This window comes from Exiguobacterium sp. s64 (assembly GCF_018618035.1).
GTDB classification, from domain to species: domain Bacteria; phylum Bacillota; class Bacilli; order Exiguobacteriales; family Exiguobacteriaceae; genus Exiguobacterium; species Exiguobacterium mexicanum_A.
The window spans coordinates 113,705-229,047 of the sequence record NZ_JACSLH010000002.1; the positions used below are offsets into that span (position 1 = coordinate 113,705).

120 protein-coding genes (2 of these 120 running past the window's edge) are annotated in these 115,343 nt (G+C 53.4%); 31 read left to right on the forward strand and 89 right to left on the reverse strand.

The window, feature by feature from the left end; all coding sequences use genetic code 11:
• A protein-coding gene (locus tag KNP64_RS04150; RefSeq protein WP_214761371.1) for a GNAT family N-acetyltransferase crosses the window boundary here: on the forward strand, positions 1–177 show its end. It extends 243 nt beyond the left edge of the window; 177 of the gene's 420 nt are visible here — the last part of the coding sequence; the start codon falls outside the window, past its left edge; its stop codon occupies positions 175–177.
• A 40-nt stretch (positions 178–217) separates the two neighbouring features.
• The gene (locus KNP64_RS04155) at positions 218–1,393 is read left to right on the forward strand and encodes a cation:proton antiporter (protein ID WP_214761370.1); all 1,176 of its coding nucleotides are present in this window, start codon (positions 218–220) and stop codon (positions 1,391–1,393) included.
• 43 nt (positions 1,394–1,436) lie between these two features.
• Here the strand turns inward: KNP64_RS04155 and KNP64_RS04160 are convergent, their stop codons facing one another.
• Complete coding sequence (locus tag KNP64_RS04160) at positions 1,437–2,057, reverse strand: DedA family protein (RefSeq protein WP_214761369.1); 621 nt, start codon at positions 2,055–2,057, stop codon at positions 1,437–1,439.
• A 101-nt stretch (positions 2,058–2,158) separates the two neighbouring features.
• On the opposite strand from KNP64_RS04160, the gene KNP64_RS04165 reads away from it, so the two are divergent.
• From KNP64_RS04165 to KNP64_RS04195, 7 genes are all read left to right on the forward strand, one after another.
• On the forward strand, positions 2,159–2,716 hold the full coding sequence (locus KNP64_RS04165) for a DNA-3-methyladenine glycosylase I (protein ID WP_214791992.1): 558 nt from the start codon (positions 2,159–2,161) through the stop codon (positions 2,714–2,716).
• A 123-nt stretch (positions 2,717–2,839) separates the two neighbouring features.
• A complete protein-coding gene (gene putP / locus KNP64_RS04170) occupies positions 2,840–4,327 on the forward strand; it encodes a sodium/proline symporter PutP (RefSeq protein ID WP_214791990.1) in 1,488 nt (495 codons plus the stop codon).
• Between the two features lie 125 nt (positions 4,328–4,452).
• Complete coding sequence (locus tag KNP64_RS04175) at positions 4,453–5,601, forward strand: CapA family protein (RefSeq protein WP_251126292.1); 1,149 nt, start codon at positions 4,453–4,455, stop codon at positions 5,599–5,601.
• Between the two features lie 125 nt (positions 5,602–5,726).
• Complete coding sequence (locus KNP64_RS04180) at positions 5,727–6,938, forward strand: argininosuccinate synthase (RefSeq protein ID WP_029595378.1); 1,212 nt, start codon at positions 5,727–5,729, stop codon at positions 6,936–6,938.
• A complete protein-coding gene (gene argH / locus KNP64_RS04185) occupies positions 6,931–8,313 on the forward strand; it encodes an argininosuccinate lyase (RefSeq protein ID WP_214791988.1) in 1,383 nt (460 codons plus the stop codon). Before KNP64_RS04180 ends, argH begins: the two co-directional genes overlap by 8 nt.
• Before the next feature lie 112 nt (positions 8,314–8,425).
• Entirely contained in the window at positions 8,426–8,956 is a 531-nt protein-coding gene (locus KNP64_RS04190) for a biotin transporter BioY (protein WP_034777741.1), read from the forward strand.
• A 63-nt stretch (positions 8,957–9,019) separates the two neighbouring features.
• Complete coding sequence (locus KNP64_RS04195; RefSeq protein WP_138859357.1) at positions 9,020–9,214, forward strand: hypothetical protein; 195 nt, start codon at positions 9,020–9,022, stop codon at positions 9,212–9,214.
• Positions 9,215–9,349: 135 nt separating this feature from the next.
• Here KNP64_RS04195 and KNP64_RS04200 read toward each other — a convergent pair whose 3' ends face one another.
• From KNP64_RS04200 to KNP64_RS04235, 8 genes are all read right to left on the reverse strand, one after another.
• Positions 9,350–10,198 (reverse strand): sulfite exporter TauE/SafE family protein, encoded by an 849-nt coding sequence (locus KNP64_RS04200; RefSeq protein WP_138859356.1) that lies wholly within the window; start codon positions 10,196–10,198, stop codon positions 9,350–9,352.
• Between the two features lie 87 nt (positions 10,199–10,285).
• Entirely contained in the window at positions 10,286–10,642 is a 357-nt protein-coding gene (locus KNP64_RS04205) for a transposase (RefSeq protein WP_214791986.1), read from the reverse strand.
• 19 nt (positions 10,643–10,661) lie between these two features.
• On the reverse strand, positions 10,662–11,417 hold the full coding sequence (locus tag KNP64_RS04210) for a hypothetical protein (RefSeq protein ID WP_214791984.1): 756 nt from the start codon (positions 11,415–11,417) through the stop codon (positions 10,662–10,664).
• An 84-nt stretch (positions 11,418–11,501) separates the two neighbouring features.
• Entirely contained in the window at positions 11,502–11,912 is a 411-nt protein-coding gene (locus KNP64_RS04215) for a hypothetical protein (RefSeq protein ID WP_214791982.1), read from the reverse strand.
• Between the two features lie 115 nt (positions 11,913–12,027).
• The gene (locus KNP64_RS04220) at positions 12,028–12,915 is read right to left on the reverse strand and encodes an alpha/beta hydrolase (RefSeq protein WP_214791980.1); all 888 of its coding nucleotides are present in this window, start codon (positions 12,913–12,915) and stop codon (positions 12,028–12,030) included.
• Positions 12,916–12,955: 40 nt separating this feature from the next.
• Complete coding sequence (locus tag KNP64_RS04225; protein WP_138859354.1) at positions 12,956–13,738, reverse strand: AAC(3) family N-acetyltransferase; 783 nt, start codon at positions 13,736–13,738, stop codon at positions 12,956–12,958.
• A 5-nt stretch (positions 13,739–13,743) separates the two neighbouring features.
• On the reverse strand, positions 13,744–16,755 hold the full coding sequence (locus tag KNP64_RS04230; protein WP_214791978.1) for an AAA family ATPase: 3,012 nt from the start codon (positions 16,753–16,755) through the stop codon (positions 13,744–13,746).
• Positions 16,752–17,858, reverse strand: a complete 1,107-nt coding sequence (locus KNP64_RS04235) for an exonuclease SbcCD subunit D (RefSeq protein WP_214791975.1) — start codon at positions 17,856–17,858, stop codon at positions 16,752–16,754. Before KNP64_RS04235 ends, KNP64_RS04230 begins: the two co-directional genes overlap by 4 nt.
• A gap of 105 nt (positions 17,859–17,963) precedes the next feature.
• On the opposite strand from KNP64_RS04235, the gene KNP64_RS04240 reads away from it, so the two are divergent.
• Genes KNP64_RS04240 through KNP64_RS04250 form a run of 3 tightly spaced genes read left to right on the forward strand, consistent with a single transcriptional unit; the run spans position 17,964 to position 20,846 of the window.
• Positions 17,964–19,697 (forward strand): ABC transporter ATP-binding protein, encoded by a 1,734-nt coding sequence (locus tag KNP64_RS04240; protein ID WP_214791974.1) that lies wholly within the window; start codon positions 17,964–17,966, stop codon positions 19,695–19,697.
• Complete coding sequence (locus tag KNP64_RS04245) at positions 19,694–20,566, forward strand: NAD(P)-dependent oxidoreductase (protein ID WP_214791972.1); 873 nt, start codon at positions 19,694–19,696, stop codon at positions 20,564–20,566. The genes KNP64_RS04240 and KNP64_RS04245 overlap by 4 nt, the downstream gene beginning before the upstream one ends.
• Before the next feature lie 46 nt (positions 20,567–20,612).
• The gene (locus KNP64_RS04250; protein ID WP_052090131.1) at positions 20,613–20,846 is read left to right on the forward strand and encodes a DUF2188 domain-containing protein; all 234 of its coding nucleotides are present in this window, start codon (positions 20,613–20,615) and stop codon (positions 20,844–20,846) included.
• 19 nt (positions 20,847–20,865) lie between these two features.
• On the opposite strand, the gene KNP64_RS04255 is transcribed toward KNP64_RS04250, so the two are convergent.
• The 12 genes from KNP64_RS04255 to KNP64_RS04310 form a co-directional block, all read right to left on the reverse strand.
• Complete coding sequence (locus KNP64_RS04255; RefSeq protein WP_034777756.1) at positions 20,866–21,513, reverse strand: DUF975 family protein; 648 nt, start codon at positions 21,511–21,513, stop codon at positions 20,866–20,868.
• Between the two features lie 59 nt (positions 21,514–21,572).
• Positions 21,573–22,235 (reverse strand): copper homeostasis protein CutC, encoded by a 663-nt coding sequence (locus KNP64_RS04260; RefSeq protein WP_214791970.1) that lies wholly within the window; start codon positions 22,233–22,235, stop codon positions 21,573–21,575.
• 16 nt (positions 22,236–22,251) lie between these two features.
• Complete coding sequence (locus KNP64_RS04265; RefSeq protein ID WP_214791968.1) at positions 22,252–23,022, reverse strand: DeoR/GlpR family DNA-binding transcription regulator; 771 nt, start codon at positions 23,020–23,022, stop codon at positions 22,252–22,254.
• 246 nt (positions 23,023–23,268) lie between these two features.
• Entirely contained in the window at positions 23,269–23,883 is a 615-nt protein-coding gene (plsY, locus tag KNP64_RS04270) for a glycerol-3-phosphate 1-O-acyltransferase PlsY (RefSeq protein ID WP_371815275.1), read from the reverse strand.
• A gap of 11 nt (positions 23,884–23,894) precedes the next feature.
• Positions 23,895–24,791 (reverse strand): M15 family metallopeptidase, encoded by an 897-nt coding sequence (locus tag KNP64_RS04275; RefSeq protein WP_214791966.1) that lies wholly within the window; start codon positions 24,789–24,791, stop codon positions 23,895–23,897.
• Between the two features lie 75 nt (positions 24,792–24,866).
• Positions 24,867–25,286: an acyl-CoA thioesterase gene (locus tag KNP64_RS04280; protein ID WP_034777763.1), complete on the reverse strand. Its 420-nt coding sequence runs from the start codon at positions 25,284–25,286 to the stop codon at positions 24,867–24,869.
• A 30-nt stretch (positions 25,287–25,316) separates the two neighbouring features.
• A complete protein-coding gene (locus KNP64_RS04285; RefSeq protein ID WP_214763189.1) occupies positions 25,317–27,578 on the reverse strand; it encodes an AAA family ATPase in 2,262 nt (753 codons plus the stop codon).
• Positions 27,579–27,635: 57 nt separating this feature from the next.
• Positions 27,636–28,319, reverse strand: coding sequence for a hypothetical protein (locus KNP64_RS04290; protein WP_138859346.1), 684 nt, complete (start codon positions 28,317–28,319; stop codon positions 27,636–27,638).
• A gap of 102 nt (positions 28,320–28,421) precedes the next feature.
• Positions 28,422–29,987, reverse strand: a complete 1,566-nt coding sequence (locus tag KNP64_RS04295; protein ID WP_214791964.1) for a BCCT family transporter — start codon at positions 29,985–29,987, stop codon at positions 28,422–28,424.
• 126 nt (positions 29,988–30,113) lie between these two features.
• Positions 30,114–30,602: a DUF3939 domain-containing protein gene (locus KNP64_RS04300; RefSeq protein WP_214791962.1), complete on the reverse strand. Its 489-nt coding sequence runs from the start codon at positions 30,600–30,602 to the stop codon at positions 30,114–30,116.
• A 107-nt stretch (positions 30,603–30,709) separates the two neighbouring features.
• Positions 30,710–33,424 carry an aconitate hydratase AcnA gene (gene acnA, locus KNP64_RS04305; protein WP_214791960.1) on the reverse strand — a complete coding sequence of 905 codons (2,715 nt, stop codon included), beginning with the start codon at positions 33,422–33,424 and terminating at the stop codon, positions 30,710–30,712.
• Between the two features lie 194 nt (positions 33,425–33,618).
• A complete protein-coding gene (locus KNP64_RS04310) occupies positions 33,619–35,214 on the reverse strand; it encodes a peptide chain release factor 3 (RefSeq protein WP_214707626.1) in 1,596 nt (531 codons plus the stop codon).
• Positions 35,215–35,407: 193 nt separating this feature from the next.
• Here KNP64_RS04310 and KNP64_RS04315 point away from each other — a divergent pair, with 193 nt between their 5' ends.
• From KNP64_RS04315 to KNP64_RS04325, 3 genes are all read left to right on the forward strand, one after another.
• Complete coding sequence (locus KNP64_RS04315; RefSeq protein WP_034777781.1) at positions 35,408–35,839, forward strand: DUF2621 family protein; 432 nt, start codon at positions 35,408–35,410, stop codon at positions 35,837–35,839.
• A gap of 294 nt (positions 35,840–36,133) precedes the next feature.
• Positions 36,134–36,466: a DUF485 domain-containing protein gene (locus KNP64_RS04320; RefSeq protein ID WP_214711308.1), complete on the forward strand. Its 333-nt coding sequence runs from the start codon at positions 36,134–36,136 to the stop codon at positions 36,464–36,466.
• A complete protein-coding gene (locus KNP64_RS04325) occupies positions 36,463–38,025 on the forward strand; it encodes a solute symporter family protein (RefSeq protein WP_214791958.1) in 1,563 nt (520 codons plus the stop codon). Before KNP64_RS04320 ends, KNP64_RS04325 begins: the two co-directional genes overlap by 4 nt.
• Positions 38,026–38,059: 34 nt before the next feature.
• Here the strand turns inward: KNP64_RS04325 and KNP64_RS04330 are convergent, their stop codons facing one another.
• Entirely contained in the window at positions 38,060–38,512 is a 453-nt protein-coding gene (locus KNP64_RS04330; protein ID WP_034779932.1) for a CcdC family protein, read from the reverse strand.
• 20 nt (positions 38,513–38,532) lie between these two features.
• The gene (locus KNP64_RS04335) at positions 38,533–39,231 is read right to left on the reverse strand and encodes a cytochrome c biogenesis CcdA family protein (RefSeq protein ID WP_034777784.1); all 699 of its coding nucleotides are present in this window, start codon (positions 39,229–39,231) and stop codon (positions 38,533–38,535) included.
• Between the two features lie 192 nt (positions 39,232–39,423).
• Here KNP64_RS04335 and KNP64_RS04340 point away from each other — a divergent pair, with 192 nt between their 5' ends.
• Positions 39,424–39,603, forward strand: a complete 180-nt coding sequence (locus KNP64_RS04340; RefSeq protein ID WP_034777785.1) for an aspartyl-phosphate phosphatase Spo0E family protein — start codon at positions 39,424–39,426, stop codon at positions 39,601–39,603.
• Between the two features lie 83 nt (positions 39,604–39,686).
• Here the strand turns inward: KNP64_RS04340 and KNP64_RS04345 are convergent, their stop codons facing one another.
• The 7 genes from KNP64_RS04345 to KNP64_RS04375 form a co-directional block, all read right to left on the reverse strand.
• Complete coding sequence (locus KNP64_RS04345; protein ID WP_214791956.1) at positions 39,687–41,450, reverse strand: ABC transporter ATP-binding protein; 1,764 nt, start codon at positions 41,448–41,450, stop codon at positions 39,687–39,689.
• A complete protein-coding gene (locus KNP64_RS04350; protein WP_214763582.1) occupies positions 41,440–43,194 on the reverse strand; it encodes an ABC transporter transmembrane domain-containing protein in 1,755 nt (584 codons plus the stop codon). The genes KNP64_RS04345 and KNP64_RS04350 overlap by 11 nt, the downstream gene beginning before the upstream one ends.
• Positions 43,195–43,323: 129 nt before the next feature.
• On the reverse strand, positions 43,324–43,554 hold the full coding sequence (locus tag KNP64_RS04355) for a YneF family protein (RefSeq protein ID WP_021067584.1): 231 nt from the start codon (positions 43,552–43,554) through the stop codon (positions 43,324–43,326).
• 124 nt (positions 43,555–43,678) lie between these two features.
• On the reverse strand, positions 43,679–45,670 hold the full coding sequence (tkt, locus tag KNP64_RS04360; protein ID WP_214763195.1) for a transketolase: 1,992 nt from the start codon (positions 45,668–45,670) through the stop codon (positions 43,679–43,681).
• Between the two features lie 199 nt (positions 45,671–45,869).
• A complete protein-coding gene (locus KNP64_RS04365) occupies positions 45,870–46,103 on the reverse strand; it encodes a DUF896 domain-containing protein (protein WP_034777788.1) in 234 nt (77 codons plus the stop codon).
• A 60-nt stretch (positions 46,104–46,163) separates the two neighbouring features.
• Positions 46,164–46,808, reverse strand: a complete 645-nt coding sequence (locus KNP64_RS04370; protein ID WP_034777790.1) for a YneB family resolvase-like protein — start codon at positions 46,806–46,808, stop codon at positions 46,164–46,166.
• A gap of 72 nt (positions 46,809–46,880) precedes the next feature.
• The gene (locus tag KNP64_RS04375; protein ID WP_214711305.1) at positions 46,881–47,117 is read right to left on the reverse strand and encodes a hypothetical protein; all 237 of its coding nucleotides are present in this window, start codon (positions 47,115–47,117) and stop codon (positions 46,881–46,883) included.
• A gap of 205 nt (positions 47,118–47,322) precedes the next feature.
• Between KNP64_RS04375 and lexA the strand changes: the two genes are divergently transcribed.
• A complete protein-coding gene (gene lexA / locus KNP64_RS04380) occupies positions 47,323–47,943 on the forward strand; it encodes a transcriptional repressor LexA (RefSeq protein ID WP_021067589.1) in 621 nt (206 codons plus the stop codon).
• Positions 47,943–48,383, forward strand: coding sequence for a metal-binding protein (locus tag KNP64_RS04385; RefSeq protein ID WP_214753023.1), 441 nt, complete (start codon positions 47,943–47,945; stop codon positions 48,381–48,383). Before lexA ends, KNP64_RS04385 begins: the two co-directional genes overlap by 1 nt.
• An 85-nt stretch (positions 48,384–48,468) precedes the next feature.
• On the opposite strand, the gene KNP64_RS04390 is transcribed toward KNP64_RS04385, so the two are convergent.
• From KNP64_RS04390 to hflX, 5 genes are all read right to left on the reverse strand, one after another.
• Positions 48,469–49,569, reverse strand: a complete 1,101-nt coding sequence (locus tag KNP64_RS04390; RefSeq protein WP_214763196.1) for a DNA alkylation repair protein — start codon at positions 49,567–49,569, stop codon at positions 48,469–48,471.
• A 165-nt stretch (positions 49,570–49,734) separates the two neighbouring features.
• A complete protein-coding gene (gene glnA / locus KNP64_RS04395) occupies positions 49,735–51,075 on the reverse strand; it encodes a type I glutamate--ammonia ligase (RefSeq protein ID WP_034777799.1) in 1,341 nt (446 codons plus the stop codon).
• A gap of 46 nt (positions 51,076–51,121) precedes the next feature.
• Entirely contained in the window at positions 51,122–51,520 is a 399-nt protein-coding gene (locus tag KNP64_RS04400) for a MerR family transcriptional regulator (protein WP_021067593.1), read from the reverse strand.
• A 93-nt stretch (positions 51,521–51,613) separates the two neighbouring features.
• Positions 51,614–52,909, reverse strand: coding sequence for a methionine gamma-lyase family protein (locus KNP64_RS04405; RefSeq protein WP_138860295.1), 1,296 nt, complete (start codon positions 52,907–52,909; stop codon positions 51,614–51,616).
• Positions 52,910–52,916: 7 nt separating this feature from the next.
• The gene (gene hflX, locus KNP64_RS04410; RefSeq protein ID WP_214791954.1) at positions 52,917–54,161 is read right to left on the reverse strand and encodes a GTPase HflX; all 1,245 of its coding nucleotides are present in this window, start codon (positions 54,159–54,161) and stop codon (positions 52,917–52,919) included.
• Between the two features lie 102 nt (positions 54,162–54,263).
• Between hflX and KNP64_RS04415 the strand changes: the two genes are divergently transcribed.
• On the forward strand, positions 54,264–55,274 hold the full coding sequence (locus KNP64_RS04415) for a site-specific integrase (protein WP_214711301.1): 1,011 nt from the start codon (positions 54,264–54,266) through the stop codon (positions 55,272–55,274).
• Positions 55,275–55,293: 19 nt separating this feature from the next.
• On the opposite strand, the gene KNP64_RS04420 is transcribed toward KNP64_RS04415, so the two are convergent.
• A complete protein-coding gene (locus KNP64_RS04420; RefSeq protein WP_138859331.1) occupies positions 55,294–55,842 on the reverse strand; it encodes a GNAT family N-acetyltransferase in 549 nt (182 codons plus the stop codon).
• A 145-nt stretch (positions 55,843–55,987) separates the two neighbouring features.
• Between KNP64_RS04420 and KNP64_RS04425 the strand changes: the two genes are divergently transcribed.
• Together KNP64_RS04425 and KNP64_RS04430 are read left to right on the forward strand one after the other, a co-directional pair.
• Positions 55,988–57,145, forward strand: a complete 1,158-nt coding sequence (locus tag KNP64_RS04425; RefSeq protein WP_214791952.1) for an MFS transporter — start codon at positions 55,988–55,990, stop codon at positions 57,143–57,145.
• 103 nt (positions 57,146–57,248) lie between these two features.
• On the forward strand, positions 57,249–57,797 hold the full coding sequence (locus KNP64_RS04430; RefSeq protein ID WP_138859329.1) for a DUF4256 domain-containing protein: 549 nt from the start codon (positions 57,249–57,251) through the stop codon (positions 57,795–57,797).
• Between the two features lie 387 nt (positions 57,798–58,184).
• Here KNP64_RS04430 and KNP64_RS04435 read toward each other — a convergent pair whose 3' ends face one another.
• The 22 genes from KNP64_RS04435 to KNP64_RS04540 form a co-directional block, all read right to left on the reverse strand.
• Positions 58,185–59,366 (reverse strand): glycine C-acetyltransferase, encoded by a 1,182-nt coding sequence (locus tag KNP64_RS04435; protein ID WP_214707601.1) that lies wholly within the window; start codon positions 59,364–59,366, stop codon positions 58,185–58,187.
• Positions 59,367–59,381: 15 nt separating this feature from the next.
• Complete coding sequence (gene tdh / locus KNP64_RS04440; RefSeq protein ID WP_138859327.1) at positions 59,382–60,458, reverse strand: L-threonine 3-dehydrogenase; 1,077 nt, start codon at positions 60,456–60,458, stop codon at positions 59,382–59,384.
• Between the two features lie 169 nt (positions 60,459–60,627).
• Positions 60,628–60,888 (reverse strand): stage V sporulation protein S, encoded by a 261-nt coding sequence (locus tag KNP64_RS04445; RefSeq protein WP_012726477.1) that lies wholly within the window; start codon positions 60,886–60,888, stop codon positions 60,628–60,630.
• A 26-nt stretch (positions 60,889–60,914) separates the two neighbouring features.
• Positions 60,915–61,709, reverse strand: coding sequence for a TIGR00282 family metallophosphoesterase (locus KNP64_RS04450; RefSeq protein ID WP_034777819.1), 795 nt, complete (start codon positions 61,707–61,709; stop codon positions 60,915–60,917).
• 48 nt (positions 61,710–61,757) lie between these two features.
• The gene (gene rny, locus KNP64_RS04455; protein WP_029595337.1) at positions 61,758–63,320 is read right to left on the reverse strand and encodes a ribonuclease Y; all 1,563 of its coding nucleotides are present in this window, start codon (positions 63,318–63,320) and stop codon (positions 61,758–61,760) included.
• 187 nt (positions 63,321–63,507) lie between these two features.
• Positions 63,508–64,557: a recombinase RecA gene (recA, locus tag KNP64_RS04460; protein WP_214791950.1), complete on the reverse strand. Its 1,050-nt coding sequence runs from the start codon at positions 64,555–64,557 to the stop codon at positions 63,508–63,510.
• Between the two features lie 76 nt (positions 64,558–64,633).
• Entirely contained in the window at positions 64,634–65,860 is a 1,227-nt protein-coding gene (locus KNP64_RS04465) for a competence/damage-inducible protein A (protein ID WP_214791948.1), read from the reverse strand.
• A gap of 69 nt (positions 65,861–65,929) precedes the next feature.
• Positions 65,930–66,508 carry a CDP-diacylglycerol--glycerol-3-phosphate 3-phosphatidyltransferase gene (gene pgsA, locus KNP64_RS04470; RefSeq protein WP_128122366.1) on the reverse strand — a complete coding sequence of 193 codons (579 nt, stop codon included), beginning with the start codon at positions 66,506–66,508 and terminating at the stop codon, positions 65,930–65,932.
• Positions 66,509–66,539: 31 nt separating this feature from the next.
• Positions 66,540–67,412, reverse strand: a complete 873-nt coding sequence (locus tag KNP64_RS04475) for a helix-turn-helix domain-containing protein (protein ID WP_034777825.1) — start codon at positions 67,410–67,412, stop codon at positions 66,540–66,542.
• Positions 67,413–67,439: 27 nt separating this feature from the next.
• A complete protein-coding gene (locus tag KNP64_RS04480) occupies positions 67,440–68,216 on the reverse strand; it encodes a YmfK family protein (RefSeq protein WP_034777827.1) in 777 nt (258 codons plus the stop codon).
• A gap of 97 nt (positions 68,217–68,313) precedes the next feature.
• Positions 68,314–69,009, reverse strand: a complete 696-nt coding sequence (gene ymfI, locus KNP64_RS04485; protein ID WP_214791946.1) for an elongation factor P 5-aminopentanone reductase — start codon at positions 69,007–69,009, stop codon at positions 68,314–68,316.
• The gene (yfmH, locus tag KNP64_RS04490) at positions 69,006–70,265 is read right to left on the reverse strand and encodes an EF-P 5-aminopentanol modification-associated protein YfmH (protein ID WP_214791944.1); all 1,260 of its coding nucleotides are present in this window, start codon (positions 70,263–70,265) and stop codon (positions 69,006–69,008) included. Before yfmH ends, ymfI begins: the two co-directional genes overlap by 4 nt.
• Entirely contained in the window at positions 70,262–71,500 is a 1,239-nt protein-coding gene (gene yfmF, locus KNP64_RS04495; protein WP_138859321.1) for an EF-P 5-aminopentanol modification-associated protein YfmF, read from the reverse strand. The genes yfmH and yfmF overlap by 4 nt, the downstream gene beginning before the upstream one ends.
• Before the next feature lie 8 nt (positions 71,501–71,508).
• Positions 71,509–72,060: a cob(I)yrinic acid a,c-diamide adenosyltransferase gene (locus KNP64_RS04500; protein ID WP_214791942.1), complete on the reverse strand. Its 552-nt coding sequence runs from the start codon at positions 72,058–72,060 to the stop codon at positions 71,509–71,511.
• A 53-nt stretch (positions 72,061–72,113) separates the two neighbouring features.
• Positions 72,114–73,817: a sensor histidine kinase gene (locus KNP64_RS04505; RefSeq protein ID WP_029595331.1), complete on the reverse strand. Its 1,704-nt coding sequence runs from the start codon at positions 73,815–73,817 to the stop codon at positions 72,114–72,116.
• A complete protein-coding gene (locus tag KNP64_RS04510; protein ID WP_034777838.1) occupies positions 73,817–74,533 on the reverse strand; it encodes a response regulator transcription factor in 717 nt (238 codons plus the stop codon). The genes KNP64_RS04505 and KNP64_RS04510 overlap by 1 nt, the downstream gene beginning before the upstream one ends.
• A gap of 157 nt (positions 74,534–74,690) precedes the next feature.
• Positions 74,691–75,875, reverse strand: coding sequence for a c-type cytochrome biogenesis protein CcsB (ccsB, locus tag KNP64_RS04515; protein WP_214791940.1), 1,185 nt, complete (start codon positions 75,873–75,875; stop codon positions 74,691–74,693).
• A complete protein-coding gene (gene resB / locus KNP64_RS04520; protein WP_029595328.1) occupies positions 75,875–77,422 on the reverse strand; it encodes a cytochrome c biogenesis protein ResB in 1,548 nt (515 codons plus the stop codon). Before resB ends, ccsB begins: the two co-directional genes overlap by 1 nt.
• A gap of 19 nt (positions 77,423–77,441) precedes the next feature.
• Complete coding sequence (locus KNP64_RS04525) at positions 77,442–78,023, reverse strand: redoxin domain-containing protein (RefSeq protein ID WP_029595327.1); 582 nt, start codon at positions 78,021–78,023, stop codon at positions 77,442–77,444.
• 136 nt (positions 78,024–78,159) lie between these two features.
• The gene (locus tag KNP64_RS04530; RefSeq protein WP_029595326.1) at positions 78,160–78,918 is read right to left on the reverse strand and encodes a pseudouridine synthase; all 759 of its coding nucleotides are present in this window, start codon (positions 78,916–78,918) and stop codon (positions 78,160–78,162) included.
• Positions 78,919–79,512 carry an SMC-Scp complex subunit ScpB gene (gene scpB / locus KNP64_RS04535; RefSeq protein ID WP_029595325.1) on the reverse strand — a complete coding sequence of 198 codons (594 nt, stop codon included), beginning with the start codon at positions 79,510–79,512 and terminating at the stop codon, positions 78,919–78,921.
• Entirely contained in the window at positions 79,490–80,257 is a 768-nt protein-coding gene (locus tag KNP64_RS04540) for a segregation and condensation protein A (protein WP_029595324.1), read from the reverse strand. The genes scpB and KNP64_RS04540 overlap by 23 nt, the downstream gene beginning before the upstream one ends.
• 78 nt (positions 80,258–80,335) lie before the next feature.
• On the opposite strand from KNP64_RS04540, the gene KNP64_RS04545 reads away from it, so the two are divergent.
• On the forward strand, positions 80,336–80,806 hold the full coding sequence (locus KNP64_RS04545) for a DUF309 domain-containing protein (protein ID WP_029595323.1): 471 nt from the start codon (positions 80,336–80,338) through the stop codon (positions 80,804–80,806).
• A gap of 12 nt (positions 80,807–80,818) precedes the next feature.
• On the opposite strand, the gene KNP64_RS04550 is transcribed toward KNP64_RS04545, so the two are convergent.
• The 6 genes from KNP64_RS04550 to xerD form a co-directional block, all read right to left on the reverse strand.
• Positions 80,819–81,175: a GNAT family N-acetyltransferase gene (locus tag KNP64_RS04550; protein ID WP_034777852.1), complete on the reverse strand. Its 357-nt coding sequence runs from the start codon at positions 81,173–81,175 to the stop codon at positions 80,819–80,821.
• Between the two features lie 89 nt (positions 81,176–81,264).
• The gene (locus KNP64_RS04555) at positions 81,265–81,705 is read right to left on the reverse strand and encodes a peptidylprolyl isomerase (protein WP_029334855.1); all 441 of its coding nucleotides are present in this window, start codon (positions 81,703–81,705) and stop codon (positions 81,265–81,267) included.
• A gap of 114 nt (positions 81,706–81,819) precedes the next feature.
• Entirely contained in the window at positions 81,820–83,121 is a 1,302-nt protein-coding gene (locus tag KNP64_RS04560; protein ID WP_131471226.1) for a pyrimidine-nucleoside phosphorylase, read from the reverse strand.
• Between the two features lie 28 nt (positions 83,122–83,149).
• Entirely contained in the window at positions 83,150–83,959 is an 810-nt protein-coding gene (locus tag KNP64_RS04565) for a purine-nucleoside phosphorylase (RefSeq protein ID WP_034777854.1), read from the reverse strand.
• A 13-nt stretch (positions 83,960–83,972) separates the two neighbouring features.
• Positions 83,973–85,139 carry a phosphopentomutase gene (deoB, locus tag KNP64_RS04570; RefSeq protein WP_131471227.1) on the reverse strand — a complete coding sequence of 389 codons (1,167 nt, stop codon included), beginning with the start codon at positions 85,137–85,139 and terminating at the stop codon, positions 83,973–83,975.
• Between the two features lie 23 nt (positions 85,140–85,162).
• Positions 85,163–86,047 carry a site-specific tyrosine recombinase XerD gene (gene xerD / locus KNP64_RS04575; RefSeq protein ID WP_114166052.1) on the reverse strand — a complete coding sequence of 295 codons (885 nt, stop codon included), beginning with the start codon at positions 86,045–86,047 and terminating at the stop codon, positions 85,163–85,165.
• A gap of 262 nt (positions 86,048–86,309) precedes the next feature.
• Here xerD and KNP64_RS04580 point away from each other — a divergent pair, with 262 nt between their 5' ends.
• Both KNP64_RS04580 and KNP64_RS04585 read left to right on the forward strand, forming a co-directional pair.
• Positions 86,310–86,690: a VOC family protein gene (locus KNP64_RS04580; RefSeq protein WP_138859320.1), complete on the forward strand. Its 381-nt coding sequence runs from the start codon at positions 86,310–86,312 to the stop codon at positions 86,688–86,690.
• Between the two features lie 12 nt (positions 86,691–86,702).
• Complete coding sequence (locus KNP64_RS04585; RefSeq protein ID WP_214763199.1) at positions 86,703–87,539, forward strand: Cof-type HAD-IIB family hydrolase; 837 nt, start codon at positions 86,703–86,705, stop codon at positions 87,537–87,539.
• 46 nt (positions 87,540–87,585) lie between these two features.
• Here the strand turns inward: KNP64_RS04585 and fur are convergent, their stop codons facing one another.
• Both fur and KNP64_RS04595 read right to left on the reverse strand, forming a co-directional pair.
• On the reverse strand, positions 87,586–88,065 hold the full coding sequence (fur, locus tag KNP64_RS04590) for a ferric iron uptake transcriptional regulator (RefSeq protein WP_024371580.1): 480 nt from the start codon (positions 88,063–88,065) through the stop codon (positions 87,586–87,588).
• Positions 88,066–88,177: 112 nt separating this feature from the next.
• The gene (locus KNP64_RS04595) at positions 88,178–88,708 is read right to left on the reverse strand and encodes an NUDIX domain-containing protein (protein ID WP_138859318.1); all 531 of its coding nucleotides are present in this window, start codon (positions 88,706–88,708) and stop codon (positions 88,178–88,180) included.
• 76 nt (positions 88,709–88,784) lie between these two features.
• Between KNP64_RS04595 and KNP64_RS04600 the strand changes: the two genes are divergently transcribed.
• Positions 88,785–89,615: an aldo/keto reductase gene (locus KNP64_RS04600; protein WP_240731321.1), complete on the forward strand. Its 831-nt coding sequence runs from the start codon at positions 88,785–88,787 to the stop codon at positions 89,613–89,615.
• Between the two features lie 3 nt (positions 89,616–89,618).
• Here the strand turns inward: KNP64_RS04600 and KNP64_RS04605 are convergent, their stop codons facing one another.
• The gene (locus KNP64_RS04605; RefSeq protein WP_034777872.1) at positions 89,619–90,158 is read right to left on the reverse strand and encodes a PadR family transcriptional regulator; all 540 of its coding nucleotides are present in this window, start codon (positions 90,156–90,158) and stop codon (positions 89,619–89,621) included.
• A gap of 127 nt (positions 90,159–90,285) precedes the next feature.
• Between KNP64_RS04605 and KNP64_RS04610 the strand changes: the two genes are divergently transcribed.
• On the forward strand, positions 90,286–90,600 hold the full coding sequence (locus tag KNP64_RS04610) for a thioredoxin family protein (protein WP_138859316.1): 315 nt from the start codon (positions 90,286–90,288) through the stop codon (positions 90,598–90,600).
• A gap of 35 nt (positions 90,601–90,635) precedes the next feature.
• On the opposite strand, the gene KNP64_RS04615 is transcribed toward KNP64_RS04610, so the two are convergent.
• From KNP64_RS04615 to KNP64_RS04655, 9 genes are all read right to left on the reverse strand, one after another.
• Positions 90,636–91,568 carry an NAD(P)/FAD-dependent oxidoreductase gene (locus KNP64_RS04615; RefSeq protein WP_138859315.1) on the reverse strand — a complete coding sequence of 311 codons (933 nt, stop codon included), beginning with the start codon at positions 91,566–91,568 and terminating at the stop codon, positions 90,636–90,638.
• Positions 91,565–92,146: a CDP-alcohol phosphatidyltransferase family protein gene (locus KNP64_RS04620; protein ID WP_138859314.1), complete on the reverse strand. Its 582-nt coding sequence runs from the start codon at positions 92,144–92,146 to the stop codon at positions 91,565–91,567. Before KNP64_RS04620 ends, KNP64_RS04615 begins: the two co-directional genes overlap by 4 nt.
• On the reverse strand, positions 92,146–93,033 hold the full coding sequence (locus tag KNP64_RS04625; RefSeq protein WP_138859313.1) for an ABC transporter ATP-binding protein: 888 nt from the start codon (positions 93,031–93,033) through the stop codon (positions 92,146–92,148). The genes KNP64_RS04620 and KNP64_RS04625 overlap by 1 nt, the downstream gene beginning before the upstream one ends.
• On the reverse strand, positions 93,030–93,731 hold the full coding sequence (locus KNP64_RS04630; RefSeq protein WP_214791938.1) for an ABC transporter permease: 702 nt from the start codon (positions 93,729–93,731) through the stop codon (positions 93,030–93,032). The genes KNP64_RS04625 and KNP64_RS04630 overlap by 4 nt, the downstream gene beginning before the upstream one ends.
• Positions 93,728–94,501, reverse strand: coding sequence for an ABC transporter permease family protein (locus tag KNP64_RS04635; RefSeq protein ID WP_214791937.1), 774 nt, complete (start codon positions 94,499–94,501; stop codon positions 93,728–93,730). The genes KNP64_RS04630 and KNP64_RS04635 overlap by 4 nt, the downstream gene beginning before the upstream one ends.
• Positions 94,488–95,657 carry an ABC transporter substrate-binding protein gene (locus tag KNP64_RS04640; RefSeq protein WP_214791935.1) on the reverse strand — a complete coding sequence of 390 codons (1,170 nt, stop codon included), beginning with the start codon at positions 95,655–95,657 and terminating at the stop codon, positions 94,488–94,490. The genes KNP64_RS04635 and KNP64_RS04640 overlap by 14 nt, the downstream gene beginning before the upstream one ends.
• A 34-nt stretch (positions 95,658–95,691) precedes the next feature.
• Entirely contained in the window at positions 95,692–96,438 is a 747-nt protein-coding gene (locus KNP64_RS04645; RefSeq protein WP_214791933.1) for an SDR family NAD(P)-dependent oxidoreductase, read from the reverse strand.
• Positions 96,435–97,412 (reverse strand): MBL fold metallo-hydrolase, encoded by a 978-nt coding sequence (locus KNP64_RS04650; protein WP_214791931.1) that lies wholly within the window; start codon positions 97,410–97,412, stop codon positions 96,435–96,437. The genes KNP64_RS04645 and KNP64_RS04650 overlap by 4 nt, the downstream gene beginning before the upstream one ends.
• 101 nt (positions 97,413–97,513) lie before the next feature.
• The gene (locus KNP64_RS04655) at positions 97,514–98,950 is read right to left on the reverse strand and encodes an NADP-dependent glyceraldehyde-3-phosphate dehydrogenase (RefSeq protein WP_214792100.1); all 1,437 of its coding nucleotides are present in this window, start codon (positions 98,948–98,950) and stop codon (positions 97,514–97,516) included.
• A 227-nt stretch (positions 98,951–99,177) separates the two neighbouring features.
• Here KNP64_RS04655 and KNP64_RS04660 point away from each other — a divergent pair, with 227 nt between their 5' ends.
• Positions 99,178–100,053: a chemotaxis protein CheV gene (locus KNP64_RS04660; protein WP_034777893.1), complete on the forward strand. Its 876-nt coding sequence runs from the start codon at positions 99,178–99,180 to the stop codon at positions 100,051–100,053.
• Positions 100,054–100,096: 43 nt separating this feature from the next.
• Here KNP64_RS04660 and KNP64_RS04665 read toward each other — a convergent pair whose 3' ends face one another.
• Positions 100,097–100,474 carry an Hpt domain-containing protein gene (locus KNP64_RS04665; protein WP_138859307.1) on the reverse strand — a complete coding sequence of 126 codons (378 nt, stop codon included), beginning with the start codon at positions 100,472–100,474 and terminating at the stop codon, positions 100,097–100,099.
• Positions 100,475–100,615: 141 nt separating this feature from the next.
• On the opposite strand from KNP64_RS04665, the gene KNP64_RS04670 reads away from it, so the two are divergent.
• Entirely contained in the window at positions 100,616–101,551 is a 936-nt protein-coding gene (locus tag KNP64_RS04670; protein ID WP_034777898.1) for a magnesium transporter CorA family protein, read from the forward strand.
• A gap of 41 nt (positions 101,552–101,592) precedes the next feature.
• On the opposite strand, the gene KNP64_RS04675 is transcribed toward KNP64_RS04670, so the two are convergent.
• Entirely contained in the window at positions 101,593–102,705 is a 1,113-nt protein-coding gene (locus KNP64_RS04675; protein ID WP_214791928.1) for a PP2C family protein-serine/threonine phosphatase, read from the reverse strand.
• Between the two features lie 161 nt (positions 102,706–102,866).
• On the opposite strand from KNP64_RS04675, the gene ytzI reads away from it, so the two are divergent.
• Positions 102,867–103,034: a YtzI protein gene (gene ytzI / locus KNP64_RS04680; protein ID WP_131436521.1), complete on the forward strand. Its 168-nt coding sequence runs from the start codon at positions 102,867–102,869 to the stop codon at positions 103,032–103,034.
• A gap of 30 nt (positions 103,035–103,064) precedes the next feature.
• Here the strand turns inward: ytzI and KNP64_RS04685 are convergent, their stop codons facing one another.
• Positions 103,065–105,191, reverse strand: coding sequence for a DNA topoisomerase III (locus KNP64_RS04685; protein ID WP_214791926.1), 2,127 nt, complete (start codon positions 105,189–105,191; stop codon positions 103,065–103,067).
• A 126-nt stretch (positions 105,192–105,317) separates the two neighbouring features.
• Between KNP64_RS04685 and KNP64_RS04690 the strand changes: the two genes are divergently transcribed.
• Entirely contained in the window at positions 105,318–106,187 is an 870-nt protein-coding gene (locus KNP64_RS04690) for a DMT family transporter (RefSeq protein WP_214791924.1), read from the forward strand.
• Here KNP64_RS04690 and KNP64_RS04695 read toward each other — a convergent pair.
• The 3 genes from KNP64_RS04695 to KNP64_RS04705 all read right to left on the reverse strand — a co-directional run bounded on the left by KNP64_RS04695 (position 106,182) and on the right by KNP64_RS04705 (position 109,815).
• Positions 106,182–107,567 (reverse strand): MATE family efflux transporter, encoded by a 1,386-nt coding sequence (locus KNP64_RS04695; RefSeq protein ID WP_034777906.1) that lies wholly within the window; start codon positions 107,565–107,567, stop codon positions 106,182–106,184. The two genes, KNP64_RS04690 and KNP64_RS04695, sit on opposite strands and share 6 nt — an antisense overlap.
• A gap of 81 nt (positions 107,568–107,648) precedes the next feature.
• On the reverse strand, positions 107,649–108,902 hold the full coding sequence (locus KNP64_RS04700) for a peptidase U32 family protein (protein WP_034777908.1): 1,254 nt from the start codon (positions 108,900–108,902) through the stop codon (positions 107,649–107,651).
• 10 nt (positions 108,903–108,912) lie between these two features.
• Positions 108,913–109,815: a peptidase U32 family protein gene (locus KNP64_RS04705; RefSeq protein WP_214791922.1), complete on the reverse strand. Its 903-nt coding sequence runs from the start codon at positions 109,813–109,815 to the stop codon at positions 108,913–108,915.
• Positions 109,816–109,965: 150 nt separating this feature from the next.
• On the opposite strand from KNP64_RS04705, the gene KNP64_RS04710 reads away from it, so the two are divergent.
• Positions 109,966–110,760: an SDR family NAD(P)-dependent oxidoreductase gene (locus KNP64_RS04710; protein ID WP_240731320.1), complete on the forward strand. Its 795-nt coding sequence runs from the start codon at positions 109,966–109,968 to the stop codon at positions 110,758–110,760.
• 68 nt (positions 110,761–110,828) lie between these two features.
• On the opposite strand, the gene KNP64_RS04715 is transcribed toward KNP64_RS04710, so the two are convergent.
• The 7 genes in view from KNP64_RS04715 to rnz are tightly spaced (at most 35 nt apart) and all read right to left on the reverse strand, a layout consistent with a single transcriptional unit that may run on beyond the window.
• Entirely contained in the window at positions 110,829–111,149 is a 321-nt protein-coding gene (locus KNP64_RS04715; protein ID WP_034777912.1) for a hypothetical protein, read from the reverse strand.
• 35 nt (positions 111,150–111,184) lie between these two features.
• Positions 111,185–111,730, reverse strand: coding sequence for a hypothetical protein (locus KNP64_RS04720; protein WP_214791919.1), 546 nt, complete (start codon positions 111,728–111,730; stop codon positions 111,185–111,187).
• On the reverse strand, positions 111,703–112,665 hold the full coding sequence (locus tag KNP64_RS04725) for an ATP-binding cassette domain-containing protein (RefSeq protein ID WP_214791917.1): 963 nt from the start codon (positions 112,663–112,665) through the stop codon (positions 111,703–111,705). The genes KNP64_RS04720 and KNP64_RS04725 overlap by 28 nt, the downstream gene beginning before the upstream one ends.
• On the reverse strand, positions 112,634–113,302 hold the full coding sequence (locus tag KNP64_RS04730; protein ID WP_138859297.1) for a hypothetical protein: 669 nt from the start codon (positions 113,300–113,302) through the stop codon (positions 112,634–112,636). Before KNP64_RS04730 ends, KNP64_RS04725 begins: the two co-directional genes overlap by 32 nt.
• Positions 113,280–113,690, reverse strand: a complete 411-nt coding sequence (locus KNP64_RS04735) for a DUF4430 domain-containing protein (protein WP_138859296.1) — start codon at positions 113,688–113,690, stop codon at positions 113,280–113,282. The genes KNP64_RS04730 and KNP64_RS04735 overlap by 23 nt, the downstream gene beginning before the upstream one ends.
• The gene (locus tag KNP64_RS04740; protein WP_138859295.1) at positions 113,687–114,577 is read right to left on the reverse strand and encodes a hypothetical protein; all 891 of its coding nucleotides are present in this window, start codon (positions 114,575–114,577) and stop codon (positions 113,687–113,689) included. Before KNP64_RS04740 ends, KNP64_RS04735 begins: the two co-directional genes overlap by 4 nt.
• Before the next feature lies 1 nt (position 114,578).
• Positions 114,579–115,343, reverse strand: partial view of a ribonuclease Z gene (gene rnz / locus KNP64_RS04745; RefSeq protein WP_138859294.1) — the 3' portion only. The gene runs 141 nt beyond the window's last position; the window shows 765 of its 906 coding nt (coding positions 142–906); its start codon lies beyond the right edge, outside the window; its stop codon occupies positions 114,579–114,581.

Below are 115,343 nucleotides of genomic sequence, written 5' to 3' on the forward strand. Positions count from 1 at the left end.
GGGCTCGGAAAATTGATCATGGAGCATTTGATGGCCTGGATTATGCAGGAGGCGGACGAGACGGCTATCATCAGTCTCATCGCAGACATCCCGGCAGACGGACTGTACCGTCAATTCGGCTTCGACTATTCTCGTCCGGAATCGGTCGGGATGGAATACCAATGGAACCGAGACTGATTCGTTACCCAGTAATCCTGTCTGATATCTGGTGTGTCATATGGAACTAAATATGATCGTCTTGCTCGGTTTAGCGTTAGCCGTCATTTCCGTGCTCAGTCTCATCATCGAGCGGTTATTCTTCCCAAGTATTCTTGCCTTTATTGCAATCGGCGTCGTCGTCGGCTTTTTCTGGGACGGAAACGAGGTCTTTAAAATCGCCGGCGAAATCGGGATTATCCTGTTATTCTTTTTACTCGGTTTGAAGTTTCCGCTCGGCGAGTTGATGAAGCGCCTCAAACGGGTATGGAAGGCAGGCGTTTTGGATATTTTGCTCGCCTTTGGCGTCACGATTGGGATTGCCCTGCTGTTCGGACTCGATTTTTCACAATCTTTTTTAATCGGTGCCGTCTTATTTGCGACGAGCTCGTCGATTTCGGCACGCCTGCTCGAACGACATGCCGATAAGCATGAAGATGTGAAAGAGTTCGTCCTGGCGTTACTCATTTTCGAGGATATGTTCGCCCCGCTCATTTTGACCGTCGCGCCGTTCATCATCCAAGATGAGCCGATTGAAGTGTCCGATATCGGGAAAGTCTTCGCTGGGTTTCTCATCTTCGGCGTGTTGCTCTTTATCGGATCGCGCTTCGTTAAAAAACAACCAAAGATCACCAAACATCTGTTGCGGCAAGATGACGCGAGCATTGGCTTGATCGGCTTGATTCTCTTTTTCGCCGGAATCGGGATGGTGTTCGGACTGTCTGAGATTCTCGGTGCGTTCATCGCCGGGATTATGCTGGCGGGCATCCACGACGTGCGCCCGTTGAAACGGTTGACCGTCCCCGTTCGCGATTTGTTTTTACCGATTTTCTTCATCTCGTTCGGAATTTCAATCAACTTGGAACAAGGCGTCATCGTCAACGCGCTCTTCTTCGTTTTAATCGTCTGGGGTGTGTTATCGAAATGGATCGTCGGCCGCGTCGGGGGCCGTCTGTATGGCCTGACACGTATTCAAGCCAACGAGGCGGGTTTCTCGCTCGCTCCGCGCGGGGAGTTCTCGATTCTGTTCACAGCCTTGTCGAACGGGGCAATCAACTTGTTCGTCGGGCTATATATCTTTGTCTCGGCCATCATCGGAATCGTTTTGTTCCGTTTCTCTGAGATTTTAGCGGCGAAGACGGAGGAAAAACTTGAAAGAGTCTTGCCTGACGAGAACAAGGATGATGCAAATCGATGAAACGACAAGGACCGATCTTCGTATGAGGATCGGTCCTTGTCGTTTAGAATGAAGAGGCCTGTTTCTTCTTGCGTTTTTTGCGCCAAATGAAAAACACGATTACCCCGACGGCCAGAAGTCCGTAAATGGCATACGAATACACATCCAAATAGCTTAAAATCGATTCCCAGTTCTCGCCGACACGAATGCCGATATAGATGAGAATCGTATTCCAAATTACCGTCCCCGCCGTACTGAGCAATAAAAATTTCAAGAACGGCATATTCGACATACCGGCCGGGATTGAAATCAAACTCCTCACGACCGGCATCAAGCGGCCAAAGAACACCATCCATCCCCCGTATTTATCGAACCAGGCGTCGGCCCGATGCACGTCCGCAATGTCGAGCCGAATCCATTTGCCGTAGCGTTTCGTCCATTTTTCGATCTGTTCGACATCCAAATAAAGTCCGATACCATACAACAGGACCGCTCCTAGGATGGCGCCTGCCGTCGCTGCGAAGATGACGAGCGGGACGATCAAATCGGTCTTCACGGCGAAAAATCCGCCGAACAAGAGGACGACTTCCGAAGGAATCGGCGGGAACACGTTCTCAATAAAGATCATGAACGCGATACCGAAGTAACCGAACTGTTCAATGACCTGGATCATCCAGTCTCTCATGTGCTTCACCCTCCAATAGTTCCTACTATACCCGTAACGCCCGGTCAAAAACCGAAGCAACATGTTAAAATGAAGTACTTGAAAGAAAGCGAGGACATGACATGACTGAAGTTACGCGTTGCCCATGGTGCGGCACCGACCCGTTGTACGTTCGTTATCACGATGAGGAATGGGGCAAACCCGTCCATGATGATCAAAAGCACTTCGAATGTTTGACGCTCGAGAGCGCCCAGGCCGGTCTCAGCTGGATCACCATCTTACGCAAACGCGAGCATTATCGTGACGCCTATGCCGGGTTTGACGTCACGACCGTCGCGACGTTCGACGAAGCGGACGTGGAACGGTTGCTGACCAATCCCGGCCTCGTCCGGAACCGACGAAAAATCGAGGCGTCCATCAATAACGCCAAGCGATTTCTCGAGATTCAACGAGAGTTCGGGACGTTCGATGCCTACATTTGGTCGTTCGTCGACAACACGGTGATTCGCAACGAGTGGGAATTGACCGACGACATCCCTGCCACGACCGAATTGTCCCATCAAGTGAGCAAGGACTTGAAACGTCGCGGATTCAAATTTTTAGGACCGACGACGGTCTATGCCCACCTTCAGGCGACAGGCCTCGTCAACGACCATCTCACATCTTGCTTCGCCAAATAATTTGATTATTTGGTCAATCGTCAAACAAAATCGTTCACTTCATTCATTTTTGTGACAAAATTTTGTCATGGTGCAATCCATCATGTTTGAAAGCGTTTTCATTTTGAATGAGGGGGATGTTGTATGAACGGTGTATTGATTTCGATTACAGTGTATATGGCGCTCATGGTGTTACTCGGTGTCATCGCCTATCGGCGGACTGAGAGCATCGGCGACTATATGCTCGGAGGACGCGGACTCGGTCCCGCCGTCGCGGCTTTGTCGGCAGGTGCTTCCGACATGAGTGGTTGGCTATTGATGGGACTACCGGGTGCGATGTTCGCGACCGGACTCTCGAGCGGATGGATCGTCATCGGGTTGACGATTGGCGCGTACTTGAACTGGTTGCTCGTCGCACCTCGCTTGCGGACGTACTCGTATTTATCCGAGGATGCCATCACGATCCCAGACTTTTTCGAGAAACGATTTAAAGATTCACGCGGCACGTTGCGGACGTTCTCGGCGGCTGTGACACTCGTGTTTTTCACCCTCTATGCCACGAGCGGGTTCGTGGCCGGTGGTCGGTTATTCAATGCCGTCTTCGGAATCGGGTTCGGGACGGGCGTCTTGATTTTGGCATCGATTATCATCATCTATACGTTCATCGGAGGATTTTTGGCGGTCAGTTGGACGGATTTCGTTCAAGGGTTGATCATGTTGTTCGCCCTCATCCTCGTCCCGGCCATCGCCATCACGGCGACCGATGGCGTGAGCGCCGCCTTCCAGACGATCGGTGACATCGATGAGGCGCTGCTTGATCCGCTGACCGGTCAGTCGCTCATCGGCATCGTCTCGCTATTCGCCTGGGGGCTCGGTTACTTCGGGCAACCGCACATCATCGTCCGTTTTATGGCCATCGAGAAGTTACAGGACATCAAGAAGGCGCGACGGATCGGCATCTCATGGATGTTGTTCACCGTCGTCGGCGCGATGGCGACCGGGCTGTTCGGACTCGCCTATTATACGCAGCGTGGACTTGAGATCGATAACCCAGAAAACATTTTTATTAATTTATCTGATTTATTATTCGTCGATCTCATCACCGGCGTCTTGCTTGCGGCGTTGCTCGCTGCCATCATGTCGACCATCTCGTCACAGCTCCTCGTCTCGTCGAGTGCTGCGACGACCGACTTCTATCAGAAGTTCTTCCGAAGAGACGCCGGCGACCGTGAGCTCGTCATGGTCGGCCGGATCACGGTCATCCTCGTGTCGCTCATCTCGATTTGGTTGGCGTTCGGGGCGGATGATACAATCTTGAACTTGGTCGGTTACGCCTGGGCCGGCTTCGGCTCGTCGTTCGGGCCACTCATCTTGTTCAGCCTGTTCTGGAAACGGACGACGCGACAAGGGGCGCTCGCAGGTATGCTAACCGGTGCCTTCATCGTCATCCTCTGGAAAAACTTTGCCGCCGATTGGTTCGGGACCGTCGGTGAGCTCTATGAGATGATTCCAGCGTTCTTCTTGTCGAGCCTCGCCATTTATGTCGTCAGTCTGATGACACCACCACCGAGCTCGACGATTACGAACGAGTTTGAGGAAATGGAACACATTTTGAAGACAGAACGGATTTAACGATCGAAGTGCCTTGCTACTATAGCCTGGCACTTTTTCTTGTCGCCTAACAAGGAAATTGACAATCAATAGCGAATGGTACATATAGATCAATTTGTATCATAAGAAAGGAAGTGACTCGTCCCTTGAAACGAGTAATCCCGTATAAACAAGCCATATTGACCTTGCCCCTCCTCTTTCTATTCGGCTGTGCGACCGCCGAAGTCGAGACGTCTACCGAGCAAACGGAGACCCCGGCACCAGAGACCGAGGCGGAGGAGCCGGCGCCTGTTCCGGAAGAGCCAGAACCAGTCGTGACGACGACGTCGCTCTATGCGATTGGCGATATCTTGTTACACGATAGCGTATATAATGCCGCCAAGAGCGGGGACGGCTATGACTTCACTGCCGCCTTCGAACCGATCGCCCCGATTTTGACCGAGGCCGATATTGCCATCGCCAACCAAGAGAGCATGATCGGCGGCAGTGAGATCGGCTTATCGAGCTACCCGGCTTTCAACAGTCCGTATGAGGTCGGTGATGCGCTCCAAGACGCTGGCATCGACTTGGTGACGACGGCGAACAACCATACGCTCGATCGAGGTGTCACGGCCATCGAGAATTCGATTGCCCACTGGAACGAGATCGGCATGCCGTATACTGGTTCGTTCTTATCGGAAGCGGACAAAGCTGAGATTCGGACGTTGACGAAGAATGATATCTCGTTCGCGTTTCTCGCCTACACGTATGGCACGAACGGGGTCGTTCCGAAACAACCGTACCATGTCAACTACATCGATTTCGAGGCAATGAAGCCTGAGATTGAAGCGGCCGAACAAGCAGCCGACCTCACCGTCGTCTCGCTCCATTTCGGGAATGAATATGAGATACTCCCGAACGAGGCACAACAGACACTCGTCCAAGAGCTGTCTGACCTCGGGGTCGATCTCATCATCGGCCATCACCCCCACGTCCTCCAACCGGTCGCTTGGGTGGACGGCGCTGAAGGCAACCGAACGTTCGTCGCCTACTCGCTCGGCAACTTCCTGTCCGGTCAACAAGGGGACGATCGCAATACGGGTGGCATCGTCGGCATCGATGTCGTCAAGACGGTCGAGGCGGATGAGACGACGTTCGAACTCGCCAATCCGATGTTCTATCCGACGTTCACCCGGCGCTCTAGTGCGGACGGACCGTTCGAGGTCGTGCCGTTACAGACGGCAAAACCCGAGTTGTTCGATGCCACGAGCCAACATATGTCGCAATGGATGCCAGAACTCGAAATCGTTCAATGAAGGATCACTTTCACAAGTGATTCTTTTTTTTGCCAAAAAAGGTTGCTTTACATGAAATCATCCATTAGACTAAGTCGTATATTTATAAATACAGATGAATAATTATGTATAAGGGGTGTAAGGAAATGAAACAAAAACTCGTATTAGCTTATTCAGGTGGACTTGACACATCGGTCGCAATCAAATGGTTGGATGAACAGGGATATGACGTCATCGCCTGCTGTTTGAACGTGGGAGAAGGGAAAGACCTGGAGCGCATTCAACAGAAGGCACTCAAAGTCGGGGCCGTCAAATCGGTCGTCATCGATGCGGTCGATGAATTCGTCAACGATTTCGCCCGTTACTCGATGCAGGCACATACAATGTATGAAGGCGTCTATCCACTCGTCTCTGCCCTATCGCGGCCGCTCATCTCGAAGAAGCTAGTCGAGGTCGCGCAAGCCGAAGGTGCCATCGCCGTCGCTCACGGGTGTACGGGGAAAGGGAATGACCAAGTCCGGTTCGAGGTGTCGATTCATGCGCTCGACCCGTCGCTTGAAATCATCGCGCCGGTCCGGGAGTGGAAATGGTCACGGGAAGAAGAAATCGCCTATGCGGCCGAGCACGGTATCCCGATTCCGATCGTCCAAGAAGAGCCGTTCTCGATCGACCAAAACATTTGGGGCCGGGCCGTCGAATGCGGCATTCTTGAGGACCCATGGGCCGCTCCACCGGCGAGCGCTTATGAATTGACGGCACAGCTCGAAGACACTCCGAACGAACCGACGTATGTCGAAATCGAGTTCAACGCCGGCGTACCAGTCGCCATCAATGGACAAGCAGCGACGTTCACAGCCATTCTCGAGCAGTTGAATATCGTCGCCGGGGCTCACGGTATCGGGAAAATCGACCATATCGAAAACCGGGTCGTCGGGATCAAATCGCGGGAAGTGTACGAAGCACCGGGTGCGATGACGCTCATCACGGCACACCAGGCGCTCGAGGCGCTCACGCTCGTCCGGGAAGTCGCCCACTTCAAACCAATCGTCGAACAGAAATTGACGGAGACGATCTACAACGGTCTCTGGTACTCGCCACTGACGAAAGCGCTTCTCGCCTTCATCGATGAGACGCAACAGACCGTGACCGGTACGGTCCGGATGAAACTGTTCAAAGGACAAGCCATCGTCGACGGACGGAAGTCGCCGATCTCGCTCTATGACGAACATCTCGCGACGTACACGTCGGCCGACACGTTCGACCAACAAGCCGCCGTCGGTTTCATCAAGTTATGGGGACTGCCGACGAAAGTTCAAGCGGAAGTGCTAGCGGAGAAAGGAACGATGGTGCATGAGTAAACTATGGGGCGGCCGGTTCGAACAGACGGCCAGTGAATGGGTCGACGAGTTCGGGGCCTCGATTCATTTCGACGCCCAGCTCGTGTTAGAAGATATTGAAGGGAGCATCGCCCACGTGACGATGCTCGGGGAGCAGCACATTTTGACGGCGGACGAAGTCGCGCAAATCGTCGCGGGGTTGAAGACGCTAGCCAAGAAGGCACAAGCGGACGAATTGACGTTCAACGTCTTCCATGAAGACATCCATATGAACCTCGAGGCCCTCTTGCATGAAGAAATCGGCCCGGTCGCTGGAAAGATGCACACGGCCCGCAGCCGGAACGACCAAGTCGCGACGGATATGCACCTGTATTTGAAACGCCGTGTCCTCGAGACGATTGACGGGATTGAAGCCGTGCAGACGGCACTCTATGACCACGCCGCTAAAAACGTCGAGTCAATCATGCCGGGTTATACACACTTGCAACGGGCCCAGCCGATCTCACTCGCCCATCACTTGCTCGCTTACTTCTGGATGCTCGAGCGCGACAAAGAGCGTTTCAGTGACAGCTTGAAACGGATTGACATGAGCCCGCTCGGAGCGGGTGCCCTGGCTGGGACGACATTCCCAATCGATCGTCATCGCTCGGCCGAGTTGCTCGGTTTCGCCCAAGTCTATCCGAACAGTCTGGACGCCGTCAGCGACCGTGACTTCATCTTAGAGTTCTTGTCGAATGCGTCGCTGCTCATGATGCACTTGTCACGGTTCTGCGAGGAGTTGATCCTTTGGAGCAGCGAAGAGTATCGGTTCATCACGATCTCTGACGTGTTCTCTACGGGATCGAGCATGATGCCTCAGAAGAAGAACCCGGACATGGCCGAACTCGTCCGCGGAAAGTCAGGTCGCGTCGTCGGCAATCTGATGGGACTTTTGACGATTATGAAGGGACTCCCACTCGCCTATAACAAGGACCTGCAAGAAGATAAGGAAGGCATGTTCGACACCGTCAAGACGGTTCAGGGCAGTCTCAGCATCATGGCCGGTATGATTCAAGACATGACGTTCCACACGGAAACGATGAAGCAAGCAACCGAACGCGATTTCTCGAACGCGACCGAACTCGCCGATTATTTGACGGCAAAAGGGATGCCGTTCCGTGAGGCCCATGAAGTGACGGGCACGCTCGTCCGGTATTGTATCGACCAGCGTCTGTATTTATCAGAATTACCGATCGAGACGTACCAAGCCCACTCTGAATTGATTGAAGCGGATGTGTACGAGGCACTCTCGCCGGTGACGGCCGTCAAACGCCGCAACAGTTACGGCGGGACGGGCTTTGACTCAGTTCGGATTCAACTGACAGAAGCGAAAGAGAACCTACCGACACATGCGTAAACAATGAGGACCTGGTCAATTTGCGACCAGGTCCTCATTTTTCTACTTGTCAGACGAAAAAAATGATGTTAACCTAACTTTAGTCAACGTTAACAGAAAAGGGGTTTACATATTGAAAATTCATGATTTGACACAAGTTGCCATCGGTGCCGCCTTGCTTGCGAGCATCGGCTCCATTGCCATCCCGATCGGCCCCGTTCCGATCACCCTTCAAATGCTCGGCATCATGACGGTCGCTTCCGTGCTCGGCGCCAAAAAAGGCGGTCTTGCCGTCGTCGTCTACTTATTGCTCGGCTTGATCGGTCTACCCGTCTTAAGTGGTTCGGGCGGGCTCGCCCCGTTCGTCGGTCCGACGGTCGGTTATTTGATCGCCTTCCCGATCGCTGCCTTTTTGATCGGTTGGTTATCGGAACGACATCGTACGTTCCCCGCCCTCGTCGCTTATAACATCCTAATCGGACTCGGCTTCGTCTATGTAGTCGGCAGTCTCGGTCTCCAAGCCGTGTTCGGACTAACGTTCATCGATGCACTCAAAGTGAATATCCCATTCATCCTCGGTGACTTGATTAAAGCAGTGTTAGCTGCGGGCATCGCCTACAAAGTCTCAACGAACCCGCAAATGCGCAGAACCCTCGCCTCGTGAAGGTTCAAACGTTTCATCGGATAGAAGATGTGGAACGTATATAGTATGGAAGGGGGTGTCCTGATGAGCGATTCAACGTTTAAAAAGCGCTTGATGAAAGCGACCCATATCCATCGCTCCCCGAAAGGACAGCGTCGCGGGAAAGACGAGCCGCAACGTGAAAAACTCGACACCGAGGCGTTCGAACGACGGTTGCGTGAAGCGAAGAGCAAAGTCGGAGAGATTCAAGAGAACATTGACCATATCGCCAGACGTTAACACCCTGTCCTCGGACAGGGTTTTTTGATGCGCTTCAGCACACGTTATACCGATGGTGATGTTTATATGTAGGATATATCATGCTCCGACTATCCCTATAAGTAAGACCCTCGTCATGTAGACGAGGGTCGATCATCACTTCGAACGCGGCCGGATAAACAGCGCGACAATGAACGAGAGCGCGAGGACGACGAGTAGTCCGAGCGAGATGTCGTTGAAGCCGAGCAAGTTGAGTCCGACGCTGATGGCGACAGCGACATAGAAGCCACCGAGCGCTTTTTTGACGAGTTGCGAACTGAACCGTTGCAACTGCTTCGCCCCGATCGGTGAGCCAATCATCGCCCCGGCGATGAGCGCGAGACCATGCCAATAGTTTGCATCGGCCCCGGCGACGGCATAGTTGATAACGCCCGAGACGACGATAAGGAACGCCGCGGCGATACTCGTCCCGACGGCTCGTTTCATCTCGGTATTGAGCAGTTTGACTTGAAGCGGTGTCAATACGAATCCGCCGCTGACACCCATGAGTGACGAGATGAACCCGCCGAACAACCCGATAAAACCGAGGCGTGGGACCGACTCCGAGCCGACACTTCCTTCTTCATATTGCTTCGACCGGAAGAACGAGACGGCAAAGTATGTCAGTAGCGCGATGTAGGCGAGCGAGATGACCGGCTTCGCACCGTCGAGCGTCTCAAGGTAGAACACGAGCGGCGTCGCCACCCACGTCCCGACGACACCGAAGGCGCCAATCATGAGGGCATGTTTCGGATTGACGTTCTTTAATTTAAGATGAGAGATCGTACCGGCCGTGGTCGACCCGAGCGTGAGCATCAGACTGAGCGCGATGGCCGCACTCGCCTCGTATCCGAAGACGAGCAGCAGCGGCGTGAGTAAGATTCCGCCCCCGATGCCGAAGAATCCGCTCAAAATCCCGATGAGCGTTCCGAGCAGTAGAAACGATAGTAATGCTGTGACATCCATGAACAAACCTTCTTTCTTTCCTTTTCATAATTAATCATAACAAAAAAGGGGCGCATGTTGCGTCCCCAAAAATTAACGTTACATCAATCACGGATACAAGTCTTCCTCCTGCAAGTAACCAATGAAGGAATCTTGCAGTTCCCCTTCTGAGTCCACATCATCGAGCAGTAATGTCGCTTCCATGTCTGAATCATTCAGTGGCGAACTACCGTCAATCACCCCGAAGATGTGAGAGACCGTGTCTACCATCACGACTTCAATGATATGCATCATTAACTTTTGTTGTTCCGGATCCATCTGTTGATACATATGAATCGCTTGACTATACAGTTCGGTATCTGATATCGACACTTCTTCTTCATACATATTCTTATAGTCTGAAAGGGCATCTTGTACGACGGTTGCATACATAGCTTTTACAAATTGTTCTATTTTTTCTTCCATTTCAGTCGCTCCTTCTATTTTAAACGTCATCGAACGAGAAGTCAGAAGACCGCAGCCGCTCCGCTTCTCGCATCAAGTCTTCATCTATCACTTTTTCCAATAATATGCCGGGTCCGATATGCGTCCGGGCCGCTTCGCGTCGTGCCACGAAGCATATGTCGTCGAAAGCTTCGGTCAGTTGAAAGTACGTTCCATCCGCTCCAGTATCAACCGCTACCCAATCAAACCCTTCAATCGTTTCGATGTTTCCATGCTCCAGTAACGCGTGACTCCAATAGTTAATCCAACTCACCTCACGCACTTTCAAGAACCAGAAATTATCCCGTTCATACGTCCAGAACATCGTCTCATTTAAAAGTTGGTCTGTATCGACAAATACGTCCCTATCCAAATCTAGTTCAATTGATGCCCGATAAGGTCTCCACGTCTCACATACAAAGCGAAACAAGTCTGTCCATTTGGTTTGTTCTAACTGAAATTGCTGTTTACTGATTGCAAAGTGAAAGCCTGCACTGCCTGGCAATCCGCCTCGAGGGTAAATATTCATGTAACTCTTCCGTTTCTCTAATCTGCCGATAAAACTATAGGTATCCTCGAGTCCTTCGATCCACATTTCTTTAAATATTTCTGTAGTGAACGATTGCTTTACCGGCTCGAAAAATCCAACTCTTGATAGTTGTACCTCGAACTGATTCAACAACTCCAAAAAGTTCTCTGCGCAACTTTTTGTCCCAATGTCCTGTTCAAAACAGAACCTTAACGAAATCGTCTCCATACCTACCACTCCATAATTCATTAGTTCCAGCGAATTCATCGAATACGTAATCGGCCCCTAATTGTTTGCTTGTCGCAACGTACGTCAAGGTAGAAACGGCGGCGGCAAGATTTTAGTCATCTCTTGTTGTAACTGTCTACGGAATTCTACCATCTCGTCCTTCGTGACAAGCAACGCATCGATCTGCTTCGGTCCAAGCTTCTTATAAAATATCCATTTAAAAAGCTCACCTTGCTCTTTCTCGATTCGCAACACAAAATAAGGTTCGACCGGATTCACAATAATACGCTTTAATGAACCGTTCAACATCGAATCCATTTCGTCCAAAAAGTAATGATACTCCGACTCTAGGAGGAGGGAACCGTAAAAATCGAAGATGATTGTATTCTGAAGTTCGATGTGAAACAGAGAGGCGATAAACGGGTCATCCCCCCTCTCTGCATACTTTCTAGGAAACAATTCGATATTCAACTCTTGGTTTTTGATGATCGCCACCTGCTCACTCCATTCCCTACCTTGCCTCTAATAACGACTCGTGCATGTTCGATTCGGTGCCATAGATTAAGAACCTTTTGAGCGAAAAGAGTCCAGGTTTCCCCAGACTCCTCGTTTATAATACCTTCTCTAAAAATCCGAATACTTTTTGACGATACTCGGTTTGGAACGAGCGATGCGACTGCACGTGCCCATCATTCTCGGTCACCCACAGTTCGACTTCCTCCCCGGCCTCGGCCAATTGTTCACTCTCGCTCACAGGGATGGCATCATCGCCCTCACTATGAATCAACAACACCGGCGCCTCGATTTGAGCGATATCGTCAATCGGCTTGACCACATCGGGATCGAGACCCGTGAACCACGGCGTCACCGTCATGATGACCGGTGTGAACGGAAAGTTCGGTAAATCGCTCCATACAGGCAAGTTTGTCTCGAGGTAGCCCCGGAGGTCACTGAACGGACTATCGGCGATCACAGCGGCCACGTCGGTCTCATCAGCCGCAGACAACGCCGTCGCCGCGCCCATCGACACCCCGTATAAGACGATCGGACCGTCCGAGCGTTCTTTCGCATAGGCAATCGCGGAAGCGAGGTCCGCTTGTTCTTTCGCCCCGACCGTCACACGATCACCTTCCGAGATACCTGACCCACGAAAATCGAACGTCAAGAACTGATATCCTTGTTCATGAAACTCCGGAATCAATTCTTTGAGCGGCAAATCGGACTGCTCGCGGTTCTTCCCATAACCATGTGCGAACACGATCGTTGCGCGCGGTGTCGGGTGCGGGATCCACCACCCGTACAAATCGTGACCATCCTCGGCTTCGATGGTCACATTCTCGTATTTGACACCTAACGTCTTCGGCGTATACGTCAACGTCTCACGTTCGGGCGACGTCAACTGATCGCCGATGTGGGCCGAGATGCCCACGACGGCGAGAAACACGATGAGAAGCAACACACCGGTCGCCACCCCTATATATTTAACCCAACGATTCATCGCACTGCCCCTCTCCATTGTCCACTTGCTTTCAGTTGACTCATCGGAGCCAACTCCGTAAAGCGATTAACGCATGTTGTACCGGTTCCCATGTCTCAGACGGAATGACGTAACACGTCGCCTCCGCAATGTGAAACGTCGTCACATCGGCACGTCGAACGATATTTTCACCGATTGGACCGAACGGGTCACTGTTGACATCCGTATGGTCGAATGTCTTCCACACCCGCGCCCCGTCCTCATAAAGCGCGCACCCAAACGACTTCACCGGTCCGTCAATTCCATACTCGGCATAATGCCATAACGTCGTCGCATCGAGGGGTGAACCGAGATGTAGGATTTTTGCATTACGCTCGATCATGCGTTCGATTGGCGAACCCGGCCCAAAACCGACTTCAAGTGTATGTCCTGCCACGATCTCCTCGGCACCATTCCCCCACGCAGCGACCGACCACATCGGATGATCGCTCCGAAACACGTTCGGATACGTACGGAACAGTTCCGGGACACGGCCCATGCCTCGAGTCGGTGTCTTTTCCTGGTCATACGCCGGCATTTCCTCCCGGATCGTTGGCCACCACTCGACTGGGACGGGTGGGGCTTCCCATTCAGCCGGGTCTGAATTATCACTGCTCTGGGTCGCCATCATGATCAGCCCGTCCGGACCGACCGTATCTTGGAGCGCCTCGATGACGGTCTGAGCCCCGCCACATACCCATCCGAGCTTTGATAAGGACGTGTGGACGAATAGGATGTCCCCCGGCTTGACGCCGGCATCCTGTAAGTGGGCAACTAAACTTGTTTTCGTTTCGATATGTTTCATCGGATTCACTCCACGATGAGCTGGATCGTCGACCCGCTCCTTGATTTTTTGACTTCAATCCGGGCGTCGACCCGGTCTTTTAATTCCTGAACGTGACTGATGACCCCGACGAGCCGCCCGCTCGATTGGAGCGACATGAGAAGCTCGATCGCTTGGTCGAGCGATTCAGCGTCGAGTGTCCCGAACCCCTCATCGATGAGCATCGTCTCAAGGCTGACCCCGCCACTCAGTTGCTGGACGACTTCGGCGAGTCCAAGGGCGAGCGACAATGATGCTTTGAACCCTTCCCCACCCGACAGGTTTTGGACGCGGCGTGACTGACCCGTATAGGCGTCAAAGACTAATAGTTCGAGACCGGACTTGGCATTTCCTCTCGCCGTCTCGATTTTCCGCTCCAATTGGAACTGTCCGCTCGTCATTTGATCGAGATGGACGTTGGCCGCATGGAGAATTTGATCGAAGAACGCCGTCTGCACGTACGTCTCGAACGTTAACTTTTGCGGATTCAGTCCTCGACCGGTGTCGGCGATCAACTTGACCGTCTCCAGATTCCGTTGATCTTCATCCGTCTTCTCCCGAAGCGCGTTCCATTCGGCTACGATGTGACGATGACGTTTCAATTGCCCGTCCGCCGTCACGAGTTGTTCGGACAGCGCTTCGAACGAACGGTTCTCCTCGTGCAACTTCTCCTGGAGTCGTTCAAGGTCTGGTCGCGGACGGTCCCCGATTTTATCGTTCAGCGCCTTGACGGCGTGTTCGAGCCGGACACCTTCCTCCAGCTCGGTCGCTTGGCGTTCGCGCAGCTCGGGCAGTTGCTCGACGCGCGCACGATACTCCTTGAACACAGCTTCAGTCAACTCAATCTTCTCGAGAGCAGCCTCCAGTTCAGCCGTCGCTTCGGAAAGACGAACATCCTCGAACTCGAGTTGTTCACCAAGGAGACGGAGTCGCTCCGCTTCCCCCCACTTCAATCGATTCAATTCTTCAAGCCGACGTTCATACGTCCCCACGTGCCGTTCGATGTGAGTGAGTCGCGTCGTGAGCTGATTCCGCTCGGTCTGCAACATTTCTAACGTCGTCCCATCCGGTTGACGCATCGACTGAAGCTGCTCTTGGACGGTCTGGAGCTGTTCGAACAACTTCTGTCGTTCATCTGCCTGCACACGCTTCGCCGTCTCGAGTTGCTTCAATTCGGTCGTGGTCGCGCGCAAGAGACGCTCCATCCGTTGTCGTTCTTCGACTTCTTGACGCAACTGCCGGACGCGGGCGTCTTGGTGTTGCATCGCAGCGTCAGCCGCGCCATCGAGCTTCAATTCGAGTCGAGCGAGATCACGTTCACGGATCAGCTCATCGAGTTGGCGTTTGAGCGCCCGATAATCCGCCCGTGCTTCATGGAGGTCGGCCTCGATTCGTTTCAGCGTCTCGATGGCTGAGCGATGACCGGCTTGGTCGATGGACGTCCCCGTTCGCTCCACGTGTCCGTGGGTCAATGAACCGCAGACCGGACAAGGTTCCCCCGCTTCGAGTTGCTCCCGCAGCGTGTCGGCCATGAGTGCATGCTCGGCCTCGACGAATTGGTCGACTTGTTTTGTCTGGGCAGTGAATTGTCGCTGGACTTCCTTCCCGTTGCGTTCACAGGCACCGAGTCGTTCCGTGACCTCTGCCACTTTCGCCTCGAGCCGAACCTGATGTTGGAGCTGACTATACAGCCGTTCGGCCTCGACGAGTTGGTTTGGGGCCGGTGCGTGTTCCAGCTTAGCCGCAAGTTCGCCTTCAGTAGCTTGGAGCTCCTGGAGACGCGCTTCTTCTGAGAACAGGCTGAGCGGCTCCAACTGGCGTTTCAAGTCATCCCGACGTCTCGTGGCCCGGTGCCATTCGTCGACGTAGGGCAACATCTCGTCAATCGCATTGACGCGACTTGTGGCTTGATCTGCCTCCTGGCGCATGGACGTGATGGCTTCTGCTTCTGCCTTCAACTCTTCCAGCTGTTTCGTGTAGCCTTCGTCTCGTTGACGGGATACATCGCGTTCACGGGTCAACCGTTCGATGTCGTGACGCACCGTTTCGGTACGTTGATAGAGCGGGCTGACGCTCGCCACTTGTTCAAGTCGTTGGATGAGCGCTTGGCGTTCTTCACGCTCCTGTGCCGCTTCGCGGAATGCTTGGAGCGCGGTTGCGCGCACGTCCCGCTCTTCCATCAACTCGGCGAGCGTGGTCGCCTGATTCACTTCTCGACGTAGCGCCTCGAGCCGTTCCTCACCAGTCCGGCGTTGTGCCTGTAGCGAGTCCCTCGCCGCCAAGAGCCGCTCCTCCCGGGCGTCGAGCCACGTCACGATTTCAGGCAAGTTTCGGGTCGACATGTCCTCGACGGCATCGTCTTCGAGTTCCAACAGTTTTAAGCGCGTCGTCTCGACCGCCCATTCGACTCGTTTGCGGTATTTGCCGTAACGTTCAATCCAATCTTCCTGAAAGGCACGGTACGCCTCCGTCTTGAAGATCGATTGCAGAATTTGTTGCTTCTTCGTCGAATCGGAATCGAGGAGCTGACGGAACTGGTTCTGCGGCAACAGCAAGATTTGGCTGAACTGCTCATAGCTCAGTTGCAACAACGATTCAATCGTCTGTTCGACGTCGTTCACTTTCGTCGCAATCGGTTTCCAAGCGTCTTTCCATTCGTAGAGCACCGCCTCGTGCGGGATTGGCGTCTTATTTTTCGGGTGCGGCTGTTGTGGTTGGCGGACGATCCGATATCGTTCGTCGCGAATCGTGAACGAAAAGTCGATCTCGGTCTTTCGCTCCGGGTCCGCATATTGGCTTCTAAAATCACTCGCGTTTCGGAGCGTCCCACTCGCCCGTCCGTACAGCGCGAACGTCATCGCGTCAAAAATCGTCGTCTTCCCTGCACCGGTCCGGCCGCTGATGACGAACATCGAACGGCCTTCAAGCTGCGTAAAATCGATTTGTTCTGTCTCCGCGTAAGGACCGAAGGCGGTGATGGTCAATTGTTCCGGTCTCAAATCGATTCCTCCCCTTCTAAGAAGCGTTGCACCGTCGCATCGGCATCGCGGCCGTGGACGGCTTTAAAGAAGTCCATATATACATCCTCGACCGATTGCCGTTCGAGCTTCTCCCGTTCGAAGCGGGACGTCTGGTCTTGGCGACGCAACAACTCAAGTTCGAGGTGTAAGATGTTCGGATAGACGGTCCGCAACTTCGCCATCGGGTCGAATAACGCACGTTCATCGGTCAAGACGATTTTTAAATAGTCGTCGACGGCCTCGTCTTGATAAAACGACGGATCGAGCAGCTCGTTCAACGTCCCGGTCAAGATGCGCAAGTCACGGCGCGCCTGAAGTGGACGACGTCGACGTGTCCACGTCCCGTCCCATTCGATGACGTCGACCGATTTCACATGCGTCGCCTCGGAGAACGAATATTTCATGAGCGACCCGCTGTAAGCGATCCGGTCGTCGCGAATGGCGTCACGGTTATGCAGGTGTCCGAGCGCCGTATAGCCGAACGGCGCGTATAGTCCTTTGGCGACTTGCCCGGCCGTCCCGACGAACAGTTGCCGTTCGGAGTCGGTCTCGAGTCCGCCGGCGACGAAACTGTGGCCGACGGCGACCGCTCGTGCGTCGATCGCCCCATAAGAGTCGACGACTGCGGCGAGCGCGTCATGGTGAGTCCGAATCGACTCGTCGCCGAACGCGTAACGGATGCGCGCCGGCTCGAGGAACGGCATCAAATAAAACGGGATGTCATTCACGACAATCGGCCCTGTTCCCGGGTCATATTTCCCGACGATATGGAGACCGACTTTCGTCAACAGTTTGGAGCTGTATTGGAGCCGCTCGGCCGAATCATGATTGCCGGCGATGGCGAGCACGGGGATGCCCCGCTCGAGGACGAGCGCACGCCACATCTCATCGAGCAAGTCGACGGCCTCGACGGGCGGCACGGCCCGGTCATATAAATCACCGGCGACGACGATGGCATCAGGCTTCTCCTCGTCGACGATGTGTAAAAATGATTCAAATAAAATGATTTGTTGTTCTTCTGTCATGTGGCGACCGTGGACGATTTTACCTAAATGCCAATCGGCCGTATGTATCCATTTCATGCGACTTCACCTCTGATTCCATTCTAGCATTATTCCGGTGTACGATTCGACGTCTTGACACTTGTTTTCGAAACAGCGAAAGTTAAAAGGAAAGGGGGACGTATCATGGAGTCCACATCCACATGGCAAGCCTTTCTACGCTTGTTCCGCGTCGCTCGACCACCGAAAGGTCTGTTCATCGGCGCTGTATTGATTTCGTTGCTCCAAGCGATGGCGTCACTCGCCATCCCGCTCATCTTGCAACGCGTCGTCGACAATTGGAGCGAGGCCGCGCTCGACGCCCGTCTCGTCACCATCTTCGTCATCGCGTTTCTAATTCAAGTTATCTCGAGCGCGATTTCGATCTATTGGTTACATATCGTCGGACAACGCGTCGTCGCCAACCTGCGGACGACGTTATGGGAGCATCTCATCGCGCTTCCGATTCCGTTCTATGACGGCGTCAAATCGGGGGATCTCGTCTCGCGGCTCAACAATGACACGACGACGTTGCAGCAGCTCTTGTCCGAACAGAGCGTCCGCTTGTTGACGTCGTTCGTCTCGGTCATCGGCGCTGTCGGCATCTTATTCACACTCGATTGGCAGATGACGCTCGTCATCTTGTTCTCGGTGCCGACGACACTCTTGATTGTCATCCCGCTCGGGCGTAAACTTCGGAAAATCGCCAAGGCGACCCAACATGAACTCGGTGACTTGTCCGGGTTTTTCGCCGAACTGCTCGGGGAGATTCGGCTCGTGAAATCACAGGCGACCGAATCCGTCGAGGTCGCAGAAGGAAAACGCCGCATCGAGCGGCTCTTCGGTCTCGGTGTGCGCGAGGGACGGATTCAAGCAATCTTGATTCCGCTCTTGAACGTCACGTTGACGGCGATGCTGATCGCCATTCTCGGCTTCGGGGCTTATCGGGTCTCGACCGGTGCCCTGTCGACCGGCTCGTTGCTCGCGTTCATGCTGTACTTGTTCCAAATCATCACGCCGCTCATCACGATGACGGAGTTTATCACCCGGCTTCAAAAAGCACGCGGGGCGACCGAAAGAATATCGGAACTGCTCGCCATCGAGCCGGAACCGTACACGGCTGAGCCGTCGACGATTCGACAGTCGTCGCTCTCGTTCGAGGGCCTGACGTTCCGTTATGGCGACCAACCTGTGATTGACGACGTGTCCCTCATTGTCCCGTTCGGTGCCACGACAGCCATCGTCGGACGCAGCGGTGCCGGCAAGACGACACTGTTTGCCCTCGTCGAGCAGTTCTACCTTCCGTCGAGCGGTCACATCTATTACGGGGACCGGGATATCTCAACCTACGGCCGCAACGAATGGCGGCAAGTCATCGGCTACGTCGCCCAAGATTCGCCCGTCCTATCCGGGACGGTGCGACAAAATATCTTGTACGGCTTGACCCGGACAGCGACCGAGGACGAGATTCGACGAGCCTGCGACATGGCCAACGCCTGGTCGTTCATCGAGTCGATGCCGGACGGGCTCGATACAGAGATCGGTGAGCGCGGCGTCCGCTTGTCGGGTGGTCAACGACAACGACTCGCCATTGCCCGGGCGCTGTTACGCGACCCGCAAATCTTATTGCTCGACGAGGCGACATCAAGTCTCGATTCGGAATCTGAGCGTGTCGTCCAAGAAGCGCTCGACCGGCTCATGAAAGGCCGGACGACGCTCGTCATCGCCCACCGCCTTTCGACCGTCCAACATGCCGACCAAATCGTCGTGCTCGAGGACGGCGGCATCAGCGGGCTCGGGACGCACCAAGAGTTGCTTCGGGACAACAAACTCTATGAACGACTCGTGAAACAACAACTTTTAGGAGGCAATCAATTATGAAGACAATCGGATTTATCGGACTCGGTGTGATGGGTCGATCGATGGTCAGAAACTTAATGAAGGCGGGATTCGAAGTCCAAGCGTATACGCGGACGAAAGAGAAGGCGGCTGATTTATTGGCGGAAGGTGTCCGCTGGTGTGATTCGGTCGAAGCCGTCTGTCAAAACGCCGATGCCGTCATCACCATCGTTGGCTACCCGTCTGACGTCGAGAGCCTTTATTTCGGGGACGGTATGATTTTGCAGTCGGCCGAGCCGGGAACGCTCGTGATTGATATGACGACGTCTTCGCCGACGCTTGCCGAACGTATCGCTGAGGCGGCAATCGATCGCAGCTTACTCCCGCTCGACGCACCGGTCACGGGTGGCGATGTCGGTGCGAAGAACGGGACGTTGTCGATTCTCGTCGGTGGCGGCGAATACGCCTTCACGAAGGCACGACCGCTGTTCGAGGCGATGGGCCAATCGATCGAACGGATGGGCTATGCCGGGAGTGGCCAATATGGAAAGCTCGCCAATCAAATCGCAATCGCCGGCATCATGATGGGCAACGCCGAGATGCTCGCCTTTGCGAAACAAGCCGGGCTCAATCCCGATCAACTGCGCCAGACGATCCGAGGCGGCGCAGCCGGCAGCTGGACGCTCGAGAACCTTGTCCCGCGGATGATCATCGAGGACTACGCTCCTGGTTTCTTCATCAAACATTTCATCAAAGATATGAAACTTGCCCTCGAGAGCGCAGACCAGTTGAATATCAAACTGCCGAGCCTCGAGTTGGCGCATAAACTGTACTCAATCCTCGAAGAGAACGGCTACGGCGAGAACGGGACGCAGGCGCTCATCGAATACTACATGCACCAGGACGTTTGAATCGGCTCGCTCGTGGAATTAGTAGTACAGAAGGGAGCGATGTAAGATGCCATGGAATATGAAAGATTATCCGGAATCACTGAAAAACTTCGACCCGCTCGTCAAAAAGAAAGCCATTGATATCGCCAACGCCTTGCTCGCCCAAGGCTACTCCGATCAAAAGGCGATTCCGATCGCCACGGAACAAGCGAAAAAATGGCATGAACATGCCTCAAAAGAAGAGAAAGACGAGTTCCGTGACGCTCCCGACCCACAAAAGTCGGATCGGCACGGGACATAAAAACAACCGGTCGGCTCATTCAGCCGACCGGTTGTTCGTTTGCTTCTGTTTCTGCCTTGATTTCGACGTACAGTCCGGCGAGCGCCGTGTTGATATAAGGTTGCACGAAGATATAGGCCAATCCGCCGGTGAATAAGACGAGCACATACCAACCGATGAAACTCGCATATAGACGAAGCATCGTGCGCTTGTGTCCAAACATGAGACGGCGGCTTTCACGCATCGCGCCGAAAGCGGATAGTTCCGGGCGGTCCCGTAGGACGAACGGGACGATCCGATACGTCAAATAGAACCAGATTCCCGGCACGATCAAGAACAGCATGAGCACGTTCAAACCGAGATAAAAGACGGCATAATACGTGACGGCACGCATGTAATCTTTGAGCGAACCGAACGCTTCGAACAGCAGACCGAACGACGGTTTCTCGGCTTTCGCGATGTCGAGGAATACCCAGTTGCGGCCAAGTTCTAGCGGAGCGAGCAAGACGGTCGCGGTGTATAGCAAACCGATCGAGACGAACAGGATGCTCGGGTCGGTCGATTCTAAATCGAGCTGCGTCGTGATGACCGCTTGAACGAGCATCGTTGCCACGACCGCAAGGAGCGAGATGCCCCAGTTCCCGGACAACATCCGAAGGGCAAATTGTTTATAGACTGATGATTGCATGACTTCACCTACTGTATCGTTTTTTTCATTATAGCAAAAAAACAGTCATCCGACTGTTTTTAGCGTGTCATCGTTTCCTTGATGGCGTTGAACTTCTGCTCATCTAGCTGTCCATCGGTCCTTACACCACTACCGACATGGACAAAGTCAATGCCTAATCGGTCGACGAGTTGGGACACGTTGTCCGCCGTGATCCCAGCGCCTGGAAGGATGTTCATTTCCGCGACGTCGTGCATCGCGCTCAACCGCTCTAAGCCATCTAATGCCGTCGCTTGACCGCCAGACGTCAGCACATGGTCCACTTCAGGGAAATCATTCAACACGGTGATGGCGTCCATCAAATCGACCGCGTCATCAATGGCCCGATGGAACGTCAATGCCATCTCGCCCTTATGTTTAATCACTTCCCCGAGCAGTGCCTCATCGATGCGCCCGTCATTCGTCAAAGCACCGAACACGATGCCATCGGCTCCGAGCTCACGACACAGACCGACGTCTGCCAAAATCGTCTCCGCGTCCGCTTCATCATAGACGAATGAGTCTGCATGCGGACGAATCATGACGTGGACCGGAATCGTCGCTTGTTCGAGCACGTTTCGAATCGTCCCGAAACTTGGTGTCGTCCCGCCAGCTCGCATATCCGCAATCAATTCGAGACGGTCCGCCCCGTAACGCTCTGCCTGTTTCGCTTCTTTCAATGTGGTCACGATCACTTCAATCATGTCTTCTGCCTCCTTATTAAGGTGCGAAGCGCCATTCGACCTCGTGCTCCGCTAACGCACGTTTCCAATCTGCGGGCTCCGGGAAATCCGAGATGATTGTCGTCACCTTGGAAAAATCGGAGACCCAATACCGCTTTTGTTGGTTGAACTGGGTATGGTCGGCCAGTAGTAAACATTGTCTACTTTGGTCGAGTACCGCTTGCGTCACGGTCGAGAGACCGTGAGCATCACACGTCAAACCGAGCGAGGGATCGACCCCCTCGACAGAGAAAATCGCCATGTCAAACATGTACGTCTTTAACTGCTGCAAGACGTGTTCGCCGACGGTGACGAGATGCTTCGGATCAATCGTGCCGCCGAGCAGTTGGATGTCCCCCGTGAAGACGCCTTTGGCCCGTTGCTCGAAGAGGGCCTTTGCCGCCATGAGTGACGGTGTGACGACCGTCAAATTTCGTCCGCGAAGTCTCGCGGCGACTTGTTCCGGGGCGACCCCATGACCGATGTAAAGGAGGGTATCATCCTCGACGAGCTGAAACGCCGTATAGGCGATGCGACGAATCCCGTCCATGTTTGAAATCATCATCGGTTGGAACGATACGCTTTGATGCAGCACCGCCCCGCCATACACCCGTTTGATGCGATGTTCTTTTTCAAGTTCTTCTAAGTAGCGGCGGATCGACTCCCCAGAGACGTTCAACCGTTCAATCAACTCACTCGTCTTCACTTTGCCTTCTCGTTCAATCCATTCCACAATCTTTTGCTTACGTTCTTCTCCAATTAAAGACACTTCCCTGCCTCCTCCGCAAATATCGCTTCCTTTCTCAGTGTAGCGAACGGATGTAAATTTAACGTAAACAGAAAGTAAAGAACGGGCAAATCCAACAGATTTTTCGCTCATTTCGACGAAAATCAACAGAAATCCACAAAAAAGACAGTCGAACGTTGACATCTTGCTTTCAATCCCGAGCGCATCTCATGAAAATGACCGACCTTCTCTCCGTGTCCTCCGAGAGCTTGCCGGTCATCGAAACATTCATTTTCGTTTTTGGAACAGTGGTACTTTCGGTTCAGTGCCGGAGCGAATCCGCTGCCAGTTCGTGCGGTGTTTGATGATGATGAACAAGGCGAGCGGAACGATGACGATGAGCGGTAGCCAATCTTTCGCGATGACACCATACGTGACGACGGTCACGATCCCCACGGCTGCGGCAGCCATCGAAGATAGCGATACCATCTTCGAGACGAACAGCGTCACGAGGAACGTCCCGACGACGACGACGAAAAACCATGGGAACGCCGCGAGCAGAACGCCCGCACTCGTCGCCACCGATTTTCCGCCTTTGAACTTGGCAAACACCGGATACGAATGACCGATGATGGCCGGGATCCCGGCGAGGAGCAAGCTCATCTCGCTCCCGAAGAGGAGCGGTAATAGCGCTGCCACCAACCCTTTACCCATATCCCCGAGCAGAACGAGCGTGCCGGCTTTTTTGCCGAGCACACGGAACGTGTTCGTCGTGCCCAAATTCCCACTCCCATGCTCCCGGACGTCGACCTTATAGCCGAGTTTTCCGACGATAAGAGCAAACGGAATCGCACCGAGTAAATAGCTGATTAAAATGATGATGATTTCTGTCATGTAAGGCATCGCAATTCCCCTTAATCCATTAATTGCTCGAGATAGTGCTCAAGCGGGACGTTCGCCTTGTGGACGTCCGTCGCATGCTCTACCCCGATATAGCGTAAGTGCCACGGTTCGTACATATAACCGGTTTCGGCCTCATATGCACGTTGATAACGGACGATGAATCCGTACGTGTGGGCATTGTCGGCCAACCACTTGCCCTCTTTCGTCTGATCTAGACTTTGTGTCAATTGATAGCCGACCGAGGCGCTCGAAACATCGATGGCGAGCCCGGTCTGATGTTCCGAGTGTCCTGGTGGTGCCGAATATTTCATCGCCTGTTCTTTCCCGTCCCGGGCGACATAGTTATTGAACAGTTGCACTTGATAATCGTAGGAACGGAACGCACTCGTCCCTTTCAACTCAATGTCGGCCGCTTTCGCGCCCGTCATGAGCTTCTCGATGGCCTGTGCCGCTTCTTTACGAAGCATCTTCCGCTCCCCGGTCGCCGATTCGACGAAATCGATATTCGCCGTCACGAGATCGGCTGGTTTATAGCCCGCTGGCAAGGCGATTTGCTTATTGACAAGGATGAGTGTATCGAGCTTCAAATTCGCCGTCCCATTCTGTTCAAGCGGTTCGCTCGGCGCTTCAGTCGGCTCCTCTACAGGAGGGGCCTCGGCAACCGGCACTTCTTCTTCAGGCTGATCCTCGGAAGGCTCTTCCGCTGTCGGTTCCTCCGTTTCCGGAGTCGGTTGTTCTGCTTGCTCGTCTTCTTTATCCGTCGGCGTTTCGGTCGGAGTTTCTGTTTGTTGTTCGGTTTCGGCCGGTTTGTTCTCGGTTTCTTCCGTTTTGCTTTGGTCGCTTGTGGTACAGCCCACTAATGTGAGCGTCAAGGCGCAGCACACCATCAGCATAGATGGTTTTCGCATGCGATCTTCCCCTTTCATTGTACAAAAAATACCGTCAAGATATGATACCATACTGACGGTACAAAAGAACCACTGTTATAAGACGGGACTCATGACGCGCATATACATGTCATGCCACTCAGGAAACTCACGGTCGAGTCGAATCGGTTTGAAGTCACCGCGTTTGACGACGACATGTGTGGTCTTCGCCGAACCGACGAGATGACCGTTTTGATCAGTCAACTCATAGCCGTAGACCGTCCGGACCTTCGAATAACTATCGACCCAAACTCGTACGTGGACTGTGTCTCCGTACGTCACGCTCTTCTTATAATCGACCGAGACGTTCGTCACTGGGGAAACAAATCCCGCTTCCTCCATGTCTTTATATTCGACCCCGAGCTGGCGCAACAATTCGGTGCGTGCCATTTCAAGATATACTAAATAGTTTGCATGATAGACGATGCCCATCATGTCGGTCTCCTGATAGCGGACCGGAATCTGAATCGTATGCATTGAATCGTCCTCACTTTCAACTTGATTATATTATAACTTGGTCTTAATATCTACTACTAAAATCTGATTCAATTCACTGTCTTGTGACGATGCTTCGATCAAACGATATGATTGTCTCGCGATCGCTTCATCGATCAACGATAGGGCCGTCCGTGCATTCGGTCGGTCGATTTCTTTTAGACGGTCAAGGAGTGCCAGACTGACATCTTCATCACACGTATAGCCGAATTTTGCGGCATACTTCTTGGCGATATCGACGAGCTGTTCAAGCGAGTAGTCCTCGAAGTGAATCGTCCGTTTGATCCGGCTGTTGAGCCCTGGGTTTGAGTCGATCAGGCGACGCATTGGTGCCTCATAGCCCGCCATCACGACGACGAGGTTGTCTCCATGCTTTGGCATCTCGTCGACGAGCGTATCAATCGCTTCACGCCCGTAGTCGTTCGGTCCTCCATTCAGGCTGTATGCCTCATCAATCAACAACACGCCACCGAGCGCATCGCGAATCGCGGCTTTCGTTTTTTGTGCCGTTTGTCCGACATAGCCGCTGACGAGATCGGCCCGGCTGACGACTTTCAAATGTCCGCGTTTTAAATAGCCCGTCTTCTTCAAGAGCTGGGCGTACAGGTGGGCGAACGTTGTTTTTCCGGTCCCGCTGTTCCCGACGAGGGCGGCATGGAGCTGGACGGGTGCCGTCTTCAACCCGAGTTCACGCCGACGCTTCTGAATCGTGACGAGTGCCTCAATCTCGCGCAGTTGACGTTTCGCCTCATCCATCCCGACCAAATCGTCGAGTGTCGGACCGGAGGTATCCTCGGTCGCATCCATATCAAAATCGACTTCTGTCAGGAGGGCCATCTCGTCGAGTGGGGCATCGGCACCAAATCGCGACCCTTTCTTGAACATGGCGTCGAGTAGAATGTTGTGCACCGTCCGCGCGTTGCCGAACGTCGCGTCGACCCGTTCCCGGTCGATTCGCGCAATCAAGGCGCGCTTCGCTTCGACCGTCAGGACGTAGTTGTTCTCCGCCGCCACTTTTTCACCGATGGCGACGAGTTCGTCATCACTGTAATTCGGGAGCTCGTAATGGTTGGATTCCGGGAAGCGGGAACGAAGTCCTGGGTTCGCAAGCAGAAAATGACGCATTTCTTCCGGGTAACCGGCGAGAATCACGACAAATTTTCCCGCATACTCCCCGCTCGTCATCGCGGCGACGAGCGTGTCGATGGCTGCTTGTCCATAGTCACTCCCACTCGCATCTTGACGTTTCAAGGCATACGCCTCGTCGATGAATAAGACACCGCCCTCGGCTTCCTTCACCTTGTTCATGACCTGTTCTTCCGTTTGACCGACGAACGCACCGACGAGACTCGACCGGTCCGCCTCGACGACATCGGGACGTGCGAGCAGACCGAGCTCGAAATAAATCTCGGCCATGAGACGCGCGAGCGTCGTCTTGCCGGTCCCTGGATTGCCGGTGAACACGAGATGGAGTGAAGGTTGGTGTTTGGACGAGAACCCCGCTTTCTCACGCTCTTTCTGGAACAACAAGAACCGATACCATGCTTTGACACGTTGCTTCACGTCAGACAAGCCAATCATCGACTCAAGCGACTCAATCGCACTCGACCGTGTCGCTTCAGTTTGTTCTGGTAACAACGCAACGATCGCGTCGAGTCGTTCCTTGACGAGACCGACTCGTTCGCCGAAGCGGTGAAACGCCTCGCGGCTGAAATAATTCCCTTGCATCGACGCCAAGAGTGAGGCTGTGTCGTCTTCGAGCGCGGCAACTTCTTGCATCGCTTCGATGACGACGATGAACAAACGTTCGAGTTGCCCTTTAAACTCCGAGTCCCGTAAATCAGATTTGGCGCGGTCAATCTCATCGTGAAGCTGCTCGAGATGTTCGAGCAACTCGGATGTCTTCGACTCATATTCGGTCAATATTTGAACTTTCATCGACGCGTAATCCGTCTCGCGTAGCTTCGGCCACTCGACATGCAGCTGTTGCTTGTGGCGCCGCAAAAGATCATACAATTGACTGACACGAAGGGCTGGCGGCAAAGCACCGAGCGACTCCAACTCTTTCACCCAACGAGTTAACAGCGGGTCGATCGACTGACGGTGCTGTAACCGTCTCGTCGCGAGTAGTGTCAGTGTGCGAATCAATTCTTGACGATGCCCGGTCGCGCGTGACCAATGGGCGTAAGACAGGAGAGCCGCTTCATCGACGCGCCCACCTTCTTCCCAAGCCGTCAAATCGGTTTGGACTTGCTCCAAGGTGATCTGTTTCATAATATTCTCCTTTTTAGACGACAAAGGAGCCGACGTCTCAGTCTGCTCCTCGCCGGATTATCGTGATTCAAAAGAAGTCATGCGAATCGAATGGAACAACTTTCCGTTGTTACGCGACTCGGCGGCGAGCAGGATGCGCTCGTTCGCATCGACATAGTACGTCACCGCTTCTTCATTCTCATCTTCACTGAAAATCGATGGATACTTCTCGACCCATTCTGCTGGGACGGCTTCCGGTGTTTCTTTCTTGACGAACGCTTGTGCCGTACGACCGATGATATCGACATCGCCTTCGCTCGAGCCAAGTGTTCCGTCGTCTAGCCATTTACGAATCTGTTCGTTCGTCGCCCGTGACAAGAACGGGTGCGGGGCGACCGCGCCTGAGCTCGTCTCTTGACTGTTCGTCTCCTCACCGTCCTGATTGAACTCACGATAGACGGTCCCGTCCCACTCGGCACGGGCACCGACGTTCGGGCCCTCTACGACCTCGGACACGAAATGTCCGTCTTCGTCATATGTCACTTTATATTCACGAACTTCAAGCGTCTCCCCGTCCTCCGGCAACTTTTTCTCTTCATAGCCGATGACCACAGACGTATAGAAAGGCTCGGCCCGATTGGTGCGGCCGTCGTCGTCATTTAAATTGGTGACCAAATAAAAATTATAGGCGAGCAGGGCGCCGACAATGAGAATACCGGCAAAAATCACCCAACTCAATCGCTTCTTTACGTGTTGTTTCATAAAATGCCCTCCCAATCTTCTTCACTTACTATCCTACACTAGCGAGAAGGTCCTGCAAAACATTTACAACCAAAAAAGGGCCTCAATCGAGACCCTTTCCGTTTATCCGAGCTTATCTTCTTCTTGCTTATACGCTTCAATATACTTGTCCCGTTCGTCTGGTTCGTCAGACAAATCTTTGAACAAGGCGACGATCATCAGGATTAACACGAAGATGAACGGGAACGCGACGAGGATGGCGACCGCTTGCAGCGCTCCGAGCCCACCTGCATATAAGAGGACGGCAGCGATCGAGGACTGGATGAAGCCCCAAATCAACTTGATGCGCATCGGCGGGATCAGTTTCCCGTTCGTCGTCAGCATTCCGAGCACGTAGGTGGCCGAATCTGCTGACGTGATGAAGAATGTCGAAATCAAGAAGACGGCCACGATACTGAGTACCGTCCCAAATCCGCCGAACGTCTCGAACAAGGCGAACAACCCGACTTCCGTCCCGATCTCGTTGACTTGGTCAATCAGTGCTGCGCCGCCGAACAAGTCAGCCCAAATGGCCGATCCGCCGAAGACAGAGAACCAAAGTAGACCGAACGATGTCGGAACGAGTAGAATCCCGATGATAAACTCACGAATCGTGCGACCTTTTGAGACGCGGGCGATGAACGTTCCAACGAATGGTGACCATGAGATCCACCATGCCCAATAGAAAATCGTCCACCCGTTGATCCATTCCCGTTCGACAGGCTCAAATGCACCCGTACGGAAACTCATCGTCGGCAACTGTTGCAAGTATGTCCCAATCGTCTGTGTGAACAAATCGAGGATGAACGCACTCGGTCCAGCCACTAGTGTTGCACCGAGCAAGACGATGGCAAGGAAGATGTTCGTGTTACTCAAGATTCGAATCCCTTTCTCGAGACCCGTCGAAGCACTGATCATGTATAGCACCGTTACGACGGCGATGATGATCAGTTGTGTCGAGAACGCGTTCGGCACGTCTGGAATCAAGTAATGCAAACCACCTGCGATTTGCTGGGCCCCGAATCCGAGCGAGGTCGCGACACCGAAAGCGGTCGCGATGACTGCTAAAATATCGACTGTCTGTTTGACAGGACGTTCATAGCGGTCATTGACGAGCGATCCGATCGTCTCTCCGATCGTCGCCGGACGACCTTTGCGGAACGTCGAGTAGGCGATAGCGAGCGCGATCATCGCATAAATCGCCCACGGGTGGAAGCCCCAATGGAAGAAGGAATAACGCATCGCAGTGCGCGCATCGCCTTCCGGCGTCGGCGACTCAAACGGTGGTGCATGGAAATGCGACAACGGTTCTGCTGCCCCCCAGAAGATGAGGCCAATCCCCATTCCGGCACTGAACAACATGGCGAACCATGTCAAATAGCTGAATTCTGGTCGGTCCGTATCTTTGCCGAGTCGAATCGAACCAAATCTCGAAAAAATTAGAAAGACGGCGACGAGTAAAATCCCAGTCGCGCTGAGCAAATAAAACCAACCCATCCCGTTCGAGAGCCAACCTTGTAACTTCGTCGTCACGTTCAAGAGACTCGCGTTACCGAGGAGGCGCTCAGGGAAGATACCCCAAATCGTGAACAAGACCGTGATGATGGCTGAAACGAGGAAAACGGTCGTCACTTGGCTTTTTCTTTCCATAATCTCACTCCTATTCAATTTTCTTATTTTCATATACGTTTTCCACCGTAACATAGTTTATAAACCTGACTCAACCCCTCGGCATGTAATCGTGCCGCTGACAAAAAGAGTGACGATTCGGTTTCGTCACTCTTGCGGCTTCGGTTCTAGCGAGACGATCAATGTCTCGTCCACGACGTAATAAGGCCGTTTCGGCAACACTTTTAAATACCCGCCTTCACGTAATCGTGTCAAATCAAGTTGTAACGTCTGTTGGAATTTTCGGAGCGGTAATTTTTTTTCTTGTTCGAAATATAAATCGAGCGCCCGCTGCACTTGATCCATCTCATAAACTAATTCCCGCTCGTCCTCGGGAACGATATGAAACGTCTCTTTTGACATATAAAACCGCTGTCTCGGTTTTCCGGGCAAGTGTTTTTTCAGTCGAGCCAAATCGATTTCTTGCGCCTCGTCGAGTAAGACCGTACGATTGACGCCTTTCGGTAACGTCTGCTCATATTCATGGATGGCTTCTCGCAATTGTGGAAGCGTGAGGTCGATCTCTTCCTCCGGCACTTCCTCTTTTTGCGTCAGCCGTTGCCACCAGTTTTTGCCTGATTTCGTTTGTCGCTCCATACACTCCCCCCTCTCCCCATTCTCTTCCCGATATCGTGCACCGTCTCACCTTATATTCGCACATTCACTAAAAAAACCTTCCTTTTTTCAAAGGAAGGTCAGTTGGCTTATTTCAATTTGTTACGGAGGACCATCTGCAAGATTCCACCGTGACGGTAGTAATCGATCTCGACTTCAGAATCGAAGCGGGCGACGACTTTGAATTCAGTCACCGTACCGTTCTCATGAGTCGCTTTGACGTTCAGGATATCACGTGGGCGGACCGATTCGTCGACTTGGATGTCGATTGCCTCTTCGCCTGTGAGTCCGAGTGAGTCGGCCGACTCTCCGTCCATGAACTGGAGCGGCAAGACGCCCATCATGACGAGGTTCGAGCGGTGAATCCGTTCGAAGCTTTGCGCGATGACGGCACGGATGCCGAGCAAGTTCGTTCCTTTGGCTGCCCAGTCACGTGACGAGCCCATTCCGTAGTCGTTCCCAGCGAAGACGACGAGGCCTGTGCCCTGCTCTTTATACTTCATGGCCGCATCGTACATCGGCATGATTTCCCCAGTCGGCCAGTACGTCGTGAAGCCGCCTTCAGTGCCTGGTGCGATTTGGTTACGGATACGGATGTTCGCGAACGTACCGCGCATCATGACTTCGTGGTTTCCGCGGCGTGAGCCGTACGAGTTGAAGTCGAGCGGTGCGACACCTTTTGATTGAAGGTATTGGCCTGCTGGTGTCGTTTTCGAGAATGCTCCGGCTGGTGAGATGTGGTCGGTCGTGACCGAATCAGCAAACTTCCCGATGACGCGGAGTCCGTTCAACGCATGGACGACGCCCGCTTCCGGCTCGAGGTTTTCGAAGAATGGCGGGTTTTGGATATACGTTGAATCGTCCGAGAAGTCATACAAGTTGCCTTCTGGCACGTCGAGGGCGTTCCAACGCTCGTTTCCTGTGAACACCGTGTCGTACTCTTTGCGGAACGCTTCCGGTGAGACGACGTCTTGAACGACCATCTTGATTTCATCGTTCGATGGCCAGATGTCTTTGAAGAAGACTTCATTGCCATCTTTGTCCGTTCCGAACGACTCGTTCATGATATCGAAGTTGACCGACCCGGCGAGCGCGTATGCGACGACGAGTGGCGGTGACGCCAAGAAGTTCGCTTTGACGAGCGGGTGGACGCGGCCTTCGAAGTTACGGTTCCCCGAGAGGACCGATGAGACGAGCAAATCGTTCGATGTGATCGCTTCTTCGACTTCGCGGTCGAGTGGACCCGAGTTACCGATACATGTCGTACATCCGTAACCGACGGTGTTGAAACCGAGTTGGTCGAGATACGGCGTTAGACCGGCTTTATCGAGGTAATCGGTAACGACTTTCGAGCCTGGTGCGAGCGACGTCTTCACGAATTTCGGAACCGTGAGACCACGTTCGACGGCTTTCTTCGCCACGAGACCTGCTCCGACCATGACGTATGGGTTCGACGTGTTCGTACAACTTGTGATCGCTGCGATTGCCACGTCACCTGTACGCATGTCGACAGCGCCGTCCGTGTAGTTGACAGCTGCCGTCTTCTCAAGCTCGGCTTTTTCAAGACCGAAACCACTGTGTCCGGCTGGTGCCGTCACGCTGTCGACGAACGCCGTCTGAAGGTCTGATAAGTTGATCCGGTCTTGTGGACGTTTCGGTCCAGCGAGGGACGGCTCTACTTTCGACAAGTCGAGCGTGAGTGTCTTCGTGAATGACGGATCCGCTTGGTCTGGCGTGTAGAACAAGTCGTTCGCTTTTGAGTAGGCTTCGACGAGGTCAATCAACTCTTCTGGGCGACCTGTCGTGCGCATGTAGTTGAGCGTCTCTGTATCGACTGGGAAGAAGCCACACGTCGCACCATATTCAGGCGCCATGTTGGCAATCGTCGCCCGGTCCGAGAGCGGCATCGTGTGAAGCGATGGACCGAAGAACTCGACGAACTTGCCGACGACTTTCTCGTTACGGAGCATCTCTGTGACGACGAGCGCGACGTCTGTCGCTGTGACACCCGGGTTGACTTCACCGATGATTTTGACGCCGACGACGTCTGGTACCGGGAAGTAAGACGGTTGTCCGAGCATGCTCGCTTCGGCTTCGATTCCACCGACACCCCAGCCGAGGACACCGAGTCCGTTGATCATCGTCGTGTGCGAGTCCGTTCCGACGAGCGAGTCTGGATAGGCGACATTGCCCGTTCCATCATTCTTTTCGAGCACGACCGAAGCCAAGTACTCCAAGTTGACTTGGTGGACGATCCCTGTTGCTGGCGGGACGGCACGATAGTTGTCGAACGCCGTCTGGGCCCAACGTAAGAACTTGTAACGCTCTTCGTTACGCTCGAACTCGATGTCCATGTTTTTCATGAGTGCGCCGGCGAAACCGTACGCATCGACTTGGACCGAGTGGTCGACGACGAGGTCAACCGGAATTTCCGGGTTGATCTTGTTCGGGTCTCCACCGAGGTCGGCCATCGCTTTACGAAGTGAAGCGAGGTCAACGACCGTCGGTACACCCGTGAAGTCCTGAAGGACGACGCGAGCCGGTTTGAACGGAACATCGATGTCTTTCGAGACTTCGGCAGTACCCCATTTAGCCAAGTTCTCGACATGTTCTTTCGTGATGGCGCGACCATCCTGCTGGCGAAGTACAGATTCGAGCAATACACGAATCGAGTACGGAAGTCGACTAAGTTCCGTCACCCCTTCTTCTTCAAGCTTTTTGAGCCGGTAATAATCGTACGCTTTGCCATTGACCTCGAACTGCGTCCGAGATTTGAAAGCGTCTAATACGTTCGTCTGTTCCATACGATATCCCCCTTTTTGAAAGCGGCGACTTCGGCATGTGCCGTAATCGCTTACTTATCACATGTTTATCATAATACAACTATAGCGTGACGTAAAATACATTCCGTCACAAATTAGCCATAAGTAAAACTTATCAAAATCAACCAAGTCACTGAAACAAAAAAAGGACGGCCCTATGAAGAGCCGTCCATCTATTATTCTGCGCCGATCTCGACGTTGACGTCGAGGGCGTCGACGAGCGTGAGCTCGTCTTCATAGCGTTCTTTGAAGCGGTCGAACGTGAACTCGTTGGCGAACAAGAACACGGGACGCTCCCAGCGGTCTGTCACGAGCATGTTGCGTGAGTCCTGGAACGGCTTGAGCGCCTTCAATTCCTTGTCCTTCACCCAACGGGCGACGCTGTACGAGACCGGCTCCATGCGGATGTCGACGCCGTACTCGTTGTTCAATCGATACTCGAACACTTCGAATTGGAGTTGACCGACCGCACCGAGATAAATCTCGTTGTACTCGTTACGGTACACTTGGATCGCTCCTTCTTGGGCGAGCTGCTCGACACCTTTGTGGAAATGTTTCGACTTGAGCGAGTTGACCGGCGAGACGCGCATAAAGAGTTCCGGTGGGAACGTCGGCAACGCCTCGAACGCGATTTTTTGTTTCGATGTCGTGATCGTGTCGCCGATTTGGTACGTGCCTGAATCATAAATCCCGATCACGTCTCCAGCGAACGCCTTGTCGACCGTCTCCCGGTCGTTGGCCATGAGCTGTGTCGACTGGCTTAACTTGATTTTTTTGCCCGTCCGTGTGAGCGTGACATCCATGCCGCGCTCAAAGACGCCCGAACAGATGCGAACGAAAGCGATGCGGTCGCGGTGGGCCGGGTTCATGTTCGCTTGAATTTTGAAGACGAAGCCGCTGAAGTCCTCTGACGTCGGGTCGATTGGACCGACGTTCGACTTACGTGCCTCAGGCGCCGGTGACATATCAAGGTAGTGATTCAAGAATGACGTCACCCCGAAGTCGACGAGCGCCGTCCCGAAGAAGACCGGCGTCAATTTCCCGTGCTGGATCGCATCGACGTCGATTTCATTGCCGGCACCGTCGAGAAGATCGATTTCATCTCGAAGGTTCGTTAAGTTCTCTTCCGTCAAGTGATCGGCGAGGATTGGATCATTGACCCCTTCTTCGTTCAATGTGAGCGTCGCTTTGTCACCACGGAACAAGTGCACTTCGTTTTTTAAGCGATCGTATACCCCTTCGAACTGCATTCCGCTCCCGATCGGCCAAGTCACGGCGACCGAAGGCATGCCGAGCACTTCTTCAAGTTCTTCCATGAGCTCGAGCGGATCTTTCGCTTGTCGGTCAAGCTTGTTCATGAACGTGAAAATCGGAATCCCGCGCATCCGACAGACTTGGAACAATTTCTTCGTCTGCGTCTCGATCCCTTTGGCCGCATCGATGACCATGACGGCACTGTCGACCGAAGTCAAGACGCGATACGTATCTTCCCCGAAATCGTTGTGTCCTGGTGTGTCCATGATCGAGACGACCTTGTCTTGATAGACGAACTGCATGACCGATGACGTGACCGAGATTCCACGTTGTTTCTCGATCTCCATCCAGTCAGATTTGGCGTGTTTAGAGTTTTTACGGGCTTTGACCGTCCCCGCTTCACGGATGGCTCCCCCGTGAAGGAGCAATTTCTCGGTGAGCGTCGTCTTACCGGCATCCGGGTGCGAGATGATGCCGAAAATACGCCGCTTCTCAACTTCTTGTTTTAATTGGTTCATGTATGGCTCTTTCCTTTCTGAACATTACGATTTACACTGGCTCTTGCTCATTGCAACGCTATCTATTCTAACGAAGCCCGCGCGTTTCGTCCATCTTTATAGTAAGGAACGGATAGCTGTAGCTTTTGTATCTCCCCCCTTTTTTGTATACTTAGCTTGAATGATCGTGAAATGACAGAACGGGGGAAAGACGATGCCAGAAAACTTGGTGATGTATTTCATTGTCTTCTGGGGATTCGTGATGATCGGATTGATGTCGATCGGCGGCTACTTCATGTTCCGCAAATTTTTAAAACGAATGCCGAAAGAAGACGGGCGCTCACTCCTCGACATCGAGGATGATTACATCGACAAGACACGCCACTTATGGACACCGGAGACGCGTACATTGCTTGATCGTCTCGTCACGCCGGTACCGGAGCTGTTCCGCGACGTCGCCATCCGAAAGATTGCGGGCAAAATCGGACAGTTCGCTCTCGAGACGCGGGCCCGTGAAATGACGACCGAGCTCGTCGTCAAAGGGTATATCGCCGCGACACCGAAACGGGACCATAAATTTTTAAAAAAGGCGCTTGAAGAAGAACAAATCGACTGGAAAATGTATCAACATTATTTCCAACAATGATGAAACGAGATGCCGGCCTTGGGCTTGGCATCTTTTTGTCTTCACCAGTTCAACTAAGTTATACGAAACTGAAATTGTGCCATACGACTACTAGGTCCAAAGTACCTTTTTTCGACAGATTAATTATTCTTAAATACCGTTCATAATATAGACAATATTGAAAACGCTTACAATAAAGTAGTATGACCAATATTAGTATAACATGCATGGGTTTTAGCAATAAAAAATGGATAGCTTTTCCTTTATTTACATTTCTATAATGTACGTATCTTTATTCCAAAAGGAGGTTTTCCGATGCATGATGTCACACACGTCACGCGAACTGACAGCACTCGCTCCGCCGAAACAATCGTCGAGAGCTCGTCATTCCACAAGTTGATGCAAGAAAAGAACCGGTTCATTGTTCCATCCATCATCTTCTCACTCATCTTTTATTTTACGTTACCAATCTCCACGAGCTACTTCACGTTTTTGAACATCGCTGTCGCCGGTGAGATCACTTGGGCCTGGGTGCTCGCCTTCGCTCAATTCTTCATGACCTGGACATTTTGTGTCATGTATAGCCGCCGGGCCCGCCGCTTCGACGAGCTCGTCGCAGCCATCAAACAAGAGGAGGATGGACGATGAACTGGACAGCTATTCTTCTATTCGTCGCGATTGTTGGACTCACGCTCGTCATCACATTTTTCGCCGCCCGAAAGACAAAGACCGCAAGCGACTTCTATACGGCCGACGGTGGTTTGACCGGATTCCAAAATGGTCTGGCCATCGCCGGTGATTATATGTCGGCCGCTTCATTCCTCGGGATTGCTGGGATGATTGCCCTCGCCGGGTTCGATGGGTTCTTTTACTCGATTGGTTTCCTCGTTGCCTACCTCGTCGTCCTATATTTGGTCGCCGAGCCGCTCCGTAACCTTGGAAAGTATACGATGGCCGATATGATTGCGGCACGCTTCAACAAGCCGCGTGTGCGTGGGGTTGCCGCCATGAATGCCATCGTCATCTCCATCTTTTATATGATCGCCCAACTCGTCGGCGCCGGGGCACTCATCGAGCTCTTGCTCGGCATCCCCTACACGACGAGCGTCATCGTCGTCGGAATCTTAATGACCGTCTATGTCGTTTTCGGGGGGATGACCGCGACATCATGGGTACAGATCACAAAAGCCGTCTTGTTGATGATCGGGACCGCCATCATTTCATTCCTCGTGTTCGCCCGTTTTGACTTCTCCGTCTTCACCATGTTTTCCGAGGTCAGTAAGGCGACACCGCTCGGGGAAAGCTTCTTGAACCCTGGCAACAAGTTCAAGCTCCCGCTCGATACGATTTCACTCAATTTGGCACTCGTCCTTGGGACGGCCGGTCTACCGCACATTCTCATCCGCTTCTTCACGGTCAAGGATGCACCGACGGCACGACAATCCGTCGTCTATGCGACATGGGTCATCGGTGCGTTCTACATACTGACGATCTTCCTCGGATTTGGGGCCGCCGCGTTCGTCGGATCGGACGCCATCGTCGCCGCCAACCCGGCCGGGAACATGGCCGCGCCGCTCCTCGCCCAAGTGCTCGGCGGTGACTTATTATTCGCTTTCGTGGCCGCCATCGCCTTCGCCACGATCCTTGCCGTCGTCGCAGGACTCGTCCTATCGGCGGCCTCTGCGTTCGCCCACGACTTTTATGGTCATATCATCCGGAAGGGCGAAGCGACAGAGAAAGAACAAGTCACAGCGGCCCGAATCGCTTCAATCGCGGTCGCACTCGTCTCGATGGGACTCGCCTTCTTCGCCCAATCGATGAACGTCGCATTTCTCGTCTCTCTCGCATTCGCTGTCGCTGCCAGCGCGAACTTGCCGGTCATTTTGTTCACGATTTATTGGAGACGGTTCAATACCGGCGGAGCCGTGTTCGGAATGGTCGTCGGATTATTCTCGTCGCTTTTCCTCGTCGCCATCAGCCCGAACGTGTGGGCACCGGATGGCTCGGCAATCTTTATCGGTGAGGCGTTATTCCCGCTCACGAACCCGGGAATCGTCTCGATCCCGCTCGGCTTCCTGGCCGCCATCGTGGGGACGTACGTGACGAAGTCGGACGAAGTCGCCGGAAACTTCGAACGCATCCTCGTCAAAGCCAACACCGGGATCAATGCCGAGACGGAAGCTGCCATGACGAAAAAATCTTCATAATCGACAAAACGGCGTCCCTCGCGAGGGACGCCGTTCATGTTGAAGCGATTTGTTTATATTTTTGGTACATGGCGATGCGCCATGGGACGATCATGCCCCAGGCAATCAAATAGAACAGTCCGCCCGTCGCGAAAATATTGACTTCGTCTCCGAGAAACGCCTTCATGACCGTCCGAATCGCCAATAAGACGAAGACGACGATAAAGAACGCTTTCGAGCGGGATAAGTACACCTCACCATCACGTTTCTCGAAGTTCGATGTCTTGATGAGAAATACACTGAAAATCAATCCGACGATTAAAGCTTCTCCGACCTCGAGCCAAGTCAATCGAAACGCCGGGACGAGAAATTGCAACATCCCGGTCGACATCGCCAAGGGCGGAATCAAGATCTTTTTAGCATTCGTCGGACGTGCTGATGCTTTGACGCGAACGAAGCTCGCAATCAGACCCATCATTAGTGCGACGAGGGTCGATCCCCAAAATATCGACATTCGGTCAACCCCTTTTAAAATCCGGTGAATCCTACTAATTCGCTCATCCAAGCAGCGAAGCGATTCATGCCATCAAAATATAATACGACGCCGAAGGCCATCATCAAATAACCTCCGAATTTTGCCACCTTGGCACTGTTGCGCGCCAAGTATTTGATTTTCCCGACAAAGCTCGCCATGATGAGGAATGGGATGGCGAAGCCGATGACGTACGCCAACATATAGCCCATCCCTTGACTCGGGTTCGAGGCCGCGAGCGCGATGACACCGGCAAGAATCGGTCCGGTACACGGGGTCCATCCCGCCGCGAATCCAATTCCAATCAATGCCGTTCCAAAGTAGCCGCTTTTACGCTCCCCTAAAGCGAGCTTTTTCTCGCGCATCATGAAACTAGGTTGCCAAAGTCCCGCCAAAAAGACGCCGAATACGAAGATGAGGATGGCACCGAACATGCGCAAACTATCCTTATATTGAATGAACACGTCGGCAATGAGCGAGGTCGACAGACCGAGCACGAGGAAGACGATCGAGAAACCAATCAAGAATGAGAACGTGTGAAACCAGGCCGTGCGTTGTCGCAGTCCCTCGCTCTTTAAATCAGAGACTGAGACCCCAGTGATATACGATAAAAAGACTGGATACAACGGTAGCGTGCACGGTGATAAAAATGATAAGACGCCCGCCCCAAATGCGAGCCAAAGTGTGACTTCCATGCGATCTTCCACCTTTCAGCCCCATTATAGCGAAAACCTTTTCAAAATGCTCGCATCTTTTTCCGAGCACCTTACATGATTGAATTTGTAATCTTTGAAATGGAAATGAAACTTGTAAACGGTAGTGTTAGATGCTAAGATTTGGATATTCTTATTAGTCAGTATCGATCTTACAATGATGGGGGAAACACCGTGGCGGTCATCACAGCTGAAAACTTACATTATGCCATTGAACAGAAACGCGATGAACTGTATGAAATCGCCTCGCAGCACAGTTGGACGTCTCCAGAAGTGATTCATGTCAGCCAAGAATTGGACAAGCTGATTACACGTCACGTCCTAGCCATACACGCTTCAGACCACATAAATTAATCGAACCAAACGGCCCGTCCTTCCTTGAAGTGGCGGGCTTTTTCCATGGAAAAAAGACACCTTGACGGTGTCTTTTTTGTAATTTATGACATCAGACGTTGGCCAGATTGAAGTTCGTACATCTTTTTGTACAGCCCATCCTGTTTTAAAAGCGCCTGATGGTTACCTCGTTCGACGATCTCACCCCGATGAAGGACGAGAATCAAGTCGGCATCTTGAATTGTCGACAGTCGGTGAGCGATGGCAATCGTCGTCCGTCCCCGTCTCATCCGATCGAGGGCGAGCTGGACACGCTCCTCGGTCTCGGTGTCAATCGAACTCGTCGCCTCATCTAAAATCAAAATCTTCGGGTCACGGGCGACCGTCCGGGCGAAGGCGAGCAGTTGCCGTTCCCCGCTCGAGAATGTCGCGCCGCGCTCACCGACCGTATGTCCGTAACCGGCCTCAAGCTTCTCGACGAACGTATGAGCTTGCACGAACTCGGCCGCTTCCCGGACTTTGTCCGAGTCGATCGTCGGATTGAACAGTTTCAAGTTATCCTCGATCGTCCCTGTGAACAAAAATGGATCTTGGAGCACAAGCCCGACTTTGGCTCGGAGCTCGGCTTCCTCGAACTGCTCGATCGGATACCCGTCGATCGTGATTTGGCCTGATTGATACGGATAGAACCGGGTCAACAGGTTGATGATTGAACTCTTTCCGCTACCCGTGTGACCGACGAGGGCGACCGTCTCGCCTGGTTTGGCGACGAATGATATCTGTTTCAATACATCGACTTCCCCATCGTAGCTGAACGTGACATTCTCGAACCGGACTTCCCCGGAGCCGATTTCGGCAGGACCAGCAAGACTCTTTCCTGGAGCCGGTTCATCCGTGTCCAAGATTTTGAAGACACGGTCCGCCGAGACGACCGCCTGTTGAAACTCGCTCAAGCGTTGCATGATGTCGAGCACCGGACGGAAGATGCGCTCGATGTAGCTAATGAAGGCATAGACGACCCCGACCTGCACTTGCTCGGTCGTCGACAAGACGCCGTAATAGCCGAGCAGTCCAATGATGGAGAAGGCGAGCAACAGCTCGATGATCGGTCGCAGCAACATGCTGTCGAGCTTCAAGTTTCGATAGCGTGCCTCTTGGTGGGCCTTGTTCGTTTCTTCGAACTGGCGGACGAGCCGCTCTTCTTGTCGGAACTGTTGAACGATTCCCATCCCGTTGATCGATTCATTCAATTGCCCGTTCAGTTGTGACAACAAGTCACGCACTTGGGCAAAATATTTTGTCGAATAGCGGCGATACGCCCAGATGATGAGCCAGAACAGCGGAACAAGGACGAGCCCCATCGTCGCGAGCGTCGGTTCGAGGATATAAAGGAACACGTACGTCCCGACCAATTGAACCGCTGACTGTACGAACGTGCTCATTACCCCGACGTACAGTTCCTTGACGGCCTCGGTGTCGTTCGTGATTCGAGAGACAAGCACTCCCGCCGGAGTTCGGTCAAAGTAGGCGAGCCGCATCCCCATCACGTGACGGAAGATATCCATCCGGATGTTTTGCACGATCTTTAAGGCAATCTTTTGGAACGAGATCGACTGCAAGTAGTCGAAGATGATCGCCGACACATGCAAGACCAAATAAACAACGAGCAAGGTGACGACCCAGTTTGTCGGATAGACGCCAGGCGTCACGAACTCATCGATGAACACTTTGATTAAGAACGGTCCTGCGAGTTTTGCGCCGGTGGCGAGCAGCAAGAACACAAAAGCGAGTACGAGCGGACGTGCGTAGCGGTTCGTGTAGGCCAATAGGCGTTTAATGACCGCCCATTCCTGAACGTCATGCTTCATGGTGGCCACCTCCTTCGACAATCGCCTCGAGTTGTTGGCGATCGTACGTGTCTTTGTACCAACCGGGCTCGCGAATCAAGTCCTGATGACGCCCGCGTTGGATGATTCGACCGTCCTCAAGGACGAGAATTTCGTCGGCATGCTCGACCGCAGACAGTCGATGCGCCACGATCAAGCGGGACTGGTCAGGGTTCCCGGTCCGGAAATGCTCGATGATCGCCTCCTCCGTCTTCGCATCGACAGCCGAGAGGGCATCGTCGAGGATCAACACGTCCGCCTCAATCATGAGGGCACGTGCGATTGAAATCCGTTGCTTCTGACCACCCGACAACGTCACACCTCGTTCCCCGACGAGCGTGGCGTATCCTTCCGGCAGCCGCATGATGTCATCATGAACCTCGGCGATTTTTGCCACCTCCATGATTTCGTCGAGTTTCGCTTCCGGTTTGCCGAATGCGATATTGTTCGCAATCGAATCGCTGAACAAGAAATGATCTTGCGGGACGACGGCAACTTTATCGAGCAGGAGTGATTTTTTCACTTGGCGAATGTTGACACCACCGATTTTGATCGTCCCATCATGTACGTCATACTCTCGTGTCAACAAGCGTACAATCGTCGTCTTACCAGAACCGGTACGGCCGACGAGTCCGAGCGTCCGTCCGCGTTCGAGGCGGAATGTGACGTCTTGCAGGACGGGCGTCTCGTCATAACGGAACGCACGAATATCCGCTTCAATCTCCGAATGGGCGAGTTTCGTCGCCGCCATCGGATCATCCTGAATCTCAGGTTTGACGGCGAGCATCCGCTCAATCCGGTCGTAAGACGCCCGCCCTCGTTCGACGATATTGAACAGCCAGCCGAACGCGAGCATCGGCCATGTGAGCAAGCCGAGATAGGCGGTGAAACTAACGATCTGTCCGATGGTCAGCTCTCCTTGTTCAATCAAATACGCGCCATAACCAATCGACAAGATATACGAGAGGCCTACAATCCCGAAGATGGTCGGGTCGTACAAGGCGTCGATTTTCGCGACACGTACGTTTTTCGCCATGACTTCGTCGGATAGCTTCTCGAACGAGTCAACGTCGCGGCCGACTTCCCCGGTCGACTTCAACACCCGGACACCGCTGACGCTCTCTTGGACTTTATCGTTCAGTTCAGAGAACGCCGCTTGGGCGACCCCGAACCGATTATGTAAGAGTTTGCCGTATCGCGTCGTCAACGCGACCATGATCGGCAGCGGCAACAATGCCACGACCGTCAACTTCCAACTGATGGTCGTCACCATGGTGATGATGACGAACGTTCCCATGGTGATGCTATCGACGAGTGTCAAAATCCCCGCACCCGCCGTCGTCGAGACGGCCTGGACATCGTTTGTCGCATGGGCCATCAAATCCCCGACCCGCGACTTCTTATAAAACCGTTGATCTAAATCGGTGAAATGACGATAGAGCTGACTCCGCAACATCCGACCGAGGCGAATCGAAGCCCCGAAGATGAAGTATCGCCAGAAGAAACGGGCCACATAGTTCCCGATCCCGACGGCCGCGAGCCCGCCGAGCAACATCCATAATAAATCTGTTCCAAGCGTTCCCCGGTTGATTTCATCGACGATTCGTCCGATGATGCGCGGCGGTATAAGTTCGAGCGCCGCGACGAACATGAGTAAGACGATGCCGAGCGCATACGTCCGCCACTCGAGCTTGAAGAACCAAGCTAGTTGTTTGAATACACGAATTGGAAACACCCCCTATGTTGTCTTGAATTCAGACTATTCTATTAGATTAGCGAAAGTTTGTTCGATTGTCTAACAAAAACTGGATGAAAAAAGCACTTTGCGGGCGCAAAGTGCTTCGGTCAATCGAGTTTATTTCTTTTCGTTCTTCATTTGAACGTTCATGGCGCGCATCACTTGGTTGACTTTCTTCTGTGACGGCTTTTGACCCATTTGCATCATCAATGTACGAATCATATCTTCGTTGATCGGTGGGTTCTGTTCGAGGTAGTTCATCATGTATTTACGAGCGATAAAGAAACCGATCGCAATACCCCCGATTAGTGCTGCCACGATAAGAAGAATCCAGAATAATGTACTCAAGGCTTAACCTCCTCTACCATATGAAACATCGTTTTTTACTATACACTATATTACGCTAATTCGCTAGTCGTCTGAAAAAAAAGTGGTGACCCAAAACCTCCGGGCCACCACTGACAACATGCGATTAAAGTGATTTGACAGCTGCGACGACGTTGTCGACCGACATGCCGTATTCTTTCATGAGGAGATCCCCAGGAGCAGAGGCGCCGAACTTGTCGATGCCGAGTACTTTTCCGCCGAAACCGACGTATTTGTACCAACCGAGCGTCGCGCCCGCTTCGAGCGAGACACGTTTCGTAATCGACGACGGAAGGACCGATTCTTTATACTCTGCCGATTGCGCTTCGAACAATTCCCACGAAGGCATCGAGACGACAGCCGCGTTCACGCCTTCAGCCGCGAGTGCTTCGCGAGCTTCGACGAGGACGTGTACTTCAGAACCTGTACCGAGAAGAAGGACGTCTGCCTCGCTTGAGTTGCCGGCGACGACATAGCCACCTTTAGCTGCGTCTTCAACCGACGTGCCCTCGAGTTCTGGCAACGCTTGACGCGTCAAGACGAGAAGCGATGGTGATGTTTTCGTCGTGATTGCTTGCTTCCAAGCCGCAATCGTCTCTTTTCCGTCAGCCGGACGGAGAACAGACAAGTTTGGCATCGCACGGAAGCTCATCAAGTGCTCGACCGGTTCGTGCGTCGGGCCGTCTTCGCCGACCGCGATTGAATCGTGTGTCAAGACGAACGTTGATGGGATTCCCATGAGCGCAGCAAGTCGAACTGCCGGGCGAAGGTAATCCGAGAAGACGAAGAACGTCGCGCCGTATGGGAGGACCCCACCGTGGAGCGCCATCCCGTTGACGGCTGCTGCCATCGCGAATTCACGGACTCCGAACCAGATGTTGCGGCCGGCTGGATCTTCATCAAAGTCCGCAGCGCCTTTGATCATCGTGTTGTTCGAACCAGCGAGGTCAGCCGAGCCTCCGAAGAGAGTCGGAACCGCTTTGGCGATCGCGTTCAATACTTCACCGCTCGTTTGACGAGTCGCTTTTTTCGAACCGATTTCGAACGTCGGCAATTCGCTGTCCCAACCTTCTGGGAGCTCGTTGTTCATCGCACGCTCGAACTGGGCACCAAGTTCAGGGTGTGCTGACTTGTAAGCTTCAACGAGTTCGTTCCAGTCCGCTTCATGCTTCGCGCCTGGCTCAACGACTTTATCGTTGAACAAGTCGTATACTTCGTTCGGTACGTAGAAGTTCTCGCCTTCCCACTTGTAGAACTGCTTCGTGAGCTCAATTTCAGCTTCGCCGAGCGGTGCACCGTGTGATGCCGATTTGCCTGACTTGTTCGGTGAACCGAAGCCGATAACCGTCTTCACTTCGATGAGGGTCGGTTTCGACGTTTCTGCTTTCGCTTCGTCGATTGCTTTCGCGATTGTATCGATATCCGTACCATCTTCGACACGGATCACTTGCCAACCGTAGGCGTTGAAACGATCTTCAACGCTTTCCGAGAACGATTTGTGAAGGTCGCCGTCAAGCGAGATATCATTTGAATCGTAAAGGACGACGAGTTTGCCAAGTTTCAAGTGACCAGCGAGCGAAGCAGCTTCTGCCGATACGCCTTCCATCAAGTCACCGTCTCCGCAAATCCCGTATGTGAAGTGGTCAACCACTTTGAACTCATCGCGGTTGTACGTCGCTTCCAAATGTTTCTCTGCCATTGCCATCCCGACAGCCATGGCGATCCCTTGTCCGAGCGGTCCAGTCGTCGCGTCGACACCTGCCGTGTGACGGTACTCTGGATGCCCAGGCGTTTTCGAATCCATTTGGCGGAACGATTTGAGATCGTCCATTGAGAGATCGTAACCAGATAAGTGAAGAAGCGAGTACAAGAGCATCGAACCGTGTCCCGCTGAAAGGACGAACCGATCACGGTTGAACCAGTTCGGGTTTTTCGGGTTGTGACGCATTTTGTCCGTCCAAAGTGTGAACGCCATCGGAGCCGCACCCATCGGCATACCCGGGTGACCTGAGTTCGCTTTTTGGACCGCGTCGATTGAGAGCGTCCGAATCGAGTTAATCGCTAATAATTCTTTAGTAGTTGTTTCCACTAATTTCATCCTCTCTGTTGTTAACAAAGTTTCTACCCGTCATATTTTAGCACACTCATTCGTGTGTCACAACTAATTAATTAGTATAACACATTAAATGGAATCGTTTACTTCCTTTCGTTTGAAAACGCATCAATGAGTCCCCCTGATCAACGTTCGCGTATAACAAACATGCACATCCTATATGAAATAGGATGTGCATTCATGGTCATTCTGAGCGGTAACGTTCCTGCTCATCTTTTAATTTTTCTGGCGTTACGTCGTTTCCTTCCGGATCGACGACCTTCATTCCCATCATCTGTGATTTGAATGATTGGCGGAACGCTTGCAAATATTGTTGGCGCAGCGCTTGCTGCTCGTCCATCTCTTGTGGTGACAGACCATCTGTCTTTGCTTTGTTGGCGAGGAAATTGATTCGCTCCAACTGTTCAGGTGCTAGCATCGGGCTCGCCCCCTCTCTACTGAATTTGTCCTTCTACTGTACAAAATCAGCGAGCAGGAATCAAGTTTCTGGTACCGACACGTGCTCCAAGTAGCGCCGGTTCACGGTCGCTTTCGATACCTCATAACCAAAACCGCGGAGGGTGGCGGCAATTTCAGCGAACGTGAGTCCACGTTCACGCAATTGGACGATTTCTTCAATCGGAACTTCGATTCGGCTCCGGCCTCCCTGGTCATGGTGCTGGATATTCCGATGCGGATTAAATCCGTTCGCGACCGCCCGACGCATTCCGCGTGAAATTTTAGCGTTATGGATCTTTCGTTGATACTCTTCGACGACACTGACGATCTCGAGTACCATCTTCTCGGCGTCGGAGACGATATATTCATCGGACGACTGCATCGTCAACAAGCGCACGTTATGTTTCATGAGCGTATGCAAGATAGCGATTTTTGCATTTCCCCGTCCGAGACGGCTGTCATCGCTCACGAGCACGGCATCGAGATCGGACGTCGAGACGTGCTCCAATAGATCGAGCAGTCCCGCCCGATTGACCTCATACCCGCTCTCTTGTTCACTGATCACATCGACCACCTCAGCATCAAGACGTCTCGCCATCTGCTTCAATTCGTCCGCCTGACGACTGAGCGACGTCTCTTGGGTGGACTTGTTCGTCGATACGCGACAATAAATGACGACTCGCATCGCGTCACTTCCTTTCTTTCCATTCGCCCTCTACGATACACAGGATGAAGGGATGTTCGCAATCAGAAACGATTATTCGGCGGCGAACCACGTCGTCTTGTCGTCTTTTTCCTCATCCCGTTTAGCGAGAATGTGCGCTTCGAGCGTCTCCGCCTCTTTCAAGGCGACTTCTTCTTCAATACTGTGTTCGACTTTTTGTTCGGTCACGACGACCGCTTCGTTGTCACGAAGCTCTCCGACCGCGAAAAATACGAACATACCGAGTGCCAACATGCCGACTAAGATGATTCCATTGATTGTGTCTCTCATAATCATTGCCTCCTGGTAATAAGAATACACGTTCTCGAGAACGTCTGTTCGTTTATCTGTTCTCATCATAAAACAAGAACTTCTGTTCGGTCAAGCAGAAAAAAACGAACGAATGTTTGTGCGCTCATGTGTTCTTGTGTTAAACTAAACCCATAAAGAATAGGATGCGTTCGCAGGTTATTCGACATAATCGAGGTGAAATCCATTGAAAAAAATGTCAGCAAGACAACAACAGATTCTTGATTTTATAAAAGCTGAGGTTCGGGCGAAAGGGTATCCCCCTTCGGTCCGCGAAATTGGCGAGGCTGTCGGGCTCGCATCGAGCTCGACTGTACACGGTCACTTGGACCGTCTTGAGAAGCGTGGATTGATTCGACGTGATAAGACGAAGCCACGCGCCATCGAGATTTTGGATGAAGAGATGTCCGTCGTCGAAGACCACGATGCCGTCATGTACGTGCCGGTCATCGGGAAAGTCACAGCCGGTACGCCGATCACGGCCATCGAGAACGTGGAAGAACACTTCCCGCTCCCGGCTCACGTCGTCGGTTCCGACAACGTCTACATGCTCTCTGTCTCAGGAGACTCGATGATTAACGCGGGGATCTTGGATGGGGACCGCGTCCTCGTCCGTCAACAGAACACGGCCGACAATGGAGAGATTGTCGTCGCCATGACGGATGAAGGTGAAGCGACCGTGAAGCGGATTTATAAAGAAGCTTCGAAAGTTCGCCTCCAGCCGGAGAACGACGAGCTCGAAGCGATGTATTTCGATAACGTGTCGATTTTAGGGAAGGTCATCGGTGTATACCGCACGATTCACTAATGGCGAGTGGCAAGACACATACCCGTACGAATCTCGTGGCAATCGGTGCTCTTGCGATTGCCACGCCTTTTATTGACATCGATGTTCCGACCGTGTTCCTATTCGGCGCCCTGATCGGGACGTTCTGGCTCTCCCCGGACCTCGACTTGAAGTCGGACGCCTATTATCGATGGGGACCGCTTCGGGGCTTTTGGCTCCCTTACGTGAAGCTTATGCCCCATCGGTCGTTATTCTCGCATTTGCCGCTCTTGAGCGATCTGATCCGGGTCATCTATCTCGGTTTCCCGCTCACGCTCGTGCTCACGTTCACGCCGTATGAGGAAGCTGCCAAATCGTGGCTCGACCTGAACGGGGCAGCCTGCTTCTTCGGACTCGTCTTCGCGACGACGCTACATACGACGCTCGACTATGCATCGACGTTCTTCAAACGTGCGTTTTAAGCAAATGCTTATGCCATACACCTAAAAGGGCAACCCGTCTATTAGACTGGGTTGCCCTTTTTCGAACCGTTTATTATATAGAAGTTCAACAACTTTTATGCAACATGACATGATTTTCAGCCACTTCTCGTCCATTTACCAACAAGACGACACGATGCTCCCCTGGATAATGCCGACGGGTCGTCAAATCTGACCAGTCGTGCACTCTGGTCGCTGCAAGTCGCGCACCCCCAGCGACGGTTCTATTCGCTAGCAGGAATGCTTTACGACTCGCTTTCCCGTTGGCCTTTATAAACTCAATCGCGTATTCGATACGAACATAAGCAGCATCCCCTGGACGAATGGACACATCGTACTGAATCTCGCACGCCTCCCCTATGCGGATCACGTTCGGATGTATAGAAATCGATGAGTCGACGGTTAAATTTGTTTCCTGCGTATAACCGAATATCGTTAACGCGTCAGGATGGGCTGACTTGATCAGTGTCCGGCATCCGTGTCTAATGATCCAATCGGTATGAGGATGCTCGCCCTGCCATCGTCGCGAGACTGCGAGTACAGCTTCTGGGTGATCTTTCGAGATATCGTTGAGGTTGTTAGCGACACTTTTTCTCACATATAATGATGGATCTTCTTTTAACAACTCTAAAATCTCCAACACTGGAGCTGGGTCTTCTTTGAACATGGGTAACGATTCCGCCCACGGAAGGCGAGGACGACAACCCTCACTCGCCAAACGCCGAACATGTTCGTTCGGATGAATGGCCCAAGCTGTCATTTGGTTCATCACACGCGTTGGTTCCCGCAACAAAAAAGACCTGATCGCAAATTCAGAAGACGACTTCTGTGTGAAGCGTTCGAGCGCTGACATCGAGCGTTCCCAATGCTCTTCTGCCTGTCCATACACCGCTACAAAGTCCGGGAAAAACAAATAAGGAAAGCCGACGCAGTCATCTGCAATTTCAACCAATACGTCCAAAGCTGATTCGTAATTCTGTGGCAAATACTGACCTAGTTTTATCGAAATACGTCGAGTACGCCCTTTGAGTGCCAACGCTTCCCACGATTCATCTATGATTGATGCGATAAAAGCCTGTACGTCAAATGACGGATACACGGTTTGAATACGTCGTCCAAATTCCAACAAAAAGGTCTCATCATACACGTCTTTTAATGGTGTTGCCACTTCTCGTCCCCCTATCCCATTCCATTACATTTATAGTGATATACATTCTCCCTCATTATATTGATTAGTTGAAGCGAATTATAGAAAAAGAGTCCTGAATGAGCACTTCATACGAAGACTCGTTCAGGACTCTGATTTTAAAGGGAATATCCCTCATTAGTCGACTTAGTAGAGCGTCATGTACTGATCGCGCTCCCACTCTGTCACTTGCGTACGGAACATATCCCACTCGATTTCTTTCAACTCGAGGAAGTGCTCACCGATATGTTCACCGAGTGATTCCATGACGACTTTGTCGGTACGGAGTACTTCGAGCGCGTCGAAGAGCGTAGCCGGAAGGTCGTCAATCCCGTTAGCAACACGTTCTGGCTTGTCCATGACGTAGATGTTGCTATCGATCGGCTTCGGAGCCGCCATTTCTTTCTCGATTCCATCAAGACCTGCAGCCAATAGCGTGGCCAAAGCGAGGTACGGGTTCGCCGCCGGGTCGACCGAACGTACTTCGATCCGTGTCGAGAGGCCACGGGCCGCTGGTACACGAACGAGTGGTGAACGGTTGCGCGCGCTCCATGCTACGTAGCAAGGTGCTTCGTAACCAGGAACGAGGCGCTTGTACGAGTTGACAGTCGGGTTACAGACAGCCGTGAACGCACGAGCGTGCTCGAGAATCCCTGCTGTGAAGGCGCGAGCCGTGTCAGAGAGTTCCATTTCGCCGTTTGGATCGTAGAAGACGTTCGTGTCACCTTTGAAGAGCGACATATTGGCGTGCATCCCTGAACCGTTGACACCGAAGAGTGGCTTCGGCATAAACGTCGCGTGAAGACCGTATTTTGCTGCGATCGTCTTGACGACGAGTTTGAACGTTTGGATGTTATCGGCCGTCGTGACCGCATCTGCGTATTTGAAGTCGATCTCGTGCTGACCTGGTGCGACTTCGTGGTGTGATGCTTCGATTTCGAAGCCCATGTTTTCGAGCTCGATGACGATCTCTTTACGGCAGTTCTCGCCGAGGTCGACCGGTGCCAAGTCGAAGTAACCGCCTTGGTCGTTGAGTTCGAGTGTCGGTTGGCCGTTCAAGTCTTTCTTGAAGAGGAAGAACTCAGGCTCTGGTCCGACGTTGAACGCTGTGAAGCCGAGCTTCTGCATGCGCTCGAGGTTACGCTTCAAATTGCCGCGCGGGTCACCGCTGAACGGTTTGCCGTCCGGGGTATAAATATCACAAATCAAGCGAGCGACTTTACCGCTGCCGTCTGTCCACGGGAAGACAACCCATGTGTCAAGGTCTGGATAGAGGTTCATGTCTGATTCCTCGATGCGTACGAACCCTTCGATTGAAGAGCCATCGAACATCATCTTGTTATCAAGTGCTTTGTCCAATTGGCTGATCGGAACCTCGACGTTTTTGATCGTACCGAGGATATCCGTGAATTGAAGACGAATAAAGCGTACGTCCTCTTCTTGTGCGATGCGTTTGATGTCTTCTTTCGTGAACGTTTTTCTGGCCATGGTGAAATGTCCCCTCTCACATTGTGTAATGGTTAGTGTACTGGCGTCATCGATAAAAACGTGACAGCTCACCTTGAATGAGCGACGTCTTATTGAAACGGCCAGCTTCTTGAAGCTGTGTTTTCAATAATTTGTGTAACTCTTGTTCAGAGATTTTCGGTGCTTCATCGACCGGTGCCTTTGGTGACTCCGCATCTTTGGCGTCCGTGTTGTCGAGCATATGACGAATCGCCGCCAAGTTGAAGCCTTGGTCGATAAAATCCTTGATCGTGAGTAGACGTTCGACATCATTAAAGGAATAGAGCCGTCGTTTCGATTCCGTCCGACTAGGCGAAATTAGACCCTGTTCTTCATAGTACCGAATCTGTCTACCTGTCAGCTGTGTCAAATCTTGAACGATTCCAATCGGAAACAACGGGTTGGAGCGACGAAATTGATCGGCCATCTCTTATCCCTCCTTTTCTGTCTCACACTGTGAGAATAATACATGACAACTTACCTGTCAATAGATGTTAAGAAAGTTAACATGACATTTCGGTTACAACTTCTGTGAGATATTGTCACGGTCAAATGTGACGAGCTCTTTCGTCCGCAATTGGCTCAAGGCGAGCATGAGCGCGACCTTGACGTGGGCGTAAGTCAATCCGCCTTGGACGTAGGCCGTGTATGGAGCCCGGAGTGGTCCATCGGCCGACAGTTCAATCGATGATCCTTGAATGAACGTCCCGGCCGCCATGATGACGTCATCCTCATAGCCCGGCATATAGGCTGGTACCGGCAACGCGTGGGCATTGACCGGTGACGCCATTTGGATGCTCTGACAGAAGGCGATCATCTTGTCACGGTCGCGGAACGTCACCGATTGAATCAAATCGGTCCGGGGCGTCGTATAATGCGGGTCGGTCTCGAAACCGAGCAATCCGAGTAGGCTCGCCGTCAAGTGTGCCCCTTTCAACGCTTGGGCGACCGTATGTGGCGCCATGTAAAACCCTTGGTACATCTCTTGGAGCGAGTAGAGTGACGGACCGGCCTCGCTCCCGATGCCTGGCGTCGTCATGCGGAACGAACAGCGTTCGACGAGTTCTTTCGTCCCGGCGATATAGCCGCCCGTCTTCGCCAAGCCGCCACCCGGGTTCTTGATGAGCGAGCCGGCCATGAGATCGGCCCCGACGTGGGTCGGTTCGATCGTCTCGACGAACTCGCCGTAGCAGTTGTCGACGAAGATGAAGACGTGCGGATGTGCCGCTTTGATCTTCCTGATCGCCTCACCGATTTCTTGGACCGGGATGCTGCGACGATTGGCGTAACCTTTCGAGCGCTGGATGCCGACGAGCTTTGTCTCAGGACGAATCCGTCCGATGACGGTCTCGACGTCGATTCGGTCCTCTTTCAGCTCGACCGTGTCGTAGCCGACACCGAGTTCTTTGAGCGACCCACGGCCGTCTCCACGAATCCCGACGATCTCTTCGAGCGTATCGTACGGCTTGCCGGTGATATAGAGCAGCTCATCTCCTGGCAACAACACACCGAACAAGGCGATCCCGATGGCGTGTGTCCCGGAGATGATTTGCGGACGGCATAGGGCGAGGTCCGCCCCGAACACGTCGGCGTAGATCGACTCGAGCGTGTCGCGCCCGATATCGTCATAGCCGTACCCGGTCGTCGGATTGAAATGGAAATCCGACACTTTGTGTTTCTTGAACGACTCGAGGACACGGTATTGGTTGAACTCCGCCGTCGCCTCGATCGTTTCAAAATATGGTTTTACCCGTTCTTCCGCCTCGGTCACGAACGGGGCCAATTCATCATAGTACGCAATCTTTTCTTGCCACATCATTGTTTCACACCTCAAATTGTTTCAGCGTCGCATATAGACGCGTGTCTTCTCTCATATATCCGACGAGTTCGACCGAACCGTCATCAAGGAACTTCTCCTCGAGACGATACATCGAATCTTTGGCCGGATGGTAATGCTCGAACGAGCGGACCGGCAAGACGACATGTACTTTCGTCAACACGTCAGCAATCTTATCTTCGATCGCGCCGACGAGCGTCTCGATATCGGCCGAATCGAGCGCCGAGATGACGAGCGGTCCGCCGACGAAGTCTTCGGTCAACCGGTCTTTCTTATTGTATACCTCGAGCTGCGGTACCTCACTCGCCCCGAGTTCCGACAAGACCGAATTCGTCGTGTCGATTTGGTTCATGTAGTGCGGGTTTGACGCGTCGATGACGTGCAGGACGAGGTCGGCCCCGAGCACTTCCTCGAGCGTCGAGCGGAACGCGGCGACGAGTTTCGTCGGCAAGTCCCGGATGAATCCGACCGTGTCCGTGATCAGCACTCTACCGCCCCGCGGCAACTCGAGCTCGCGCGTGAGCGGGTCGAGCGTCGCGAACAGTTCGTCCTGTTCGTACGTATCCGCATCCGTCAAGCGGTTAAAGATTGTCGACTTCCCGGCGTTCGTGTAACCGACGAGCGCGACTTGGAACACACGGTTTTCTTTCCGACGCTCCCGGTAACGGTCACGGTGCGCGACCGTGCCTTCGAGATTTTTCTTGATTTCATCGATGCGGCGCTTGATGTGACGACGGTCGGACTCGAGTTTCGTCTCACCCGGTCCCCGAGTCCCGATTCCGCCACCGAGACGTGATAACTGCGTGCCTTGTCCGATCAAACGTGGAAGCAGGTAGTTCATCTGAGCGAGCTCGACTTGGAGCTTCCCTTCTTTCGATTGGGCCCGTCCGGCAAAGATGTCTAAAATCAATTGCGTCCGGTCAATCAGTTTCATCTCGTCCGGGTCGTTCAGCGAGATGCGGATATTCTTCGATTGGGCCGGCGACAGCTCGGCGTTGAAGATGACGATGTCCGGCTCGAACTGTTCGATGAGCACCGCGAGCTCCTCGACTTTCCCTTTTCCGATGAATGTGCGGCGGTCGACTTGTTGCCGTTTCTGGTCGAGACGGGCGACGACCTCACCTCGTGCCGTATCGACCAATTCGACGAGTTCTCCCATCGATTGTTCATATGTCCAATCGTCGACGGTCGGTAATTGACACCCGACGATAATGACTTTCTCTCGTTGCATAAAAATCCCTCATTCCTATAAGTCTCATCCTCCATCTTACCACGAAACGACGAATGGAGAACGTCCGTTTGTGGTAAGATATGAGGAGAAGGAGGAACGTCCATGACGAAACGTAGAAAAGAGTATCCATTGCCTGAATATATCGAGGCGTACTTGTTCCATCTCGGCGCGAGCGGCCGTCAACCGTCCACGCTGAAACGCTATCGGTACGATTTGATCGATGTGCACAAATACTTTCATGACCATAACGTCGAGCTCGATGCCCCGGAGGCGTGGCTCGCCGTCCCGCTCGAATCGTGGAAGACGTTCGTCAACGACTTCCTCATCGAGGAGAAACAATATCAACAGGCGACGGTCGCCCGGATTGTCACCGTCATCAATAGCCTGACCGTCTTCTTGAACCCGCTCCGTAAGAAGATGCTGACGTATGCGCAACCGGCCCACACGCTCACCGTCGACCAGATTGCCTTGCCCGCTGAGTTCAACAAGCTCGTCCGAACGATCCGCTCAACAAGCGGTCTGAGCGAGAATCAGCTTCAGGCGCATCCATACCTCGTCAACCGAAACGAGTTGATCGTCACTCTGTTCTATAAGTACGGTCTCCGGGTCCACCATATCATCCGTCTCCGGATGAACGACCTGCACCTCGCGAGCCACGAGTTCGACGTCTATGACCGGCTCGGCAACCGGTTCACGTTGAAACTTAGTCCAGAGGACCAGGCACTTCTCATGAACTATTTGGCCGACATCCCGACGCCGGTCCGTCCGCGCTGGTACTCGGATGATCCTGTATTCGTCTCTTTCGATTTCGCCCGAATGACATTCCGCTGGGTGTATGCGAAGAACCAGCCGAAACAGTTGACGATCGTCATGATCACGAAGATGATGCGCCAATTGAACGAACGGAGCGGTCTCACCCGCTCGGTCACACCATCGATGCTCCGGAACGCCCACGTCTTGAAGACGTACGCGACCGACATGACGTCACTCGAGCGGATGAACGTGACATGTATGCATAAAGAGTCATCACTCCGGCGCTACGAACAGGCGTACGCGGAGTTCGGTAGCGAACTCTACGGCGAACAAATCCCAAACGAAAACCCCGCCTTGTAACAGGACGGGGTTTTGTATGTTAATGGGCCCATTCATCTCGCAACAGCCCGTACACGACGTGGTCGACGTAGCGGTCATAGAGCCACTCCGCATTGCGAAGCACCCCTTCTTCGAGGAAACCGAATCGCTCGGGCAGCGCCCGGCTCTTCACGTTCCCAGTTGCGACCCGAATCTCGATTTTATCGAGTTTCAAATCACGGAACCCATAATCGATGACCGTCTCGAGCGCTTGACTCATGATGCCCTTGCCTTGAAAGTCTTGGCCGAGCCAATAGCCGACCGTCCCGCATTTGATGCCCCGGTCGATGTCATTGAAGCCGATCGTCCCGGCGAGCTCGTCCTGATACACAATCGCGAACGATTTCGGATAGCCGCCCGTCTCCATCAATCCTTTGATTCGTCCTTCGATGTTTTGCCGCGAATCTTCGACCGTCTCGGTGTAATCGAGCCACCCGAGCCACTCGCGAAGGTATGGCTTCGATGCCATCGTCAATTGGAACAACGCCTCCGCGTCGTCAATGGTGAACATTCGTAGTTGAAGCTGATCATTGATGTCATAGCGTAACATGTCATTTCCCCCGTTAAGTTACCAATTATTGTGTTCTTCATCATTTCATCGTAAACTATTTGTAAATAATTTGAAAGCGGTGAAAGTATGTAATTCGACCTCATGTCATCCACCCAAAATTGAATAGTTCCGGAGGAGAGTCATGATGAAGTCGTTTTACCTGATGCTGGTCAGTCAATGGCTGGCCAATATTGGTGACGTGCTTTATATCGTCGCCTTAATCGCTTTGTTATATCAACAGACCGGTTCCGCCCTGGCTGCGGCCAGTTTCCCGATTGCCGTCACGCTCGGCATGACCGTGAGCGGTCTGTTCTTTGCCCGCATCTTATCTCGGTTCACCTTCGGTCAGATGTTGCTCGTCACACAACTGTTGAAGACAGTCTTGCTCGGGGCCGTCATTTGGTCGGAGTCGATTCTCGTCCTCGGCCTCGTCGTGCTCATCGCCTTCTTGGATGGGTTCGCCCGTCCGGTCCAGGCGTCGTTCATCCCCAGGCTGACGACGAATCGCCAACAAGCGAACAGTCTCGTCCAAGGGTCGAACCAGTTCATTCAGCTGGCGATGTGGCCTCTCGGCACGATGGTCGTCGCTTCCTTCTCAAGCGAGCTCGCTCTGATGATCGCGTTGATGTTGTTCATGCTCTCGACGCTCGTCACGCTTCGCTTCGTCCGTTCACTCGACCGCGACGTGACGGTAGAAGATGGCGAATCAGACATATCGCTTAAGGACAGCCTCGCCTTCGTGCGCACTGCTCCTTTCGCCAGGTTAATCACGGTGTTCGTCACGTTCGAGTCGTTCGTCAGCACACTCTGGATCTCGGCGCTCTTGCTCGTCTATTTGGAACGCCACCTCCACATCGATACGGGCTGGTGGGGAACGATGAACGCGAGCTTCTTGATTAGCATGATTCTGGCCAGCGCTTACCTGTATCGCGCAAAGCGCAACAGCTCGCTCGCCGTCAGCTCCATCTTGTCTGTCTTAGCGGCCCTATTGTTCGGCGTGACATCTCATATCGCGTTCGCGCTCATCGCGCTCGCGGTTCAAGGATACGCCACCCAGCTCCGCATCATCCAGACGAACACGGTGCTCCAAGAAATGACACCTGCCTCGCAACTTCCGTACGTGTATAGCGTCCAACAGACGGCCTACACCCTCGCCTTCAGCATCGGCAGCCTGACGTTCGGACTACTCGCGGACGGATTGCCGATTGCCATCGTCTATTTGATTGGCGCAGCGTTGACCGTTCCGCTCGTCTGGGTCGGTCGACAAATCGACCAGATGGGAGATGTGGTCCAATCTTCATAACAAAAAGGCGCCCCCTTATATGATTTACAATTCCTTTGGTTACAACAGATTCATTCCGCATCACGTATACTAAAAGAAAATACTAGTTAGGAGGAATCTAAATATGAACACGTTATCAAACCAGGAAAAGGACGAGATATTGCAAACTCTACATGTACGATTTAACGCCCATCCCGAACGACATCCTGATCTCACTTGGCCCGACGTCTTGACTCGCCTTCAAGAGGACGACCAGAAACTCGTCGTGCTTGCCGAGATGGAACGAACCGGCGGCGAACCTGATGTGATTCGACTTCCGAATGGCGCCTTAGCTTTTTGCGACTGCTCTCCAGAAAGTCCGAGTGGTCGACGCAGCCTATGCTATGACGCTTCGGCGTTGGCGGCACGGAAGAAGAACAAACCGGATGGGAGCGCCGTCGCATTGGCTGAGGAGATGGGAATCGAGCTACTCGACGAAGCAACGTATCGTCATCTACAGACGCTCGGTTCGTTCGATTTGAAAACATCGAGCTGGATTGTCACTCCAGAAACGATTCGTCAAAAAGGCGGCGCCTTATTCTGCGACCGCCGCTACGACCATATCTTCCTCTATCATAATGGTGCCGATTCGTATTATGCGGCCCGTGGATTCCGCGGGATGTTGATTCTTTGAGCAGGGCCACGGGCCTTGCTTTTTGATGTGGATAGCCAAAAGAAAATGACTGGGAACTATATCACCCATCAGCGTTGGCTCCTCTAAATCTTGAAACAATATTTGTTCCCCAGATGCACACGGACCCCAGCCAAGAAAAAAATATGTTCAGACAATCAAAAGAAGGTTAGCCTACTCCGAATATCTTTCTTAAGATTTTTTGATCAAAATACGGTGTTTGAAATAAACGATAACCATTCATCATGTCTTAACTGTTCAAATTTTAAAGCCTACCTCCTATATGCCTACCAAAAATTTCAAATGAATGAACGGATGGGCATGATGGTTTATCTCACGTCTACATCACCCCAACAAAAAAACTGCAGACGATTCGTCTGCAGTTCAATCTTACGCGTGAAGCGTGACATTCAATTCTTCGGCGACCGCCTTGAAGGCAGCGAGCGCACGTTCGAGGTCGTCACGGGTATGTTCCGCCGTCACGATCGTCCGAATCCGGGCCTTACCTTTCTCGACCGTCGGGAAGGCGATGCTCTGTGCGAACACGCCGTGGTCTTTCAGCTTGTCCGAGAACGTGTGTGCGAGTGTCTCTTCACCGAGCATGACCGGCGTGATCGGTGTCGTCGCATGCCCGATATCGAAGCCGAGATCGCGAAGTCCTGTCTTAAAGAACTCGGTGTTCGCCCATAACTTATCGAACAGTTCCTCTTCTTCCTTCATGACACGAATCGCTTCACGGTTCGCCGCAACGACCGCTGGCGGGTGTGACGTCGAGAACAAGAACGGGCGTCCTTTTTGAATCAAGAAGTCACGCACGTCGTTCGAGCAGGCGACGTATCCGCCGAGGACGCCGATCGCTTTCGATAGCGTCCCGACTTGGAGCGCGACCCGTCCGTCGAGACCGAAGTGGTTGACCGTACCGCGACCATTCTTCCCGAGCACGCCCGAAGCGTGGGCGTCGTCGACCATGACCGCCGCGTCATACTTCTCGGCGAGCTCGACGATTTCCGGGAGAGGCGCGATATTGCCGTCCATCGAGAAGACGCCGTCCGTAACGATGAGACGTGTCCGGTAATCTTGAGTCTCTTTCAAGGCCGCTTCTAAGTCCTCGAGATCGACGTGTTTATAGATGCGGCGGGCCGCTTTCGTCAACCGGATGCCGTCGATGATCGAAGCGTGGTTGAGCGCGTCGCTGATGACGACGTCTTCTGGGCCGAGTAGCGCCGACAAGACGCCGAGGTTCGTCGCGAAGCCCGACTGGAACACGAGCGCCGCTTCCGTATGCTTGAACTCGGCGAGCTCGCGTTCGAACGCCTCATGCATCTCGAACGTCCCGGCGATCGTCCGCACCGACCCAGTGCCGGCACCGAACTGTTCGACCGCTTCGATTGCCGCTTGCTTCAAGCGCGGATGGTTGGCGAGACCGAGATAGTTGTTCGACGATAGCTGGACGAGCGACTTGCCACCGATCGTGACCTCGTTCCCTTGTGCTGATTCGAGCGGCACGAGCGAGCGGAACGTGCCCGCTTGTTTCATTTCATTGACTGCTTCTGTAATATGTTCAAATGCCATATTGATTCCCCCTGTTTATGGTAATAAGACGACCTTTCCACATTTCCCGGCCCGCATGAGCTCGAAACCTTGCTCGAACTCCTCGAGCTTGAACACGTGCGTGATAATCGGTTCCACGTTCAGCTGACCCGTCGCGAGAAGCGTCGACACTTGGCCCCACGTCTCATACATCTTGCGTCCGGTGATGCCTTGGACGCGTACCCCTTTGAAGACGACGTCACGTGTCAGGTCGATCGCGACCGGTTTTGCCGGGAGTGACAACACGTTGACATCGCCGCCGGCCGTGACCATCTTGAACGCCTGGTCGATGGCGACCGGATGCCCGCTCATCTCACAAACGACATCGATGCCGTCCCCCTCCGTCTGATCCATGATCAGCTCGAGCGGATTTTGCTCAAGGCTATTGATGACGACGTCCGCCCCCATGTCTTCGGCGAGCTTCAACCGATACGGGTTGACATCGATCGCATAGACCCGGCTCGCGCCCGCTGCTTTGGCGACACCGACGGCCATGAGCCCGATTGGTCCACAACCGACGATGGCGACCGACTTGGCCGACACGTCACTGGCGAGCACCGTATGGACAGCGTTACCGAGCGGTTCTTGAATCGACGCGAGCTTCGACGGCATCGACTCGGGATTGACCCACAAGTTCTCTTCCGGCATGACGACGTACTCGGCGAAACAGCCTTGCGTGTCGACACCGATGATTTTCGTGTTCTTACAGATGTGATATTGCCCGCGCAAACATTGTTTGCATTGATGACAGACGATATGCGTCTCGGCCGACACGGTCTGTCCGATTTGGATGCGTTTCGTACCTTCCCCGAGCGCCACGACTTCCCCCGCGAACTCGTGACCGAACACGTATGGCGGTTTAACTCGGCTCTTCGCCCAGTCGTCCCACTCATAGATGTGGACATCGGTCCCGCAAATCGATGTCGCCTTCACTTTGATCAACACTTGTCCGGCTCCTGGTGTCGGGATTGGCACTTCGACCAACTTCGCCCCGAATCCGGCCGTATGTTTTTGAATCGCTTTCATCACAGGTGTCGTTGCTTCCTTCTCTGTCATAGACACGAGCTGTTCCATTGAAAACGTCCCCCTCTTCATCTCTTGATCGAACTTCACGTTCCCTTTCATCTTGTCATAAAATGACGAACCTGAGAAGATAGAACGTCATATTCTCAGACAAAAAAGAGAAGCCATCCGCGCCGATGGCTTCTCTTACAAGAATAGGACCTATGTCCCGACCGCAAGCTCATCGTGGTTCGATGATGAGCTTGATTGCCGTTCGTTCTTCTCCGTCAATCATAATATCGGTGAACGCAGGGATGCAAATCAAATCCAGCCCGCTCGGCGCGACGAAACCACGCGCGATCGCGACCGCTTTGATGGATTGATTGAGCGCCCCGGCGCCGATTGCTTGAATCTCACACGTTCCTTTTTCACGAAGTACGCCAGCGAGTGCACCCGCCACGGAGTTAGGATTCGATTTTGCCGAAACTTTGAGTACGTCCATTCTTGTTTCCCCCTCGGGTAGGTTGTTCAATCAAACCATACGGTCTGATCATCTAGGTGTATGCGTTCGATTTTTGTGGCTCGTTTCGATTGGTCATCGATAGTGATTAAAACTCCATTAAGTTGTTCCCGTCCCTCGGCAACTTCAAACCGGACCGGGAGTTGTGTCATGAATTTTCTCAAGACGACCTCGGCATCCATGCCGAGCACCCCGTCGAGCGGGCCGGTCATCCCGACGTCGGTGATGTATGCCGTGCCGTTGTTCAATACGCGGTTGTCAGCGGTCTGGACGTGCGTATGGGTGCCGACGACAGCTTGAACGCGTCCATCGAGATGATAGCCCATCGCAATCTTCTCACTCGTCGCCTCAGCGTGCATATCGACGAAGATGGCATCGACCTCGCCACGGATTTCTTCGACGAGGGCATCGACCGTGCGGAACGGACAGTCAAGCGATGGCAGGAACACCGTCCCCATCGCATTGATGACGGCGAGCTTCTTCCCACCTTGTTTCAACACCATCATGCCGACACCAGGTGTGCCTTCCGGATAATTGGCCGGACGGACGATACGGTCAGCATCATCGATCCAGTCGAAGATGTCACGGTTGTCCCAAGTATGATTCCCCATCGTCACGCCATGGAACCCAAGCTCAAGGAACTGTTGGTAGATTTTTTTTGTGATACCACGTCCGTTGGCTGCGTTTTCACCGTTGACGAGCATGAACGTCGGGCTGTACTTGCTCTTCAAGCGTCCGATTTGGGCACTTAGGATGTCGCGACCCGGTTTTCCGACCACGTCGCCGATAAATAAGATTTTCATAGTTTTGTCCTCCTCCAATAGAAAAAGCGGAGAATGTCTCCGCTCTTGTTACTTCGCATAATCGACGGCACGCGTTTCGCGAATGACCGTCACTTTGATTTGGCCTGGATAATCAAGCTCATCTTCAATCCGTTTACAGATGTCGCGGGCCATCTTGTTCGCCACGACGTCGTCGACGACGTCTGGGCGGACGATGATCCGGACTTCACGTCCCGCTTGGATGGCATATGATTTCTCGACTCCTTCGAACGACTCACAAATCGCTTCGAGGCGCTCAAGGCGTCGGATATAGCTTTCGAGCGTCTCTTGACGGGCTCCTGGACGCGCCGCTGACAAGGCGTCAGCCGCTGCGACGAGAACCGCGATCGTCGAGGTCGCTTCGACGTCCCCGTGGTGCGAGGCGATCGAGTTGATGACGACCGGATGCTCTTTGTACTTCGTGGCGAGCTCGACACCGATCTCGACGTGGCTGCCTTCGACTTCATGGTCGATGGCTTTCCCGATATCGTGGAGGAGACCCGCTCGTTTGGCGAGCGTGACGTCTTCCCCGAGCTCGGCGGCCATCATACCGGCGAGATGGGCCACTTCGACCGAGTGAGCGAGCACGTTTTGACCGTAACTCGTCCGGTAACGCATTCGACCGAGCGTCTTGACGAGGTCCGGGTGGACACCGTGGATGCCGGCTGAGAATGTTGCTTCTTCTCCGTATTCACGGATGCGCTCATCGACTTCTCGACGCGACTTCTCGACCATCTCTTCGATGCGGGCCGGGTGAATCCGACCGTCTTGAACGAGTTTCTCGAGCGTCATCTTGGCGATTTCACGACGGACCGGGTCGAATCCAGACAGGATGACCGCTTCCGGTGTGTCATCGATGATGAGGTCGATTCCGGTGAGCGTCTCGAGTGTGCGGATGTTACGTCCTTCACGTCCGATGATGCGTCCTTTCATCTCATCACTCGGTAAGTTGACGACTGATACGGTCGTCTCGGCGACGTGTTCGGCCGCGTACCGTTGCATCGTGAGAGACAAGAGGTGTTTCGCTTTTTTATCAGCTTCTAATTTTGCTTTTTGCTCGATTTCTTTTTGAAGGAGAGCAGCATCGTGAAGCGCTTCCTGCTTCGCTTCGTCCATGATGATGGTCCGTGCTTCTTCTTTCGACAAGGCTGCCACGCGTACTAATTCTTGGCGCGCCTCCTCATATAATTCCTCCACTTTGCTCTCGAGCGTTTCCGCTTCACGCTTCCGTTTCGCGAGTGCAGCCTCACGTTCATCCAAGGCGTCTTCTTTCCGTTCAAGCATGTCTGCTTTCCGGTCGAGAAGCTCTTCCTTTTGGACGAAACGATTTTCTTTCACTTTCTGCTCTTCACGTCGTTCGCGCAATTCTTGTTCGGTTTCATTGCGAAGTTGAATCATCTCTTCTTTTACTTCAAGCCGTGCTTCTTTTTGCATCGCTTCCGATTGTTGTCGCGCTTGCTCTACAATCTTGGTCGCTTCCGTCTCGGCACCTTGAATCTTCGCTTCGGCGATCGATTTACGCACAAAAAAACCTGCAACAAAAGCTATCGGCAAAAGGAGGATCAGAATAAGCTCTAATAGCCATTCCATCATGTTCACCTCCCTTTCGCAAGGTTATTTTATTTTTTCATGAATGAAAACGCGAGCGAGCCCGCGTATAGCTTTATTGTACTTATTTACCTGTTAGAATGCAATGCACGGACAGGATAGAACTACCAATTCATCAAAAAAATTATACTAAAAAAATCTCGCCTGAACCGTGTCAGGCGAGAAACGTTACTTATTCTTCGTCTAAAAGTGAGAGGATGTCATCGTTGTCAGCTTCGACTGTGACCGTCTTTTCACCGTTGAGACCGTAGTGGTCGCGGATGCGTTCTTCGACCGATGCGGCCACCGACGGGTTCTCTTTCATAAACTGCTTCGCGTTCTCACGGCCTTGACCGAGACGCTCTTCATTGTACGAGTACCACGCGCCGCTCTTTTGAACGATATCGAGGTCGGCCCCGATGTCGATGAGCTCCCCTTCACGCGAGATGCCTTCGCCGTACATGATATCGACTTCCGCCGTCTTGAACGGTGGCGCGATCTTGTTTTTGACGACTTTGATTTTCGTCCGGTTCCCGACCATGTCTTGGCCTTGTTTGAGCGTTTCAGCACGACGGACTTCGAGACGGACCGACGAGTAGAACTTGAGGGCACGACCACCAGGTGTCGTTTCCGGGTTACCGAACATGATTCCGATTTTTTCACGGATTTGGTTGATGAAGATGACGATCGTCTTCGACTTGTTTGTCGCACCAGACAATTTACGGAGCGCTTGGCTCATGAGGCGGGCTTGAAGACCGACGTGTGAGTCTCCCATCTCCCCTTCAATCTCGGCTTTCGGAACGAGTGCCGCAACCGAGTCGACGACGAGGATATCGACCGCACCAGAGCGGACGAGGGCTTCCGCGATCTCAAGGGCTTGTTCCCCTGTATCCGGTTGTGATAAGAGCAACTCATCGATGTTGACGCCAAGGTTTTGGGCGTATTTCGGGTCGAGCGCGTGCTCGGCGTCGACGAAGGCTGCTTGCCCGCCGCGTTTTTGAACTTCGGCGATGGCGTGAAGCGCCACCGTCGTCTTACCTGACGATTCAGGTCCGTACACTTCGATGACACGACCACGTGGGTAGCCACCTGCACCGAGGGCGATGTCGAGGGCGATTGAGCCTGACGGGGTCACCGAAACTTGCTGATCTGTATTTTCACCGAGGCGCATGATTGAGCCTTTACCGAATTGTTTCTCAATTTGGCGTAATGCCATTTCTAACGCTTGTTTACGATCACTCATAGATTAATGAGCCTCCTTTGATTGATACTTTCATTATAAGCGAACCGAGAACGATACACAAGTTTTTTGCGAACGTTTATTCGCCTTTTTTCATTTGTTGAAGGAGCGCCCATATTCCGTCTTTTGTCGCTCGGGCTTGAATGACGTGACGCTCTTGATGTGGATAGTTGCGTTCAATCACGTCAATCCCGGCCGGTGACCGGATACCGATAAACACTTTGCCGACCGGTTGACCCGAACTTGAAGTCGGGCCGGCCTCGCCGGTGAACGCCAGTCCATAATCCGTCCCGGTCTGACGCGTCAGACCGAGGACCATTTCAAAGGCGACTTCTTTTGAGACGACCGAGTGTGACTCAATTGTATCAAGGGACACCCCTAAAAACCTATTTTTTAGCTCGTCAGAGTACGTGACGACCCCGCCCTTGAACACCGAGGACGCCCCCGGGACGGCCGTGAGCATCGCTTGGGCTTGACCACCCGTAAGCGACTCGGCAATCGACAGCGTCGCCTTGCGCGCTTGCAACTCTCGAATCAAATGGGTAGCGAGCGTCTCCTCATCGGAACCAAAGTAATACCGGCCGACCCGATTTAAAATGTCCCGTTTGACCCGGTCGACCATTTGCCGCGCCTCGGATTCCGTCTCGGCCCGAGCACTGATCCGAAGCCGTGCCTCGCCTGACTCGGCATACGGGGCGACCGTCGGATTGGCACCGGTCGTTAAATCGACGACCGCCTCATCTAACGCGGACTCGCCGATTTCATAAAACCGAAGCGACTCGGAATGAATCGTCGCACCCGTGAACTTGTTCGGGAACGTCGACTCGACAATCGCTTTCATTTCCCACGGTACGCCAGGCAGTAAGAGCCATGTCGTCTCCCCTTCAATCCACATGCCGGGCGCAAGACCGACCGGGTTGTCAAGTACTTCGGACCCGGATAAGACGTCGGCCTGACGAGCATCTCCTTCGTTCATCGTCCGTCCGCGCGAGGCGACAAAACGACGAATTGTCTCGAGCGAGGCCTCGTCGCGGACGAGTGGGCGGCCGAGCACGTCGGCAAGCGTCGTCTTCGTGATATCATCGGCCGTCGGGCCAAGTCCGCCAGTGACGATAACGAGCTCGCTACGGGACTTCGCTTCTTCGAGCGTCGCTTTCAGGCGCTCCCTGTTATCCCCGACGACTACATGATACAGGACGGACAGTCCGTATTTCGACAGCTGTTCTGACAAGTAACGGGCGTTCGTGTTGGTGATTTCCCCTAAGAGCAGTTCAGAGCCTACCGCAATGATTTCGGTCCGTTTCATCCGAATTCCTCCCCCCAAATAAAAAAACGAGCTGTTCGGCCAAGCTGAACAACTCGTCTGTGCCGACGGTTACATCGACTTTACAATGATCTTGTAATTTTGTGCAAAATATTCGGCCCCTGAGTAAATCGTCAAGACGAGCGCGAGCCACATGGCCCATTCACCGAACGGGATGCCGACATAGCTGAAAATCGGATTACCGAACAACAGGAAGATGATGGCAAAGAGTTGGACCCATGTCTTCGCTTTGCCCGACTTCCCGGCCGCGACGACGATGCCTTCATCGGCAGCCACAAGACGTAGCCCCGTCACCGCGAATTCACGCGATAGGATGACGACGACGACCCATGCCGCGACGAGGTCCATCTCGACGAGCAGGACAAGTGCCGCCGTGACGAGTAGTTTGTCAGCGAGCGGATCCATGAACTTCCCGAAGTTGGTGACCAAGTTGTGCTTGCGGGCGAGATGTCCGTCAAGCCAGTCAGTGATAGCGGCGATCGTGAACACGACGCCGGCGATGAATTGATGGAGCGGAACGTCCGCTCCGAGGAAAGCGATGTCTCCCCAATCAAAATCTACGGCGAGCAAGACGACGAACACGGGGATGAGCAACACCCGTAACATCGTCAAGCGGTTAGGTAGGTTCATCGAGAACTCCTCCTCTAGAAGGAGAGTCAACTTATTCTGCGTCGACTCTCTTTACAAATATATTTTGTGTGACCGGCGAGTCGGCAAGTTCTAGCTCGCGGCCATTGACAACAATTTTCTCGACCCCACCGATCAAGCCGATGCGGATGCGAAGCGTATCCGTCTCCGCGTCCTCGATGACAATCGGGTTCTGTTTCGATTGGTTCGGATATTCCGGCGCGAGGAACGGTCCTTCGAGTGATGTATCTCGGACGCCGACATACGTCGCCGGCGATTCTTTCACATGGATCTCCGTCGTCAACTTATCGGCTGTCGCAATCTCGTACGTGAGATCAGCTCCGCTCGTCGACGCGACCGCAATCGGCCCCGTCTCTTCAGCAGGCTCTTCTTCGACCGGCTCTTCCTCGACCGGTTCTTCTTCAACCGGTTCCTCTTTCGGGACGTCCTTGTTTTGGTCAATCGTCACACCCGAGTTCGACGGCTCGGCCGGTGACGCGTTTTGATCACCAAAATCAAGGTTTCGGACGACGTAATAAACGGCCGTCATCAAGAGGAAGGCGACGAGCACGAGCATGACTTTCGGTACCCAACGCGACACACGGCTCGACGTTTCAGAGGCTTTCGAGTAGGTTTGTTTTCGCGACAATTGAACGGTCGGCTGCGGCTCGATTTTCGGCAAGTCTTTCGCATACGTCTCGTACAGTTCATCAACATCAAGCCCTAACGATTCCGCGTACGTTTTGATGAACGCCCGTGCATAGAACGAGCCAGGGAGATTTTTGTAATCACCTTCCTCGATCGCGATGATATAGCGTTTTTGAATCTTCGTCGTCTGCTGGATTTGGTCGAGCGTCAAACCGCTCGCCTCACGCCTTTGTTTCAAAAAAGTCCCTAGTTCTGTCACAGGGGTCCACACCTTCCATTCAAGTAGTTATTCAAACCATTCTGCCTCACGATGTGTCTCTTGAGGAATAATGATCTCCTCATCTTGTGAGTTCCGTAGTTCGATGATGTAATCAAAGTCCTCGAACACACAGTCGGTGTTGCGCACATAAAGATCTGGGTGCTCGATGACTTTGACAGACGGAAGTCGCATGACTTCGCGAATCAATTGCCGATGGCGTTCATCCATCGTCCGCGTCGAGACGGCACCGTCGATGATGTAGACGTGGTCTCCTTCGCGTTCTTCCTCGAACAGCGAAGTCCGCACCGTCTGCTTCATGAGCGTCGAGGACAGGAATAGCCAGCGCTTGTTCGCACAGACGCTCGCTGCCACAATCGACTCGGTCTTTCCGACACGCGGGTTGCCGCGCACGCCGATCAACAAATGCCGCTCTTCTTTCATCAGTTCGGCGACGAAATCGACGAGGACACCCAGGTCCTCACGCACGAAACGAAACGTCTTCTTGTCATCGTTATCGTGCTCGATGTAACGTCCGTGTCGAATTGCGATCCGGTCCCGGAGTTTCGGGCGCCGGAGCTTGATGACGACGATGGCTTCCATCTTGCGCAAAATATGTTCCAGACGATGGACGTGATCGGCCGCCGGTGCCTTTAACAGCATGCCGCGGCGCTGTAGATCGACGCCGTTGATCGTCACGATTGAGATTTGAAGCATCCCCATCAGTGAGGCGATATCCCCGAGGATACCGGGTCGATTTTGGCAAAGTTCATATTCGAGATACCATTCTTCGAACTTATGATCCATCTCGTCCACCCTTTCTGATGTGTGCTCGCTACCTTGTTCATTCTAAATTATTTTAGAAGAATTGAAAAGAACTCGTTTCAACCGAGCCAACAAAGTTTCACACCCAACCACCGTCGATCCGAAGCACGGTGCCGGTCATGTATGCGGCTGCCGGAGAGCAGAGGAAGCGGATTGTCTCCGCTACTTCCCCTGGGCCTCCTAACCGGCCGAGCGGAATCTCATCCCGAACGTCTTGTTTCGTCTCTTCTACCGTATCATTCATCGGGGTGTCAATCCACCCCGGCGTGACCGCGTTGATGCGGACGTGAAACGGTCCGGCCTCGCGCGCGAATGCTTTGACGAATCCAAGCTGGGCGGCCTTGACCGTTGAATAGAGGACTTCTCCGGCCGCACCGACCTCGCCCCAGACACTCGAGACGACGACGATGTCGAGCGGGCGATCATACGGTTTCTGCCCGACGACGTGCTGCACGAGACGGACCATCGAGCGGACATGGATGCGATACAGCCGATCGAGCTCGAGGAGTGACTGATCGACGAGCAGACCGTAGGCATGATTACCGGCGACATGGATGAGGCGGTCGACCGGTCCGAGCGTCTCGAGCCAAGCTTCGAGTCCGGCCTCATCGTCGAGGTCACACGTGACGACGTCTGCCGTCAACTGTTCGTGTGAAACGAACGCACGAAGCGACTCCGTTTGCGAATGCGCCTGCAAAATGAGTGCATCGTCTCGAAACGCTAGCGCGACGGCACGGCCAATCGCTCCGCTCGCTCCCGTGATGAGCGTCGTCACGGTTTCTTGACGACACAGACCGTCCGATGATCGGCTTGGAACAGACGGTCGTACGCCGCATACAGGTCGTCAAGCGTGATCGCATCGAGCAAGTCCGGGATGTCGAACATGTTGCCGCCGCTGAGCGCGTAGCGTGAGAACTGGTTGGCGATAAACTCTGGTGAGTTGAGCGCCTTCAAAAACTGTCCTTTCATCATGCGCTTCTTGCGATCGAGTGTCTCGCCGCCGAGTTCGAGCGGACGCTCGAGAGCGGACGTGATCCGGTCGACGAACGGCTCGACGTGCGGTGTCTCCATTGACAGGACGGCGAAGGCGAACGTCTCTTCTGACGTATAGTCGAACGAGAACGCGTCATCAATCAATCCTTCGGCGTACAGTTCCGCATAGAGCGGTGCCGTCGTATCGAACAAGGCGTGCATGAGAAGTTCGACGATGAGCTCTTGCTTCATGCCCTCTTTGCCGGAGCGTGGCGTATCTTTATAGCCGATCATCACTTTCGGGACCGAGACGTCCATCTCGATGACCCGTTCCGTCATATGGACCGTCTCGGGCTCCTCGACCACCTCACGTGCCGTCAATAGCGGCGCATCAAACGTCTTCGCCGCCTGGTTGGCGGTAATCTCGGCAAGGACAGCGTCAGGGTCGATATTGCCGACGACGAACAGCACCATATTGCTCGGATGGTAAAACGCCTCGTGACAGCGATATAAATCGTCGGCCGTGATGGCGCTAATCGATTCGATCGTGCCGGCGATATCGATTTTGACCGGATGTTCGGCATACATCGCCTCAATCAAACCGAAGTAGAGGCGCCAGCCCGGATTGTCCTGATACATTTGAATCTCTTGGCCGATGATCCCTTTCTCTTTCTCGACCGAGGCCTCCGTGAAGTACGGCGCTTGGACAAAGTCGATTAACGTCTTCAAGTTCTCACTGACGTTTGACGTCGCACCGAACAAGTATGCCGTCCGGGTGAACGACGTGAACGCGTTCGCCGACGCGCCGAGGCGTCCGAACTGTTGGAACACGTCGCCGTCTTCTTTCTCGAACATCTTATGCTCAAGGAAATGGGCGATCCCGTCTGGCACGTCGACCCAATCTTCCGTTTTAAAGCGACGGTCGATCGAACCATATCTCGTCGTGAACGTGGCATACGTCTTCTCATAACCGGTCTTCTTCAATAAATAGACCGTCAATCCGTTCTCGAGGACGGTGTGATGGAGCGTTTCTCCGACGTTTGGAAAATCGAGTTTCATACAGTTCCCCCCTTTAAACAATAGACAGCCTGTAAATCCAGGCCCTTAGCGAGCGCGGCCACATCATCCCGCGAGGTCCGCTCGATGATGGCCATCTCTTCCTCGAGCGAGAACGGACGGATGTCCGAGCCGCTCATCCAAGCGATCAATTGGCGCGGGTTATCCCCGAGTTGACGACGTTGATGGTACAGCATCGCTTTCGTCTGTTCGAGTGTCTCGTCCTCGAACGTCCCGGCCTGGAGGTCGGCGAGTTGGTCGGCGATGATCGCCTCGGTCTTCGCCTGGTTCGAGGCATCGATCCCGGCATAGACGAATAACATCCGGCTGAGTGAGCTGTACTGCGAGGCGGCATAGTAGGCCAAACTCTCTTTCTCCCGGACGTTCATGAACAGTTTCGAGTGCGGGAAGCCGCCGAACAGGCCGTTGACGACTTGCATCCGGACAGCGTCTTCACTGCGCGGGTCGACGTCGACTTGATAGGCGAGGTGCAATTTGCTCTGATTGATCGTTTGATGTTCCTCGAGGCGCTGAAACTCACGGTCGACCGGCTGTGGATACTCACGGACGAGTCGTTCCCCGAGCCCTTCGAGCGGCGCGAACGCGGCAGTCACTTGCTCACGACTCACGTCGCCGACGACGTAGACGTCGACACGATCGTGACGGATCATCGAGGTATAGGCATCAAAGAGCGTCTTAGGCGTCACGTGCTCCAACTGTTCGAGTGTACCGAGCGACTGGATGGCGAGTTCGCCGCCGAGCAGTTCTTGAAGACGTTGCTGGGCGAAGCGCATCTTGTCATCGTATACCGATTCGATGCGCTGACGCTGGAGACGGGCCTCCTGTTCGACGATGAGCGGTTGGAACGCCCCGTCATAGGCGTTCGGACGAAGGAGTACTTCTTCGAGCAGCTTGATCGCCTCACTGAGCACCGGTTCGCCGACGAGCGCATCGCTCACGACTTCGAGTTGGAACTGGATGACATGTTCTTTGCCGACTTTCGACGCTCCGGCGTAAAGGCTCGCGTCATATAATTGTTCGAGCGGCGTATGAAACAGTTCGATCGACGGATAGGCTTCGGTCGCTTTCTCCATCACATACGGCAGTAAAGCCCGGTCGGCAATCGTCTCAGCCGACAGTGGGGCCGCAAATGAGACGAGGCATGTCGTCGTTTTAAATTTTTGGGTCGGGTAGACCGAATAATGCAGTCGTTGTTGGAATTGTTCGATTCCTTTCATAAGTTGATCTACTCCTTTTTCTTTTTCGTTTTGAACACGTCCGCACCGCGGGCGTATTCTTGATCGGGAACTCCGGCCACGACATTGGCGTAACGGGCCGCGGTGAACAAATAGTCGCTCAGCCGGTTATAGTACGGGAGCTGACGAGCGGCGGCGTCGACGTTGACGAGTTCCCGTTCGACACGGCGACAGACGGTACGTGCCACGTGCAGGCTCGCCGCACCGACACTGCCACCCGGCAAGATGAAACGGACGAGCTCCGGACATTTCGGTTCAAGTTCGTCAATCCACGTCTCGAGCTCGGTGACGATTGTCAAATCGACTTGTTGTGGCGGCGTCTCAGTATACATGAGCTCGGAACCGAGATCGAATAGATCATGTTGAATCTTCGTCAGCTGGGACCGGAGCGTCTCGTCTGTCTGATGGACGAGCGCGAGACCGATCTGACTGTTCAATTCATCTAACAGCCCCATCGCCTGGATGTGCGGATGAATCTTTAAGACACGTCCGCCGATGAGTGATGTTTCCCCTTTGTCCCCGCCTCGTGTGTACAGTTTCATGTCATTTCCTCCTTGATGCCACAAATGGTGACCCATAGGAGTCACCATTGTCGTTATGCGTGCGGTTGTGTGTACGGAAGATGAATCGTGAACGTTGTTCCTTCCCCGTGCGTGCTCGAGACGTCGACCGTGCCTTGATGGGCATCGATGACGTTTTTGACGATGGCGAGACCGATGCCGGTACCCGTCTTGCCGCCGCTCGTCCGCGCTTTATCCGCTTTGTAGAACCGTTCGAACACGAACGGCAAATCTTCTTTCGGGATACCGCTGCCCGTATCCGACAAACGGATCACGAAGCCGGCCTCCTCTTCACTCGCCTCGAGCCGGATTGATCCCGACTCGGTATGGGCGATGGCATTGCCGATCAAGTTCGTGAACACTTGTTCCAATCGGTCCCCGTCCGCCTCGATGGCATGACGCGGGGCCTCCGTTGACAGCGTAATGCCTTTTTCGTTCGCCATTTGGTTGAATTTGCGCATGACGCGCGGAAGGAATTCACCGAGGTCGAACGTCGTGAACTGCATCGTCTCTTTGCCTGACTCGATTCGTGCCAGGTCGAGCAAATCGTTGACGAGACGGGCCAATCGAAGCGATTCATCGTAGATGATGGAAGCGAACTCTTTCGTCGCGTCATCACTTTCGGTCATGCCGTCGATAATCGCCTCGGAATACCCTTGAAGCGTCACGAGCGGTGTGCGTAGCTCGTGGCTGACGTTGGCAACAAAATCGGTTCGCATCTTGTCAAGACGATGGCTCTCGGTCGTGTCACGGATGACGACAACCGCACCTTCAAAATCGTCCTCGCCGAGAAGCGGTGTCACCGTCAACGTATAATAATGATCGTCTTGTTTCACTTCGATCGTCTTCTCCGGTGCCCCGGCAACGACGTCCTCATAGAGAGACAGGACGACTTCATGCGGCTGTTCGTCGATGAGGAGCGGTTGGGCTTGCGGGTTCGTGACGATGACGTTCGCATGACGATCGAGCGTGATGACCCCGTCGGCCATCGATCGTAAAATCGAGGCGAGTTGGAGCCGTTCTCGATCGAGCGCATTCACGTATGTCGACAGTTGGCTGCTCATCGCATTGAACGACCCGGCCAACTCCCCAATCTCATCGTTCGACTTCTGGACGAGACGGAGGTCGAATTGTCCTTCTCCTGTCTTATTGACCGCGTCACGCATCTCGCGGAGCGGTGCCGTAATCCGAGTCGATAAGAAGAAGGCAAATACGGTCGTGACGATGATGGCCGACGCGACCGTCCAAAAGATGATCGTCCGGGCCCCTTCGTTCGCACTCGAGATCGCGTCGAGCGGTTCGATCAAATAGAGCGTGTATTCCCCTGTCTCGAGTGAGAATGTCGTCCGATACGCGAGTGCCGCCTGATCGTCAAATGACGAAAAGTTTCCAATCGCGGTCTCCCCGACTGCCTGATACGTTTCCCAATCCTGACGGCCGAGCTCCGTCATGAGACCGTCGACTTCCGTTCCAAAGTTCGAACGGACCGTCCCGTTCTCTAATATATAGTTCGCACCGTACACTTCAATGATTTGGTCGACCGTCCGTGACGCGTCCCCTTCTTGAAGCAACACCGACTGGACCTGCCCGCCGAGCTTGGCCAAGTGGCCGCGTTCCTGGTCGATATGGAACGAGTTGAAAAACTCGAGCATCAACACAGAGACGATGAACAAGATGAGACTGACCAATACGAGAATCGTCAACCATAGTTTTGTGACGATGCTATTCCGGCGAATCATCACTCACTGACGACTTCGAACTTGTACCCGACACCCCATACCGTCGTGATCATTTGCGCGGCTTCTGGAGAGACACGATTCAACTTCTCCCGGAGTCGTTTCACGTGTGTGTCGACCGTTCGAAGGTCTCCAAAGAATTCATAGTTCCAAACTTCTTTCAACAGCTGCTCTCGTGAAAACACTTTGTCGACTTGTTTGGCCAAGAAGAACAAGAGCTCATACTCTTTCGGCGTGAGCGCGATTTCTTCTCCGTCGACCGTGACGCGGTGCGCATCGTTGTCGATCGTCAAATGCGCGAAGACGATCAAGTCTTTTGATTTTTCGGCCGTACGCAAATATTTCGTCGAGCCCGAGCGGCGAAGGAGTGCCTTGACGCGCAAGACGACCTCACGCGGACTGAACGGTTTGACGATATAATCGTCCGCTCCGACTTCGAAACCTTGGACACGATCGACTTCTTCGCCTTTCGCCGTCAGCATGATGACCGGTGTCGCCTTCGATTTCCGAAGCTCGGTACATACTTCGACCCCGTCCATTTTCGGCATCATCAAATCAAGCAGGATGACATCAAAATTGTGCTCAAGGGCGAGCTGAAGCGCCTCTTCCCCGTTCGTCGCTTCGACGATCACATATTGTTCCCGTTCCAAATACATTTTTAATAGGCGGCGAATTCTTTCCTCGTCGTCGACCACTAAAATTTTTGTTTTATTAGCCATCCACTAAACCTCCTAAAGAACCATTACAAGATGTAGCGAATGTTGCACAATTGTGAACATTTCGCTCTCTTTCATAACTATACCACTCTATTATTTGGCTTCACAACGGTCAGTTGACAGCGGCGTAAAAAAAGAAGCCACCGAAGTGACTTCTTTTTTACGCATATGAGTGCAAACCTGCGATGACGAGATTGACGAACACCAAGTTGAACATGATGACGGCGAAGCCGCCGACACATAACCAAGCAGCTTTCGTTCCCGTCCAACCACGTTGGATGCGCATATGCAAATAGTAGATATAGATGAGCATCGTGATGAGTGCCCACACTTCTTTCGGGTCCCAGCCCCAGAAACGGTTCCAGGCGATTTGCGCCCAAATCATCGCGAAGATGAGTCCACCGAGGATGAACACCGGCAAGCCGATGGCGATCGACCGGTAACTGATCTCGTCGGCGAGATCAAGGTCGACTTTTTTCGCGAGCGGTTGAAGCGCCTCGGCAATCCGTTTTCGCAAGATGACGAAACGAAGCAGTACATAAATCACGACGCCGGCGATGACCGACCAAATGAGCGTGTTCAACTTCAATGTATTGATGAACGTCGGTAACTCAAGTGACAGTCCGCTCGAACCAGAGAGAAGCTGAGCCCCTTCCGGCACGAACAACATCGGCATGAAGTATTCATACGACTCTTGTGTCCCGCGGTCGTTCGTGAACTCGACCACGCCACCGGCACCGATCGCCTTGAAGAGCATCGAGACGAGAATGAAGCCGAGCGTGCACATGAGGACGAACATCGTAATCTCAAGCCACGTTCGTGACTTCGACTGTTCCCGCATCGACGTCTCATTCAATAAGAAAATGAGACCTGAGGCGAAGCTGATGGCGAGAATTCCTTGGCCGAGCGCGGCCGTCGTGACGTGAATTTTCAACCAGACACTGTTCAAGGCCGGGATAAGCGGTGCCACTTCGCTCGAGAACATCGAAGCGAAAGCGATGACGAGAAGCGCCACCGGCATGGCGAACAAGCCAAGCACGTCATTTTTATAAATCCCGTACACGACGAGGAACCCGAACACCATCATCATGCCGAAGAACGTCGTGTATTCGTACAGGTTCGATACCGGTGCATAACCGACCCCGACCCAACGTAAAATAAAATATGTCATTTGAGCGATGAAGCCGATGACGGCCAAAATGAACGCATATTTGCCGTAGGCGATACGGTTGACGTTTCGGCCTTTGCGCATCCCGCTGACCGCGATCGTGAATAACACGGTCGCGACAGCGTAAAGGATGAACGCGATAAAGAGCAAACGACTGCTCCACTGAATCCACTCCATTATGATTCCCCTCTTTCATTGGTTGAGTTGTCGTCCGTCTTTTTTTCAAACCGTGCCTGATCTTCCCAGATCGGCAGGCCATTTTTCTCTAGGAGCGGTGTGATTTCGCGATTGAGCGAGGACGGGTTCTTGTTGGTGAAACCAGCGACGAGCACGTCCGTCTCATTGTGTCGGCGAATCCAGATACGACGGTGCGGCCAATACATCCCCATGACAATTCCAATCATGAAGATGACTCCACCGACAATCAAAATCGGATACGTCGAGTCACTCTTGACGCGTAGACCACTCGTACTTGCCATCTCCGTACCAGCGAACTGGAACACATAGCGATTATCTTCATCGGCCACGTTTAAACGAATTCCAATCAAATTCGATTCCGTCGTGCCGTCTGGTGTGTCAATCGCCATGAAGAAGGCCGGGTTGAGTGCCCGTGGCGATTTCGTGTTCGGTTGGCCGTCCTTGACCTCAAAGTCAGGATACAGGTCGTTCAGTTTGACCGTGACGTCTCCGAGGTCATACGTCGTCTCCGGGTTCGTCAAATCGACCGTGAACGGTCCATACACATCACCTGTCTCTTTATCGGCAACGTTAAAGGACATCGACAAGAATTCCAGGCGACTCGAATACTGTTCTTGATACACTTCGTACTTTTCAAACTTGAACGGGTGGTTCACTTTCGTCGAACCGGTATCGACTTCCTCGAGTTGCGGCGATCCGTCCTCGTTCGTCCCGGTCTTCTTGAACAGCGTCAATTCCGTCTCATAGTTTTTCGGGACTGCGCCCGCTTTCTCGATCGCCTTGGCAAATTTCGCATCTTCCGCGTTATTTTCCGGATCATACATCTCTAAGATGAACTGATCGTTGCGAAGATAATATTCATCATCCGTCGCTTCGAGCGGAACCGTATCGCCTTCGCGCACCCATTCGAGCGTATCCGTATGGAATGCCGGGAAAACGCGAAGCATCGCCCCGATGAAGAAGATGACGAGCCCAATGTGATTGACGTATGGACCCCAGCGACCGAATCGATATTTCTCGGCGAGTAAGGCATCCCCATCACGCTTCACTTGATAACGCTTGGCTTTTAAAGCCTCTCCGAACGCATCGATTTGCTCGTCCGTCCCTTTTCCCTCACCAATCAAACGTTGTCCGCGCATGAAGCGATCGGTACGTCGGACCGGTTGAAATTTCAACGCTTTATACAGCGGGAAAAATCGATCAATCGATACAACGATGAGCGATAACGTCAGCATCACGATCAACGTGATGTACCACCACGATGTATAGAGGTTGTGGAATCCTAGCGTGTAGTAAATCGTACCCGGTGTCCCGTACTCGTCCGTGTAATACTGGTTCGCCGGCAACTGTTGCGGAATATACATCTCTTGCGGGAAAATCGTTCCGATCGCCGACCCGACGATGATAAGCCCGATGAGCCATAGACCGACCTTGACCGATGCAAAAAAGCTCCACACCCGGTCAATCCATGACCGTGGACGACGCTTCGATCGTAAATCGGCGCCGTCGTATTTCATATCTAGCATTTGTGCGCCCCCCGTTCGCTTACAATGACTTCTCGGCCAACTCCATCAGTTTCTCTTTCGTGAGTTCACCTTCGTACTTTTCAATCACTTTGCCGTCGGCATCGATGACGAACGTGACCGGCAAGTTATAAATCCCGTACGCCTTCTCGACTTCGCTGCGCGTGTCCATCAAAATCGGATAGTCGAGCTTGACGCCGAGGCCGTTCACGAAATTATCGACCCGAAGCGGTGTCTCGCCGACGTTGACCGCCCAAAAATCGACGCCCATGTCTTGGAGTGCGGCATAGTTATCCTGGACGACCGGCATCTCTTTCTCACACGGTTCACAGAATGTGCCCCAGAAGTTCAAGAGCAACCCTTTACCGTCGTATGTGTCACGCTCGACCATCGTCGTCCCGTCAAGACTGACGAGCTTGAAGTTCGGCGCATCGTCACCGGCCTCGATACGTCCGTCGTTGCCGGCTTGTTCAAACAATTGCATGATAACGACCGCTCCTGCGAACAGGACCATCGTCATAATCATGAGCCGCCAAAATGACCGTTTTTTCTTATGGGCCATCGCCTGGTTCATGCGATCACCCGACTTTGTTTCTTTCGTCATGAGTTCACACCATCCTTTAGTTGTTATTGTACTGAAAAAACACCAAAAACGCACATTAACAGACTTTTTTCATCTTTTTGTCACACAATCTCCACAAAATAAAAAATCATCCTATCTCAGGACGATTTTTTAGTTGTTATTTTTTCTTTTTCTTGCCCCGTTGTACGGGTGGTACGGTCGGGTTGGCAAGCTCACGTAGCTTCGATACTTCCTTGCGTGACAGTTCACGCCATTCGCCCGTCGTGAGACCGTCGAGCGTCAAGAAACCGAACTGTTCGCGTTTCAGTTTGATGACTTCTGAACCGACTGCTTCGAGCATGCGACGGATTTGACGGTTATGGCCTTCCGAGATGACGATTTCTAAGATGGCCGAGTTTTTCTTATGGTCGACCGTCTTCATCTTCACTTGGGCGCTACCCGTCTTGTAGCCGTCATCGAGTTCGACACCCGACTCGAGTTGTTTAATCGCAATATACGAAGGAATGTTCTTCACTTTCGCGACATAACGTTTTGGGATCTTGAACTTCGGATGGGTCATCATATTCGAGAACTCACCGTCATTCGTTAAAATAATGAGTCCCGTCGTGTTATAGTCGAGACGTCCAACCGGGAAGACACGCGATCCAGGCGGTACGAGATCGGTGATGACTTTCCGTCCTTTATCGTCTTCGACCGTCGAGACGTAACCGCTCGGCTTGTAGAGCACATAATAAACATGCTCTTCTTGTTCGATTTTCACACCGTCGACCTCGACTTCAGACTTTGGACCGACTTTCGTACCGAGTTCGCGCACGACTTTCCCGTTGACGCGCACCCGTCCATCTAAAATCATTTCTTCGGCTTTACGCCGTGAGGCGACACCTGCTTGGGCAATCACTTTTTGTAAACGTTCCATTTATTCATTCTCCAATCTATCTTGCGTAATCGCAGACGGCTGGCCGAAGAACAAATCGCCTTCGTCCGAGAGCTCGTCTTCAAACGTTAATGGGGGCAATTCATCGAGTGAATTGAATCCAAAATGGTCCAGGAAATGTTCGGTCGTCCGGTATAACTTGGCCCGGCCGATTGTCTTGGCCCGGCCGGCCGCTTCAATCAATCCTTTAGACAACAGCGTATGGATGACACGTTCGACTTTAACGCCCCGGACTTCCTCGATATCAGCCCGGGTGACCGGTTGCTTGTACGCGATGATGACGAGCGTCTCCATCGCGGCACGTGATAACGCCTGTTCGGCCATCGTGCCGACGTAGCGTTGAATGTACTCCGACACTTCAGGAATCGTCACGAGCTTATACACGCCCGCGGATTCAATCAGTTGGAACGGACGACCCGAATCTTTGAACGATGCTTCTAGTTTGCTCAACTGTTCGCGTGCAGCGGCTTCCGAAATGTCGAGCGTGTCCGCGAGGGCCCGCACTTCCATTCCTTCTTCGCCGACGACGAACAATAGACTCTCAATAATCGTTTCATAAGACAGCAACGGCTTCATCCCTTTCCTTTGACGATTCGACGAACGAGATTTGAATGTCTCGCTCTTCCTGTTTAGTCGTAACGACGCGCAACTTGATCAATTCGAGTAGCGCCATGAACGTGACGACAAGGTCCGACACATCGGGACGTTCCTCAAAAAACGAGAAGAACGATGTTGTCCGCTTTGCCGAGACGTGATCGTGCAACCGTGTCATCTGTTCTTCAAGCGTCCGTTCTTCACGTTTGATCGTCTTTTTGCGACGCTCTTTCCACCGCTTGCGTTCGACCATTTTCGAATAGGCGTGTAATAAGTCCGCAAAGTTGAGTGGACCGTCATACGGCTGGACGAGGTCGGACATGTAGCGCGTCAAATCCTCACCGGGACGGCTATACAGTTCGAGGCGAGACTCTTCTTGCTCGCGCATGAATACGACCGCTTCTTTATACGCCTTATATTCAATCAACTGTCGAATCAACCCTTCTCGGGTCGGTTCTTCCCCAAAGTCGGGAATGTCATCTTCTTCAACTGGAACCGGTGGCAACAGTTGCTTGCTCTTCAATTGGAGCAACGTCGCCGCCATGACCAAATATTCACTGGCCACATCGAGTTCAAATTTTTGCATCGTCCGGATATAGGCGACATACTGATCCGTGACCTCGGAGACAGAGATGTCTGCGATGTCGAGCTCCATTTTTCCAATCAAGTGGAGCAACAGGTCAAGCGGGCCTTCGAACGTATCGATTTTGACGTTGTACGCTTCCATAGAGACACCTGCCATTTACATTTTTGCGCTTTAGTATAACATGTTTTGTAGTACCGTGACCACGAAAGGAGAAATTTGATGTCGACGCCTTTTATCCAGTATACGCTCTTATTTGAATGTCATGCCGATTATTTCGAGTGCCACGAAGTGCTTGAAGAAGCATGGCAGGACGGGGGGCGAGAGGATCTCGGTTACGCTGCCTTGATTCAATACGCCGTTGCCCACTACCATGCCCGTCGCGGTAACACGCCCGGTGCAAAAAAGAGTATCGCAGCGTTACAGCAGAAGCTCACGTTGGCCGTGACCGAACTCGAAGCCCTCGGAATCGATACCGCGACGTTTGCCCGTGACTTGGAGCGTTGGCCGCTCCCGGAGGCGCTTCCGCTCAATGAAGCGACACGACAACGCATCGAGCGTTTGAAGCCCGCCTTCGAACCGACCACTTTGACGTTTGACGAGCTCGTCCATAAACATATGTATCGAGACCGGACACCCGTCGTCACCGAACGGCTCCGGGCGCTTGAGGCACGTAAAAAAGCTAGGCGCTGAGCCTAGCTTTTTTTAAATGACGACTTGGTTCCATTTATCGAGCAAGTCACCGGTTTTGCCTTGACCGACAAGCGTCAAGTCGAGCGGCAATAAGTTCCGGGTCTCATCGAGCAATTCGTAAGAACGCTTCTCGCCGCGGAACGACGGAGACAGCGCGATATGATGGATGAACATCGTCGTCTCTTGTTGCTCCATCCCGATGATCCCGACGAAGTCTTCCCCGACTCTCCACAGATAGAGGAATTTGGCAGGGTCTTCTTCGTAGGACCGGACGAGTTCGAGCAAGGCGAGCGGAGATTTGTCGCTACATGAGAACGCGAGCAAGCCCATCGCCGTCTTTTCGTACGATTGTTTGTATTTCACCAGCATTGCTGGTTTCACCACCTTTAGTCATTCATGTTTCACTAAGTGAACACGTGAGAGACATGGCTCATTGTGCCATAACGTTCAGGCAGAAATCAATTCTCGTCCCAAACTTTAACTTCGGCCATCTTCGTGCCTTGACGAAGTTTGACCGCGTGCTCAAGGCCAGACGTCACTTTTCCGAAGACCGTGTGGACACCGTCGAGATGTGGTTGTGGCTCATGGACGATGAAGAACTGTGACGAGCCCGTGTTGCGTCCGGCGTGTGCCATTGAAAGCGAACCCGCTTCATGTTTGTATGGGAACGATGTCGATGTCTCACATGGGATCGTCTTGCCTGAACCACCCATGCCTGTCCCGTCTGGGCAACCGCCTTGGCTGACGAAACCTGGGATGACCCGGTGGAACGTCAAACCGTTATAGAAGCCGCTGTTCGCGAGCTCCTCGAAGTTGTCGACCGTGATCGGTGCCGCATCGTGGAACAAGTCGAATTCGATCATTTCGCCGTTCTCTAATTTCATAGATCCTTTTTTCATGAAAAGTTACCCCTTTATGTTCATATTGTCATTCTCACTCACACATTGCCCATTCTATCAAAAAAAACCGTCTGTCTCCACTATTTTGTGGAAACAGACGTTCTGACTTGCCGGTTACTGGATGACAGCGTGGACGAGTGGACGCGCCGTCGGCTCTGTCGCACCGATCGTGTACGCGTGGTCCATCCGCTCGAGCGCAGATGTCATGTCTTCTTTGTTCGAACGGAGCACGGCGATCACGTCACCGGCCTCGACCTTGTCACCGACTTTCTTCTCGAGCGTGATACCGGCCGCGAAGTCGAGCTGATCATCTTTTGTCGCCCGACCTGCGCCGAGGAGCATCGCTGCCACACCGACTTCGTCAGCGATAATCGACTCGACGTAACCTGCTTGTTTCGCGACGAACGTCGTCTCATACTTCGCTTGCGGAAGTTTCGACAAGTCATCGACGAGCGACGCGTCGCCACCTTGTGCCGCTACGAACTGACGGAACACTTCGAGGGCATGACCGTCGGCCATCCGTTTCTCAAGGTCAGCGTACGCTTCCTCGAACGTCTGATAGAACTCGCCGAGTACCGCCATATGACCGGCAATCGTGAGGGCAATCGTCTTCAAGTCAGTCACGTCTTTGCCCGAGAGGACTTCAATCGCTTCTTTCACTTCATTGGCGTTCCCGATTTCGAAACCGAGCGGCTGATCCATATCCGTGATGACGGCGACCGTCTTACGGCCGACGTTCTTACCGATGGCGACCATCTCTTCAGCGAGCGCTTTCGCGTCGTCGAACGACTTCATGAACGCGCCTGAACCCGTCTTGACGTCGAGGACGATGCTGTCGGCACCGGCCGCGATTTTCTTCGACATGATCGAGCTCGCGATGAGCGGGATTGAATCGACCGTCGCCGTCACGTCACGGAGTGCGTAAAGACGTTTGTCGGCAGGCGTCAAGTTGCCCGTCTGACCGATGATTGACATCTTGATATCGTTTACTTGCTTCGTGAACTGTTCTTCCGTCAACTCGACGTTGAAGCCAGGGAACGATTCAAGCTTATCGATCGTCCCGCCCGTGTGGCCGAGACCGCGACCGCTCATCTTCGCGACCGGAATCCCGATTGACGCGACGAGCGGAGCGACGATTAAGCTGATTTTGTCACCGACGCCGCCAGTCGAGTGTTTATCAACTTTTTTACCTTGAATGTTCGACAAATCGATGACGTCACCAGACTTGACCATCTCCATCGTCAAGGCCGCCGTCTCTTTCTCTGTCATGCCGTTAAAGTAAATCGCCATCGAAAGGGCCGACATCTGATAATCAGGAATCGTCTCGTTCGTGAAGCCTTCGATGATGAAGCGAATCTCCTCTTCGTTCAATTCGCCACCGTTACGTTTTTTCAAAATCAAATCGACCATGCGCATAAGTTTCGTCCTCCTAATTGGGTAGTGGTTACATGCTTTGAATCGTGCCGCGTACGAGTGAAAGGAAGTCTTGGCGGACGCGTTCTGTCGTCTCGATGACTTCTTCATGGTTGAGCGGTTGATCTAAAATCCCGGCTGCCATGTTCGATACGCACGAGATGCCGAGCACTCGCATATCTGAGTGACGGGCCACGATGACTTCAGGCACCGTCGACATGCCGACAACGTCGCCTCCGAGCAGGCGAGCCATCTTCACTTCGGCCGGTGTCTCATACGTCGGACCCGTGTTCCCGAAGTAGACGCCTTTTTGAACAGAAAGTCCAAGTTTTGTGGCGACGCCTTCCGTCAATGTGACGAGCTCCTTATCGTACGCTTCTGACATGTCCGGGAAACGTGTTCCGAAGTCGCTCGCGTTCTTACCGATGAGTGGGCTCGTACCGAAGAAGTTGATGTGATCCGTAATGATCATCAAGTCCCCCGGGTTGAACGACTCGTTGCAAGCACCAGCCGCATTCGTGACGATGAGCGTTTCGACACCGATCAATTTGAGGACGCGGACCGGGAACGTCACTTGTTCCATTGAGTAGCCTTCATAGAAGTGGAACCGTCCTTGCATCGCGACGACGCGTTTTCCTTCGAGGTCCCCGAAGACGAGTTGGCCGGCGTGGCCTTCGACGGTCGATACCGGGAAGTGCGGGATATCCTCATAAGGGATTTTCACCGCGTTCTCGATTTCATCCGCGAGGACGCCGAGACCTGAGCCGAGAATGAGTCCGATTTCTGGTGTTCCGTTCATGCGTTCCTGTAAAAATGCCTTTGTTTCGTTCCAATTTACCATGAGTAATGCCTCCTCAAATTTCGTTTAAGAAACTCTTTCCGTGTGCTGGTGCATCGACGTCGAAGTTATCGGCCACTGTGGCGCCGATATCGGCGAACGTTCCGCGGATGCCGAGGTCGACCGCTGTCGAACCGTGATGATGGACGATGAGCGGCACATATTCACGCGTATGGTCCGTTCCCGGTGCCGTCGGGTCGTTCCCGTGGTCGGCCGTAATGATGAGCAAGTCGTCTTCACGCAACTTCTCCATTACTTCCGGTAGACGGGCGTCATACTCTTCAAGCGCGATCGCATAGCCTTCTGGGTCACGGCGGTGACCGAAGAGCGCATCGAAGTCGACGAGGTTCAAGAAGCAGAGACCTTCGAACTCTTCATCGAGCGATTCGACGAGTTTGTCCATGCCATCCATGTTCGATTTTGTCCGAATCGCTTTCGTGACACCTTCGCCGTCATAGATGTCGCTGATTTTCCCGAGAGCGATCACATCTTTCCCTGCCGTCTCGAGCGTGTTCATGACCGTCTTGCCGAACGGCTTGAGCGCATAGTCGTGACGATTAGATGTCCGGACCCACGCGCCAGGCGTTCCGAGGAACGGTCGGGCGATGATGCGGCCGAGCATGTACGGGTCTTCGCGCGTGATTTCACGGGCGTATTCGCAGATGCGGTACAACTCGTCGAGCGGGACGACTTCTTCGTGCGCCGCGATTTGGAGCACCGAGTCAGCTGATGTATAGACGATCAAGGCACCTGTTTTGACATGCTCTTCGCCGAGCTCATCCAAGATCTCTGTCCCTGATGCCGGCTTGTTGCCGATGATGTCACGGCCGCTGAACTCTTTGAGCCGGTCGATCAAATCGTCCGGGAATTCTTCGAACACGCGGAAAGGCGTATCGATATGAAGGCCCATGATCTCCCAGTGGCCAGTCATCGTGTCTTTCCCGGCCGAGATTTCTTCCATGCGTCCGTAGGCGCTCGGTGTCGTCGACACTTCGATGCCGTCAATCGGCTTGATGTTCGACAGCCCGAGGCGGCCCATGTTCGGCATGTTCAACCCACCGTGTTCACGAGCGATATGCCCGAGCGTGTCTGAACCGACGTCTCCGAACTGGTCGGCATCTGGGGCTTCCCCAATCCCGACCGAGTCCATGACGACCAAGAAAATACGTTTAAATTTCTTCACAAAAAGTTCCTCCTTTAGTGTCTTTACGCACGCGGATGATGTTTTCGATAGACATCGTGGAGTCGTGCCTTATTGACATGTGTGTAGATTTGAGTCGTGGAGAGATCGGCATGCCCAAGCATCTGTTGGATGGCCCGAAGATCGGCCCCGTTCTCGAGCAAGTGTGTCGCGAACGAATGACGGAGCACGTGTGGCGTGATCTCTTTTTGGATGCCGGCCTCTTTGGCCCGTCGTTTGATCATCTTCCAGAACCCTTGACGGCTGAGCCTTCCGCCGCGCCCGTTCAAGAACAACGCCTCGGTCTCCCGACCGCCGAGCCCGTTACGGGCCTGTTGGATATAGCGTTCGACAAAACCTTGGGCGACAGACGACACCGGGATGATCCGGGCGCTCTCGCCTTTGCCTTCACACTGTAGATACCCCAATTCGAACTGTAAATCATCCAAATCAAGCCCAAGAAGTTCGCTGACGCGCATGCCCGTTCCGTAGAGCAGTTCGAGCATGGCCCGATCGCGGAGCGCGAGCGGGTCTGACGTCGGCACACTGTCGAGCAACCGTTCAACTTCATCTTGAGACCACGTGTCTGGCAGATGCCGTTCCGCTTTCGGCGTCTCCAAATAAAGTGCCGGGTCAGTCGTTGCACCACCTGTCATCTTCAAATGATGATGGAACGTCCGAATCGAACTGACGGCCCGTCGGAGTGATGAAGCAGCCCGACCGGCTTGCGATAACTCTTCCATATGTTTGACGATGTGTGCCCGCGTGACTTCATTCCATTCTGTCACCCCGAGTTGGGTAAGTGTCGATAAGTACTGGGTCAAATCGCTCGCATAGGCTTGTCTCGTGTTCGTGGACATTCGTTTCTCAACCGTCATATACTGCAAAAATAACTCGACTTGCGAACGCATGACATCCCCCTCCTTCCTCGCTACACCTGAATACGCTTACATCATATCACTTATGTAAACCGTTGTGAAGACGTCTGACCTCATTTTTTTTAAAGCTTTTTTGTGACAGGAATTGGTGAGGTTTTCACGCCGCTTTTCTCATGTCGAGTTTACCAAGCCTGTCCGGATTTGATACACTCCACACGACGAATGCTCGAATTCCAGGCAGCGGTCATGAAGCTGACCACCCAGCATACGACAACAATTCCAAGGGGGGTATTCCATGAAGATTGAACACGTCGCCCTCTGGGTGAACGAGCTTGAACAGATGCGCCGTTTTTATGAGACGTATCTCGGGGCAACCGCGAACGAGAAGTATATCAACGAACGCAAACAGTTCGAATCCTATTTTCTGACGTTCCCAAACAGTTCATGCCGCTTCGAGTTGATGCGCCGTCCGGACATTGAAGACGCTTCGCGTGAGACGCTCGGCTATGCGCATATCGCGTTCGCACTCGGCAGCAAAGAAGCGGTCGACAGCTTGACGCGACGACTCGAGACCGACGGCTACCCACTCGTCGATGGCCCACGCACGACTGGGGACGGTTATTATGAGAGCGTCCTGCTCGACCCCGAACAAAACAAACTCGAATTGACGATTTAAGGAGACGCGACGATGATCCAAGCGATTCTACTAGACCTTGACGGGACGTTGTTGAACGATCAAAAAATGATCTCGCCGCGCACGAAACAGATACTTCTCGATTTGCAGGCGAACGGCGTCAAAGTGGTGCTCACTTCCGGACGTCCGAAGCGAGGAATCGACCCTTTCGCCGAAGAGCTCATGCTCCATAAAAATGGGGGACTCATCGTCTCCTCGAACGGGGCATGTGTGACCGATGCCAGAACGAACGAGACGCTGTTCGAACAGGCCATCAATCAGGACGACGCGATTGCCATCTTGGATCATTTGACCGGATTCGACGTCATCCCGATGATCAATGACGAGACGTATATGTACGTTAATGACGTCTTCAGCGGCATGCTCGAGTTAAATGGTAAGCCGTTCAATATCATCGAGTATGAGTCGCGCGGCGGACGATTCCAATTGCGGGAAGAGCCGCGACTCGCCGACGCCATCACCTTCCCGATCTATAAAATCCTCGTCGCCGGACAGCCGGACTATCTACAGGCCCATGCCGCCTCGCTCGCCGGACCGTTCACGGACCGCGTGACGGGCATGTTCACGGCAGCCATGTACTATGAGTTCACGGATCTCGGAATCGACAAGGCCCGGGCACTCGATCACGTGTTCCGGGAGATTGGGATTGACCGCGAGCACGTCATCGCGTTCGGGGACGGCCATAACGACCGCTCCATCATCGAGTATGCCGGCATCGGGGTCGCGATGGACAACGCCGTCGAAGACATCAAGGCTATTGCGAACGAAATCACGCTGTCGAACAATCACGATGGCATCGCCACCGGCTTGTCCCGTTATTTGACGATGTGACGACATACAAAAGACAGGCAGCCTTTAAGAGGCTGCCTGTCTTGCTTTATCCGTTGATGACTGCTTTATGACCCTCAAGCGTGACGCCTTTAGCTTGGCACACTTTACAGATGCCGTGAAACGTCAAGCGATGGTCTTTGATTAAAAATTCGTATTTGCTTTCGACTTTCTTCTCAACGTCGACGAGCAAGTCTTCCATGATCTCCTCGACCGAACCGCACTCGACACAGACGAGATGATGGTGCGAATGGTTCGCGCCTTCTGGTCTGAGGTCGAAACGGGCAACGCCGTCACCGAAGTTGACTTTGTCGACGACACCGAGCTCGGTCAAAAGCTCGAGCGTCCGGTAAACCGTCGCGAGCCCGATTTCCGGAGCGATGCCTTTGACGAGCATGAAGACGTTCTCCGCACTCAAATGATCCGTTTCATTCTCAAGTAAGATGCGGACCGTCGATTCTCGTTGCGGTGTCAATTTATATCCTTTGGCGCTCAATTGCTGTTTGATCCGTTCAATTCGCGTTTCCATAAGGCGCCCCCTCTTTGCATAATTCACTATTCAAAGCATACCGAAGTTCGTTCGGTTTTTCAAATTAAAATGATTCCTATGTAAGTGTAACATATGTCACTCTAGTTTAGAATCATTTCAATTTAGATAATTGCCACCATTGAATCGCCATGATCGTCTTCGCGTCGGTGATTCGTCCGCTCGCTAACAAGTCGACCGCCTCGTCGAACGTAAAGCGTTGGACTTGTAAAAATTCATCTTCATCGAGGTTCATCACACCGGCCGTCAAGCCGCGTGCGACGTAGACGTCGACCCGTTCGCTACAAAAGCCGGGTGCCCCGTAAAACGAGAAGATTTTTTCAAGATTCTCGGCCGTATAACCGGTCTCTTCTTCGAGCTCGCGCTTCGCGCTCGCAAGCGGTTCCTCACCAACTTCCAATTTTCCGGCCGGAATTTCGAGCGACATCGATTCGAACGCTTTCCGGTACTGCTCGACGAGGACGATGCGGTCGTCTTCATCGACGACGAGGACGGCGACGGCCCCGTTGTGATAGACGAGTTCGCGGACCGACGTCCCTCCGTTCGGGAGTGACACGACGTGCTTCTCCACGTTAAAGATCTTTCCTTCGTAAATGACTTCCCGTTCAATCGTTTTCTCTTCCATTGTATGTACCCCTCACCTTTTCCTATATACTGTAATTATGATTCATATTGACAGACGGAACAAGGAGGAATTATCAATGGCAGAGTTAGGATTAGGAACTATGTCGATTTTGAAACATGGCGAGGCGGAAGCGCGACAGATTTTAGAGGCCGCCTATGCGGCTGGCATCCGCCACTTTGATACGGCCGACGTCTATGACCACTTCGAAGTCGAAAAACTCGTCGGCTCGACGTTCGCCGGTCGCCGGAACGAACTGTTCTTGACCAGTAAAGGCGGGAATCAATGGACAGGGGACGGAATGCGTTGGAATCCAGCCCCCTCCTATTTAGAACAGGCCCTACACGATTCTCTCGAACGCTTACAGACAGATTACTTGGATTTATATTACGTTCATGGCGGCACGATGGAAGACGACCTGGACGCGACAATCGATTTCATGCGTCGACAGAAACAAGCTGGCGCCATCCGCCAAATCGGACTGTCCTCGATTCGCCCGAACGTCATCCGCTACTGGCTCGAACACGGAGAGCTCGATGTCTTGATGACCCCGTACTCCCTGCTCGACCGCCGCATCGAAACGCTCGAACTCGACATCCCGATCGTCGGGCGCGGTCCGCTCGCCAAAGGCATACTGACCGACGAATGGTCTGCCCGCTTGTCGGAGAAGGGCTTTGAATCTTGGACTGAAGCGGAGTTGCGCGACTTGATGCCGACGATTCCCGAACCGATTCAAGCGTACGCCCTCGCAGCCGCGGAGCGGACATGTGCCGTCGTCCTACCGGGCGCGTCCTCGGTCGACCAATTGAACGACTTGATCGCCGCTCATCAATACGCCGTCGATTCGCACAAACTCGACGATCTGTTGAACCGGCTGCCGGTCCAACCCTACACAAAACATGCGACCTGAACGTCAGGTCGCATGTTTGTCTCGCTGTTTCATCTGTTCGATGGCCCAATCAGCCCAACCGGCGTAATTTTCCATCATCCGGATGGCGTACTCGCTCGTCAGTAAATAACCGAGCGTGTCAGCCTCGGACTGGTGCGCCGCTTGAAACGCCCGAATCTGATGAGCGACTTGTTCATGATGCGCTTTCGTCTCCTCGACGTAACGGATCGCCTCGTCGAGCGGGAGTAGTTGCAGGAGGCTGACCCGTAGCAAGTTCTCATCTTTCATCTTCGGTTGGTACGAGGTCGGTTGCCGGAGCCAGTCGATTAGCTCTTGACGTCCCGCCTCGGTGATTGAATAAATCTTTTTATCCGGTAAGTCATGTTGAGCGACGTGCTCAGAGGAGACGAGTGATTCGTCTTCCATCTTTAACAGTTCGCGATAAATCTGTGTATGATGGGCGTGCCAAAAATGAATCATTTGTGCTTTGAACGTCGCGTTCAAGGCATAGCCGGTAGCGGGTTGATGGGTCAATAACCCGAGTAGTGCATGACGTAACGCCATAACCATCACCTATCCCTTGCGGTTCTATTTTTATAAGTGTATCACATATTGCGATACGACCGAGAATGCCAATCGGTTGACGCCCGTTACGAATACACAGACAATATATGTGAAGGGAGAGATTTTTATGAAACCGATCCAATCTGATCAACAATTCCAAGAGGCCATCCAAAATAAAGGTATGGTCATCTTTACGACATCATGGTGTCCCGACTGCCGTCGTCTTGATATGTACGTCGACGAACTAGTCAAAGATTATCCGCAGTTCAACTGGTACGTCGTCGACCGCGACGAGTTGCCTGAACTGTCGGACGCGCAAGAAGTCCGAGGCATCCCCTCACTTCTTTTCTATCAAGAAGGCGTCAAACAAGAACACCTCCACTCGGCGAACGCCAAGACGGAGATGCAAATCCGCTCGTTCCTCGATACGTTGAACGCGTAAACAAAAAGACGGCCGTCGTGGTCGTCTTTTTTTGTTCACTTGAAGCGCTCGAGATAACGCCGGTCGATGCGCCGCTTTAGCCAAAACGGCAGACGACCGTGCCATGTCAGCTTCCCGAACGTCAAGAGTGCCCGTCCTGGGGTCGTCAACAAAATATTGAGCGACGTCCGCGATTTGAACCGGCGTGGCGTACCGAGCAGTTGACGGGCGACATGCCGACCCGAACGGACGGCATCGACACCACCGTTCAATCGGGCCGCCATATCCCCGGTGATATAAATCTCGCGGTAGACCGGGTGTCGCAAATCGTCTTCCGTGTCGATGAACGCCCCATCGTCCGCAAGTCCAGCCTCAGACCAAAACTCATCAGGAACGACACCGGTCGCGTCTAAGACGAGTCCCTCTGTCTGAGTCCCTGGTTGGAACGACGTCAGAATGAGCATCACGCCGCTGCGGACGAGACGTCGCGCCATCTGTCGCCCGACATGACGGGGAAGTTCGGGTAAGATGTCACGAGCATAGAGCGTCACGCGTTGCTTCTGTCTGAGGCAAGCGAAGGCGAGTTCGACTCCGGCTTTGCCCCCGCCGACGATCGTGATTGCATCACTCTGTAAAATCTCGTCCAGCATGTTTGTCGTCATCGGTTTTAACCGGTTCCCGATCCCACGACTCTTCGCACCGGTCGCGAGCACGAGGATGTCATATGCGACGTGGCCGCGATCGGTTTCGACGAGGCGCGCATCCGGATCGAGACCGATCAGGCGCTCGGCGACGGGAGAGACGTCACGACGCAACCGCGTCGTCGCCGATTCCATCTCGCCAGCGATCACTTGAGGAAACGCACCCGTATAAATCGCCTCTCGTCCACCGATATACGACACTTCGTAGTTTTCGTTAAGCGCATCGAGGTGTTCTAGAATCTCGAGCTGCCCATGACCGAGCCCGACCAAGACAAGGCGCGGCTTCATCTTAGAATCCGCCTTGCTTCAAACAAACGTTGGAGGATCGTGAACACTTCAAGCACGAGGAAAATCGTCGCGATGACGCCGATCCATGTCGGGAAAAGAATCATGAGCGTGAACAAGATGAAACATTCCGTCCGCTCCAAAATACCAGGCTGATAATAAAATGATTTCTCTGAACGGCGTGAGCTGCTCGCCCCGACGGCGAGGAATAACGTCATCGCCACGACGAACGACCCGAGCAAGAGCAGGAAGATCGGCATATGTTCAGGATGTCGTAGAGCGAGCGCGATGACGACGGCAATCTCGACGATACGGTCGAAGACGAGGTCGAGCACCGTGCCGAACCCCGTCTTTTGGGAGCGCCGGGCCATCGTCCCATCGAGGACGTCGAAGAGACCCGACACCCATAACAGCAACACGGCCGTCCACAACATATCGTTATAAATGAACAGACCGACCGAGACACCGATGATGCCTCCGAGGATCGTCACCTCGTTCGGGGTAAAGTTCCATTTCAAAAGCCGATCGGCCCCGCGCTCGATGACGGGACGGACGAAGCGGCTACCGTATGTGTCTAACATCAAATTCCTCCTTGTTTCTGTCGCAAATAATACGTCTCTCCGACTTTGAACGATTCGCTCCGCGGTAAGATGACATATTCCCCGGTCGGGCGCCGGTACTCGCCGAAATGATGCCCGAAGCGAATGAACGTCCGGACGAGCACGATCGAATCGGACGTCGCCTCTGTCGACACGTCGATATCGGTCGACGGAAGCAGCGTACCGCTCACTTCGACAAAGTCACCGAACGTCGACTCCGTCTCGGATAAACGTCCCGGCGTACCGGTCACCAGAACCCGACCCGTCTCGAGTAATGTCACCCGGTCGGCGACAAGCATCGCTTCTTCCCGGTCGTGGGTCACAAGGAGCGCCGTCAACTCGAGTTCACGGACGAGGTCACGAATCAGTCGTTGCAACTCGGATTTGAGACCGGGGTCGAGGTTCGTGAACGGCTCATCGAGCAGAATGAGTCGAGGCGCGGCAGCGAGCGCCCGGGCGAAGCTCGCGCGTTGCTGTTCCCCTCCAGACAATTCATGAATTTCAGCGTCGTAGCGGCCAGGAAGCTTGACCCGGGTGAGCCACGCTTCCGCTTCTTCCCGTGACCGGTTCGGCGTGGCGAGCGTCACGTTCTCGCCGACTGTCAGATGCGGAAACAAGAGCGGGGATTGGGACAACATCGTAATCCGGCGCAAGTGAGGCGGTACCCCATCGAGCGGTATCTCCTCCCACGTCACCGACCCGGCATCAAGTGTCTCAAGTCCGGCGACGATGCGGAGCAGTGTCGACTTCCCGGAACCGCTCACACCCACGAGGGCATGGATTTCTCCGTTCGGGATAGTGAGATCGATGCCGCACAACACATCGCGGTCTTTAAAACGTTTTCGTATTCCTGACAATACCAAGCTCATTGCAAACGCCCCTTCACCAATCTAATCCAGATGCCAAACATCGCACCGAGCCCGATATAAAATAAGACCGGCAACGAGACGAGCACCCATGTATTTTGTAACGCCAATGAGACGTCATTGCCTGCGTAGGCCTGATACAGTCGCGTTGTGACCGTCGGGACGAGTCCGGCCCCGATCAATTGGACGAGCACGAATTGACTCAACACGATGACGGTCGAGAACAAGACGATCGTCCGGACCGACTCTTTCATGAGCGGGAATAGGACGAACCCGATCCGGGTGAGCGGCGCGAGCGTCAGTGACTGTTCGAGGAGCGGTCTCCCGATCACGTACATGGCGTTGTATGCCAATCGAATCGAATACGGCAACGTCGTGACGAGTAGGACGAGCCCGACCCCCGTGTACGTCCCGATGAGTCCGACTTGGGCGAGGGCGATATACATGCCGAACATGCTCGCCAAGACGGGGATAAACAATGGCAGAAACGTGAGCCATTCGACCCACGCCTTCCATTTCGACTCGGTGAACAAGAGCCACCAGGCCGTCCCGATGCCGAGCCAAACGTTGATGAGCGCCACGGCGACCACGTAGACGACCGTGTTCAAAATCGCCTCGTCCCACGTGAGCGACGTCGGGAACGTCAAAAACAACCCGACGAATGGAAAGACGACGAAACAAGCGACGATAAGCCGATTCATCGTCTCACCCCCCGCTCTATCCGCCGTCGTCGTTTAGCCGTCAGCGTATAGGAGCCGATGACACCGATAAAGATGAACAGCGTCCAGACGAGCGCAACGGCGTACGACTCGAACGCATTTAAAAACAGCCCGGTCGTCAACCGTTCATACGCGAGCACCCCGAGCAGTTCGGGGAATGTGACCCCCAATAAGGCCGGCACTTCATAAGCGAACGAGATGAACGCGACGAGCACCCAAAACGAGTCGAGGAGCGGTTTGACGAGGAACGGCCATTCGGCCACTTTAAATTGTTCGAACGGCGTCAGTTGAAGCGTCTTCGCCATGTCGACGTAACCCCGATTCAGTTGGGCATACGTCCCGATTACCATCAAAAACACGAACGGCACCTCTTTCCAAACGTACGTCAAAATGACGACGAGGTGGTGACGTTCGTTCGCCTCCACCACCCCATAGAACGGGAAGCCACTCGAGAACAAGACATAAAATAAATACGCGGCCGCGACGTGCGGGACGAACATCGGCCATCTGAGTAGCGACGCGAGCCATGTCGACCGGCGTCGGTACACCGACCGGGCGAGCCATGTCCCGATGACAAGGGACATGGCCGTCGAGACGAGTGTCACATACAGCGTCACGGCGAGACTGGCGCGCCAGGCCTCATCGTTCAACTCAGACCAGTCGAAGCCGACGGTCTCGTAGATCAAGAAGGCGACACCGGTGAACGGCAAGGCCAGAACGAACAGACTGATCCATAGACTACTGCGCGACACGTTCCCACTCCTCGCGAATTGCGTCAATCACGGCCGGCCCATAGTCGGGAATCGATCGTTCGGCGAGACGTTCCGGATCAGGATAAGTGACCCCGTCATCAAGCTTCAAGAAGGCGTCACGGTCGGACGCATCGAGTTTCGTCAAATCAAGCGATGTCCCGTCCCCCCAGTATGTCGCATCTTGTTTGGCGAGCTGGGCTTCCGGTGACAGTAACTCATTGATGACCACGAGCGCACCGTTAGGATTGGTCGCGTTGAACGGTACGGCGAGAAAGTGTGTCGAGGCGATTGAATGTTCGAGCACGAGCGCCCGTGTCCCGTTCGGAAACGCGCCGTCATTGCGTTCCGCCTCGGCGCGCCGCTCATTGAAGCCCATCGTCATCCAAACGTCACCCGCGGCGTACAACTGGTCGAGTTGGGCGATTGACTTCGGATATGTTGACCCTTGTTTCCATAGGGTCGGCGACCACGTCGCAAGCTTCTCCCAGAACGCGTCTGGAATCTCACCGTCACCGCCCGCAGCCCCATACTCGGCGTAGAGCAGATGGCGGACGAACGCGTTCCCTGTGAAGTCTGTCACTTCAGGATACGTGAAACGGCCCGGATTTTCTTCGGTCCAACGATGTAATTCGTCGAACGTCGTCGGCGGATTTTTCACTTTGTCCGCGTCATAGTGCATGACGAACTGGACGTTCCCCCAGGCGACCTCGAGCCCGTCGGTCGGGGTGCCCGCATCAGTTGCCTGGGCTTCTTCGTTCAACAGCGCAGCGTTCGGGATTTTGTCGAGCAGGTCGCCTTGGAGCAACTCCGCCTCGGCGGCGTTACGGAAATTGTCCCCATTGATCCACATCAGATCGATGGTGCCTTCTTCTCGGTTCGCCCGTTTGTCGAGCGACAATTGGCGCACGAATTCGGCCGTGTCCATCGGGACGCGGTTCAATTCCACGTCATACGTCTCTTTCAGACGGGGCGCGACATATTCATCGATATAGCGATTGATGCCGTCATCGCCTCCCCACATATAGAAATTGACCGTCGACTGTTTCGCTTCTTCAGCCGCCTGTTCGAACGTCGGTGCGATTTCGGCGCGCGTCGTCCCGCAGGCAGCGAGGAAGACGAGTGACAGCATCAAGCCAAATTGTTTCAATCGGCGCATCGTGTCTCCCCCTTTTTTCTCTGTGTTGACCCATTTACTTTCTGTCAAATCCCCGTTTTGCGAGCCGCTCGAACATGACCGGGCACATTGCGTACAGTTTTGCGCCAAGATTCATCCACCATGGGGCGTTCACTTCACGTTTTGTCGCCTCACATGCAGCGACGACGCGTTTTGCGAGACGATCGGGGTCGAGCATAATCGATTTCACGCTCGCCTCGTAACGTCCACTCTTGTCGGCCCGGAGAAAGAACGGTGTAGCGATCGGACCCGGATTGACCGTCAACACATGAATCCCTTCCGGCTTCAGTTCCAACCGAAGCGCGTTTGAGAACTGAAGTAACGCCGCCTTTGAACCGGCATAGACGGCCGACTTCGGCGTCGGTACTTTCGCCGCTTGCGAGCAGACGTTGATGATCGTGCTGCCGCGGCGCATCGACCGGGCACAGTCACGTGCGAGCATCATCGGGGCGATCGCGTTCAAGCGCATCGTCTCCTCGATGACGTCGGTCGATTGATCGACGACCCGGTCGAACTCACCGATACCGGCATTGTTCACCCAGATGTCGATTGGCCCGTATGTTCGTTCTACGTTTGCCACGAGCGTCTCGTATTCGGTACAGACGTCGGCGACGAGCCAATCGGCCGATAGTTTCGTGCCGAGTTCACGCAATCGGTCCTCACTTCGTGCAATCAATGTCAAGCGGGCACCCGCCTCATAAAAAGAATGCGCCAGCGCGGCCCCAAAGCCGCTCGACGCACCCGTGATCACAATATGTCTCATTCCACAAATTCCTCCGCTCTCATATAGATCCATTTTCCGTCCGTCAACCGTTTGACGACGCGGCCACGTTCCTCGAGCAACGTCAAGCGCGCGAACACCTCACTGAAGACGAGCGGCATCGCCCGACGCATCTTGCGGCCATAGAGGCGCATCGACCAATCGAACACGCTCAACCCGTCGACCCAATCGGCGAGCAGCAACTCACTCCGTTCATAACGCTGGGCGATGCGCGCCTCGATCAACGGTCGCGGTTTTTGAATCGGTTCCCCGTGCCCGCTCACGACGAGCTTTAAATCGACATCTTGAAGCTTTCGGAGCGAATCGAGATACAGGACGACCGGTGAGGCAAACCCTTCCTCCTCGTACGGTTGTTCAATGAGCGGGTTCGGTTCAACCGTATCGATCAAATGATCACCCGCGATCAAGACACCGCCTGGACCAAGCAGACCGAGCTGGTCACTCGCATGACCAGGCAGATGGATCGTCTTCCATGCCCCGTCACTCGTCACATCCTGACCGTCCTCGAACGTCATCGTGACGGTCGTCGGACCGATCCAACGAAGCGCTTCCCGATAATCAGGCAGTTTGTTCACAATCGACTCGGGTGTACCAAACCAGTGCGCCAAGTCGTGTAAGAACTGGTTGCCCCGTTTGATGAAGTTCGGTGTCTGTTCCAAATAGCGAACGAGCTTCTCGTGTCCATATACAGGAATCGAGGCGTCACGTAAACGCCAGGCCTGCCCTGCATGGTCGGCATGATGGTGCGTCAAAAATAAAAAATCAATATCCGCGAGATTCAGTTCGAGCTCGGCCAATTGTGTCGTCAATGAAGTCCACGCCTCTTCCGTGTCTGGTCCACAATCGACCATGAAGAAACGGTTCATATGTTCGACGACATAGACGTTCACGTTGCCGACCTCGAACGGCGTCGGTATATCGAGTCTTGCCAGTTGGCTTGAAATCCAGTTCGCCACGTCCCCACAACCCCTTCCACCTATCTTCACTCATTATACCTGTCGATCAGAATGGATTTCAATCACACAAAAAAAGGAGAGGATTTCTCCTCTCCAATCACTTATAAGTTGATGACGGTAACTTTATCGCGTGTCATCGTCTCGAGGCTGCGTCCAATCCCTTGGACCCCGAGGCCTGATTGCTTCACGCCGATGAACGGGAAGTGGTCAGGGCCGCGTTCTGTGCGACCGTTCACTTGGACTGTACCGACTTCGAGCTTGTCGGCGACCGTGAAGGCGTTGTTCACGTTTTGTGTGAACACGCTCGCTTGAAGACCGAACTCAGACTCGTTCGTGAGTTCAATCATCTCGTCGAGCGACTTGACGCGGATGACCGGCAACACCGGTCCGAACGGCTCTTCCCAAGCGACGCGCATCTCACGCGTGACGTGGTCGAGGAGCGTCGGATGAAGGAGGTTGCCGTCGCGTTCGTTTCCGTGGACGACCGTCGCTTGTTTGTTGACGGCGTCGTCAATCAAACCTTGGACGTAATCTGCCGACTTCTTGTCGATGAGTGGGACGATAAAGTTGTTATCGACCGGTGAGCCGACCGTGAGCTTCTCGACACGTTCTTTCAACATACCGACGAGTTCGTCTGCTTGATGCTCGAGCACGAATACGCGCTTGATCGCCGTACAGCGTTGTCCTGAATACGAGAACGCCCCGCTGATGATTTGATCGGCAGCCAGGGTGAGGTCCGCATCTTCGAGGACAAGGGCCGGATCTTTCCCGCCGAGTTCGAGCACGACAGGTACCATCGATGCCTGTTGCGACAAGTGTTGACCTGTCCCGGTACCACCTGTGAACGTGATCATGTCGATGCCAGGGTGTGACGTCAAGTAGTCACCGATGACCGACCCGCGTCCTGTGACGAGGTTCAATAGACCGCTCGGAAGACCTGCATCTTGAAGCGCCTCGACCATTTTCACGCCGCTGATGGCGCCTTGTGTCGCTGGTTTAAACACGACCGCGTTACCAGTGATAAGAGCCGGTGCGATTTTGGCTGCTGCCAAGTTGACCGGATAGTTGAACGGCGAGATCGCGAGGACGACACCGAGTGCTTCTTTCTTGATGATCGCCATCTTGTTCTTCGAACCGCCCGGGAATGAGTCGCCTTGCATGAATCCGCCTGTGAAGCGAAGTCCTTCTTCCGCCGTATAGCGAATGATTTCTGCTGTCCGGACGACTTCTTTCTTCGCATCGCTCAAGTTTTTCCCGACTTCGCGCATGATGATTTGACCGATCTCATCTACGCGCTCTTCGAGTTTGTCCGCCCAAGCGTACAACAGTTCGGCACGCTTGTTGACCGGAAGCGCCGCCCATTCCTGTTGTGCGCTTTTCGCGCCGTGAATTGCCTCATCGACTTCATCACGAGACATCGCCTGGACATGTCCGACGACTTCTTCTGTATAAGGTGAAACGAGTTCGATTGTTTCGTTCGTTGTTGATTCCTGCCATTGTCCATTAATTAAATATGGATACGTGTTCATACTCATAATCTCTATCTGCCTCCTGAGTAAGCTTTGATATCTCGTTGCCACCCCCATTGTATGCAAAATCAAATCGGTAGAACAACTATAAAGATTCAGTTTATGTAATGTAAACGGTTACTCGTAAATTTTTTGTCAATTCCGCCTCGACTTTGACACTTTCAACTGTAGATGTTCATCAAATCGACCGATAGAAAGGAAGAGAGTACGTGAACTAGGAGGGACCACCAGTGAGCATGGATCATAATATTTTACTTGAGGCAGGCACGAACGAATTAGAAATCGTCATTTTCCAATCTGGCCCGTTCATTTTCGGGATCAACGTCATGAAAGTACGTGAAATCATCACGATGCTTCCCCTCACCCCGCTACCGGGTACCCCGGAAGCGATCATGGGGCTCATCGAGCTTCGCGGCGAGGTCATGACCGTCATCGATTTACCAATGGTCATCGGTCACCCGCGTGACGTTGGAGAGAACGACCGCTTGATCGTCTGTGAGTTCAACGGAGAAAAGTCGGTGCTCCGCGTCGATCAAGTGACCGAAATTAAACGAATCTCATGGGAACAGATTGACACGCCGTCCGATCTCGCGCGCGGCATGCAAGGCATCACGAACGGGGTCGTCAAAACGGGAGACCAGATGATTATCCTTCTCGATTACGAGCGGATTGCGCTCGAATTGTCACGAAAGGATATCATGGCCCGCGAATCGGTCAAACGGCTCGGTGCCCGGGAACGGTCGAACAAACAAGTGTGGATCGCGGAAGATTCAGAGATGTTACGGACGCTCATCATCGACACGCTCGACGATGCCGGCTACTTCAACACGACGATCTTCAACAACGGAAAGGAAGCGCTCGATGCGTTCGAACAGAGCGACGTTCATTGCGACCTGCTCATCACCGACATCGAGATGCCGCAAATGGACGGCTTGCATTTGACGAAACGACTCCGTGAGATGGACCAATTTGCCGACCTGCCAATCGTCATCTTCTCTTCACTCATCTCGGATGATTTGAAGCATAAAGGCGACGCGGTCGGGGCGAACGCCCAGATTACAAAACCAGAGATCGGCATGTTGATCGCCACACTCGACGAATTTTTAGCCTGATTTGAAAAACGGGATTTCGCCTCGCGGCGGAATCCCGTTTTTCCTATGGCAACTCGTTCAAGTGGGTGTCCCATTCTTGATCGAAGCGATGCATATCGGCTTCAATCTCATCGAGAATCGGTTCGAGGTTCGACGTCTCGTTCGTCTCCCCAGCCATTTCGAGCTGATGGAATCGAGCGGCCGTCTCATCGAGCCCGACAGAATAAGAGGCCCCTTTCAACAAGTGAGCAAGTTGTTCGATTTGTTCGTGATTTTGTTCACGCACCATCTGCTTCAATTCAGGGAACTTCGCCTCGAATTGACGCACGTACGTATCGGCAATCTTTTTCAAAAATTCTTTATTTCCGCTGGCGATTTGATGGAGCTCCGCCAACTTTTCTTCGTTAAACAGAGCATTATGGGGCGTTTGTGACAACTCCATCCCTCCTTTGACTCAATCCTACTACCATTCTTTCCCACTGTAGCATGTTTTCGAGAAAAAACAAAAAAACTCCTCCTTTTCCGATTGCACTCTCTCAATCCCCTACCTATAATTAGGTTGAGCTAAGGTAGGAGGAACATTATGCTAACGATTTACCGTACCGACGCATCTGGGCGTGTCGACGAAATCGACGACTTTGATAAAGGAAGCTGGATCCAACTCGTCAATCCGACGAAAGACGAGGCTGATCAAGTCATCGCCGCCTCCGGCATTCCTGAAGACTTCGTCTACGACCCGCTTGATATTGAAGAAAAACCACGATTTGAAAAAGATGATGAGGGGCTCCTCATGATCATCGACGTCCCGTACGTGGAAGAGGATGATACGGGACGCGCCTACAACACGATTCCCCTCGGTATCATCGTCACCGGCCGACATTTCATCACCGTCTGCTCACGAGACCTCGACGTGCTCAACCTGTTCGCCAACGGAAAAGCCCGGCTGTTCCGAACGAACTATCGGAGCCGGTTCGTCTTCCAGATTTTGCACCGAGTCAGCATGACGTACTTGCGTTTCCTTCGCCAAATCGACCGGCGCATGGACGAGCTCGAGCAAGAGTTGCAACGTTCGATGCGAAATCAGGAAATCTTTCAATTGATGAACTTACAGAAGTCGCTCGTCTATTTCATGACCTCACTTAAAGCGAACGACAGCGTCCTCGACCGCATCGTCAAGACACCGAGCCTCGAGAAGCACGAGGAAGACGAGGAATTGCTCGAAGACGTGTTCGTCGAGCACCGCCAGGCGATGGAGATGGCGTCGATCTATAACGACATCATCAGCATTAAAATGGACGCCTTCGGTTCGATCATCTCGAACAACGTCAACTTCGTCATGAAGTTCTTGGCCTCGATCACAATCGTGCTGAGCATCCCGACGATGATCTCTGGGATATTCGGGATGAACGTTCAAGTCCCATGGGAAGGCCAATCGATCGGTTTCGTGTTCGCGCTCGCGATGATGGTCGGCTTCTCAAGCCTCGCCTTTTATATTTTGTGGCGTAAGCGTTATTTCTAAAGAAAAGGAGGGTGTCGCCGGCTACGGTGACACCCTCTTATTTACATCAATTTGACCGTGACGAGACAAAGGTCATCGTCGATCTCGATTTTAGGGACGAGCTGTTCGGCGACATGGCGTGCGTAGTCGAGCCCGTAGGACGCGATGTCCTTCTCGAGCCAACGGATGCCGTCATCGATGTCTTTGCTGTAACATTCCATCAGCCCATCCGTATACATATGCATCGTCATACCCGGCTCGATGTCAATCACGTTTGACTCATAGTTCGGCTCCTCGAACATACCGACCGGCACTCCGGTCGTCTCGAGGCGCGTGACGCCTGTATCAGACGTCACGATGATTGGCGGATGTCCGGCGTTGACGTACTCGATTTGACGCTTCGTCGTATCGATATAGCAGTATACGGCCGTGAAGTAGCTCTGCATGTCCTCTCCCGAGAACAAGAACGTCATCTGGCGGTTCAACTCGCTCATCACATCGACCGGATATTGGACGTTGCCGACGAGGCCCGGTAAAATCGAACGAATGCCCATCGTAATCAACGCCGACGACACGCCATGCCCCATCACATCAAAGATGATGACGCCGTAGCGATCAGGTGCGACTTGGAACCAGGCATACATGTCACCGGCCAGTTTTTTAGACGGCAAATACAAGGCCCGGACGTCAATCTCATCGTTACTGATCGGTGGGGTCAAGGCACTCTGTTGAATCTTTTGCGCGAGATCGAGGTCATATTGAAGACGTGCCTCATATTTCTTCCGTTCATCCACGGCTGCTTTATAGCGAAGTGCCGAACGGATCCGAGCGAGCAGTTCCGTGATTTTAATCGGTTTCGTCGTATAATCGGACGCCTCAGCGTCAAGTCCTTCCGCAATCTGCTTTTCTTCGGTGCGGCCCGAGACCATGATCACGGGCAATTCCTCGTAACCGGTTATCTGTCGAATCCGTTTGCATGTCTCAATCCCAGAAATCCCTGGCATCTCGACATCAAGCAGGACAAGGTCGTATAGCGACGGGGCTTGCGGATCCATCAGGAGCGCGAGCGCATCTTCACCACTTGAGACCGAAATCGTCTCATAATCATGTTGATGCAATAATTGTTCGAGAACCATCGTATTGACCGGTTCGTCGTCCACAATCAAAATCGCCATAGTCATCCCTACTTTCTCTGTCAGTGTTCTTCTGCATATTATTGTATCATATCTAATCGCCTCATTAGGTATTTCAATGCTGTGACAGTTCGAAGTACCCGAAAGATGGAGAATCTCTTTCGTTTTTGGCATACTAGAAGTACGAAAGCGAGGAATGGCCCATGGGATGGATTTTTGCAGTGAGCGGTTTGATTATCTTGCTCGTCTTGATTGCCTCGATCGTCGTCATTCAAAAAGGATACGCCTACAAGGACAACAAAGACGACATCGTGCTCGATTACGAGGAGATTAACCGCCGCATCACCGAAGATGAGCAGCAGAAAAAATAAGAGCTATCCACGACGGATGGCTCTTATTTTTTATTTAAATTCGAATCGGAGCGCCCCTTTTTCAAGATAGAGCGCAGCGTCGAACGTCTTGTCCCCTTTTTTAAACGTATGCACGTTCGACTGGCCGCCGTTGATCATCTGTTTCAGCTCATCCTTGGCAATCCCGACGCCGAGCACTTGTTTCGACATCGTGAACTTGCACCCTTCGCGATAACCGCTGCAGCCGATAAACTTCGGATGCTCGACGAGCCCTTTGCCGCAGCTCGGACAGACGCCGAACGACGCTTTTGGCCGTGCCGCAGATTTTTTCCCGAAACGTCTTGCTTCGATCGTGTAGCCTTCCGGGTTTGCCGACTCGACACGCGCTTTCGCCTCGTCGACGAGATGAATCGACATCTTTTTCGCCTGTTCGATAAACTCGGCGGCGGATGCCGATGCCTGTCCAATCTCATGGAGCCGCTTCTCCCACTTCGCTGTCATGGCCGGCGAGGCGAGGATGCTGTCGCCGAGCACATCGATCAAGAGACGGCCCTTGTCGGTCGGGACGAGCTCTTTCTTTTGCAGGTCGACATAACCCCGTTTTTTCAATCCGTCGATAATATTGGCCCGCGTGGCCTCGGTGCCGAGCCCTTCGACTTCTTTCATGATGTGAATCAGTTCCTCATCATCGAGTTGCTTGCCGGCCACTTTCATCGCCATGATCAGTGCCCCTTCCGTATACCGTTTCGGTGGCTCCGTCTGTTTCGGTAATACTTCGACTTTTTTTTCGGTCAACGGTTCACCGACCGTAAGTGCCGGGAGCTCCACGTCCTTGGATTTCATCTCGACGACTTGCCGGTACCCGGGGCTGACGACGACCGTCCCTTTCGCCCGGTATAGGTCGTCCCCGTCCATAAGGTCGACCGTCGTCTTCTCAAGCTTCGCCGGAGGGGCGAACGCCGCAAGAAAGCGACGGTTAATCAAATCGTATAGTTTTGCCTCGTCCCCGCTGAGCCGAGCCACATCGCCACACGCCTCCGTCGGGATGATCGCATAGTGATCACTGACCTTTTTCGCATTGACGTAGCGACTGTTTCGCGACGGATTCTCGGTCAACACGTCCTGAAGTCCGGCATAGGCCGCGGACTTCAACAGCCGGGCTTTCGTCTGCGGGAACAGTGTCGCTTCGTCCGGTGTGACGAAGCTCGAGTCGGTTCGTGGATAACTGATCCACCCTTTTGTATACAACTTTTGAGCGATATCGAGCGTCTTCTTCGCCCCAAAGCCGAACCGCTTGCCGGCCTCGGCCTGCAAACCCGATAAACTGAACCAAAACGGCGGGTATTCCGTCTTGTCCTCTTTGTCAATCGAACGGACAATCGCTGTCCCGGTCGCCCGGTTGACGACCGCATCGGCTTGTTCGCGTGTCTTCAGTTTCGTCGTCTTCCCGAGCGTGTATTTCGCTTTGAACGTGCCACGTCCTTTTTGAAGTGTCGCCTCGACCTCGAAATACGGCTCTGGGACGAACTGTTTAATCTCACGTTCACGATTGACGATCAAAGCGAGCGTCGGCGTCTGGACACGACCGAGCGAGAACACGTCCTCGATACCGATCGTCTTCAACAGCGTCGTATATGCCCTTGAGGCGTTCATACCGACGAGCCAGTCGGCACAAGCACGACTCATCGCCTCATGATAATAAGGGACGGTCTGGTCGCCGGGCAACAGTTCGGCGAAACCACGGTCGACCGCCTGTTCGGTCAAACTTGAGATCCAAAGGCGTGACAACGGTTTTTTATTGCCAGCGAGTCGTAAAATGAGCCGGACAATCGCTTCTCCTTCTCGCTCGGCATCGGACGCGATGATGATATCGGTGATGGAGCGATCGTGCAGCCATTTTTTGATCGTCTGGAACGGTTTCGATTTACCTTTCGAGATGCGATAGTCGAATCGGTCCGGCACAATCGGGAGCGACTCATATTTCCACGACTTCCATTCCGGTTTATAGTGGGACGGTTCTTGAAGCTCGCATAAGTGACCGACCGCCCACACGACGATGGCACCTTCCGGGAAACGGGCGCAAGAAGCAATCTCAATCTCGTCTTTTTTCTTTTTTGATGGATACGGCGCAGCCAGTTTTTGAGCCTGCGACGGTTTCTCCGCGATGATTAGTCTCATAGGATCCCTACTTTCAAAGTCATCCGAAATATCTCGTCGGAACGACACTTTCGAGAAAGAATGTATTTTCTTATCTATTCTATAATATCATTAGAAGAGTATGTACAACATAAAGGGGGATGTCGATTGTCTTATCTCATTTTATTCGCCGCTGTATTTTTCTTGTCGACGAGCGTATTATTCGTCAAATGGACGTCCGCACCGGCCGAGACGGCCGCGTTTTACCGAATGCTGATCACGTGTCTGATGTTGTTGCCGTTTGTCGACTTCAAGTCACTCATCGGGACGCGTCTCATGACGAGATATGCCTTGTTGCTCAGCGGGACGTTGTTGGCGTTCCACTTTTGGCTCTGGTTTTTATCGCTCGATTATACGACCGTCGCGAGTTCAACGTTATTCGTGACGTCGAGTCCGATTTTCGTTTTAATCGGGAACGCCTTGATTTTTAAAAAGAATCCGACCCGAAAAGGTTTAGCCTTTGCACTCATCGCCGTCCTTGGGGGCATGCTTGTCGCGGCGGGTGACATCCAACTTGGACGCGAAGCGCTCTTCGGGGACCTGCTCGCCTTAATCGCCGCCCTTCTTATCGCCGGCTATTGGCTCGTCGGTCAATACGTCCGGACCGAGATGAACACGAATACTTACTCGTTCAGCGTCTATCTCGTCGCGACGGTCGTCCTCTGCTTCATGCTCCTCGTGCGGGGGACGACGTTCACCGCGTTCGAATCGGTCAACTGGTGGTATTTCCTCGCCCTCGCCTTCTTCCCGACGATTTTAGGGCATAACTTGTTCAACTATGCGCTCGCCCGGGTCAGTGCCACCGTCGTCAGCATCACCATCCTTGGCGAGGCACTGTGGGGCATGCTGTTCGGGTTCGTCTTCTTCGACGAACGTCTCGGCGTAATGCAATGGATCGGCGCGGCCGTCCTGCTCGGCGGAATCTATTTGTTCCTAAAAGAAGACGCCCGTTCCACCAGAACGGACGTCGCTTTATAAGTTGGTCGCTTTCGCTTCGACTTCTTCCTCAGACGGGCGGAACAATAACTTGCGGTCCCACACCGCCATACCGACCGCCGTCAAGAAGGTCATGGCATCGGCGATTGGAAACGCGAGCCACACCCCGAACACGCCGAAGAAGTTCGGCAAGATGAAGACGAGCGGAATCGTATAGAGCGTTTGGCGCGACAGTGACAAGAACATCGCGACACGGGCCTTTCCGAGCGATTGATAAATGCCGTTGATGAGCATTTGCACGCTCGGGAGAAACGAGACGGCGAACAACACATGGATGGCCGTCACCCCGCCGGCAATCAAGTTCGCGTCGGTCGTGAACATCCGCATGAGCTGTTCCGGAATCAACTGGAGCGTCAGCCAGATGATGACCGCGATGGCAATCCCGACCCGCAACGCCGTCCAGATCGTCTCGCGCATCCGGTCGAATTGTCTGGCCCCGAAATTGTACCCGACGATCGGCTGCATGCCTTGAACGATGCCCATGATCGGCATCCCGACGAGCGCCATGAATTTATTGATGATCGCAAAGATGGCGAGCTCCTCGGTGCCACCATACGTTCCGAGCATGACGTTGACGCCGACGAATAGAATCGATTGCGACACCATCATGATGAATGAGGACGACCCAATCGCCATAATCTCTTTTAATTCGCCGAACCGTAGTCGAAACTTCCGCCATTGGAAGTCGAGCTCGGTCCGGCGATTTTTTTTCGCGAAGAAGAACCGAAGCATGAGGACCGATCCGACGACTTGGGCGAGCGCAGTCGACCAGGCCGCACCGTAAATGCCCCAGTCGAACGTGAAGATGAATAGCGGTGTCGTCACCAAATTGACGACGACGGTCGTGAGCATCACTTTCATCTGATAGGGCGCTTGCCCTTCAGCCCGTACCATCGCGCTCGCCGCGAGTGTGAACATGAAGAACGGCGAGCTGATCAGCACGACAGATAAGTATTGACGGCTCAGTTCCATGATGGCCGACGTCGCTCCGAACACTGTCAAAATGTCATCTAACATGAAAAAGGCGGAACTGACTGCGAAGGCCGCAAACACCCCGACGAGGACGAGGACGTTCAAGAACGTGACGGCGGCACCGGCATCATCCCCTTTACCTAGTTTCCGTGAACTGATCGAGGCGCCGCCCAACCCGACCGCGCTCGAGACGGCCATGAGAATCATCTGGATCGGGAAAGCGATCCCGATGGCGGCCACGGCGGTCGCCCCGATGCCGCGGGCGACGAAGATCGTATCGATGATATTGTAGAGCGCCGTCACCAGCATGCCGATCATCGCAGGTAGCGACAGCTTGAATAGCAGGCGTCCGATCGGGTCGGTCCGGAGCTGCTCCGTATTTTGATTCATGCTTCCATCCCCTTTTTCTTCTATGTTAATAGGGTAGCAAGATTGGATGGAACGGTCGACTATGTTGTCTTACCGGATGTGTCAGACCGGGCTCGGCACTGGAGGGCTCACGACGCCGGCTTTTCGTTTGCGCATAATGAAATCGGTCACGACCGGCTGCTCGACTTTGACGCGCACCGTCATCATCGCCTGGTTCGCCGTCTCAAGTCTTTCTCCCGACTCATCGTACAGCTCATCGATTCGCTGGGAGAAACGGACGAAGCCGGGGCCGAAGAACTCGACTTCTTCTCCGCGTCGGAAATGGTTCCGCTGCTCGAGTGTTGCCATTTGTGTCGTCGGATCATAGGAGATGACGCGTGCCGCAAATGCATATTGCGGGATGGCGCGCGGCTTGCCGAACAGTTGCTCGTTCTCGGTCGGGACGCCGTAATAGAATCCGGTCGCGAGTTCTCGTTGTGCCGCTTTCCAAATTTCTTCTTCCCACGCCGGGTCGAACTCGAACCCTTCAGGATCGGCGCAGTAGGCGTCGATGACTTGACGGTAGACGTTACAGACGGTTGCCACATAGTGAATCGATTTCATCCGTCCCTCAATTTTCAAGCTGTCGACGCCAGCATCGACCAAGTCCGGGATGTGGCGTACCATCGCCAAATCGACCGAGCTCATCGAGAACGGTTCCTCGTCGCGTGCCGCCATCTCGTCGGTCAACAGCTCGTCCGCCTCGAAGAAACCATATTTCCAACGACAAGATTGGGCACAGCCACCCCGGTTCGCATCGCGGAGCGCCATATGATTTGATAACGTGCAACGCCCCGAGTACGAGATGCACATCGCCCCATGGACGAACGTCTCGATTTCGACATCGACTTGCCGTTTCATTTCTTTGATTTCCTCCATCGAAACTTCGCGGGCGAGGACGATTCGCTCCAATCCTTCCTCTTGCCAGAAACGGAGTGTCTCGTAATTTGTTGCTGACGCCTGCGTCGACAAGTGGACCGGAAGTCCCGGTGCATCCGTGAGGCACACCTCGATCATGGCCGGATCGGACACGATGACGGCATCGATGCCGATATCGCGAAGCTTGCAAAAGAACTCGCCAGCACCGTCGATATCCCCTTCATGCGTCACCATGTTGGCCGCGACATACACTTTTGCGCCACGCGCATGGGCGAACGCGACTCCTTCGGCCATCTCTTCATAACCGAAGTTACCCGCCCGGGAACGGAGCCCGAACTGTTGCCCCCCGATAAAGACCGCATCGGCCCCGTACAAAATCGCCATCTTCAATTTTTCTAAGTTCCCAGCTGGTGCTAATAGTTCTGGACGTTTTTTCATCTCGGTTCCCTCACTTGATCTCTTCTGGATTTCGTAACAACAGTCCGGTCCCGAGCCGGAATTGTTCAGGTTGGAGTTCGGCGAGACGCCGTTCCATGCCATGACGGTCGAACCGCCCGTTCAATAGATCCGACCGGGCTTTATCGAACAGACGGACGATGTCGACGAACGCATCGCCCGCATGCCAGCCTTCGAGTTTCCACGTGTGCAACCCGCCCTTCAAGAGCGTGGGCAATTGTCCCATGAGTGTCAAATCTTCAGAGAAGACGTGCGTACCGTTGTCGTCTTGATAGACGGGGTAGCGACTGTCCGCATCCGACGGTTCGCTCACATAATACTCTCGTGCTTCTGCCAATATGTTCGACCGGCCGATCTCGTTGAAGTAGTTCGTCAAGAGCGGACGTTTCGAATGATGGATGCACGTCGGGCCATACACTTGCACTTCGACCGGCAAACCGATCTGTTGTTGGATCATCCCGAGTTCGGTCAACGTCACTTCACGGGCTGCGATCGCCCCGATGGCGTCACGCTTCCCCCAAAACTGAATGTGTCTCGCCGACGTGACGAGCGTTTGAGCATCATACCAATAGGGGATATTGGCATTACGGATCAGACGGATGGCGCCAGGATCGCCTGCCGTCACACTGTCGATTCCGATCGCTTTGAGTTCCTGCAAATATTCAGGGAGCGTCTCGATCTGCTCGTTATGCATCAAGTTATTGACAGCGACCGTCACTTCTTTGCCGTATCGGTGGGCTACTGCTGTGACTTCTCGCACAGCCGGAAGTGACCAGTCACCTTTGTGGCGTAACCCGTATTTTGAATCTCCGATATAGATGCGGTCGGAGCCCGCCATGATTAGCGCCTCTGCTTGCTCGACGCTTTGTGCCGTAGTCACTAGCTGAATCATCATTTGCTTTCTTCTCCTCACTTTGTGAGTCTAATCACATATTCTTGCTATACTCTAGCACACGTTTTGATGTGGTGGCCGTGCAGGAATTTAACAACTCGTGAAGAAATCAGTAACAAAGTATGACTTTTTACATCGAAGGAGTGGACGATTTTGACAAAAACCGCCTTAATTACTGGAGCCTCGACCGGAATTGGCCTCGATCTTGCCGTTTTAGCGGCCCGGGACGGGTTTGACTGTATCCTCGTGTCTCGCAACGAGCCCCGTTTGCACGAATTGAAAAAAGTACTGGAGAAGCGGTACCGTGTCCACGTGCACGTATTCGCCCTCGACTTGTCTGAACATCAGGCCGCAAAACGACTGACAAACGCGATTGAAGACGCCGGACTGACGGTCGACTTTTTAATCAACAACGCCGGTTTCGGGACGGCCGGCGAGTTCATCGACCTCGACGCCGAGACCGAGGCCGAAGAGGTCCGCTTGAACGTCAACGCCTTGACCGAACTGACGAAAGCCTACTTACCTGGCATGGTCGAGCGAAATCATGGTTATGTCTTAAATGTCGCCTCAGTCGCCGCCTTCCAACCTGGCCCTTACATGGCGGTCTATTATGCGACGAAAGCGTACGTGTTGTCACTCACCGAGGCGCTCCATGCCGAAGTGAAAGGAACAGGTGTGAACGTGAGCGTCCTGTGCCCGGGACCGACCGATACCGGTTTCTTCAATCGTGCCGGCAGCGAAATGATGGTGTCGAAAATGCCGTCCCACCTCGTCGCCTTCTTCGGCTATAAAGGCGTCATGAATAACAAACGCGTGGTCGTTCCCGGCGTCTCGAACCAGTTGCTAGTGGCCGCGGCCAAACTCATGCCTAGGGCGGTCAGCCTCGAGATCTTGCGCCGGTTCCAAAAACCGTCAGATGCCGGAATGGAAGATGTGCCGACGACCTGACAATCATAATCAATAAAAAGGAGGAGGTTCCCGTTGTGGGACCTCCTCCTTTTACGTATAGTGATTGTTCAATGTCGAGCCAACTGCACCATGCGCCGAATCAGTGAAACACCCGGAATACACACCATCAGAGCCGTCGCCACGACGACTGCCCAGGCCAACACGCTCTCGAGCGTGACCGCTCGCTCGGCCAGTCCGTCAAGGACGCGTCCCCCTTGTACAGACAGGACGATCATTAGTGCAGGCCATACACTCGCGCCGAGAATACTGAGCATCCCATAGCGCGTTCGAATGAGACGACGAGACATCAACAATAAATTGAGTCCCATAAACAACAGTCCAATGAAAAGAAACCAACCGATTTCAACTAGATTGACGTATCCGCTCATGCACGCGTCACCTCACTCGGTGTGATATCTACTTGTTACCCGTCTTCTCGTACAAATATGCGAACGAACAGATCGTGCAATAAGACGAGAAAGACGGCATTCCCGATGCCATGGGCCATATCGAACGGCAAACTGAGCACGAGCAATTTGACGAAGTCGATCCCGATTACCTCGGCGAAGGACAGGTTGGCCGTCCATCCGAATAAAAAGCCGGCCCCGAGACCGACGGCGGCAAGGAACAACCGGGAGCGACGAAGCAATGGCTTCAAGAACGAGACGACGACGACGACAAGGAGCCACCCTAAAAATTGAAACAAAACGAACGGGCCGACCCCGAGCAACAGACCTGATAAAATCGGAACGAACAATGCCAACATGGCCCCACTCGTGAATCCAAAATAAAGGGTCGTCAGCATGAGCAGCGCTGTCGAAGGTTGGACATTCGGGATGGCCACGAACAGCCAACGTCCGATGACCGCGAGAGCGAGAATTTGCGTCAAGACGGCAATCGGGGCGTCACTCCGTTCGAACCTCGACATGACCCCCGCTGCAATCAAGAGGATGAGGACATATGTGACCATAGCGCACTCCGTTTCATATAGTCGCTGCGATCCCCATCAAAGACGAGCATCCCGTTCGACAGGCAAATGATGCGGTCTGCCGCCTGAATCAGTTGCTCGTCATGGGTGGCACACATGATGTGCGCCGTCCCGGCTTTCTCGATTAACGCCCGTTCAAACTGAGAGCGCTCTTGCTCGGTCAAGCCCACGCTTGGCTCGTCCAACAAGAACAGAGATGCCTCAGAATCGAATATGGCTTGCAGTTGAGCGAGACGACGATTCGTCGCATGCGGGAACGGACCAAACTCTTGCTCGGCCGGTAAATAAACCGGCCGCTCGGTCCATTTGACCTTCCCATACAACGGACGCACGCTTTTGGCAATCAATTCGAGCAACGTCGACTTCCCGCTACCATTCGTACCGATACAGACGGTCAGACCCGGCCCCTTCATTTCGTAAGACACATGCTCGACCGCATAGGACGCCTGTAACGGGTGGCGATAGGACACGTCCGTGACGACAAGTTGAGGCTGATTCATGGTCGGATTGACGTGAAACGCGCCGGACGGACTATGTTCGCGCGCCCTATCCGTGTAAGCAATCCGAACGCCGAGCCCGGTCAGCCTGCTGAGCAACATCGTTAAATGCTCGACCCGAAACCGATCTAAATGTCGAAACGGCTCAATCAAGACGAGCGCCTCGGCTGAATCGGCGAGGGCGTGAGCGATGTGGACGAGTTGCCGTTCTCCACTTGAGCACTCATCGAATCGTTTATGAAATAGATGATCGATTTGAAGAATGGCAGCCAGTTCGGCTCCTCGCAGGGCGTCACTCCCAGAAATGAGCGATGAAACCTTCCCGGCAAGCGGGGTATCAAGGCGGATGACTCGCGCTCGTTCTTCCCTCACCCACTCATCGAATTCATCATGTCCGTCTGTCAAGGATAACCAACGCATCGCGCAACCCTCCTTTCGTCAAATATGGATACAGTAACCACACGACCGGCACTCCCATCGAGGCGATCGCCACGAAACCGAGCAAGACGAGGCATTGGACGGTGTCATGCCGTTCGAAACGTCGCATTCGATTCGTCACGTACACCGGTTCAAGGCGTTGACTGTCGATACCGACCACGATCGCCTCTTGCCACTCGCGCCTCGGATGGCTCGCAATGGATAATCGCACCGCCCGCTCCATCGACGGGACGAGGGCCCATCCCCCATAGAGCAACCGGGTCGAACGCGGCCATCTGTTCAAGAACGGAAGCAATCGTTCGAGTCGCATGAACCGGTTCACCCAGATCATACCGAACAAAAATGTGGCTAATGGAATCAATTGATTCGTGATGCCCATGAGAGAGACGTTCCACCCAAAAACAATCGGTGCAAACGAGATCAGCATGAACGCGGCCAAAACACCGAGCATCGCCAGCGGAAACCGTCGTTCGAGGAGCAACAGGCCGACAAGTCCAAGAAGGAACCAGACCGAGTCATTTAAATAAGTCAGGATGAACAGATGGGCCACTAAGAAGAAAAGGAGCGTGACCGGATGTCTGCGCTCCCAATCTGCCTTATTCGAAGAAAGAAATCGCATCTTCTTCGAAACGCCATTGAATAATATCGGTCGATTCGACTTCTTTGGCCCCAGCGCCTTCGTCGCCCGGGCTTCCATTAAAGGCGTAGACCCAGCCCGACGATTGACCGGCCGACTTCTCTTGAATGCCGTCGATCGCCGTCACGTACGTCATCTCCCCGCTACCGACCGATTCGATGTCGAGTTCAGTCGCTTCAAGGGCATCGAGCACTGTCGCCCCGTCCTCTAAACAGACGCTCTTCTCATGGAACAACGTCTCCTCGGTCGCAGCATCATAAACGGAAATCGTCGGTTCGACGTCACAGGCCGCATCTCCGTTCGTCGTTTCTTCCCCGCCGCATGCGGTCAAAAGTGGGACGAGTAAACTCATCAGGAGCAGTTTTTTCATTGGTCGGTCAAATCCTCTCGTTGATGGATAGAATAATTGTATAGAATCGTATATTTTTCACCAGTCGTCCGGCCTTCTTGACTGAGCCCAGACAATTGGATGCTGTTGGCGAGCACAGGTTCTCGTTGCAACCAGAACTTGACGAGCCTGCGATCACGATTGATCATGAGCATCGACTCGTTCTCGAACGTGTACATGTCGTACAGGCCGTCAAACGAGAACTGGAGAAGCGGCGCGTCGACTCGGTCCGCAAATTCAGACCAAGGCGTGTCGCGTACGGCATCGAGCATATGTTCAAAGTCGACGAGCTTCTCGAAAAACGCACTTCCCGAGTCCATGTTCAGTTCGTCGACTTGGCGATACGACAACTCACCGGACTCGTCATAGTTGATTCGAATCTGTTGAAACGAGTTCGAGCGCTCGACCATGAGCAAATATTCGAGCGAGCGGAGTTCCCCGTCCTCGGTGAACACCATCTTGCTTCGGTCGAGTTTAATCGAGTCACTATTGATGCGACGTAAGATATTGTCCGTCATCCGGTCAAATGTCTCGTCTTGAATCGACACCGCCCCGATTTGTTGCGACTCGGCCCGGAACTCAGATTGATCAAACAACGGGACGAACAACAAGACGATGAAGAAAAAGAAGCCGACGAGCGCACCGTACCATTTATAGCGGCTATTTCGTTTCGGAAAAAACAAGAATGACATGAGAAAACCGATGGGGATATGGAACCCGCCAATCGGGAACGACACGATTCCGAGCAAAGAGAAAAATAAAAATTTAAAGAAAAAGTTCGGTTCGGGTTCTTTCAGTTGATTCAAGCGTAAACCTAGCAACGTACTGATGACAAAAAATCCAAGCCATACGTATAGTTGTACTGTCACGTTAATCCCCCACTGTAAACTCGAAGAAGTCGCTGGCGACAAAACTGTCTTTGAAGACGGCTCGGACTTCGTCTAAAAATTCATCATCCCGACCTTGATAGCGGGCCGAGATATGGGTGACAATCAAGCGTCCGGCTTGAACCGTCTTCGCGAGCGTCGCCGCCTCGACCGTCGTCGAGTGACCATATTGACGGGCGAGCTTTGCCTCTTCGTCCATGAACGTCGCCTCGTGGACGAGCACATCGACGCCTTCGGCGAGGACGACCGCGTTCGGACAAGGAATCGTATCCCCCAGAATCGCCACGATTGGTCCACGGACCGCGTCAGTGACGTATTCTTTAGAGAGATAGGTTTCTCCTTCAAACTCGAACGTCTCCTCTTGCTTGATCGTCCGATAGATCGGTCCGCTCGGAATCCCGAGCGCCTTCACTTTATCGACGAGAAGCGCACCGGGCTTTTCGGGTGCCTCGATCCGGAATCCGTACGACGGAAAACGATGGTCCAATCGTTTGACCGTGACGAGATGACCGTCCTGTTCGAACGTATCGCCGTCCTCATATTCGACGATCGACAAGTCATAACCGAGATACGACCCAGTCACTTTCATCGTCAACTCGAGCCACTTCTTGATGCCTTTCGGTCCGTAAAGCGTGAGCGGGCTTGACCCATCGAGCGCTGAACGCGTCGACAAGAAACCGGGCAGGCCGAACACGTGGTCACCGTGGAGGTGGGTCACCCAGACGGCCGAGACTTTACGCGGTTTGAC

Excerpts from the sequence above, each read along its gene's own strand:
- acnA (WP_214791960.1), bottom strand. The coding sequence starts at position 33,424 with ATGGAACAGACGAACGTATTAGACGCTTTCAAATCTCGGACGCAGTTC.
- KNP64_RS04445 (WP_012726477.1), bottom strand. The coding sequence starts at position 60,888 with ATGGACGTACTCAAAGTTTCGGCAAAATCGAATCCTAACTCCGTGGCG.
- KNP64_RS04250 (WP_052090131.1), top strand. The coding sequence starts at position 20,613 with ATGCCATGGAATATGAAAGATTATCCGGAATCACTGAAAAACTTCGAC.
- KNP64_RS04420 (WP_138859331.1), bottom strand. The coding sequence starts at position 55,842 with ATGTTACGCTATGACATCAATGATCAGCTTCAACTACGAATGTTCACC.
- KNP64_RS04210 (WP_214791984.1), bottom strand. The coding sequence starts at position 11,417 with ATGGAGACGATTTCGTTAAGGTTCTGTTTTGAACAGGACATTGGGACA.
- KNP64_RS04560 (WP_131471226.1), bottom strand. The coding sequence starts at position 83,121 with ATGCGCATGGTCGATTTGATTTTGAAAAAACGTAACGGTGGCGAATTG.
- KNP64_RS04595 (WP_138859318.1), bottom strand. The coding sequence starts at position 88,708 with ATGGAAGAGAAAACGATTGAACGGGAAGTCATTTACGAAGGAAAGATC.
- fur (WP_024371580.1), bottom strand. The coding sequence starts at position 88,065 with ATGGAAACGCGAATTGAACGGATCAAACAGCAATTGAGCGCCAAAGGA.
- ytzI (WP_131436521.1), top strand. The coding sequence starts at position 102,867 with ATGGGATGGATTTTTGCAGTGAGCGGTTTGATTATCTTGCTCGTCTTG.
- KNP64_RS04525 (WP_029595327.1), bottom strand. The coding sequence starts at position 78,023 with ATGACGAAAGAAACAAAGTCGGGTGATCGCATGAACCAGGCGATGGCC.
- pgsA (WP_128122366.1), bottom strand. The coding sequence starts at position 66,508 with ATGAACCTACCTAACCGCTTGACGATGTTACGGGTGTTGCTCATCCCC.
- KNP64_RS04530 (WP_029595326.1), bottom strand. The coding sequence starts at position 78,918 with ATGGAACGTTTACAAAAAGTGATTGCCCAAGCAGGTGTCGCCTCACGG.
- KNP64_RS04225 (WP_138859354.1), bottom strand. The coding sequence starts at position 13,738 with ATGAAACATATCGAAACGAAAACAAGTTTAGTTGCCCACTTACAGGAT.
- plsY (WP_371815275.1), bottom strand. The coding sequence starts at position 23,883 with ATGCCTTACATGACAGAAATCATCATCATTTTAATCAGCTATTTACTC.
- KNP64_RS04625 (WP_138859313.1), bottom strand. The coding sequence starts at position 93,033 with ATGAGCTTGGTATTGTCAGGAATACGAAAACGTTTTAAAGACCGCGAT.
- KNP64_RS04540 (WP_029595324.1), bottom strand. The coding sequence starts at position 80,257 with ATGGAAGCGTACAACGTCAAAATCGATACGTTCGAAGGCCCGCTTGAC.
- KNP64_RS04180 (WP_029595378.1), top strand. The coding sequence starts at position 5,727 with ATGAAACAAAAACTCGTATTAGCTTATTCAGGTGGACTTGACACATCG.
- KNP64_RS04555 (WP_029334855.1), bottom strand. The coding sequence starts at position 81,705 with ATGAAAAAAGGATCTATGAAATTAGAGAACGGCGAAATGATCGAATTC.
- KNP64_RS04645 (WP_214791933.1), bottom strand. The coding sequence starts at position 96,438 with ATGAGACATATTGTGATCACGGGTGCGTCGAGCGGCTTTGGGGCCGCG.
- KNP64_RS04500 (WP_214791942.1), bottom strand. The coding sequence starts at position 72,060 with ATGAAACTGTACACACGAGGCGGGGACAAAGGGGAAACATCACTCATC.
- KNP64_RS04285 (WP_214763189.1), bottom strand. The coding sequence starts at position 27,578 with ATGAAACAGATCACCTTGGAGCAAGTCCAAACCGATTTGACGGCTTGG.
- KNP64_RS04430 (WP_138859329.1), top strand. The coding sequence starts at position 57,249 with ATGAACACGTTATCAAACCAGGAAAAGGACGAGATATTGCAAACTCTA.
- KNP64_RS04165 (WP_214791992.1), top strand. The coding sequence starts at position 2,159 with ATGACTGAAGTTACGCGTTGCCCATGGTGCGGCACCGACCCGTTGTAC.
- KNP64_RS04685 (WP_214791926.1), bottom strand. The coding sequence starts at position 105,191 with ATGAGACTAATCATCGCGGAGAAACCGTCGCAGGCTCAAAAACTGGCT.
- KNP64_RS04630 (WP_214791938.1), bottom strand. The coding sequence starts at position 93,731 with ATGAATCGGCTTATCGTCGCTTGTTTCGTCGTCTTTCCATTCGTCGGG.
- KNP64_RS04550 (WP_034777852.1), bottom strand. The coding sequence starts at position 81,175 with ATGCTGGTGAAATACAAACAATCGTACGAAAAGACGGCGATGGGCTTG.
- KNP64_RS04220 (WP_214791980.1), bottom strand. The coding sequence starts at position 12,915 with ATGAATCGTTGGGTTAAATATATAGGGGTGGCGACCGGTGTGTTGCTT.
- KNP64_RS04280 (WP_034777763.1), bottom strand. The coding sequence starts at position 25,286 with ATGCATACGATTCAGATTCCGGTCCGCTATCAGGAGACCGACATGATG.
- KNP64_RS04310 (WP_214707626.1), bottom strand. The coding sequence starts at position 35,214 with ATGAACCAATTAAAACAAGAAGTTGAGAAGCGGCGTATTTTCGGCATC.
- recA (WP_214791950.1), bottom strand. The coding sequence starts at position 64,557 with ATGAGTGATCGTAAACAAGCGTTAGAAATGGCATTACGCCAAATTGAG.
- KNP64_RS04670 (WP_034777898.1), top strand. The coding sequence starts at position 100,616 with ATGCTAACGATTTACCGTACCGACGCATCTGGGCGTGTCGACGAAATC.
- KNP64_RS04245 (WP_214791972.1), top strand. The coding sequence starts at position 19,694 with ATGAAGACAATCGGATTTATCGGACTCGGTGTGATGGGTCGATCGATG.
- KNP64_RS04730 (WP_138859297.1), bottom strand. The coding sequence starts at position 113,302 with ATGCGATTTCTTTCTTCGAATAAGGCAGATTGGGAGCGCAGACATCCG.
- xerD (WP_114166052.1), bottom strand. The coding sequence starts at position 86,047 with ATGCGTTCGCAAGTCGAGTTATTTTTGCAGTATATGACGGTTGAGAAA.
- KNP64_RS04450 (WP_034777819.1), bottom strand. The coding sequence starts at position 61,709 with ATGAAAATCTTATTTATCGGCGACGTGGTCGGAAAACCGGGTCGCGAC.
- KNP64_RS04275 (WP_214791966.1), bottom strand. The coding sequence starts at position 24,791 with ATGCGAAAACCATCTATGCTGATGGTGTGCTGCGCCTTGACGCTCACA.
- hflX (WP_214791954.1), bottom strand. The coding sequence starts at position 54,161 with ATGCAACGAGAGAAAGTCATTATCGTCGGGTGTCAATTACCGACCGTC.
- KNP64_RS04565 (WP_034777854.1), bottom strand. The coding sequence starts at position 83,959 with ATGGTAAATTGGAACGAAACAAAGGCATTTTTACAGGAACGCATGAAC.
- KNP64_RS04260 (WP_214791970.1), bottom strand. The coding sequence starts at position 22,235 with ATGATTGAAGTGATCGTGACCACATTGAAAGAAGCGAAACAGGCAGAG.
- KNP64_RS04545 (WP_029595323.1), top strand. The coding sequence starts at position 80,336 with ATGTCGACGCCTTTTATCCAGTATACGCTCTTATTTGAATGTCATGCC.
- KNP64_RS04695 (WP_034777906.1), bottom strand. The coding sequence starts at position 107,567 with ATGAATCAAAATACGGAGCAGCTCCGGACCGACCCGATCGGACGCCTG.
- KNP64_RS04365 (WP_034777788.1), bottom strand. The coding sequence starts at position 46,103 with ATGCTAGCACCTGAACAGTTGGAGCGAATCAATTTCCTCGCCAACAAA.
- KNP64_RS04665 (WP_138859307.1), bottom strand. The coding sequence starts at position 100,474 with ATGGAGTTGTCACAAACGCCCCATAATGCTCTGTTTAACGAAGAAAAG.
- KNP64_RS04425 (WP_214791952.1), top strand. The coding sequence starts at position 55,988 with ATGAAGTCGTTTTACCTGATGCTGGTCAGTCAATGGCTGGCCAATATT.
- KNP64_RS04195 (WP_138859357.1), top strand. The coding sequence starts at position 9,020 with ATGAGCGATTCAACGTTTAAAAAGCGCTTGATGAAAGCGACCCATATC.
- KNP64_RS04320 (WP_214711308.1), top strand. The coding sequence starts at position 36,134 with ATGCATGATGTCACACACGTCACGCGAACTGACAGCACTCGCTCCGCC.
- KNP64_RS04735 (WP_138859296.1), bottom strand. The coding sequence starts at position 113,690 with ATGAAAAAACTGCTCCTGATGAGTTTACTCGTCCCACTTTTGACCGCA.
- KNP64_RS04640 (WP_214791935.1), bottom strand. The coding sequence starts at position 95,657 with ATGCGCCGATTGAAACAATTTGGCTTGATGCTGTCACTCGTCTTCCTC.
- KNP64_RS04155 (WP_214761370.1), top strand. The coding sequence starts at position 218 with ATGGAACTAAATATGATCGTCTTGCTCGGTTTAGCGTTAGCCGTCATT.
- KNP64_RS04235 (WP_214791975.1), bottom strand. The coding sequence starts at position 17,858 with ATGAAATGGATACATACGGCCGATTGGCATTTAGGTAAAATCGTCCAC.
- KNP64_RS04620 (WP_138859314.1), bottom strand. The coding sequence starts at position 92,146 with ATGTTAGACACATACGGTAGCCGCTTCGTCCGTCCCGTCATCGAGCGC.
- yfmH (WP_214791944.1), bottom strand. The coding sequence starts at position 70,265 with ATGAAACTCGATTTTCCAAACGTCGGAGAAACGCTCCATCACACCGTC.
- KNP64_RS04435 (WP_214707601.1), bottom strand. The coding sequence starts at position 59,366 with ATGGCATTTGAACATATTACAGAAGCAGTCAATGAAATGAAACAAGCG.
- KNP64_RS04600 (WP_240731321.1), top strand. The coding sequence starts at position 88,785 with ATGGCAGAGTTAGGATTAGGAACTATGTCGATTTTGAAACATGGCGAG.
- KNP64_RS04585 (WP_214763199.1), top strand. The coding sequence starts at position 86,703 with ATGATCCAAGCGATTCTACTAGACCTTGACGGGACGTTGTTGAACGAT.
- KNP64_RS04370 (WP_034777790.1), bottom strand. The coding sequence starts at position 46,808 with ATGCGAGTCGTCATTTATTGTCGCGTATCGACGAACAAGTCCACCCAA.
- KNP64_RS04255 (WP_034777756.1), bottom strand. The coding sequence starts at position 21,513 with ATGCAATCATCAGTCTATAAACAATTTGCCCTTCGGATGTTGTCCGGG.
- KNP64_RS04705 (WP_214791922.1), bottom strand. The coding sequence starts at position 109,815 with ATGATGATTCAGCTAGTGACTACGGCACAAAGCGTCGAGCAAGCAGAG.
- KNP64_RS04725 (WP_214791917.1), bottom strand. The coding sequence starts at position 112,665 with ATGCGTTGGTTATCCTTGACAGACGGACATGATGAATTCGATGAGTGG.
- KNP64_RS04580 (WP_138859320.1), top strand. The coding sequence starts at position 86,310 with ATGAAGATTGAACACGTCGCCCTCTGGGTGAACGAGCTTGAACAGATG.
- KNP64_RS04335 (WP_034777784.1), bottom strand. The coding sequence starts at position 39,231 with ATGGAAGTCACACTTTGGCTCGCATTTGGGGCGGGCGTCTTATCATTT.
- KNP64_RS04300 (WP_214791962.1), bottom strand. The coding sequence starts at position 30,602 with ATGGAGCGACAAACGAAATCAGGCAAAAACTGGTGGCAACGGCTGACG.
- KNP64_RS04400 (WP_021067593.1), bottom strand. The coding sequence starts at position 51,520 with ATGGCCGATCAATTTCGTCGCTCCAACCCGTTGTTTCCGATTGGAATC.
- KNP64_RS04615 (WP_138859315.1), bottom strand. The coding sequence starts at position 91,568 with ATGAAGCCGCGCCTTGTCTTGGTCGGGCTCGGTCATGGGCAGCTCGAG.
- KNP64_RS04375 (WP_214711305.1), bottom strand. The coding sequence starts at position 47,117 with ATGAGAGACACAATCAATGGAATCATCTTAGTCGGCATGTTGGCACTC.
- tkt (WP_214763195.1), bottom strand. The coding sequence starts at position 45,670 with ATGAAATTAGTGGAAACAACTACTAAAGAATTATTAGCGATTAACTCG.
- KNP64_RS04290 (WP_138859346.1), bottom strand. The coding sequence starts at position 28,319 with ATGAAACAACACGTAAAGAAGCGATTGAGTTGGGTGATTTTTGCCGGT.
- KNP64_RS04700 (WP_034777908.1), bottom strand. The coding sequence starts at position 108,902 with ATGAAAAAACGTCCAGAACTATTAGCACCAGCTGGGAACTTAGAAAAA.
- glnA (WP_034777799.1), bottom strand. The coding sequence starts at position 51,075 with ATGGCCAGAAAAACGTTCACGAAAGAAGACATCAAACGCATCGCACAA.
- KNP64_RS04465 (WP_214791948.1), bottom strand. The coding sequence starts at position 65,860 with ATGAAACGGACCGAAATCATTGCGGTAGGCTCTGAACTGCTCTTAGGG.
- KNP64_RS04605 (WP_034777872.1), bottom strand. The coding sequence starts at position 90,158 with ATGGCGTTACGTCATGCACTACTCGGGTTATTGACCCATCAACCCGCT.
- KNP64_RS04325 (WP_214791958.1), top strand. The coding sequence starts at position 36,463 with ATGAACTGGACAGCTATTCTTCTATTCGTCGCGATTGTTGGACTCACG.
- putP (WP_214791990.1), top strand. The coding sequence starts at position 2,840 with ATGAACGGTGTATTGATTTCGATTACAGTGTATATGGCGCTCATGGTG.
- KNP64_RS04405 (WP_138860295.1), bottom strand. The coding sequence starts at position 52,909 with ATGTGGCAAGAAAAGATTGCGTACTATGATGAATTGGCCCCGTTCGTG.
- yfmF (WP_138859321.1), bottom strand. The coding sequence starts at position 71,500 with ATGAAAGGAATCGAACAATTCCAACAACGACTGCATTATTCGGTCTAC.
- KNP64_RS04295 (WP_214791964.1), bottom strand. The coding sequence starts at position 29,987 with ATGGAAAGAAAAAGCCAAGTGACGACCGTTTTCCTCGTTTCAGCCATC.
- KNP64_RS04200 (WP_138859356.1), bottom strand. The coding sequence starts at position 10,198 with ATGGATGTCACAGCATTACTATCGTTTCTACTGCTCGGAACGCTCATC.
- KNP64_RS04205 (WP_214791986.1), bottom strand. The coding sequence starts at position 10,642 with ATGGAAGAAAAAATAGAACAATTTGTAAAAGCTATGTATGCAACCGTC.
- KNP64_RS04675 (WP_214791928.1), bottom strand. The coding sequence starts at position 102,705 with ATGGCGATTTTGATTGTGGACGACGAACCGGTCAATACGATGGTTCTC.
- KNP64_RS04415 (WP_214711301.1), top strand. The coding sequence starts at position 54,264 with ATGACGAAACGTAGAAAAGAGTATCCATTGCCTGAATATATCGAGGCG.
- KNP64_RS04660 (WP_034777893.1), top strand. The coding sequence starts at position 99,178 with ATGGATCATAATATTTTACTTGAGGCAGGCACGAACGAATTAGAAATC.
- KNP64_RS04240 (WP_214791974.1), top strand. The coding sequence starts at position 17,964 with ATGGAGTCCACATCCACATGGCAAGCCTTTCTACGCTTGTTCCGCGTC.
- KNP64_RS04480 (WP_034777827.1), bottom strand. The coding sequence starts at position 68,216 with ATGGATCATAAGTTCGAAGAATGGTATCTCGAATATGAACTTTGCCAA.
- tdh (WP_138859327.1), bottom strand. The coding sequence starts at position 60,458 with ATGGAACAGCTCGTGTCTATGACAGAGAAGGAAGCAACGACACCTGTG.
- rny (WP_029595337.1), bottom strand. The coding sequence starts at position 63,320 with ATGATGGAATGGCTATTAGAGCTTATTCTGATCCTCCTTTTGCCGATA.
- KNP64_RS04345 (WP_214791956.1), bottom strand. The coding sequence starts at position 41,450 with ATGAAGCATGACGTTCAGGAATGGGCGGTCATTAAACGCCTATTGGCC.
- KNP64_RS04720 (WP_214791919.1), bottom strand. The coding sequence starts at position 111,730 with ATGGTCACATATGTCCTCATCCTCTTGATTGCAGCGGGGGTCATGTCG.
- argH (WP_214791988.1), top strand. The coding sequence starts at position 6,931 with ATGAGTAAACTATGGGGCGGCCGGTTCGAACAGACGGCCAGTGAATGG.
- KNP64_RS04610 (WP_138859316.1), top strand. The coding sequence starts at position 90,286 with ATGAAACCGATCCAATCTGATCAACAATTCCAAGAGGCCATCCAAAAT.
- KNP64_RS04715 (WP_034777912.1), bottom strand. The coding sequence starts at position 111,149 with ATGAGCGGATACGTCAATCTAGTTGAAATCGGTTGGTTTCTTTTCATT.
- ccsB (WP_214791940.1), bottom strand. The coding sequence starts at position 75,875 with ATGGAGTGGATTCAGTGGAGCAGTCGTTTGCTCTTTATCGCGTTCATC.
- KNP64_RS04315 (WP_034777781.1), top strand. The coding sequence starts at position 35,408 with ATGCCAGAAAACTTGGTGATGTATTTCATTGTCTTCTGGGGATTCGTG.
- KNP64_RS04510 (WP_034777838.1), bottom strand. The coding sequence starts at position 74,533 with ATGGCTAATAAAACAAAAATTTTAGTGGTCGACGACGAGGAAAGAATT.
- KNP64_RS04160 (WP_214761369.1), bottom strand. The coding sequence starts at position 2,057 with ATGAGAGACTGGATGATCCAGGTCATTGAACAGTTCGGTTACTTCGGT.
- KNP64_RS04505 (WP_029595331.1), bottom strand. The coding sequence starts at position 73,817 with ATGATTCGCCGGAATAGCATCGTCACAAAACTATGGTTGACGATTCTC.
- scpB (WP_029595325.1), bottom strand. The coding sequence starts at position 79,512 with ATGAAGCCGTTGCTGTCTTATGAAACGATTATTGAGAGTCTATTGTTC.
- resB (WP_029595328.1), bottom strand. The coding sequence starts at position 77,422 with ATGCTAGATATGAAATACGACGGCGCCGATTTACGATCGAAGCGTCGT.
- KNP64_RS04385 (WP_214753023.1), top strand. The coding sequence starts at position 47,943 with ATGGCGAGTGGCAAGACACATACCCGTACGAATCTCGTGGCAATCGGT.